This window comes from Granulicella sibirica (assembly GCF_004115155.1).
In the GTDB taxonomy this organism is placed as follows: Bacteria; Acidobacteriota; Terriglobia; order Terriglobales; family Acidobacteriaceae; genus Edaphobacter; species Edaphobacter sibiricus.
Map to the genome: position 1 here is coordinate 513339 of NZ_RDSM01000002.1, position 115343 is coordinate 628681.

Annotated in this window: 78 protein-coding genes and 1 pseudogene (2 of these 79 cut by a window edge); 37 read left to right on the plus strand and 42 right to left on the minus strand. The window is 60.6% G+C overall.

Translation table 11 applies throughout. The features are described from left to right. Positions 1 to 126 carry the end of a signal peptidase I gene (gene lepB, locus GRAN_RS13155; RefSeq protein WP_421800814.1) on the plus strand. Its footprint begins 468 nt before the window's first position, so only the last 126 of its 594 coding nucleotides appear in the window; its start codon lies off the left edge, out of view; it ends in the stop codon at positions 124 to 126. Between the two features lie 194 nt (positions 127 to 320). Here the strand turns inward: lepB and tpiA are convergent, their stop codons facing one another. The 5 genes from tpiA to gap all read right to left on the minus strand — a co-directional run bounded on the left by tpiA (position 321) and on the right by gap (position 4884). Further along, entirely contained in the window at positions 321 to 1079 is a 759-nt protein-coding gene (gene tpiA / locus GRAN_RS13160) for a triose-phosphate isomerase (protein WP_128913483.1), read from the minus strand. Positions 1080 to 1274: 195 nt separating this feature from the next. Next, on the minus strand, positions 1275 to 2483 hold the full coding sequence (locus GRAN_RS13165; protein WP_128913484.1) for a phosphoglycerate kinase: 1209 nt from the start codon (positions 2481 to 2483) through the stop codon (positions 1275 to 1277). Between the two features lie 74 nt (positions 2484 to 2557). Continuing rightward, entirely contained in the window at positions 2558 to 2935 is a 378-nt protein-coding gene (locus tag GRAN_RS13170; protein WP_128913485.1) for a RidA family protein, read from the minus strand. Between the two features lie 61 nt (positions 2936 to 2996). After that, positions 2997 to 3746 (minus strand): hypothetical protein, encoded by a 750-nt coding sequence (locus GRAN_RS13175; RefSeq protein ID WP_128913486.1) that lies wholly within the window; start codon positions 3744 to 3746, stop codon positions 2997 to 2999. A 127-nt stretch (positions 3747 to 3873) separates the two neighbouring features. Then, entirely contained in the window at positions 3874 to 4884 is a 1011-nt protein-coding gene (gene gap / locus GRAN_RS13180; RefSeq protein ID WP_128913487.1) for a type I glyceraldehyde-3-phosphate dehydrogenase, read from the minus strand. Positions 4885 to 5042: 158 nt separating this feature from the next. Here gap and GRAN_RS13185 point away from each other — a divergent pair, with 158 nt between their 5' ends. From GRAN_RS13185 to GRAN_RS13210, 6 genes are all read left to right on the plus strand, one after another. Continuing rightward, a complete protein-coding gene (locus tag GRAN_RS13185; protein ID WP_128913488.1) occupies positions 5043 to 5891 on the plus strand; it encodes an ATP-binding protein in 849 nt (282 codons plus the stop codon). A 156-nt stretch (positions 5892 to 6047) separates the two neighbouring features. Beyond that, positions 6048 to 6806 carry an ATP-binding cassette domain-containing protein gene (locus tag GRAN_RS13190; protein WP_128913489.1) on the plus strand — a complete coding sequence of 253 codons (759 nt, stop codon included), beginning with the start codon at positions 6048 to 6050 and terminating at the stop codon, positions 6804 to 6806. 5 nt (positions 6807 to 6811) lie between these two features. Further along, positions 6812 to 7444 carry an ABC transporter permease gene (locus tag GRAN_RS13195; protein WP_421800844.1) on the plus strand — a complete coding sequence of 211 codons (633 nt, stop codon included), beginning with the start codon at positions 6812 to 6814 and terminating at the stop codon, positions 7442 to 7444. Next, positions 7441 to 8346, plus strand: a complete 906-nt coding sequence (locus tag GRAN_RS13200; protein ID WP_128913490.1) for a glycine betaine ABC transporter substrate-binding protein — start codon at positions 7441 to 7443, stop codon at positions 8344 to 8346. The genes GRAN_RS13195 and GRAN_RS13200 overlap by 4 nt, the downstream gene beginning before the upstream one ends. Then, a complete protein-coding gene (locus GRAN_RS13205) occupies positions 8346 to 8855 on the plus strand; it encodes a DinB family protein (protein ID WP_128913491.1) in 510 nt (169 codons plus the stop codon). The genes GRAN_RS13200 and GRAN_RS13205 overlap by 1 nt, the downstream gene beginning before the upstream one ends. A gap of 86 nt (positions 8856 to 8941) precedes the next feature. Further along, positions 8942 to 11074 carry a beta-galactosidase gene (locus GRAN_RS13210; protein WP_241654560.1) on the plus strand — a complete coding sequence of 711 codons (2133 nt, stop codon included), beginning with the start codon at positions 8942 to 8944 and terminating at the stop codon, positions 11072 to 11074. Positions 11075 to 11239: 165 nt separating this feature from the next. Here the strand turns inward: GRAN_RS13210 and GRAN_RS13215 are convergent, their stop codons facing one another. From GRAN_RS13215 to GRAN_RS13225, 3 genes are read right to left on the minus strand one after another with little or no spacing between them, the layout of a single operon-like run. Further along, positions 11240 to 11956: a hypothetical protein gene (locus GRAN_RS13215; RefSeq protein WP_128913492.1), complete on the minus strand. Its 717-nt coding sequence runs from the start codon at positions 11954 to 11956 to the stop codon at positions 11240 to 11242. Next, positions 11953 to 26847 carry an Ig-like domain repeat protein gene (locus tag GRAN_RS26705; RefSeq protein WP_128913493.1) on the minus strand — a complete coding sequence of 4965 codons (14895 nt, stop codon included), beginning with the start codon at positions 26845 to 26847 and terminating at the stop codon, positions 11953 to 11955. The genes GRAN_RS13215 and GRAN_RS26705 overlap by 4 nt, the downstream gene beginning before the upstream one ends. Next, positions 26847 to 27932 (minus strand): hypothetical protein, encoded by a 1086-nt coding sequence (locus GRAN_RS13225; RefSeq protein WP_128913494.1) that lies wholly within the window; start codon positions 27930 to 27932, stop codon positions 26847 to 26849. Before GRAN_RS13225 ends, GRAN_RS26705 begins: the two co-directional genes overlap by 1 nt. Positions 27933 to 28226: 294 nt before the next feature. On the opposite strand from GRAN_RS13225, the gene GRAN_RS13230 reads away from it, so the two are divergent. Next, the gene (locus tag GRAN_RS13230; RefSeq protein ID WP_128913495.1) at positions 28227 to 28931 is read left to right on the plus strand and encodes a DUF4384 domain-containing protein; all 705 of its coding nucleotides are present in this window, start codon (positions 28227 to 28229) and stop codon (positions 28929 to 28931) included. A gap of 46 nt (positions 28932 to 28977) precedes the next feature. Further along, positions 28978 to 31074, plus strand: a complete 2097-nt coding sequence (locus tag GRAN_RS13235) for a tetratricopeptide repeat protein (RefSeq protein ID WP_128913496.1) — start codon at positions 28978 to 28980, stop codon at positions 31072 to 31074. Between the two features lie 4 nt (positions 31075 to 31078). On the opposite strand, the gene GRAN_RS13240 is transcribed toward GRAN_RS13235, so the two are convergent. After that, a complete protein-coding gene (locus GRAN_RS13240; protein WP_128913497.1) occupies positions 31079 to 31687 on the minus strand; it encodes a Pycsar system effector family protein in 609 nt (202 codons plus the stop codon). Between the two features lie 88 nt (positions 31688 to 31775). Between GRAN_RS13240 and GRAN_RS13245 the strand changes: the two genes are divergently transcribed. Together GRAN_RS13245 and GRAN_RS13250 are read left to right on the plus strand one after the other, a co-directional pair. Further along, positions 31776 to 33953 (plus strand): carboxypeptidase-like regulatory domain-containing protein, encoded by a 2178-nt coding sequence (locus GRAN_RS13245; RefSeq protein WP_128913498.1) that lies wholly within the window; start codon positions 31776 to 31778, stop codon positions 33951 to 33953. A gap of 41 nt (positions 33954 to 33994) precedes the next feature. Then, entirely contained in the window at positions 33995 to 37849 is a 3855-nt protein-coding gene (locus tag GRAN_RS13250) for an LVIVD repeat-containing protein (protein ID WP_128913499.1), read from the plus strand. Positions 37850 to 37864: 15 nt separating this feature from the next. Here the strand turns inward: GRAN_RS13250 and GRAN_RS13255 are convergent, their stop codons facing one another. Next, positions 37865 to 38851 carry a GGDEF domain-containing protein gene (locus GRAN_RS13255; RefSeq protein WP_161570966.1) on the minus strand — a complete coding sequence of 329 codons (987 nt, stop codon included), beginning with the start codon at positions 38849 to 38851 and terminating at the stop codon, positions 37865 to 37867. A 452-nt stretch (positions 38852 to 39303) separates the two neighbouring features. Here GRAN_RS13255 and GRAN_RS13260 point away from each other — a divergent pair, with 452 nt between their 5' ends. Further along, positions 39304 to 40896: a UdgX family uracil-DNA binding protein gene (locus GRAN_RS13260; protein ID WP_128913501.1), complete on the plus strand. Its 1593-nt coding sequence runs from the start codon at positions 39304 to 39306 to the stop codon at positions 40894 to 40896. A 66-nt stretch (positions 40897 to 40962) separates the two neighbouring features. On the opposite strand, the gene GRAN_RS13265 is transcribed toward GRAN_RS13260, so the two are convergent. Further along, positions 40963 to 42015 carry a hypothetical protein gene (locus tag GRAN_RS13265; RefSeq protein WP_128913502.1) on the minus strand — a complete coding sequence of 351 codons (1053 nt, stop codon included), beginning with the start codon at positions 42013 to 42015 and terminating at the stop codon, positions 40963 to 40965. Positions 42016 to 42648: 633 nt separating this feature from the next. Here GRAN_RS13265 and deoC point away from each other — a divergent pair. Beyond that, positions 42649 to 43416 (plus strand): deoxyribose-phosphate aldolase, encoded by a 768-nt coding sequence (deoC, locus tag GRAN_RS13270; protein ID WP_128913503.1) that lies wholly within the window; start codon positions 42649 to 42651, stop codon positions 43414 to 43416. 12 nt (positions 43417 to 43428) lie between these two features. On the opposite strand, the gene GRAN_RS13275 is transcribed toward deoC, so the two are convergent. From GRAN_RS13275 to GRAN_RS13290, 4 genes are read right to left on the minus strand one after another with little or no spacing between them, the layout of a single operon-like run. Next, positions 43429 to 44724: a cytochrome c3 family protein gene (locus GRAN_RS13275; RefSeq protein ID WP_128913504.1), complete on the minus strand. Its 1296-nt coding sequence runs from the start codon at positions 44722 to 44724 to the stop codon at positions 43429 to 43431. Between the two features lie 60 nt (positions 44725 to 44784). After that, on the minus strand, positions 44785 to 45666 hold the full coding sequence (locus tag GRAN_RS13280; protein ID WP_128913505.1) for a hypothetical protein: 882 nt from the start codon (positions 45664 to 45666) through the stop codon (positions 44785 to 44787). 53 nt (positions 45667 to 45719) lie between these two features. Continuing rightward, positions 45720 to 47909 carry a cyclic nucleotide-binding domain-containing protein gene (locus GRAN_RS13285; RefSeq protein WP_128913506.1) on the minus strand — a complete coding sequence of 730 codons (2190 nt, stop codon included), beginning with the start codon at positions 47907 to 47909 and terminating at the stop codon, positions 45720 to 45722. Further along, positions 47906 to 49645, minus strand: a complete 1740-nt coding sequence (locus tag GRAN_RS13290; protein ID WP_128913507.1) for an NAD(P)H-dependent oxidoreductase subunit E — start codon at positions 49643 to 49645, stop codon at positions 47906 to 47908. Before GRAN_RS13290 ends, GRAN_RS13285 begins: the two co-directional genes overlap by 4 nt. Before the next feature lie 286 nt (positions 49646 to 49931). Here GRAN_RS13290 and GRAN_RS13295 point away from each other — a divergent pair, with 286 nt between their 5' ends. After that, positions 49932 to 51257: a multiheme c-type cytochrome gene (locus GRAN_RS13295; RefSeq protein ID WP_161570967.1), complete on the plus strand. Its 1326-nt coding sequence runs from the start codon at positions 49932 to 49934 to the stop codon at positions 51255 to 51257. A gap of 72 nt (positions 51258 to 51329) precedes the next feature. Here GRAN_RS13295 and GRAN_RS13300 read toward each other — a convergent pair whose 3' ends face one another. From GRAN_RS13300 to GRAN_RS13325, 6 genes are all read right to left on the minus strand, one after another. Continuing rightward, on the minus strand, positions 51330 to 52319 hold the full coding sequence (locus tag GRAN_RS13300) for a KpsF/GutQ family sugar-phosphate isomerase (RefSeq protein ID WP_128913509.1): 990 nt from the start codon (positions 52317 to 52319) through the stop codon (positions 51330 to 51332). Continuing rightward, positions 52316 to 53161 carry a 3-deoxy-8-phosphooctulonate synthase gene (gene kdsA, locus GRAN_RS13305; protein ID WP_128913510.1) on the minus strand — a complete coding sequence of 282 codons (846 nt, stop codon included), beginning with the start codon at positions 53159 to 53161 and terminating at the stop codon, positions 52316 to 52318. The genes GRAN_RS13300 and kdsA overlap by 4 nt, the downstream gene beginning before the upstream one ends. A 388-nt stretch (positions 53162 to 53549) precedes the next feature. Then, positions 53550 to 54278: a response regulator transcription factor gene (locus tag GRAN_RS13310; protein WP_128913511.1), complete on the minus strand. Its 729-nt coding sequence runs from the start codon at positions 54276 to 54278 to the stop codon at positions 53550 to 53552. Between the two features lie 35 nt (positions 54279 to 54313). Further along, the gene (locus GRAN_RS13315; RefSeq protein WP_128913512.1) at positions 54314 to 55261 is read right to left on the minus strand and encodes a sensor histidine kinase; all 948 of its coding nucleotides are present in this window, start codon (positions 55259 to 55261) and stop codon (positions 54314 to 54316) included. Positions 55262 to 55371: 110 nt separating this feature from the next. Further along, positions 55372 to 55899: a DUF3761 domain-containing protein gene (locus GRAN_RS13320; RefSeq protein ID WP_128913513.1), complete on the minus strand. Its 528-nt coding sequence runs from the start codon at positions 55897 to 55899 to the stop codon at positions 55372 to 55374. A 243-nt stretch (positions 55900 to 56142) separates the two neighbouring features. After that, entirely contained in the window at positions 56143 to 57066 is a 924-nt protein-coding gene (locus tag GRAN_RS13325) for an acyl-CoA desaturase (protein WP_421800845.1), read from the minus strand. 322 nt (positions 57067 to 57388) lie between these two features. Here GRAN_RS13325 and GRAN_RS25520 point away from each other — a divergent pair, with 322 nt between their 5' ends. Together GRAN_RS25520 and GRAN_RS13330 are read left to right on the plus strand one after the other, a co-directional pair. Continuing rightward, the gene (locus GRAN_RS25520; protein WP_161570968.1) at positions 57389 to 57553 is read left to right on the plus strand and encodes a hypothetical protein; all 165 of its coding nucleotides are present in this window, start codon (positions 57389 to 57391) and stop codon (positions 57551 to 57553) included. A gap of 5 nt (positions 57554 to 57558) precedes the next feature. Then, positions 57559 to 58455 (plus strand): type I phosphomannose isomerase catalytic subunit, encoded by an 897-nt coding sequence (locus GRAN_RS13330; protein WP_128913514.1) that lies wholly within the window; start codon positions 57559 to 57561, stop codon positions 58453 to 58455. A gap of 18 nt (positions 58456 to 58473) precedes the next feature. On the opposite strand, the gene GRAN_RS13335 is transcribed toward GRAN_RS13330, so the two are convergent. Then, complete coding sequence (locus GRAN_RS13335; protein WP_241654561.1) at positions 58474 to 59460, minus strand: IclR family transcriptional regulator domain-containing protein; 987 nt, start codon at positions 59458 to 59460, stop codon at positions 58474 to 58476. 288 nt (positions 59461 to 59748) lie between these two features. Between GRAN_RS13335 and pgi the strand changes: the two genes are divergently transcribed. Beyond that, positions 59749 to 61377: a glucose-6-phosphate isomerase gene (pgi, locus tag GRAN_RS13340; RefSeq protein ID WP_128913515.1), complete on the plus strand. Its 1629-nt coding sequence runs from the start codon at positions 59749 to 59751 to the stop codon at positions 61375 to 61377. A gap of 208 nt (positions 61378 to 61585) precedes the next feature. Then, positions 61586 to 62356, plus strand: coding sequence for an acetolactate decarboxylase (gene budA, locus GRAN_RS13345; protein ID WP_128913516.1), 771 nt, complete (start codon positions 61586 to 61588; stop codon positions 62354 to 62356). Positions 62357 to 62472: 116 nt separating this feature from the next. Here budA and GRAN_RS13350 read toward each other — a convergent pair whose 3' ends face one another. After that, entirely contained in the window at positions 62473 to 63138 is a 666-nt protein-coding gene (locus GRAN_RS13350; protein WP_128913517.1) for a peroxiredoxin-like family protein, read from the minus strand. Positions 63139 to 63297: 159 nt separating this feature from the next. Between GRAN_RS13350 and GRAN_RS13355 the strand changes: the two genes are divergently transcribed. From GRAN_RS13355 to GRAN_RS13375, 5 genes and pseudogenes are all read left to right on the plus strand, one after another. Continuing rightward, entirely contained in the window at positions 63298 to 64569 is a 1272-nt protein-coding gene (locus GRAN_RS13355; RefSeq protein WP_128913518.1) for an ATPase domain-containing protein, read from the plus strand. Further along, positions 64566 to 66047: a Y-family DNA polymerase gene (locus tag GRAN_RS13360; protein ID WP_128914187.1), complete on the plus strand. Its 1482-nt coding sequence runs from the start codon at positions 64566 to 64568 to the stop codon at positions 66045 to 66047. The genes GRAN_RS13355 and GRAN_RS13360 overlap by 4 nt, the downstream gene beginning before the upstream one ends. Continuing rightward, complete coding sequence (locus GRAN_RS13365) at positions 66040 to 69207, plus strand: DNA polymerase III subunit alpha (protein ID WP_128913519.1); 3168 nt, start codon at positions 66040 to 66042, stop codon at positions 69205 to 69207. The genes GRAN_RS13360 and GRAN_RS13365 overlap by 8 nt, the downstream gene beginning before the upstream one ends. 124 nt (positions 69208 to 69331) lie before the next feature. After that, a pseudogene (bla, locus tag GRAN_RS13370) lies at positions 69332 to 70191 on the plus strand (subclass B3 metallo-beta-lactamase). A gap of 207 nt (positions 70192 to 70398) precedes the next feature. Further along, a complete protein-coding gene (locus tag GRAN_RS13375; protein ID WP_161570969.1) occupies positions 70399 to 73797 on the plus strand; it encodes a protease pro-enzyme activation domain-containing protein in 3399 nt (1132 codons plus the stop codon). A 28-nt stretch (positions 73798 to 73825) separates the two neighbouring features. On the opposite strand, the gene GRAN_RS13380 is transcribed toward GRAN_RS13375, so the two are convergent. Genes GRAN_RS13380 through GRAN_RS13390 form a run of 3 tightly spaced genes read right to left on the minus strand, consistent with a single transcriptional unit; the run spans position 73826 to position 77461 of the window. Then, entirely contained in the window at positions 73826 to 74245 is a 420-nt protein-coding gene (locus GRAN_RS13380; protein ID WP_128913521.1) for a VOC family protein, read from the minus strand. 38 nt (positions 74246 to 74283) lie between these two features. Next, positions 74284 to 75804, minus strand: coding sequence for an ATP-binding protein (locus GRAN_RS26710; RefSeq protein WP_128913522.1), 1521 nt, complete (start codon positions 75802 to 75804; stop codon positions 74284 to 74286). A gap of 10 nt (positions 75805 to 75814) precedes the next feature. Beyond that, positions 75815 to 77461 carry an NAD(P)/FAD-dependent oxidoreductase gene (locus tag GRAN_RS13390; protein ID WP_128913523.1) on the minus strand — a complete coding sequence of 549 codons (1647 nt, stop codon included), beginning with the start codon at positions 77459 to 77461 and terminating at the stop codon, positions 75815 to 75817. Positions 77462 to 77641: 180 nt separating this feature from the next. Between GRAN_RS13390 and GRAN_RS13395 the strand changes: the two genes are divergently transcribed. Then, positions 77642 to 78361, plus strand: coding sequence for a response regulator transcription factor (locus GRAN_RS13395; protein WP_338323436.1), 720 nt, complete (start codon positions 77642 to 77644; stop codon positions 78359 to 78361). Between the two features lie 7 nt (positions 78362 to 78368). Here GRAN_RS13395 and pruA read toward each other — a convergent pair whose 3' ends face one another. Both pruA and GRAN_RS13405 read right to left on the minus strand, forming a co-directional pair. Beyond that, on the minus strand, positions 78369 to 79982 hold the full coding sequence (gene pruA, locus GRAN_RS13400; protein WP_128913524.1) for an L-glutamate gamma-semialdehyde dehydrogenase: 1614 nt from the start codon (positions 79980 to 79982) through the stop codon (positions 78369 to 78371). 69 nt (positions 79983 to 80051) lie between these two features. Next, the gene (locus tag GRAN_RS13405; protein WP_128913525.1) at positions 80052 to 83606 is read right to left on the minus strand and encodes a trifunctional glycoside hydrolase family 18/polysaccharide deacetylase/glycosyltransferase family 2 protein; all 3555 of its coding nucleotides are present in this window, start codon (positions 83604 to 83606) and stop codon (positions 80052 to 80054) included. A gap of 119 nt (positions 83607 to 83725) precedes the next feature. On the opposite strand from GRAN_RS13405, the gene GRAN_RS13410 reads away from it, so the two are divergent. Continuing rightward, a complete protein-coding gene (locus GRAN_RS13410) occupies positions 83726 to 85135 on the plus strand; it encodes an ArnT family glycosyltransferase (RefSeq protein ID WP_128913526.1) in 1410 nt (469 codons plus the stop codon). On the opposite strand, the gene GRAN_RS13415 is transcribed toward GRAN_RS13410, so the two are convergent. Genes GRAN_RS13415 through serS form a run of 3 tightly spaced genes read right to left on the minus strand, consistent with a single transcriptional unit; the run spans position 85098 to position 87573 of the window. Beyond that, on the minus strand, positions 85098 to 85784 hold the full coding sequence (locus tag GRAN_RS13415; RefSeq protein ID WP_128913527.1) for a LolA family protein: 687 nt from the start codon (positions 85782 to 85784) through the stop codon (positions 85098 to 85100). The genes GRAN_RS13410 and GRAN_RS13415 overlap by 38 nt on opposite strands. A 50-nt stretch (positions 85785 to 85834) precedes the next feature. Further along, positions 85835 to 86248 (minus strand): hypothetical protein, encoded by a 414-nt coding sequence (locus GRAN_RS13420; protein ID WP_128913528.1) that lies wholly within the window; start codon positions 86246 to 86248, stop codon positions 85835 to 85837. Positions 86249 to 86250: 2 nt separating this feature from the next. After that, complete coding sequence (gene serS / locus GRAN_RS13425) at positions 86251 to 87573, minus strand: serine--tRNA ligase (protein ID WP_128913529.1); 1323 nt, start codon at positions 87571 to 87573, stop codon at positions 86251 to 86253. A gap of 93 nt (positions 87574 to 87666) precedes the next feature. Between serS and GRAN_RS13430 the strand changes: the two genes are divergently transcribed. Continuing rightward, the gene (locus tag GRAN_RS13430; protein WP_241654566.1) at positions 87667 to 88590 is read left to right on the plus strand and encodes a dihydroorotate dehydrogenase; all 924 of its coding nucleotides are present in this window, start codon (positions 87667 to 87669) and stop codon (positions 88588 to 88590) included. Between the two features lie 10 nt (positions 88591 to 88600). On the opposite strand, the gene GRAN_RS13435 is transcribed toward GRAN_RS13430, so the two are convergent. Next, positions 88601 to 90970, minus strand: a complete 2370-nt coding sequence (locus GRAN_RS13435; RefSeq protein ID WP_128913530.1) for a Tex family protein — start codon at positions 90968 to 90970, stop codon at positions 88601 to 88603. Between the two features lie 168 nt (positions 90971 to 91138). Between GRAN_RS13435 and GRAN_RS13440 the strand changes: the two genes are divergently transcribed. The 5 genes from GRAN_RS13440 to GRAN_RS13460 all read left to right on the plus strand — a co-directional run bounded on the left by GRAN_RS13440 (position 91139) and on the right by GRAN_RS13460 (position 97963). After that, complete coding sequence (locus tag GRAN_RS13440; RefSeq protein ID WP_241654567.1) at positions 91139 to 92842, plus strand: S1 RNA-binding domain-containing protein; 1704 nt, start codon at positions 91139 to 91141, stop codon at positions 92840 to 92842. A gap of 116 nt (positions 92843 to 92958) precedes the next feature. Beyond that, positions 92959 to 93744 (plus strand): NIPSNAP family protein, encoded by a 786-nt coding sequence (locus GRAN_RS13445; protein ID WP_192898016.1) that lies wholly within the window; start codon positions 92959 to 92961, stop codon positions 93742 to 93744. 214 nt (positions 93745 to 93958) lie between these two features. Continuing rightward, entirely contained in the window at positions 93959 to 95194 is a 1236-nt protein-coding gene (locus GRAN_RS13450) for a pyridoxal phosphate-dependent aminotransferase (RefSeq protein WP_128913532.1), read from the plus strand. A gap of 51 nt (positions 95195 to 95245) precedes the next feature. Next, complete coding sequence (locus GRAN_RS13455) at positions 95246 to 97516, plus strand: TonB-dependent receptor (protein WP_128913533.1); 2271 nt, start codon at positions 95246 to 95248, stop codon at positions 97514 to 97516. A gap of 51 nt (positions 97517 to 97567) precedes the next feature. Next, positions 97568 to 97963 carry a GlcG/HbpS family heme-binding protein gene (locus GRAN_RS13460; RefSeq protein WP_128913534.1) on the plus strand — a complete coding sequence of 132 codons (396 nt, stop codon included), beginning with the start codon at positions 97568 to 97570 and terminating at the stop codon, positions 97961 to 97963. An 88-nt stretch (positions 97964 to 98051) separates the two neighbouring features. Here GRAN_RS13460 and GRAN_RS13465 read toward each other — a convergent pair whose 3' ends face one another. The 3 genes from GRAN_RS13465 to GRAN_RS13475 all read right to left on the minus strand — a co-directional run bounded on the left by GRAN_RS13465 (position 98052) and on the right by GRAN_RS13475 (position 101452). Next, positions 98052 to 99461 (minus strand): TolC family protein, encoded by a 1410-nt coding sequence (locus GRAN_RS13465; RefSeq protein ID WP_128913535.1) that lies wholly within the window; start codon positions 99459 to 99461, stop codon positions 98052 to 98054. Continuing rightward, the gene (locus tag GRAN_RS13470; protein WP_128913536.1) at positions 99461 to 100966 is read right to left on the minus strand and encodes a multicopper oxidase family protein; all 1506 of its coding nucleotides are present in this window, start codon (positions 100964 to 100966) and stop codon (positions 99461 to 99463) included. The genes GRAN_RS13465 and GRAN_RS13470 overlap by 1 nt, the downstream gene beginning before the upstream one ends. A gap of 87 nt (positions 100967 to 101053) precedes the next feature. Further along, positions 101054 to 101452 (minus strand): hypothetical protein, encoded by a 399-nt coding sequence (locus GRAN_RS13475; protein ID WP_128913537.1) that lies wholly within the window; start codon positions 101450 to 101452, stop codon positions 101054 to 101056. A 72-nt stretch (positions 101453 to 101524) separates the two neighbouring features. On the opposite strand from GRAN_RS13475, the gene GRAN_RS13480 reads away from it, so the two are divergent. Together GRAN_RS13480 and GRAN_RS13485 are read left to right on the plus strand one after the other, a co-directional pair. Beyond that, positions 101525 to 101911: a Fur family transcriptional regulator gene (locus GRAN_RS13480; protein WP_128913538.1), complete on the plus strand. Its 387-nt coding sequence runs from the start codon at positions 101525 to 101527 to the stop codon at positions 101909 to 101911. Positions 101912 to 102314: 403 nt separating this feature from the next. Continuing rightward, positions 102315 to 102719 carry a YybH family protein gene (locus GRAN_RS13485; RefSeq protein ID WP_128913539.1) on the plus strand — a complete coding sequence of 135 codons (405 nt, stop codon included), beginning with the start codon at positions 102315 to 102317 and terminating at the stop codon, positions 102717 to 102719. A 602-nt stretch (positions 102720 to 103321) separates the two neighbouring features. Here GRAN_RS13485 and GRAN_RS13490 read toward each other — a convergent pair. The 4 genes from GRAN_RS13490 to GRAN_RS13505 all read right to left on the minus strand — a co-directional run bounded on the left by GRAN_RS13490 (position 103322) and on the right by GRAN_RS13505 (position 105922). Further along, positions 103322 to 104422, minus strand: coding sequence for a hypothetical protein (locus GRAN_RS13490; RefSeq protein ID WP_128913540.1), 1101 nt, complete (start codon positions 104420 to 104422; stop codon positions 103322 to 103324). A 218-nt stretch (positions 104423 to 104640) separates the two neighbouring features. Then, positions 104641 to 104793, minus strand: coding sequence for a 50S ribosomal protein L33 (gene rpmG, locus GRAN_RS13495; RefSeq protein WP_128913541.1), 153 nt, complete (start codon positions 104791 to 104793; stop codon positions 104641 to 104643). 2 nt (positions 104794 to 104795) lie between these two features. Then, positions 104796 to 105026 (minus strand): 50S ribosomal protein L28, encoded by a 231-nt coding sequence (gene rpmB, locus GRAN_RS13500; protein WP_128913542.1) that lies wholly within the window; start codon positions 105024 to 105026, stop codon positions 104796 to 104798. A 101-nt stretch (positions 105027 to 105127) separates the two neighbouring features. Then, entirely contained in the window at positions 105128 to 105922 is a 795-nt protein-coding gene (locus GRAN_RS13505; protein ID WP_128913543.1) for a ZIP family metal transporter, read from the minus strand. A gap of 143 nt (positions 105923 to 106065) precedes the next feature. Here GRAN_RS13505 and GRAN_RS13510 point away from each other — a divergent pair, with 143 nt between their 5' ends. Together GRAN_RS13510 and GRAN_RS13515 are read left to right on the plus strand one after the other, a co-directional pair. Further along, entirely contained in the window at positions 106066 to 108519 is a 2454-nt protein-coding gene (locus GRAN_RS13510) for a TonB-dependent receptor (protein ID WP_128913544.1), read from the plus strand. Between the two features lie 45 nt (positions 108520 to 108564). Next, the gene (locus GRAN_RS13515) at positions 108565 to 109542 is read left to right on the plus strand and encodes a vWA domain-containing protein (RefSeq protein WP_128913545.1); all 978 of its coding nucleotides are present in this window, start codon (positions 108565 to 108567) and stop codon (positions 109540 to 109542) included. A 108-nt stretch (positions 109543 to 109650) separates the two neighbouring features. On the opposite strand, the gene GRAN_RS13520 is transcribed toward GRAN_RS13515, so the two are convergent. Continuing rightward, a complete protein-coding gene (locus GRAN_RS13520) occupies positions 109651 to 110988 on the minus strand; it encodes an alpha-amylase domain-containing protein (protein WP_128913546.1) in 1338 nt (445 codons plus the stop codon). A gap of 134 nt (positions 110989 to 111122) precedes the next feature. Here GRAN_RS13520 and GRAN_RS13525 point away from each other — a divergent pair, with 134 nt between their 5' ends. Then, on the plus strand, positions 111123 to 111698 hold the full coding sequence (locus GRAN_RS13525) for an AI-2E family transporter (protein ID WP_241654569.1): 576 nt from the start codon (positions 111123 to 111125) through the stop codon (positions 111696 to 111698). A 21-nt stretch (positions 111699 to 111719) separates the two neighbouring features. On the opposite strand, the gene GRAN_RS13530 is transcribed toward GRAN_RS13525, so the two are convergent. Both GRAN_RS13530 and GRAN_RS13535 read right to left on the minus strand, forming a co-directional pair. Next, positions 111720 to 113519: an ABC transporter permease gene (locus tag GRAN_RS13530; protein WP_128913547.1), complete on the minus strand. Its 1800-nt coding sequence runs from the start codon at positions 113517 to 113519 to the stop codon at positions 111720 to 111722. Continuing rightward, positions 113516 to 114871, minus strand: a complete 1356-nt coding sequence (locus GRAN_RS13535; RefSeq protein WP_128913548.1) for an ABC transporter ATP-binding protein — start codon at positions 114869 to 114871, stop codon at positions 113516 to 113518. The genes GRAN_RS13530 and GRAN_RS13535 overlap by 4 nt, the downstream gene beginning before the upstream one ends. Positions 114872 to 115048: 177 nt before the next feature. Between GRAN_RS13535 and GRAN_RS13540 the strand changes: the two genes are divergently transcribed. Then, positions 115049 to 115343: the 5' portion of a response regulator gene (locus GRAN_RS13540; protein ID WP_128913549.1), read on the plus strand. The gene runs 89 nt beyond the window's last position; only the first 295 of its 384 coding nucleotides appear in the window; the start codon lies at positions 115049 to 115051; its stop codon lies off the right edge, out of view.

Genomic DNA, 115343 nt, shown 5'->3' on the forward strand with positions numbered 1-115343 from the left:
GTGATGGGAGATCACCGGTCGATCTCGAGCGACAGCCGAGATTTTGGGCCGGTGGACCGGGAGTTGATCTACGGTAAGGCTGCGTTCGTATACTGGCCGATGGATCAGCTTGGGGTTGTGCGGTAGGGGCTTTCCGGGAATTCAGGGTGACGAGTAAGCCGACTTGGATTCTTGCGCTCTCATCTTAGCCGATGGCGAGGCTGACGGCCACGATGGGGCACCCAATTTCCTGGCTGGATGATGAAGGCAACGACAACCGCAGATTCCCTTCGGGAATGACGATCTGAGACACCAAGGCGAAGAACGATAGTGAGTTCGAGCTATAGCTCTTTGTAACGGACGATGTCCGCGAAGGAGTGGGGGTCGAGGCTGGCTCCGCCTACAAGAGCACCGTCGATCTCTTCTTCGGCCATGAAGGTGGCGATGTTGTCCGGTTTGACGGATCCGCCATAGATGACACGGGTATCATCGGCGCACTCCTGGCCTAGGCGGGCGGCTACTTCGCGGCGGATGATCTGGTGGGCTTCGCCGACCTGTGCGGGGGTGGCGCTGCTTCCGGTTCCAATGGCCCATACCGGTTCATACGCGATAGTGATGGAGCAGGGGATCGATGCTTTAATGCCGTTGAGGGCGCAACTGATCTGCCACCGGAGGACAGCTTCCGTTAGCCCGGACTGGCGCTTTTCGAGGGACTCGCCGACGCAGACGATGGGGACGAGACCGTGGGCCAGGGCGGCTTTGAGCTTCCAGTTGACCATGTCGTCGGTCTCGTTCGCGTAGATGCGGCGCTCGGAGTGGCCCAGGAGGATGTGATCGCAACCAATGGAGGCGAGCATCGTGGGTGAGGTCTGGCCCGTGTAGGGACCCTCATTGAGCCAGTGCATGGTCTGCGCGCCGACGTCGACATGGTGGTCCTTGCAGGCCCCGATAACGTAGGCGAGGGACGACATGGTCGGAAAGATGGCGATGTCGTCGCGGGTGTGGTCCTTTACCAGGGGGAGGAACTCGCGGAGGAAGGCGAGGGATTCGTCGGGCGTTTTGTACATCTTCCAGTTGGCGGCGATGAGTGGCTTGCGCATGGACTCCCTTGTCGTGTGGCTGGTTGAGTTTCGAGACTACGGTGCTTGGGGGATGGATGGCAAGAGGCTTTGGCGGGGTTGTGGCGGGCGAAGAGCAGATTCCCTTCAGGAGCGACAACCCACGATACTGAGGCGCAATAGTCGATCGGTCTCCCTCCGCACCGGCTGCGCTCATGCCGAGGGAGACCGACCGAGTTACTTCTCGGTGAGGGCGGCGATACCAGGGAGGGTCTTGCCCTCGAGAAATTCGAGCGAGGCTCCTCCGCCGGTGGAGATGTGCGTGATCCTGCCGGCGAGGCCGGACTTGTGGATGGCAGAGACGCTGTCTCCACCGCCAACGATGGTGGTCGCGTCGGTGTTGTTCGCAACGGCCTCGGCGATGGCGTTGGTTCCGGCGGCGAACGGTGCGAGTTCGAAGACGCCCATGGGGCCGTTCCAGAGGACGGTCTGGGCGCGGGCGATCTCAGTGGCGAAGAGCTCCACTGTGTCCGGGCCGATGTCGAGGGCCATGAGGTCGGCGGGGAATGGGCCGGTGCCGGAGAAGGTGTGGGTCGTGGCATCGACAGAGAACTTGTCGGCCAGGATGTGGTCGATGGGGAGTAAGAACTTCACGCCGCGTTTTTCGGCCTTCGCGAGGGCGGCTTTGGCCACGTCCTGCTTGTCGGGTTCAGCAAGAGATTTTCCAGTAGCCTGGCCTCGAGCGTTGAGGAAGGTGTAGGCCATGGCTCCGCCGATGAGGATGGTATCGGCCTTGTCGAGGAGGGCGTTGATGATCTCGATCTTGTCTGAGACCTTGGAGCCACCAATGATGGCGACGAAAGGCTTGTCGGGCTCGGCCAGGACCTTGCCGAGGAAGTTCATTTCCTTCTCAAGCAGGAAGCCGGCGGCGGACTCCTTCACAAAGTGGGTGATGCCCTCAGTGGAGGCGTGGGCGCGATGCGCGGTGCCGAAGGCGTCGTTGATGAAGATATCGCAGAGGTTTGCGAGCTCTTCGGCGAACTCTGCGTCATTTGCTTCTTCCTCGGGGTGGAAGCGCAGGTTCTCGAGGAGGAGCGTCTGGCCGGACTCGAGCTGGTTGGACATTTCGCGGGCAACTTCGCCGACGCAATCGGGCGAGAAGGCTACGTTCTCGCCCTGGTCGAGGACGTGATCGAGCAGGGTGCGGAGATGGTCGACGAGGTGGCGCAGGCTCATTGACTCGACGGGCTTGCCCTTGGGACGCCCGAGATGCGAGGCGAGGATGACCTTGGCCTTGTGACGGAGGCAGTACTCGATGGTGGGAATGGTTTCGACGATGCGGGTGTCATCGAGGATAAGGCCGTCCTTGAGGGGAACGTTGAAATCGACGCGGATCAGAACTCGCTTGTGGGCGAGGTCGAGGTCGCGGAGGAGAAGCTTGGACATGGTCGATCCTTCCTGGAGCTTTAAGGCTGGGTTCATCATAGCTTTCGGCGGTTGGCGGGCGAGAGCGAGAACGATTAGCCGGGGATGTGGGCGTCAGCTTCGATTTCGATCTTCCACCTGGGGTCGAGGAGGCCGGCTACGACAACCATTGTGGCGGCGGGAAGGACGAGAGAGAAAAACTTACCGTGGACTCGGGCAGCAGACTCCCAGTCGGTTGCGTCGGTGAGATAGATGCGGGTGCGATAGACGTGCTCGATTGAGCTGCCCGCGTCCTTGAGAGCCTTGGCAATCAGGGTGAGACATTGATCGGTCTGGGTGGCGAGGTCGCCGTCGTCGCAGCCCACTGGGCCGGTGCCGGATACGTGGACTCCGTGCCCGATGCGGACGGCGCGGGAGAAGCCGATGATGGGTTCGTAGGGGCTTGTGCCAGGAATGTTTGTGCGAGCGCTCATGCGTCGTTGGATGCTCACAGGTTGGCCGCAGAACCTTCCTGCACGGCGCAATGACGAGTGACTACTGGATGTCAGTGCGGATGATCCTGTAGCCGGTGGGTGGCTCGAAGAGCTTCGGGTCGGGAGGGGTGAGGTTGATGTTCTGGACGGTGAAGCTCTGGGCTCCGCCTCTGGGTTCAAAGCGCTTGACGATGAGGTTGATCTCCAGACGGGGAGAGTACCAGAACTCTTTGATGGTGGGTTCGGGGCGGGCGTAGCCGGTGTTGGTGCCTGGGTTAATGGTGGTGATCTCACGAGAGCCGATGACATCGAGGTCTGAGATGCTTTTACGTCCCAGGTCTTCGTGAGTGATGCCGCCTGCTCCGTTGGGGAACTGCACGGGTGTGGTCGGAGTGGGGGGTGCCGTCGCGGGGGCGTTGAAGGGATAGACCATGCAGATGTGCGTGGTGGGCTTACAGCTATAGAACTCGCGGCGGGCGGGGTCGGAGTATTCGAGGCTGGTGAGCATCGTCTCCTGCTTGTCGCCGGTGGGGGTGAAGAAGCGGCGTTCCTCAAAGATGCGCCCGTTGCCGTCGCGGGCGATGGTGCGGTGGTTCCGGATGGTGGTGGTAGTGCCGTCTTCGAGAAGGCGGGTCCACTCGGTGACGACGGTCGCGGAGAAAGGGGCTCCGGGCTTGGGGAGTATGGTGATGCTCTGAATGCGCTCGAAGCTGCGGCCGTCGGGTGCGTGGGTTGCGGTCTGGGAAGTGGCGGGGATTGCGAGGAGGAGAGCGGTGGAAAACACGACGATCTGGCTGAGGAGCTTCTGCATCGGAGACCTCGACGGACTCCAGTCTGTCACAGCTTAATTTGTGGTGCAAATGGCGGATTTTCGCTCGAAGAGGCAGAAAAAAAGGCTGAGACCCGAGGTCTCAGCCTTTTCATGGAGATGCGCTTTGTTAGAGACCCTTCTCGACTAGAAAGAGGATAAGGTCCTTGACGCGGCTGGAGTAGCCCCACTCGTTGTCGTACCAGCTGATGATCTTGCCGGTGTTCTGGCCGACGACCTTGGTGAGCTTGGAGTCGACGATGGAGGAGTAGGGGTTGCCGCGGAAGTCGGTGCTGACCAGTTCCTCGTCGGTGTAGCCGAGATAGCCCTTGAGTTCGCCCGACTCCGAGGCTGCCTTGAGGGCCTCGTTGATGGTAGCAGCGGTGATGGGCTTTTCGGAGACGAAGGTAAGGTCGACGACCGAGACGTTGGGGGTGGGTACCCGGATGGCGAAGCCGTCGAGCTTGCCGTCCATCTCGGGGACGACGAGCTTGAGCGCCTTGGCGGCTCCAGTGGAGGAGGGAATCATCGACAGGGCGGCGGCGCGGGCGCGACGGAGGTCCTTGTGGGGCGTGTCGAGGATCACCTGGTCGTTGGTGTAGCTGTGGATGGTGGTCATGATGCCGGACGCGATGCCGAAGGTGTCGTGGATGACCTTGACGACGGGCGCGAGGCAGTTGGTGGTGCAAGAGGCGTTCGAGATCACGTTGTGCTTCGAGGCGTCGTACTTGTCGGAGTTGACGCCGAGGACGATGGTGAGGTCCTCGTTGGTCGCCGGGGCGGAGATGATCACCTTCTTGACGGTCGTTCCGAGGTGAGCTTTGGCCTTGGTGGCGTCGGTGAAGAAGCCGGTGGACTCGACGACGATCTCGGCTCCGACGGAAGCCCAGTCGAGCTTGGCGGGATCGCGCTCGGCGAAGACCTTGATCTGCTTCCCGTCGACGGCAATGAAGTCGGCACCGTGGGTGATGGTCTGCTTGAGGTTGCCGAGGATGGAATCGTATTTGAGGAGGTGGGCGAGGGTCGCAGGGGTGGTGAGGTCGTTGACGGCGACGAATTCGATGTCTGGACTGCCGAGCGCGGTGCGGAAGACGTTACGTCCGATACGGCCGAAGCCGTTGATGCCAACCTTGACTGCCATGAACGAGTTTGCTCCTGTTCTTTCTTCTCTTTCTATTCTGGACGATTTTCTTGCCTCTGGGTGAGGAAATGCTGGGTGCGCCGCCATGATTGGCTGGGGGGTGTAGGCTGTGTTACAAGCGGGTTATGCGCAACTTGCGCGATTGGATACGGGAAACGATGAGACGACGCTCCAGGCGTGGACCGAATGAATCGGAGTCCACTGGGAAGAGCGGGCAGGAACTGCCACAAGGGCAGCTTGCTCCGCTTCGGCCGAATTACCCGGAGCCTGTGGCTCCGAAGGTGCAGGAAGCGGTTGCTCCTGTTATTGAACGGCCTTTGACGCCGGTTCCGCCTCATGCCGCTGTAGCCGAAGCGGCTCCCGAGCGGAAGATTGAGGTGGAGACGCAGCCGGAGAACCTTGGGGTGCCACCGGAGGAGCAGACGCCGGTCTCGCCTAAGGAGCCTCGGGGGTATGTGGTTTTGGCGATCGGGCTTCCGGGTTCAGGCAAGACGACGTGGTATAAGAGGCGCGGAGTGCAGCCACTCTCGAGTGACCTGCTGCGGACGCTGCTCTTCGATGACATTACCGAACAGAGGTATCAAGGGCTGGTGTTTTCGACGCTGCGGAGCCTTCTGCGGGCGCGGCTGATTGCCAAGATGCCTTGGAACTATGTGGATGCTACGAACCTGTCTCCGCATGAGCGGCGGCAGTGGATCAAGATGGCTAAGAGCTTTCAGTATGAGGTACATGCGGTTTTTTTCGATGTTCCACTTGCAGTGTGCATGGAGCGTAACTCGAAGCGTGACCGAGCGGTGACGGACGAAGTGATGCTGAAGATGGCCGAGAGGCTGAGGCCACCGACCTTCAAAGAGGGCTTCGACAAGATCACAGTCGTGCGGGTGAAAGGCTACCCGGGATCCGAAGGCGTCGGGGCTGCAGGCACTGCGGCGGCAGAGGCTCCTGAGGCGGGTGCGGAGGGGTCATTTCAGGGTGAGGCCTCGACCGACGCGGAGGCAGCTACCTAGTACCCCCCCCCACACTGGGCAAATGATGTAAAGTCTTCGATTCATTCGACTTAGCGTTGGACTTCGAAGCTAAAGTCTTGATTCTATTGAGGCATGTATCTGCAAAGTCTTCATTCCATGAGAGATAGGTTCATCATGGGGTGGTGGAGAGTTTGAATGGATGAGGGCAGCGTTGAGTTCGCGAAGGTGAGCTATGCGCTGCCCTCTTCTGCATCCGGGGACGCAGGGCGGCTGCTGCTGAAGGATGTTTCGCTGCGAATCGAGGCGGGTACGACTACTGCCCTGCTGGGCCGAAGCGGAAGTGGGAAAACGACACTGTTGCGGATGGTGAATGGGCTGGTGAGGCCGACCTCAGGTGAGGTGCGGGTGTCGGGACGGATGGTGGGGGAGAGCGATCCCGTGGAGTTGCGGCGGGGGATCGGGTACGTGATCCAGGAGACCGGGTTGTTTCCGCACATGACTGTCGAGCGGAATGCGGGGATGGCGCTTGAGCTTGCGGGGCGTTCCGATTCGGGGCGGGTCCGGGATGTGCTTGGGTTGGCGGGCATCGAGTACGACGGGATGCGGGAGCGGTATCCGTGGCAGTTAAGCGGTGGGCAGAGGCAGAGGGTGGGGGTGGCAAGGGCGCTGGCGATGGATCCGCCGGTGATGCTGATGGATGAGCCGTTCGGGGCGCTCGATCCGCTGACGCGGGCGGAGATGCAGACGATGCTGCGGGAGTTGATGGGGAAGGTTCGGAAGACGGTTCTGCTGGTGACGCATGACCTGGACGAGGCGCTTTACCTGGCGCAGCGGGTGGTGTTTCTGGAGGCGGGGGTTGTGGTGGCGGACCTGGCGGCGGGGGATGTGCTGGGATCTTCGAATGCTAAGGTGCGGGAGTATGTTGGGGCGGTGCATCGGGCGGTCAGGAATTGACCGGGCTGCGGCACTTTTTCGTGGCGAACGGATGGACGATCGGGCGGCTTACGTTTGAGCATCTCTGGCTGACGGTAAGTGCGATGCTGCTGGCGGGGGCGCTTGGGTTGCCGCTTGGGGTTTTGCTGGCGCGACGGCAAGGGCTCGCCGGGCCGGTGATCGCGTTTGCGAATGTGGTGCAGGTGATTCCTTCGCTGGCTCTGTTTGGGCTACTGCTGCCGGTGCCGTGGCTTGGGGAGAATGCGGCTCGGTTGGCGATTCTGGCGCTGACGGGGTATGCGTTGTTGCCGATTTTGCGGAATACGTATGCGGGGATTACGTCGGTTGATCCGGCGCTGGTGGATGTGGCGAATGCACTTGGGATGACTCCGTGGCAGAGGCTCCGTAAGGTGGAGTTGCCGCTGGCGGCTTCGGTGATTCTTGCAGGAGTCAGGACCGCAACTGTTACGTGCGTTGGAGTTGCGACGATCGCGGCGGCGATTGGGGCGGGTGGGTTGGGGGAGTTGATCTTTCGCGGGGTGGCGAGCGTGGATAACGGACTGGTGCTGGCGGGAGCGATTCCGGCGGCGTTTCTGGCGCTGGGCGCGGATGCCGGGCTAGGGTTTCTGGAGAAAAAGCTGGCGGTTAAGCGGGTATGAACGTGGGCCAATGTGTGGCCAGGCTGGTCAGTGGTCTGCTCTTTTCCAGCTTGATGCTTGGATGTGCTCCGCCGCGGTCTTCGCGGGTGGTGATCGGGGCCAAGAACTTTACCGAACAGGTGGTGCTTGGAGAGATGCTCGCGCAGGAGATTGAGGCTGTCACCGGTGAGCGGGTCGAGCGGCGGTTCTATCTTGCCGGGACTTATATCTGCCAGCAGGCGCTCGTGGGTGGGCGGATCGATGGTTATGTGGAATACACCGGGACTGCGCTGACGGCGATTTTGAAGCAGCCCCTGCCTCCGGTGGGACAGCGGGGGAAAGCGGAGGTGCTGTCTTCGGTTCGAAAGATCTATGAAGACAAGTATGGGGTGCGGGTGGAGGATGGGTTGGGGTTCGAAGATACGTTTGCGATGGCGATTCGGGGGGATGATGCGCGGAGGCTGGGGTTGAAGACGATCTCGGCTGCCGTGGGACCGGCTCGGGGGTGGCGGATGGGGGTGGGGTATGAGTTCGAGTCGAGACCGGATGGGTTGGAGGGGCTCGAGGCGACGTACGGCTTGAAGTTTGCCGAGAGACCCAGGACGATGGATCTGGGCTTACTCTATCGGGCTCTGGCAGAGCGGCAGGTGGATATGGTGTCGGGAAATTCGACGGATGGGCCGATTCGGGCGCTGGGGTTCTTCGTTTTGGAGGATGATAAGCATTACTTCCCTCCCTATGAGGCTGTGCCGTTGATCCGGGAGGATTCGCTGAAGGTGCATCCGGGGATTCAGACGGCGATGGATCGGCTGGCAGGGAAGGTGTCGGCGGAGGAGATGCAGAGGATGAACGATGCGGTGGACGGGCAGCATCGGGATGTTGGGGATGTGGTGCGGGAGTGGCGGGCGGCGAGGGGGTTGTGATGAGCGAGGCGATGAAGGTTGAGCCGTGGTTGAGGGGCACGTTGAACCATGTCGATTCGGTGCGGCGGCAAGTGCTGCATGCCCTGGAGTTGTCGAATGAGGATGCGGAGAGGTGGTGTGGGGACCTGTCGGACGAGGAGGTGAACGCGCGGCCGTATGGGGTGGCTTCGGTGGCGTTTCATCTGCGTCATATTGCACGATCGCTGGATCGCTTGCTGACGTATGCGGAGGGGAATCAGCTTACCGATGAGCAGATGGCGGCGCTGCGTGGAGAGCTTGATCCGGGTGCGAGGGCGGAGGAGTGTCTGGAGGAGTTTCGGATGGGGATCGGGAGCGCGGCGCGGAGAGTGGCGGAACTGCTGCCGGGGGATTTTGAGGAGGGGCGTGGGGTGGGGCGGAAGGGGTTGCCGAGTACGGTGGGTGGGCTGTTGGTGCATTGCGCGGAGCATACACAGAGGCATTCGGGGCAGATGGTGACTACGGCCAAGGTGGTGGCGGGGATGCGGTAAAGCGAAACGGCAAAGGCAACAGAAGACGCAGATTCCCTTCGGGAATGACAACCAAAGAAGCAACTGCAAATGCAACCGGAGATCCTTTGACTTCCCTGCGCTTCGCTCAGGATGACAAGGTTGTGATGTGGATAGAGGGAAAGGGAATACGCATGATGGTTCGCAACACTCTTCGGATGGCTTCTGCTTTGCTTGCCTTGGCGGCTTGCTCGATTTCCCCGATGCGCTTGATGGGGCAGGATGCTCCTCCTCCGCTCTATCTCGGGGCGGCCTGGTATCCAGAGCAGTGGCCGGAGGTGCGTTGGGAGGCGGATTTGAAGTTGATGGAGGAGGCGCACGTCCGGTTTGTGAGGATCGGGGAGTTTGCGTGGTCGACCATGGAGCCGAAGGAGGGGGACTTCGAGTTTGCGTGGATGGATCATGCAATTGCGATGGCGGCGAAGCACCATATCGACGTGGTGCTTGGGACGCCGAGCGCGGCTCCTCCGGCGTGGCTGACCCAGAAGTATCCGGAGACGCTACGGATCATGGAGGATGGGCGGCAGGACGCGCATGGGAATCGGCAGCAGTTCAACTGGGCGAATCCGAAGTATAGGGAGTTGGCGGCGAAGGTCGCGGGCGAGATGGCGAAGCGGTATGGGCATAATCCGCATGTGATCGGGTGGCAGATCGATAACGAGTATGCGAACGAGTCGTATGGCAAGGATGTTCAGAAGCAGTTTCAGGATTGGTGCAAGGCGCACTATGGGACGCTCGATAACCTGAACACGCGGTGGACGACGACTTACTGGAGTGAGAGTTATTCGGATTGGTCGCAGATTCCGATCGAGGAGAAGGAAGGGAATCCGGGGCTGCTGTTGAGCTGGAAGAGGTTTGTCAGCGATACGTGGCGGAGTTATCAGAAGAACCAGATCGACGCGATCCATGCATCGAGCGATAAGAGGCAGTGGATTACGACGAACATGATGGGATGGTTCGACGCGTATGACCACTACACGGTCGCGAAGGATCTCGACATGGCTTCGTGGGATGACTATGTGCGGGTGGATCATCTGGACCCGGTGTTCAACGGGGCTGCGCATGACTTGACACGTGGCTTTCTGCGGAAGAACTTCTGGGTGATGGAGACGCAGCCGGGGTTTGTGAACTGGAAGCCGAATAACGTCGCGCTGGATAAGGGCGAGGTGCGGGCGATGGCGTGGCACGACATCGGGCATGGGGCGGATGCGGTGGAGTACTGGCAGTGGCGGTCGGCGCTGAATGGGCAGGAGGAGTTGCACGGGACGGTGGTGGGGGCGGATGGGACTCCGGAGCCGCTTTATCCGGAGGTACAGCAGATCGGGGCGGAGTTTGCGAAGGCGGGGGAGTCGCTGAAGGGGACGTCGGTGCATTCGGAGGTGGCTATTCTGCACTCGTATGAGAGTCGTTGGGCGATCAACTGGCAGAGGCACAACCAGGCGTTCGATCCGGTTACGCAGCTACTTACTTATTACAAGCCACTGCGGGAGTTATCGCAGAGTATCGACATTGTGGCTCCTACTGCTCCGTTGAGTAGTTACAAACTTGTTGTGGCTCCAGGGTTGGCGGTGCTGACGAATGAGGCTGCGAAGAACCTGATGGAGTATGTGAAGGGTGGCGGGCACCTGGTACTGGGACAGCGGGCGGCGATCAAAGATGGGGATAATGGGCTGCAGCCGATGAGGCAGCCGGGGCCGCTGGGCGAGATGCTTGGCGGGAGAGTCGAGCAGTTCTATGCGCTTGCGGATGGGGTGCCGTTTTCCGGGGCGATGGGGGCGGGGACTTCGAAGATCTGGGCGGAGCAGCTTTCTACTTCTTCGCCTGATACGAAGGTGCTGATGACTTATGGGCCGAGTAATGGATGGCTGGATGGGCAGCCTGCAGTGATCACCCGGAAGGTCGGTAAAGGGGAGATTAGTTACATTGGGGCCTGGCTTGGGGATGGGGACGAGAGCACCAAGGGGCTGGCGAAGTGGATGGTTGAGAGCAGCGGGGTGGCGGCCGCGTGGGGGCCGGTCCCGGAGGGGGTGGAGGTGACTGCGCGGAGTGGTGGGGGGAAGAAGGTGTTCATCCTGGTGAACTTTGCCAAGACGGAACAGACGGTGCATCTGCCGGCTTCGATGCTTAGCGTGCTGGATGGGAGGCAGGTGGGGTCGGTAACGCTGGGACGGTATGGGGTGGCGGTGTTGGAGGCGAAGTAAGAAGCGAACGGCGAACGCGAAATAGGTACTCTTCGCGAATGGCAAGTCAGCAGCGGCGATATCCAAGACCGCCGGGCGGTTAGGTTTCTTACGTTTCCACCTTGATCGCGGTAAGGCTGAGCCGAAGGTGGGGCACCACTTCTCTGGGCAGAGTGGGCGAAAGACCTAGCGGCGGGCGGTGGTGGTTGGTCTTGAGGCGGGTGCGGTGACGGTGCCTCCGCCGCTGGAGATGGTGGCTCCGCTTGGGTTCTGGACGACGGTGACCGCGACGGCCACTGCCGTGGCGGTTCCGGCGGCGACGCCGACTACAACCCACTTGGGAACGATGTGGAAGAGGTGAATGACGCCCTTGGTGGAGGCAGCGGTGGTTACACCTGCGGCAGATGCCGCGCCACTTGTACTCGTCAGGCTGTTGATCTGGTGGATGACGACAGAGGTTGAGACACTTCCGGCGGTGGCCTGGACTTCGATGTTGAACTGGCCGGTAGTGGCGTTCGGGGTGAAGCCATGGCCTACGGCCTTGCCTTCGGCGTCGGTGACGGTCTGGAAGGTACGGGCCGCATTGAAGGTTCCGCTGGCTCCGGAGGGTCCGTCAATACTGCTGAAGAGGACAGTGACGCCGGCGACGGGTTTGTGGTTCTGATCTTCGACCTGCACGATTGGCTCGCGGGCGGTGCGCTGGCGGATGTTGTTGAGTGCGCCTTCGCCTTCGAGGATGTTGATGTGGAGGGTAAGAGGCGCCGAGGTCTTGATGTTCGCAGGCTCCTGAGCGTGGAGGCGAGGCAGCGGAAGCAGAAGGACGATGAGGGCCGCGGCGATGAGACGTCCGAGGAGGCGTGAAGCCGCTTGGGTTGCTTGCCGGGTGCTTTCTCTCAGGGTCATTGTGAGGCTCCTGCGGCAGAGACGCCGATCGAGTTGCTGAGGGTGACAGTGACCTGGCCGACGATCGATGCGTCGTCATCCAGGCTGAAGGTCTGAGTGTAAAGGAACTCTGAACCGTAGGTATCGGAGTCGGGCGACGTGAACCAGCCGGAGAAGATGGAGCTGACGTCGAGGGTGATGTCCTGGGTCTGGATCTGCTTGCCGGCGGCGGGGGTGAAGTGGAAGTGAGCTTGAGTAATCTCGCGGGTGTTGGAGTATCCGAAGGTCGTGACGGTCAACTGGCGCCCGCTCCCGGCGATGGCGACCTGCGAGAGGCCGGGGACGACTGCGGGTACGCTAATGACGGTGGCGGTGGCTCCCGCTGGGGTGACATCGACTCCGCCGGCAGTAAGCGTAAGGGTGATGTTGATGACGCCGGCGACGGTGCCGCTCTGGATCTGGATGGCGGGAGCCGTGGTCTGTCCGGCGGCTACGTCAAAGGAGGTGGTTTGGCCACCGCCGGCGAACTGGATGTTGGGATCGACGATGCCGCCTGAGACTGGGGTAAAGGCGAGAGAGAACTTCGCGGTGACAGGGACGGCGTAGGGTGTGGCGAGGTTGAGGGTGATCGAGGGCTGGTCGCCTGGGCTGGCGGTGGGTGGCGCGGAGACGGTGGCGTTGACGGACGGGGCAACGACGATGAAGGGAATCGATGCCGTGGTCTGATTCTGGGAGGGATCGAAGACGGAGATCTGCAGCGTTTGGACGGTCAGGAGGCTGCTCGCGGGGATGACGGCCTGGAGCGTGGTTGCACTGACGTAGGTGGTGGCGAGCGCAGCACCGTTCGAGCGGGCGACGGAGTCCGAGACGAAGCCGGTTCCGGTAAGGGTGATGGTCTTGGCCCTGTCGCCGAGGCTGGCCTTGGTGGAATCGAGCGACGTCAGGGTAACGGCGGTTCCGTTGAGGGTTGTGGTCGCCTGAGCGGTGGTGTAGTTGGCGGTGTCGGCCGGGGTGAAGGTAACGGTGAGAACCTGTGGGCCGGCGGCGACGATGGCTCCGGCAGCGGGGGAGTAGGTGAAGGAGCCGGGGAGGGTTGCGCCGGTAACACCCGTGGCCGACGCGTTGAGCTGGGCGGCACCGAGGGTTGAACCGACGACTGTGTACGGAGGCGTCGGGAAGGTGACGGTTGGGGTGGCCCTGGTTACGGTGAGGGACGCGGTCTGGCTGGCGGCGGTGAAGTTGGTGGTATCAGTGGGCGTGAAGGTTACGGAGAGGATCTTGGTTCCGGCAGTAAGGACGGCACCTGCGGCTGGCGTGTAGGTGAAGGAGCCGGGGACACTCGTCGTGTTGGTGGTCGAGGCGGTGGCGTCGAGTTGAGCGACGGAGAGTGCGGTGCCATAGACGATGGAGGCAGGGGCTGGGGTCCAGTGGATCGTGGTGGTGGCGGCGCTGACGGCCTCTACAAGGGTGTTTGAGGTGCTGGTCGCGTAGCCAGCCGAGCCGGCATAGGTGGCGGCGAAGCTGTGGTTGCCTACCGTGAGTGTCGGGATGATGAGGACGGCGGCGTTGCTGGCGATGGGCGAGGTGCCGATCGCTTTGCCGCTGTCGTAGAAGGTGATGGTACCGGAGATGGGTTGGGTGCTTGTGCCGGTCTCGGAGAGAGTTGCCGTGAGGGTGACGGGCTGGCCGGCCTGAGCGGGGTTCGGGTTGGCGGTGAGGACGAGGTTAGTCGTGGGGATGTTGACAATGAGCGGGACAGTCGCTGTGGCGGTGGTGTAGTTGACGGTGTCGGTTGGGGTGAAGAGGACGCTGAGGGTGGTCGTGCCGGCTGGGAGGATAGCTCCGGCGGCGGGGGTGTAGCTGACAGTGCCTGCGAGCGTAGCACCCGTGATGCCGGTTATCGCGGCGTTGAGCTGGGTGGCGGAGAGTGCGGTGCCTTGCGCGATGGGTGCGGGGGCTGTCCATGTGATCTTCGGCGTGGCCTGCGTAACCGTGATGGTGGCGGAGCCGGCGCTGGCGGCGAAGTCGGTCGAGTCAGTCGGCGCGAAGGTGGCTTTGAGGGTTTGGGTGCCGGCGTTCAGCATGGTTCCGGCTGCCGGGGTATAGGTGAAGAGTCCCGAGACGGAGGGGACGTAGGGGCTGCTGGCCACTGGGTTGAGTTGGGCGGCGGCGAGGCCTGTCCCGTAAGGGATCGTGGAGACGGTTGGAGTCCAGGTGACTGTGGTCGGAGCTACGGTGATGGTCTGGGCGAGCTGAACTGAGGTGCTCGTGATGTAGTTGGAGTCGCCGGAGTAAGTGGCAGTGAGCTTGTGCGTTCCAGCTCCGAGGGTTGCGATCGGGAGGGTCGCAAAACTAGGCCCGTTGGCTACGTTCGGGAGGACCACCTGAACGGGAGTACCGAGCTGGGTGGCGCCGTCGTAGAACGTAACGGTGCCGGTGAGTGGGTTCGTGATGGTGCCGAGGCGGGTGATAGAGGCCGTCAGGATCGTGGTCTGGCCGAATTGGGCCGGGTTGACGCTGCTGGTGAGCACCGTCTGGGTCATCGCGTTGAGGACGGTGAGGGAGACGGTCGCGGTGGCGTTGGTGTAGTTGACTGTGTCGGCGGGGACGAAGGTGACGGAGAGCGTATGGACCCCGGCCGAGAGGGTGCTTCCGGCGGCAGGAGTGTACGTGACGTTGCCCGCGAGTGTCGCGCCGGTGACGCCTTTGATGGTGGCGTTGAGCTGATTGCCCCCCAGGGCGGTGCCCTGGTCGATGGCGGCGGGGGTGGGCCACGTGATGGTTGGGGTTGCGCGGGTGACGTTGATGACGGTGGTGCTCTGCGCACTGGCGTCGTGGACGGCATCCGTGGGGATGAAGGAGGCGGTGAGAGTCTGGGCACCGGCGTTGAGGATGTCTCCGGGCTTCGCGCTGTACGTGAAGTTTCCGGCCACAGGGGCGCCTGCGTTGTTCGTGGCGGTGGCATCAAACTGCCCGGCGGTGAGCGCTGTTCCGTAGACGATGGTCGACGGTACGGGCGACCAGGTGATCCTGGTGGCGATGGTGTTGACGACCACGGTGAGCTGCCTGCTGCTGACGAGATCGTTAGCGTCGCCGGAGTACGCTGCGGTGATGGTGTGCGAGCCGACCGCGAGGGTCGCGATGGGCAGGCTGGCGACACCGGACGCGAGGGCAACTGTTCCGATGGGAGTAGAGCCATCGGTAAAGGTGACGCTTCCGGTAAGAGGCGTGGCGCCAGGCGCGGTGGAAGTTGTGCGGGCGACGGTGGCGGTGAGGGTCGTCGACTGACCGAAGGTGGTTGGGTTTACGCCGCTGGTGATGGCGGTTGTGGTGATGTCTTTGGTGACGGTGATGACGGTGGTCGCGGTGGCTGAAGCGAAGTGCTGGGTGTCGGTTGGGACGAAGGTAAGGCTGAGGGTTTGCTTGCCAGGGTTGAGGATGGCTCCCGCAGAGGGGGTGTATGCGACGGCACCGGAGATCGTTGCGCCGGTGGCGTCGACGATAGACGCGTTGAGTTGCTGGCTGCCGAGGGCGGTGCCGTATGGAATCGAGGTGACGGCGGGGTTCCAATGAATGATGGGCGTAACAAGCGCCGTCTCGGCGAGTGTGACGGGGGTAGAGGTGCTGGGTTTGAAGCCGGTGTCCCCTGGATAGGCGGCGACCACAGCGTGCTGCGGGGTGCCAATGCGGAGCGGAGAGATGCCGGTGGCGGCGGCGGTGACCGTCTGGGTGAGTTGCGCAAGGAGGATGCTGACAGCGGGCCCGTTCGCCTGGTTGGCGATGGCGAGGTCGGTGTCGCCGTCACCGTTGAGATCGCCCACGGAGATGTACGAGGGGTAGCCGCCGACCGTCGCCAGGGAGCCAGGTGTGAAAGACCCATCTCCGTGTCCGATCAGCACGGATACGGTATTGTCGCCGGCGTTCGGGACGGCGATGTCGAGCTTGCCGTCTCCATTGAAGTCACCTACTGCGACGGAGTATGGAGATTTCCCGACTGCAATGGTTGAGGCCGGGCCGAAGGTTCCATCGCCTTTGCCAAGAAGTACGCTGATGGTTCCGTCGCCGAAGTTGGGAATGGCGAGGTCAAGCTTGCCATCGGCGTTGAAGTCTCCCAGGCTGAGGGCGAGAGGATTGTTGCCGGTTGCAATGGGAGTGCTCGCTTTGAAGGTTCCGTCCCCGTTTCCGAGGAGGATGGTGACGGTGTTGCTGTTGAAGTTGGCTACCGCGAGGTCGGGCCTGCCGTCGTTGTTCAGATCTCCAGTTACGACGACGAAGGGTGTTTTTCCGACGGATGCGGCGGAGGACGAGAGGGCGAAAGTTCCGTCGCCGTTGCCGAGCAGGATCTTGACGGTTTCACTGCCTTGCGTCGGAACGGCGATGTCAGCCTTGCCGTCTCCGTTGAAGTCGCCGATCGCAATGCCGACCGGACTGCCGCTCGGCCCAATCGACGGGGTTGAAGCAACCGTGAACGTTCCGTCGCCCTTGCCGACAAAGACGCTGACGGTGTTGTCGTCGAAGTTCGTCACGGCGAGATCGATGATGCCGTCGCCGTTGAAGTCACCGATGCCGATCAACTGAGGCATGCCTCCGGTGGAAGCGACGGATCCGACCGTGAATGTTCCGTCTCCTTTGCCGAGCATGATCGTGACGGTATTGTTGTAGCGGTTGATGACGGCGAGGTCCAGCTTGCCGTCTCCGTTGAAGTCGGCCGTGGCGGTGAATTGATAGCCCGTCCCGGTGGTTGGGCTTTCCGAAACTCCAAAGCTCACCGAGCGGGCGGCATCGCCGAGATTGGCCGTGCCGAGTGTGGCGTTGCTATTTGTGGTGTCGATGAAGGTGATAGCGCCCGTAGGCGCGGCGGCGGGGTTAGCGAAGCCGGTCGTGGTGGCGGTGAGGGTGTAGTTCCCGACGTCGCCAGTAGCGGCGAGTGTGGTTGACGTGGCATATCTGCCGGAGACCGTGAGCGGCACTGCGGCCGAGGCGGACGAGGTGTAGTGCGTCGTGGGGAGATAGACGGCTTTGTAGCTGTGGCTTCCGATTCCCGGCGAGAGCTTGACGGAGGCGGTTCCGGCGCTGGTGAGCTGCGCGGTGCCGAAGAGATGGATGTCGGTGCAGTAGGCGACGGTGGCGTCGCAGAAGTTTACCTGGCCGGTGGTGATGGGAGTTGTACCAGCGGAGACGGTGGCGGTCAGAGTGGCGGCGTCTCCCGTGGCGATCGTCGTCGCCGGAATCCCGCCGGAGGTGATGGCGAGAGTGGTGGAGGCGGTGGCCTGCTGGACGGTGATGGTGGTGGACGCCGTGGCAGTGGTGTAGGTAGCGGTGTCGGTGGGCGTGAAGAGGACGGTGAGTGTGTGCGGGCCGACAGCGAGGAAAGTGCCTGAGGGGGGCGTGTAGGTGTAGGTACCGTGGACTTCGACGCCTTCGGCGTCTTTGGCGAGGGCGTTGAGCTGATCAGCGCCAAGAGCTGTGCCGTAGGAGATGGTGGAGACGTTGGGCGTCCAGGTGATGACCGGGGTGATGATGTCGACGACCTGGGTGAGGTGGCCCTGACTGGAGAGATCGTTGATGTCGCCGCTATAAGTGGCAGTGATGGAGTGCGAGCCTACGGTAAGATTCGAGGTTGACAGCGCGGCGGTTCCGGTGGCGATAGGGACTGTGGCGAGAGTTCTTGAGCCTTCGGTAAAGGTGACCGAGCCGGTGAGAGGCGAGGTGCTGGAGTTGGCGCGAGCTACGTTCGCGGTGATGGTGATCGGTTTGCTGGCAGAACTTGGGTTCAAGCTGCTGGTGAGGGTGGTGGTCGTTGAGGACTGGGTGACGGAGACGGAGTTGGTGGTGGTAACGGGGTTGAAGTCGGTGAGGTTGTTTGGCGTAAAGAGCAGCGTGATGGTTTGAACGCCTGCGTTGGGGATCGTTCCTGCGGCGGGTGTGTAGGTATAGGTTCCGGGGACGGCTACGGAGGAGTAAGTCGCCGCGGCATTCAACTGCGTGGCCGAGAGAGCGGTGCCCTGAGGAATGACAGCAGGAGCGGGCCAGGCGATGGACGGCGTTCCCTTGGTTACGGTGATGACGGTCTGCGCGGTGGCGGTTTTGAAGTTGGTGGTGTCGGTTGGGGTGAAGGTTACGTTGAGAACCTGGGATCCGGCGTCCAGGATGGTTCCGGCGACGGGAGTGTAGGCAAAGGTGCCGGGGATGCTGGCGCCTGCGGCAGTCTTCGCAACGGCGTTGAGCTCGGAAGAGCCGAGGGCGGTGCCGTAGGAGAAGGTGGTGACGGTGGGGGCCCAGCTAACGATCGAGCCGGAGGCGGTGACGGCCTGGGTCACTTGACCCTGGCTGGCGAGATCGTTGATATCCCCGGAGTAGCTGGCCGTGATGAGGTGGGTGCCTGCGGAGAGGCTGGATAGCGTGACGGACGCGGATCCTGATGAGAGCTGGGCTGTCCCGAGCGGGGTCGTACCCTCGGTGAAGGCGACGCTTCCGGTGAACGCGGCGGTACTTGCGATGGTCCTGCCGACGGTCGCGGTGAGAGTGACGGACTGGCCGAAAGGAGCCGGGTTGAGGCTGCTGGCGACGGTGGTTGAAGTCGCTGCCTTGTTGACGACGACGGAGTTAGTGGCGATGCCGGTGGTGTAATCGGCGAGGTCGGTCGGGGTGAAGAGGAGGCTGAGGGGTTGCGTGCCGCTCTGGAGTATGGTTCCGGCTGGCGGGGTGTAGGAGAAGTTGCCGGGTAGAGTTGCGTTGTTGAGACCTGTGACGGTCGCGTTGAGCTGAGCGGCGGAGAGCGCTGCGCCCTGGGTGATGGCGGCGATGGGAGGCCAGGTGATGTTGGGGGTGGCCCTGGTGATGGTGATGACTTTACTCGTGGTGACGGGCTGGTAGGTGACGGCGTCGGCGGGGATGAAGGTGGCGGACAGGGTCTGGGTTCCGGCTGTGAGTATGGTTCCGGCGGCCGGGGTGTAGGTGAAGGCACCGGCGAGCGAGGTCGTGGTGTTGGGGATGAAGGCGTTTGCGTCGAGTTGGGCGGCGGAGAGGGCGGTGCCGTAGACGATAGTGGCCGGGTTGGGGACCCAGGTGATGGTTGGGATGAGGGTCTCGCCGGTCAGCGGTACGGACTTGGAGGTGCTTGAGGCGAAGTGGGTGTCGCCCAGGTATGACGCGCTGACCTGTGTCGTTGTGTTCGCACCGATGACATGGACGTTCGTGATGGAGGCTGATGCGGTCTGGGTGCGCTGGGTGAGAGCGCTTGTGATGGTGGTGCTTCCGATGTCGGAGACAAGGTCTGGAACGCCGTCACCATTAGCGTCGGCGATCGCCAGCGAGCCAGTGCTATCGCTACCGGTTGAGATGGGAGGCGTGGTAAAGGTTCCGTCTCCGTTGCCCAGGAGGACAGTTTCCTTTGGCACGGTGCCTCCGGCGATGTTGACGATTGCCAGATCCAGCTTGCCATCCCCGTTGAAATCCGCAGTCTGGACTTCTGTAGGACGGGCGTATGTGGCTGCGGCGACTGTCGCAGACGTGAAGGTTCCGTCTCCGGCCCCGGTCAGGATCGTGATGCTTTGCGTGGCCGAAGTTGTGCGCGCAAGGTCGACCTTGCCGTCCTGGTTGAAGTCACCGGTCGTCAGGGCATCTACGGTGGATCCGACAGCCTGAGGCATGGTGGCGCTCGTGATGAATGTTCCGTCGCCGTTGCCGAGGAGAACGAAGAGATTCGAGCTGTCGGAGTACCCCATCACAGCGAGGTCTGGCTTGCCATCTCCGTTGAAGTCGGCGGTTACAAGCCTCGCGAGATTCGGGCTCACGGTGGTGAAGAGTGTTGTGAATGTCCCGTCGCCCTTACCAAGGAGCACGGAGATTCCGCCGCTCACGGAGACGGCGAGGTCGGGGATGCCGTCTCCGTTGAAGTCCGCCGAGACGATGTCGTCGGGAAGGGCACGCACTGTAACGGTCGGGGCTGGAGTGAATGTTCCGTCTCCGTTGCCAAGCAGGATCGTGACTGTGCCGCCGGCCTGATTGGCCGTGGCGAGATCGAGTTTGCCGTCCGAGTTGAAATCTGCCGCGATAATCCCAACTGGACGACTGCCGGTTGCCGGGGACGTCGCGGTCATGGTGAATGTTCCATCACCATTTCCGAGGGCGATGGTCACCGTGGTTGCGGTGTTCGCGCTGGCGGTGTTCGCGTTTGCCACATCGGGGATTCCGTCGCCGTTGAAGTCACCTATGGCGCTGCGGGCGAGAGGGGTGTCGACGCTTACCGTGCTGGTGAGGGCGTTGAAGGTGATTCCGGCTACGCTTGTTCCGAGGGGTGCGGTTCCGAGGGAAGGGATGCCGGTGTCCGAGCTCGGAAACGATACGGTACCGGTGAGGGGGATGCTTGTGGCGCCTCCGGTTCCGACGACGGTGCCGGTGAGGGTGTAGTCGTCCGGTGTGCCTGCCTCAGAGATGGTGGTCTGGGTGGGGTAGAGACCGGTTACAGCGAACGGGTGTGTTGTCGATGTGCTGCCTGTGCTGTTCTTCGTTCCGAGGAAGATGGCTTTGTAGTTGTAAACGCCGATGCCGGGGATGAACTTCAAGGTCGCGGTTCCGGCGCTGGTGAGCTGGGCGGTGCCGAGGAGGTGACTATCCGCGCAGGTGGCCGCGTTGGCATCGCAGAACTTCACCTGGCCAGGCGCGACCTGATCGGTTCCAGAGGCTACGGTCGCGGTGAGGGTGACGACAGAGCCCGAAGTGACCGTAGCGACGGGAGCGCCAGAGGAGGTGATTGCGAGGAGGGTCGAGGTGGAGCGGCTCTGGACTACCAGAGGCACGGCGGCCGTTGCGGTGTCGAAGCTGGTGGGGTCGCTGGGCACGAAGGTGACGGTCAGGGTCTGAGTTCCGATGCCGAGTACGGTACCAAGGGTGGGGGAGTAGGTGAATGTGCCGGAGACAGGGGTGGTGGTGTTGGGGATAAACGCGATCGCGTCGAGCTGACCTGGGGACAGCGGGGTGCCGTAGGGGATGGTGGAGGGATTCGGGTTCCAGGTGATGGCCGGTGTGCGGGTGCCCACGCTCTGGATGACCGGAGTCGTTGTGACGCTGCCAACGTAGTTCGTGTCGCCGGAGTAAGTTGCCGCGATGGAGTGCGAGCCGGAGGTCAGGGTTGAGATCGTGAGGGAAGCTTTGCCGGCGGTGACGGTCGCGACGCCGAGTTGCGTGTCGGTGGTGGTGTCGCGGAAGGTTACGGTGCCCGTAATGGGAGTGGTCTCGGTGCCGGCCTGGGCGACAGTGGCGGCGAAGGTGACGGTCTGGCCGAAGCTGGAGGGGTTCGGCGTGCTGCTGAGTGTGGTGGTCGTGAGGGCGTTGTTGACCTGGATGGTTCTGGAGGATGCGGCGGTGGTGTAGTCGACGGAGTCGGTGGGAACGAAGGACAGGCTGAGTGTCTGGATGCCGGGCTGGAGGATGGTTCCGGCGGGAGGAGCGTAGGTGAAGACGCCGGAGAGACTAGCGCTGTTAAGGCCAGTGGCGGTTGCATCGAGTTGGGTGGCGGAGAGGGCGGTGCCCTGGTTGATCGCGGCGGGTGCGGGCCAGGTGATGGTGGGTGTCAGCCTGGTGACTGTGATCACCGTTTCAGCGGTGGTGTTCTTGAAGTTCGTGGTGTCGGCGGGGACGAAGGAGAGGCTCAGGGTCTGGCTGCCAGCGTTGAGAACGGTCCCGGGTGCGGGGGTATAGGTGAAGACGCCTGGGACTGTGACACCGGACGCCGTTTTAGCGATGGCGTTGAGCTGGGCGGTGCCGAGGGCGGTGCCGTAGGGGATAGTCGTGGTGGTAGGCGCCCAGGTGATGACGGGCGTCATGGTGCCGACGACCTGGGTGGTGGCCGCGAGGGTGGTGCTGCCGTTGTAGTTGATGTCGCCGGAGTAGGTGGCGGTGATGGCGTGCGAGCCGGAGGTCAGGGTTGAGATCGTGAGGGAGGCCTTGCCAGCGGTGACGATCGCGACGCCGAGTTGCGTGTTGGTGGTGGTGTCGCGGAAGGTGACGGTGCCGGTGAGGGCGGCGGTTTCGGTGCCGGTTTGGACGACCGTGGCGGTCAGGGTGACGGTCTGGCCGAAGGTGGATGGGTTCGGCGTGCTGATGAGGGTGGTGGTCGTGAGGGCGTTGTTGACCTGAATGGTTCTGGAGGCGGTCGCGGCGAGATAGTTGCCGGTGTCGGGGACGAAAGTGAGGTGAAGGGACTGGAGGCCGGGCTGGAGGATCGTTCCGGCGGCTGGGTTGTAGCCGAATGAGCCCGAAACCGGCTGGTTGTTGAGGCCGGTGACAGTGGCGTCGAGCTGGGTGGCGGAGAGAGGGGTGCCCTGGTTGATGGCGGCGGGCGTCGGCCAAGCGATGGTGGGGGCGATCTTGGTGACGGTGATAGTGGTGGTCTTGGTAACAGGAACGAACGGGGAAGCAGGTGTGAATAGGACGGAGAGAGTCTGGGTCCCGGCTGAGAGTACGGTGCCGAGCGCGGGTGTGTAGGTCAATGTGCCAGATAGGGGGTTGCCGGGGGGATCGAAGCCGGTGGCGTCAAGCTGACCCGCTCCGAGCGGCGTTCCGTAGGGAATAGTCGCGGGCGTGGGGTTCCAGGTGACGGATATCTGGTCGGGGACGATGGCTTCGGTGATGCTTGCAGAGGTGCTTGTCTGGTAGTTCGTGTCGCCGGAGTAAAGGACGTGGATGCTATGGGTCGCGACGCTAAGGGCCGAGGTGGTGAAGGCCGAGGTGTTGTTCACGACCGGGACCGTGGCGAGTCGAAGAGAGCCGTCGAAGAAGGTGGCGCTGCCTGCGGCTGCGGCTGCTCCGGCATGGGCGATGGTCGCGGTGAGGGTGACGGACTCACTGGCGTAGGCAGGATTCGGGGTGCCCGTGACGGTGGTCGTCGTTGTGGCGAGCACGTGGATGGTGTTCGATGCCGCGGTTGTGGAGTAGTCGGTGGTGTCGGTGGGGACGAAAGAGACGTTGAGCGTCTGGAGGCCGGCGGCTAGAACCGTGCCGCTCGATGGGTTGTAGGTGAAGGCACCAGGCAGGTTGGTTCCACCGACTCCGGTCGCGGTGGCATCCAGCTGGGTAGCGCTGAGGGCAGTGCCCTGGCCGATGGGACTAATTGCGGGCCAGGTGATGGTTGGCGTTGCCTTCGTGACGGTGATGACGGTGGAGCCGCTGGTAGGCTTGAAGTTTGTGGTGTCGTTCGGGACGAAGCTGACATTCAGGGTGTGGGATCCGGCGGCGAGGACGGTGCCGATGGCTGGGGTGTAGGTAAAGGTCCCGGGTAGGTTCGGGAGGGATGCAGGGCCAGAGAAGCTGGCGGTGGCATTGAGTTGGGAGGAGGAAAGGGCTGTTCCGTAGACGATGGTGGCTACGGCTGGCTTCCAGGCGATGGTCGGGCTTGCCTTGTTGACGGTGAGGGCGATTGGTCCGCCAGTGCTTGCGAGATGCATCGTGTCCCCTGGGTAGGTAACGACTATCTCGTGCTCTCCGGTGGAGGGTAAGGAGTAGGTAATGCTGGCCGATCCGGCGGTGAGCGTTGCTTGGCCAAGGCTGGTCCCGGTTGTCTGATCGGCGAAGGTCACGGTGCCCGACAGAGGTTTGCCGCTGGTGTCGGAGACGGTTGCTTTGAGTGTTACGGGCTCGCCGTAGGTTGTGGGATTGGGTGTGAGCTGGAGGACGGTGCTACTGTTCGCGGCGTTGACGACGATGGGGACGGTTTTGGTCGCGGTGTTGAAGTCCTGATTGTTGCTTGGGGTGAAGGTCGCGGTGTCCTGCGTGGTGCCGACGTTGAGGAAGGATCCAGCGGCGGGGGAGTAAGCGAACGAGCCGGGGACCGTGGCTCCGTTGATGTCCCTGGCGACCGCGTCGAGTTGTATCGCGGACAGGGGAGTGCCGTACGTGATGGCTGTGGGTGCGGTCCAAGTGATGACCGGGGTGAAGGTGCTGACAATGACCGACGCTCTATCGGTGGCTGAGGTGTAGTCGGTCGTGTCGGTCGGCGTAAAGGTGACCGAGATGGAATGCTCGCCGGCATCGAGGATTGCTCCGGCGCCAGGAGTGTAGGTGAATGTGCCCGGAATGATGGTGCCGGAGGCGTTCTTCGCTACTGCGTCGAGTTGCGCGGCCGAAAGCTTTGTTCCATACGAAATGGTCTGCGGATTCGGTGTCCACGTGATGATCGGCGCCACCTTCCCGACGGTGTAAACGATGTACCGGGACACGGGGACGACAAGCTGGCTGTAGATGCTGTCGCCGCCGTAGCTCGCGCCGAAGGCATGGTTCCCGGTGGAGATGGATGCGAGGGTCAGGCTGGCTACGCTGCTTGCTGCTGTGCCGCGTATTAGATCCGCCGTTCCGATCATGACGCTGCCGTCGTAGAACTGCACGGCTCCCCCAGGAGGATAGTGGGTGCCGTTCAGTGTGATACTTACGACGGTAGGAACGCCGGAGTTATAGGTCTGGTTTGCCGGAGTGGCGGCGATGACGAAAGTCGAGACGGCAGACTTCGTGACCGTAACGGTCCTGGTTGTCGTGACCGAGGCGTAGTCCACGGTGTCGGCCGGGGTGAAGACTGCGGTGAGCGTCTGGGAGCCGGCGCTGAGATAGGAACCGCTTATGGGGGTGTAAGCAAAGGTTCCGGCGATGCTCGCGGTTGCGTTCAGGTAGGCCGCGTTGATCAGAGTCGTGGTGGTCGCGGTGGCCGGTGGATTCCAGGTGATCGCCTGGGTGAGTTGAGTCACGCTGACGCCTGTTGTGCCGGAACCCGAGGTGAGGTCGATGTTTCCGCTGTAGGTCGCGGTGATGTTATGTGCGCCGCCGGCGCTGAAGGCGGCGGGTAAAGTAGCCTTGCTCGTCCCTGTCGTAACGACGGAGACGATGTTATGGAAGACGAACTCTGAATCGAGTCCGTTGTGCTCATAGACGACTAGGTCGGCGTGGCCGTCGGCATTGAGATCGGCAGCGGCCTGAAGCACGAGGTTGGCCTGGGTGAGGGTCTGGCCGAAGACGTTGCTGAAGCCGCCGTCGCCCCTCCCGCTTAGAACGTGGACCGCACTGCTGTCGTAGTAGGCGAGATCGGAGATGCTGTCGCCATCGAAGTCAGCGAAGATGCCGTCGGTGAGCTTGGGGAGTGCGGTCGGGACGGGCGTGGAAAAGGAGGTCGTCTTGGTCCTCTTGTTGAGGGCTACGACGACACCGACGCCGGGTTCGACTGCGGCGAGATCGGAGTAGGCGGTGTTGGTTGTGAAAGGCCTGGCGATGAGCCTGGTGGTTGCGGCACTGACGGGGATGGCGGCGGCGGTGGTGAAGACGGCCTTCCCATTGTTCTGGTAGGGCTGGATGGTGACCACGCCGTTTGCGTTGGTGTGGAGCAGGGCGAGGTCTGTGTATTTATCGTTATTGAAGTCGGCGGCGACGAGTTGGGTTCCGGGGACGTCGGTGGTCGTGGTGACGGGACCGGCGTTGAAGTTGGGCTGAGAGCCTCCTGTGCCGAAGAAGGTCTCGATGCCGTAAACCGGGGTGTCGTAGGGGGAGTTGGTTTGGCCGGTGGCCACAAGGTCGAGGATCTTGTCGTTGTTAAAGTCGGCGGCGACGAGTTGAGTGGCCGCGCCGGCGTCTCCGACGTAGTAGCCATAGTAGGCCGGGAAGGTTCCGTCGCCGTTGTTGAGGGCCATGTAGATCTGGCTTCCGCCACTGGAATCACCGCAAAGGTAGGCGATGTCGGGGTAGCCGTCCCCGTTGAAGTCGCCCACGGTGGCGGCGGGCAGGGAGTAGCAATACTGCGCGACGGTAATGGCCTGGGCTGCCTGCAGCGTTCCTGCGGGCGATCCGCCGAGGAAGAGCTGCATGGTGGCTTCGGTGTTCTGAATGATGAGGGTGTCGGGGATGCCGTCCTGATTGAAGTCTGCGACAAGCGGGATCAGGAGGGAGGGAGAGCCGTCGGGATGAAAGCCGCCCGTGGTGATGGTGAGTGGTTGCGCATTGGCGGTTGTAAAGGCGAGGGTCGAGGGCGTCACCTTGACGGTTCCGAGAGTGGTTCCTGCAGTGGTGTCCTTGAAGACGACGCTCCCGCTGGGAGCGCCGGGGACGAAGTTTCCGCCAGATGTTTGTGTGGGCCCGGCTGTTGCGATCTTCGCGGAGAGGGTTGAGGAGCCGCCGGGAAGGACGGAAACGGGAGTAGCGGAGGCGGTGACGGTTGTCTTGGCGGGAGAGTAAAGCGGGATGACGGGATTGCTGGAGAGGCTGCAGTAGCTGTAGTTCCCGCCAAGGTTACAGACATGGATCGTCAGGTTGGAGAGGCCAAGATCTTTTACGGCCGGTCGGGCAAAGGTGAGCGAGCCGGATGTAATGACGTCGGCGGTCAGATGGCCGGAGGTGTAGGAGCTATCGATGCTTACCGTGGCATAGGTATTGCCAGCGATGAAGTTGGTTCCAAGAACCTCGACTCTGTTCGGGACGCTGGCGGGGCCAGGCGTGAGGTTGTTTTGCTGCAGTGCCAGCAGGCTCGCACTGGTGATGGTGGGATAAAGGATCTGCATAGCAACGTTGGAGCTCGATGCCGGATAAGTGCAGATCGAGGCTCGGCTCGCAAGGCTTATCTGGACAAGCGCGACTCCCGAAGTGAAGTAGCTTGGCGCTACCTGTACCGTGGTTGCGGGAAGAGGGACCACCGCGCTCGTGGTGGTGATGCTTGTCGGGGCAATCTTGCTCGCAGTCCCCCCTGAGACGACGCAGAAGCTATAGACGCCACGGCCGGCGAGAGGAAAGTTTCCTCCAAGTGTGACCGAAAGCGCGCCAGTTCCAGCGATAACCGATGCGGGACTGACGGAGGTTGCGCCGGCAGCAGTCTGGGCCATGGCCGGGACAGTGCTAAAAAGCAGGCCGAGGAAACCAGAGAGGACCGAGAGTCGACGCATCAGTTTTTGACCGTGGTGTTGGTTCCGGAATCCGAGGTGGAAGCTGCGTTAATGGCCGGGATGAAGAGGACGCGCGGTATGGACGCGGAGGCGTCAAGCATCCAGGCGGGGCCGGAGTCGGCAGAGGTGACGCGAAAGACGCCCGAGCCCGAGAGCTGAGCGACCAGGGCCGGCTGGCAGGAGCAGGCGAAACTCTGCGGGGCGGTCTGGGCGGTAAGGTCGACGCGCACGATGGAGGCATTGCCGGTGTTGGCGAGGATGGCGTAGTGCCCGTCGTGGGTCGCGCCGAGTCCCTGCGGAGACTTCAGCATGCTGGCGCTGGGGATGAGGGTGGAAGCGGGAGAGGTGGTACTGTTGCTCACCATCGTGACGCTGTTGCTGGCGGCATCGGCGAAGAGGAGATTTTCCGTTGTGCCGACGAAGGAGAGACCGCCGAGGGTGGCGACCGAGCCCGACGTGTTGGGTGTGCCCGCAAGAGAGATGGTGCGAATAGAGCCAGACGAGAGGGCGGCGGCCACGGTGGCGCTATCGCTCACAGCCGCCTCGGCGATGGCAGAGTTGAAGGCGACACTTTGCGCTTTCGGGCTGGAGCCGAGGGTGGTGAGGAGCGTGACTGAGGACGTGCCGGGAACGAAGGCGACGGCATTGTTGCCGGAGGGCGCGAAGCGGATCTGGGCGTTGGGCGCAAGCGTGGCGGAGAGACGGACAGGACTCCCTGAGGGAAGGGACATCAGGTCGAGAACACCGTCGGTCTCCTGCAGGATGGCGAGATTACTGACGGCGGACGAGGCGCCTGTGAGGTAGAGGTCGGCTGGGACGACGCTCTCTCCGAGTCGCGAAGAGCCGGGGATTCCGAGGACTGGGCGCAGAGTATGCGTCTTATCGCTCCATATATATCCGAGCTGTGGACCGCTCTTCACGGCGGAGGGAATCGACGTTGGGGCAGTGGAAGTGGCGTTGACGGGCGAGCCGGCGATTCCGCTTCCGCAACCGGTAAGCGACGTCAGCACACCCGCGCCAAGGAGGACTGGAACGTAGGCGGCGAGGAGTTTTTGGGCATGACGAATCAAGCGGCGGCGTGACATAAGGCTCCCCGGAGAACGTAAATTTTGGATTCAGGGCGTCGAATGAAGAACGACAACTCCCGATCGCAAATGTGTACTGGTGTCGGTTCAACGGAATTGTAGTGCCTTTTTGGGACAATCCGTTACAAATTGGGACGGAACTTTAGTTTGCGGAGGGTAATAGATATTGTGAACTCATGGCAACCTAGATTTGGAACGGTGAATGGACGCGAAATTTATCCCAGGCGTGGAATGGTAAGTTGACGCAAACGGCTGTATAAGGGTCCTCGAAGCTTGTTCTGCCCGAGGTGTCCGGTGATTGCTTCTTCTCTTCTATCCGTTGTATTGCTAGGGCTTACGGGACTTGGGCCTGCCACTCCCGCGCCTCCCGCGGCGGGTGGTGATGTTGCAGCGAAAGCTACCCCGGACCTGGTCGAGATTACGCTCGAGCGTAAGAAGAACGGCAGGGTCGAGCCCATGGCGACCGGACACGTATTCGAGACGGGAGACGTGATCCGAATGCGGTTAAACAGCCACTACCTGGGGTACCTATACGTTATGAACCAGGGGACATCGGGGCGGTTCTCGACGGTGTTTCCGTCGGCGGACACCGGGAGCGACAATCGCGTCCTACCTGACAAGCAGTACCTTGTACCGGCGGTGGATGAGGGATGGTTTGAAGTGCAGGGACCGGCCGGGTTTGACGTGCTTTATTTTCTGTTGAGTCCGACCGCGCTTGCGACGCCGACAGCTTCGAGCTTCGTGGCTCCGGGGCCGGTGTCTTCGATGAAGCCGCGATGCAACGATCGGATCTTCAGGGCGCGGGGTGAATGCATGGACGACTCAGCCGGGCCGGCTGCTCTGCCCAAGGAAACTGAGCTTCCGGCCCCGCTGAAGCCTATCGCTGGAGAGGCATCGCGCGATATTGTGTTCTCGAAGAAGAAGGGCGATGCGACCGTGACGGTGGCCGGACCACAGGCGGCGCCAATGCTCTACACGTTCCGGTTGGCGCATCAGTAGAAATCCATTTGGGCTCCATGTGAGTATTTAGGTCAGGATCCACGCTATGCGATTCTTACGAGTTCTCCTGCTTTTCCTCGTGTCGGTTTTCATTACCTCTCTGGTGATGGGGCAGACCACGCCGGCGCCTGATCCACCGTCTGCTACCGACCAGGGTGCGACGCGTGACCTGAAGGCAATCCAGCAGAAAGGCGCGCAGGCGGCGGTGACGATTCCACGCAGTTATGCGGTCGTGATCGGAATTGCTACCTATAAAAATCTCCCGGCTTCCGCGCAGCTCGAGTTCCCGAATCGCGATGCGGAGGATATTTATGCGGCGTTGATTAGTCCTGAGGGTGGACAGTTTCCTGCGGAGAATGTGCATAAGCTGATCAACGATCGGGCTACGGTTGCGAACATTCGGCATGAGATCGAGGAATGGCTTCCTTCGGTGACGAAAGAGAACGATCGTGTGCTGATCTACTTCGCGGGCCATGGATTCGTTTCGAGCGGCAAGGGGTATCTCGCGCCGTATGACGTCGACATTCATAATGTCGCGAACAGTGCGTATCCGATGGACTCGCTCGGTGCGGTGATCGGCGGCAAGATCAAAGGTAAGTGGAAGGTGCTGATCACGGACGCCTGCCACTCGGGCGCGATCACTCCGGAGGCGGACCGGAAGCAGGTGAACCAGACGCTGCTTGATGTGCAGAAGTCACTGTTTTCGCTGACTGCGAGCAGGGACAGGGAACAGAGCTTCGAGAGCGAGAAGTGGGGCGGCGGACATGGGATCTTCACGTATTACGTCGTGAAGGGGCTCGAAGGTGAGGCGGATACGAATGGGGATGGAGTTGTCGATGCGGATGAGCTTGGCGAATATGTCCATACGAACGTTCGACTAGCCACCGATGCACGCCAGAATCCGACGAGCGAGCGTGGAAGCTTCGATCCGAACATGGTGCTGGCCTACAACGCGACGCGGGTGAAGGCGAACCTTCCTCCGCCGCAGTATGGCAACCTCATTGTTGAAGCCAACATGGACAACACCGAGGTGTGGATCGATGGGCGCAGCGCGGGGATTGTAAATAAGGATAAGCCTTTGCGTTTGCCGGGTATTACTCCGGGGGCGCACACCATCAAGGGCATTCATCTTGGGTACGAGCCGGATGGTCCTCGCGAGGAGCAGGTGTATCCGGGGCAGGATACGACGGTGACGATCCGGATGCTGATTGCGCGGCGTGCGAGCCGGGCCGCGGTGGATGAGTTCGATAAGGGGATTGAGTTCTATAACAAGGGCTTCGAGGAGAATTACAAGAAGGCTGCGGACCACTTCGAAAGGGCCATCCAGATCGACCCGAAGTATAGCCAGGCTTACCTCTACCTTGGACGCGTCGAGAATGCTCTGTTTGAGGATCAGAAGGCCCTGACAGCGCTGAAGAAGGCGATCGAAATCGATCCCGACTACATGGAAGCGCGTTCGGGCTACGCGGCTGCACTTTTGGACGCGGGTGATCTTGATGAGTCTATCCGGCAATTGAACGTTGTGACTCGCAGAGAGCCGGATCGTGGGACGGCGTGGTATCTGCTTTCGCAGGCGTATGCGCGGAAGGGAGACTTTCCGGATGGCAAGACTTCGGCGCTGACGGCGATCAAGCTGACGCCGAAGAACGCCGAGGCTCACTTCTGGCTGGCGGAGTGTCTGCGGCAGTTGAAGGAACCGACCGAGGCGATGCAGGAGTACAACAGTTACCTGCTGCTCTCGAACTTCGATACGGGTAAGGCGGGGCAATTGAACTACTACGTCGCAGGCTATCTACTTGGGATGGGTCGGAAGAAACGGGCGGCGCAGACTGATATCTGGAAGGAACTGCGGGGGCAGGCTAATCTCGGCCTGTGCGATAGCGAATACATGGAGAAGCAGCTCGATCCGGCGATCCGGGATTGCAATGTTGCGTTGACCTATCTTCCGAATGACCTGTTTACGAACTACCGGCTGGGTGTGCTGTATTCGGAGAAGTTCAATCAGCAGCAATCGCTTGGACTGCTGGCGGCGGCGAAGACGCACTTCGATGCTGCTATCGCGGCGAACCCCGATGCAAACGAGGCGGACAGGGCCAGGAAGTACGTGAAAAACATCGATGGGGTTTTGGCACAGGTGAAGTAAGCGATCAGAAGAGCATAACCGCGAGGAAGAGGAAGACGGTCCCGGTGAGACAAAACAAGGCGGCGTGCAGGCGGTCGCTTTTTACCTGTCGGATGAGAGCCACCATCAGGACCTCGTCGCACATCGAGTTGAGCAGGTCGTTATCGCTCGTGGCCTTCATGACGCTCACGTAGCTGTTGTGGGTCTCGGAAAGAACGTCTCCAAGGTTGTCTCGAACGGTATGGAGGAGCCAGTGATGCGCCTTGTTGTGACCGATGTAAAACTTGGGGCCCTTCGATCCGAGAAGGCTGTTGGATGGCTTGATGGTGGGGAAGATGACACGCATGCAAACCAGCAGTGTGATTGTGGTGCCAGCCATGAAGGCAATGAAGAGGGCATGATGATGCGGGCCGACGTTCGCGGCTGTACGCTGCAAGGCGCCAGCAACCATGGCGGAGAGGAGGGGCACACAGAAGGCGGCCTTGGTATCGAGGAAGCGGATGGTTCCCTGAGTGTCTTCGACTACCCTGTAAAGGAAGGTCAGGCGGCTCTCGAGCCTCGCTTCCTCGGTAAGTTTTTCTATCTCGCCGGCAACATCGAGTTCGGAGCCCGTGGTGGAAACATCACCTTGCATGAGCGGGAGTCTAGCAGAAAAGCAGGTTTCCTCAGATTGTGTTTGCTGAATCGGGCGGGCGACGATACGCTAGCTCGGAGCCCTTCACTTGCCTATTGAAGCACCCAAATCGACCTGGTTTCTGGCCATGCTTCTGCTCCCCGCAATGTCGCTGGCACAGGCTCCCGCGACACCTCCCACAGGGGATGCGCCTGCAACCGGACAGACCCCGCCGGGGCCCTCGAGTGTGCAGGAAGTGAATCGAGACCAGGCTCCGGCGACGCGGATTCCGCAGCAGAAGGTGATATTATACGCCGCGCTGCAGGGTGTCGTTCTGAGTACGGCTGGAGCGCCCGTTCCTGGGTTGCAGGTTCGTTTGACCGGCACGGGGCAGAGCGTTTCTATGCCTGCGGCTGTGACGTCGGCGGATGGAGTCTTTCGTATCCTGCACGTTCCCCCTGGGAGCTATCAGCTTGTCCTGACGCGCCCTGGTGGCGGTTCGCTGGAGAGGCCGCAGGTGGAGTTGAAGGCCGGCGAAGTGTTATCGGTTGAGATCCGAGTGCCGGAGATCCCGTCGAGTTATGGGCGACCGATTACGCAGGATCAGATGGATGTTCTAGCCGATGGCTCCTATAAGGAGTTGAGTCGCCGTCCAGATGCGGATGGCGCGGTGGTGGTGCCGAAGGAGGTGCCGCTGCAGCCCTCGTCCGCGAACTTCCAGCCCCAGCGCGACCGATGGGAGGCCCCGATGCCCGACTATCACCGGTACGGCCCCCGTGATGAATCGCTCTTTGTGTACGGTCATTGGTACGATCCGTTCAACCGCAATGTGCTCAAGGCAGATAAGCCGATCTTCGGCAAGACGTTCTTTGCTTTTACCGGAAGCTCGATCACGGCTGTGGATGGACGGCGTCTCCCGACGCCTGCGGGACAGGCCACGCAAACTCCGGATTCTCCGTACTTCTTCGGCAAAGGTGGGCAGTTCTTCCTGGCCGAGACGGTGCGGATGACCTTCGATCTCTTCCACGGAGATACGGCTGCGTTTCGCCCGGTTGACTGGCGCGTGCGGTTTACTCCCGCGGCCAACATCAATTACCTGCGCGCGAGGGAATATCAGGTCGTGAGCCCTGATGTGCGTGACGGGACAACTCGCGTGGACGGGCACCTCGGGTTGCAGGAAGGCTTTGTCGAAGTGAAGGTGCACGACTTCGGTCCGAACTACGACTTTGCAAATATCCGTTTCGGAATCCAGCAGTTCGTGTCTGATTTTCGTGGCTTCATCTTCGCGGATGAGCAGCCGGGCGTTCGGTTCTTTGGGAACCTGAAGTCCAATCGCATCCAGTACAACGTTGCGGGCTTCGACCTGCTGGAGAAGGATACGAACAGCGGGCTGAACAGCTTCCACCGGCGGGACCGCGAGGTCGCGCTGGCGAACATATACATCCAGGATTTCTTCGCGCAGGGATATACGGCGCAGTTCAGCTACCATTTCGTTCGGGATAACGGCAGGTTGTACTACGACAATAATGGGCGTATTCAGCGACCGGCTCCCGTTGGAAATATTGCTCCGCACCGGATCGACGCGAACTACTTTGGATGGACAGGCGACGGGCACATCGGCAAGTACAACATCACGCATGCGTTCTACCAGGTGCTGGGTGATGATACGTTTAACCAACTCGCGGCGAAGCGGCAGGATATCAACGCCCAGTTTGCGGCGGCGGAGGTCTCGAAGGATCACGACTTCTACCGTGTTCGCGCCTCCTTTCTCTACTCTTCGGGCGATGACGACCCACGAGGTGGAACCGGGCACGGCTTCAGCTCGATCGTCGATGGCGTGGCCTTCGCCGGTGGCGAGTTTAGCTTCTTCAATCGCGAGGGCATTCCGCTGACCCGTGCGGGCGTGGCGCTGACCGCTCCGGATAGCTTTCTTCCGGATCTGCGATCGAGCAAGGATCAGGGGCAATCGAACTTCGTGAACCCTGGACTGTATCTTTACAACGCGGGCGTCGATGTCGATCTGACACAGAGGCTGAAGATCGTCGGGAATGTTAACTTCATGCAGTTCGCGCGGACACAGTCGCTGATCTTCCTACTACAGCAGAACGGGATTCGACGGACAGTTGGAGTTGACTCGGGTATTGGGGTGATCTACCGGCCGAGGCTTTCGGAGAACATTTCTATTCACGCGGGTGCGACGGATCTTATACCTCTGCGTGGGCTTCGCGATATCTATACGAGCCAGACTTTGATTTCGGTATTTGGAGCCATCAAGTTCCAGTTTTGAGCAGCATGCTTCGTTGTTGGATAGGATAGGGGCCACTCCTGATGCTTGACTTTTTCCGAACGTTCGCACGCCGCGCAGATCACGTCTCCGTACGCCGGGGGCTCGTGGTCGCGGTGATGCTTTCGGCGGGATTGGCGATTGCGCGGATGCAGCATGTGCAAGGTGTTGAGGCTCGGCAGCAGGCGCAGCGCGAGGGACAGGCCGAGGCCGCGCAGATAGAGACGCCGCACCAGATCACGTCAGCCAGTGGCGGGAAGATCAAGGTCGCGGGGCATCCGGGAACGGGGATTCGGCAGGGCGAATCGGCTGAGGACGCGCAGAAGTCCAGCGTGGGATGCGTCAGTTGCCACACCGGGATTGAGCATCCGAACATGCACTCCGAGGACACCGTGACGCTTGGATGCGCGGACTGCCACGGTGGGCGAGCGGAGGTCATGGTGGCGGGTGAGCGGGGCTCCAAGGAATACGCTGCTGCTGAGATGAGCGCGCACGTGCAGCCGCGGTTCCCTCAGGACATGGAGCAGGGCGGGAATCCCAAGCGGGTGTATACGCGCTGGCTTAGGGAGAGCTACGAGTTCGTACGGTTTGCCAACCCGGGCGACTTGCGGGTCGCGCCGGAGACGTGCGGGGCATGTCATGCCAACGAGACGCGCAATGTGAAGACGAGCATGATGACCCATGGCGCGATGCTGTGGGGAGCGGCTCTCTATAACAACGGAGCGTATCCGCTGAAGAACCCACACTTCGGCGAGAGCTACGACATCGATGGGAAACCGGAGAGACTGCGGACCTTCCCGCCCCCGACCGCGCAAGAGACGAAGATGAAGGGCGTTCTTCCGTATCTCGATCCGCTGCAGCGTTGGGAGGTGTCGGAACCGGGGAACATGCTTCGGCCTTTCGAACGCGGCGGTGAGAAGAAGTCGGAGATCGGCAATCCTAGTCCGGAAGAGATGGCGGGTAAGCCGGACACGAAACTCAGCGACCGTGGTATTGGGACCGACCTGCGCACGGACCCGGTGTTCCTCGGACTGCAGAAGACCCGTCTTCTGGATCCGCTACTTTCGTTTCCGGGTACGAATGATCAAGCGGGAGACTATCGTGGGTCGGGCTGCTCAGGCTGCCATGTCGTCTATGCGAACGACCGTGATCCGTTGCATTCGGGTCCGATCTCGATTTATGGCAATCGTGGTCAGAGCATCAGCGAAGATAAGACGGTCAATCGCGGAGAGCCGGGACATCCGCTGACGCACTCGTTCACGAAGATGATTCCGTCGTCGCAGTGCATGACTTGCCACGTGCATCCCGGCACGAACATGGTCACGAGCTACTACGGATTTACCTGGTGGGACAACGAGGCGGATGGCAAGACGATGTATCCGGAGAAGCAGCACAACCCGTCCGAGCAGGAGTTGCATGATGTTCGGGTGAGGAATCCGGAGGGCTCGGCGCCGCGCGGAAACTGGGCCGATCCAGACTTCCTGCTGCGGCTTGGGACGAAGGACTTCAACGCGAACCTAAAGGATACGCAGTTCGCGGACTTCCACTCGCATGGATGGATCTTCCGCGCGGTGTACAAGCGCGACCGTAAGGGTAACCTGCTCGATAAGGATGACAAGAAGATCCTGGCGGACGATCCTGAGGCGCTGGGCAAATCGGTGCATCTCGCGGACATCCACCTCGAGAAGGGCATGCACTGCATCGACTGCCACTTTACGCAGGACGTGCACGGCAATGGCAAGCTGTACGGCGAGACCAGGAACGCGGTCGAGATCGGCTGCGTGGATTGTCATGGGACGATTCAGCAGAAAGCGACTTTGAAGACGAGCGGACCGGCTTCGGCCAACGACCTATCTTCGAATTTGCTGAGGATGCGGACGCCCTTCAAGCAGGCGCGGTTCTATTGGCGTGATGGCAAGCTCTGGCAGCGGTCGAATGTGGATGAGAAGGTGGAGTGGGAGGTCGTGCAGACCCTTGATACCATCACTCCGGGTAACGAGCACTACAGTGAGAAGTCGAGGCTGGCGAAGACGCTCCAGACGGATGGCGTGACGTGGGGCCATACCGATGACATGAAGAAACTGGCTCATAACGACAGTCGGATGACGTGCCAGAGCTGTCACTCTTCCTGGACGACTTCATGCTTCGGATGCCACCTTTCGATGTCGGCGAACCAGAAGATGCCTATGCTGCATAACGAAGGCGAAACGACACGTAACTGGACTGCTTACAATTTCCAGGTGCTTCGCGACGATGTCTATATGCTGGGCATCGATGGGACGCCTACTGGGAACAAGATTGCTCCGGTACGGTCGGCCTGCGCGGTTGTGGTGAGTTCGCAAAATGCCAATCGCAACTGGATCTATCAGCAGCAGCAGACGGTGTCGTCGCCCGGGTTCAGCGGTGAAGCGTTCAGCACATATGTACCGCACACAGTCCGGGGTAAGGAGACGAAGGGCTGCACGGATTGTCACGTATCGGCGAACGGCGACAACAATGCCTGGATGGCGCAGTTGCTGGTGCAGGGAACCAACTTCCTCAACTTCATGGGCAAATATATCTATGTCGCGAACGGCGATCATGGATTCGAGGCAGTTCCGGTGGCGGCAAGCACGGAGCCTCCGGTGATCGCTGGAAGCGACTTCCAGAAGCTCGCTTATCCGGCGGACTACGAGAAGTTCGTGAGGGGCGGCCGGTTCCTCAAGGGCGCGCTGGAGCATGAGGGTGAGGACGTGCTCGACGTGCAGCTTCGTGGCGAGTACTTGTACGCAGCGATGGGCAAAGGCGGCTTCCGGGTGTTCGACGTGGCGAACGTCGACATCAAGGACGACTCGGAGCGTTTGCAGACTGCGCCCGTTTCACCCCTTGGGCAGAAGTTCTACGTCAAGACGAAGTATGCGACGTCGGTGGCCTCGCCTTCGACGCTGGCTCTTGATCCGCTGAGAACGCAGATTGCGGAAAACGAGGAGCAGGGAATTCATCCCATGTACGCATTTCTGTACGTGACGGATAAGTTCGAGGGCTTGGTAGTGATTGGCGATCCGAAGAAGGGCGTTGGGACGCTGCTGGATGGGAACCCGCAGAACAACTTCCTGAAAAGGGCGCTGGCGTTCAATCCGGATGGAGTGCTCGATGGCGCGCGGCGAATTACGATTGCGGGCACCAACGCTTACATCCTGGCCGATAAAGGCATGTTCGTGGTTTCGCTCGAAGACCCGCTTCACCCGAAGGTGATCGGCTCGTACCCGGAGATTCACGATGGGCGCGGGGTCGCGGTGCAGTTCAGGTATGCGTTTGTGGTGGATGCCGAGGGGATGAAGGTCTACGACATAACGCATCCCGAGAAGCTGCGCCGGGTGGGCGATACGGTTCCGTTCGCGGATGCAAAGAACGTCTATGTCGCGCGCACGTATGCCTACGTCTCAGCGGGGAAAGACGGTATCGGGATTGTCGATGTCGAGCATCCGGAGCATCCAAAGATGGACATGATGTTCAATGCAGGTGGGGCTTTGAACGATACGCATGATCTGAAGATCGGTATGGTGGCTTCGAGCCAGTTTGCATTCGTTGCCGATGGAAAGAACGGGATGCGAATCGTGCAGCTCTTTTCTCCGGGGACCCAGAGGAACTTTTATGGATTCTCACCGGAGCCTGTGCCGCAGTTGATCGCCACGCGCAAGATGAAGGGCGAGGCGCTGGCGATCTCGAAGGGAATCGATCGCGATCGGGCGGTCGATGAGAATGGGAACCAGCTTGCCGTGTTTGGACGGCGCGGGGCCCGGCCGCTGAATGGCGAGGAGATGCGAAAGATGTATTTGCGGGCCGGCGAGCTCTATACCGTGACGGACGATCCTCCAGCGGCTGCTACTCCAGGGAATGCGGTGGCTGCGGTTCGCTAAGCTCTCGGGCTCACGCTAAGCCATCCACAACGCCTGGTTTCTTCCGCCCTCTTTCGCCCGATATAAGGCGGTGTCTGCCCTTTGGAAGATATCTTCCAGTTGATCGGCCTTTCCCCTGTAGGTTGCGACTCCGACGCTTACTGTGAGACGCATGGGCTCTCCCCCCTGCTTTGAAGCACCCTCGGGCCGCTTCATCAGGAGCTTCTCGATGTTGATTCTCACCCTCTGCGCCACAATGAGGGCCGCGTCCTGCGAGGCTCCCGGGAGAAGTGCGACAAATTCTTCGCCGCCCCAGCGTCCGAGGATGTCGATGCCTCGCACCGAGTCCTGCATCTTCTCGACGACGCCGATCAGCATCTCGTCTCCACCGATGTGGCCGAAGCGGTCGTTTATCTGCTTGAAGTGGTCGAGATCCATCATCAGAAGCGAGAACGTCGATCCCTTGCGCCGACTCTTATCGATCTCTCGTTCACACCATTCCCGGAAGACGCGCCGGTTGTATATGCGGGTGAGTGGATCCGTGCTGGCCATTTTCTCCAACTCGGCGCTGAGTTCGGCGGTTGTCATCCAGAAGAAGCCAAAGGCGATCCCCAAGGCGACGGTGATGAAGACGACGAAGCTGATCGTCACGAGATCCCCTGCGTAGGGCTGTCGCTGGAACCTGGGAATAAACAGAACGGCAAGGCTGCGGAAGATGTTGACGGCTATAAATCCGGTAAGGATCGTAGCGCAGAAATACATGGGCATGCGCGCCCTGTCCTTCGCGCCGCGCAGAAGAAGCAGGATGGTCTCGCAAACCTGGATCGAGACGAGAGCTCCTATCAAAGCGATCCGCATAGCCGGGTGAGGGTGTATAGACGTCATCGCCGCAAAAGCAACTACCTGCGAAGCAAGCAGCGCAACGCCGAGCCTGGGGAAGAGATTCTTTCTTCCGCTGAGCTCGAGAGCGCCCACGTGCAGGAGAATGAACGAGCCGAGGATGAGCATGTCGGACAAGAGCACGGAACATACTCTTGGCACGAGCCCGTATAGCATCATGAGCGTGACGCCCGCGCATCCCGCAGCGAACCCTCCGCCCAGCCAGCCGAGTCCTTTAAGCCGCGGGTTACTCCATCGCACGACCAGTAGAGCCACGCTCCCGCAGGCGAGAAGCGAGAAGGCGAGCAGTAGGATGCTCGTAGCGTCTATCTTCGAGAGAGTGATTGAGATGGACTGCGACGTAGGAACCTGCCTTCCGGCTGCCGCCTAATGCACTGCCGGCGACATCGAGAACATGCGATCATGCACGTCAGCCTATGCTTTCTGGACAGGAGCGAACATCCGCTTTCCGTGGTATCCACATCCGCTTTCCGGGGGATTGACGAACCGCTCATTTTCCAACGAGGCGATGACATGAGTGACCTCTGTTTCAGTCTCGCCTGCCCGACTTCGCATCCAAATCCATGTAGCAGGCTATGAAGCACATTCTCCTCCAACCCGACTTCCAGGCCTGGCGCGAAGCGGCCCGGCAGGCACTTCACGATGGGTATGCTCCCGATCAGCTCGACCTGCAGGATGCGGCGTCCCCAGCTTCGCTCACGTTGTCGCTCGAGGCTGACGAGGCACCCGTCGGCACTCCGTTTCCTCATCCCCGGGCATCCAAAACCTTCCTCGAACTTGCAACGTACGCCGCAATTCACCGGGATCCCACTCGCTGGAATCTGCTCTACCGTGTCCTTTACCGGCTTCAGACCGAGCCAAATCTTCTGAAGATCGAGACCGATTCTGATGTCCTGCAACTCACACGCTTCTCCGCCCAGGTACACCGCGACTTGCACAAGATGCATGCGTTTGTGCGCTTCCGCAAAGTGCTGCGACCGGGGGAATTGATTCTTCCCGATCCGGAAGCGCGTCCCGTCGTGATTGACGAGCCTCTCGTTCAGACTGATCCGGCCGATCCATCGCCACACCATCTCGTCCTCGCGACTCCGACACCGTTTGGAGTCGTTAAGACAGAGATTGAGCAGTGCGCACCGCCGGATCCTCCGGTCCCCGACGAAGACGAGAACTGCGAGCACTTCATCGCCTGGTACAAGCCCGACCATCGCATCCTTCCGCTTGCAGCACCGTTCTTTGCCGACCGCTTCTCCATTATGCGCTGGACGATTCTTACTCCCGACGAGAGCGTTTCGTGGAGCCCTGCGACCAGGAAGCTCGTCTTTTCGCCGGGGCTTCCTCGCGAGTCGGCACCTGCCGAAGACGAATTGGAAGACCTCTGGCGCAGTTATTATGCGAGCATCTTCAACCCGGCCCGCCTCAATCCCGAGGCTATGCGCTCCGAGATGCCAGTTCGTTACTGGAAGGATCTGCCCGAAGTCAGCCTTCTTCCCACACTCATCACGCAATCCAAGACCAGGGTCGCCACCATGGTCTCCAGGCAGCAGGAAAAGCCGTCCGCCGAGGCTTTCATACCAGCCGATCACTCTATCCCAAGCCTGCAGGCCGCCCTCCCGAGCTGCAAGGGTTGCGATCTCTACTGCCATGCCACGCAGGTGGTCCCCGGAACCGGCAACATTCGCAGTAAAATCATGCTCGTTGGTGAGCAGCCGGGAGACCAGGAAGACATGCAGGGGCTGCCGTTCGTCGGACCGGCGGGCAAGGTGCTTGACCGAGCTCTCAACGAGCTTGGAATGGACCGCTCCGCTCTCTACCTCACGAACGCCGTCAAGCACTTCAAGTTTGTCCAACGCGGAAAATTCCGGCTGCACCAGAATCCCCGGATGTCCGAAATCATGGCCTGTCGTCCATGGCTTCTCGCAGAGATCGAAGCCATTGAACCAAAGGTCATCCTATGCCTTGGAGCGAGCGCCTCAAAGTCCCTGCTGGGAGGGACATTTGCCCTGATGCGCGATCATGGCAAACTGATCGAGAGCCCGTTGTTCGGCAACGTCATGGCGACGATTCATCCCAGCGCTATCCTTCGTGCCAGGGATCACGAGACGGGCGACGAACTATTCCGCTTTCTGAAGGAAGATCTGGGCGCTGCTCACAAATACGCGATCGCTTGAACGCGAAAGGCACCCGCCGAGTCTGATCACAAGACTCAGCGGGTGCCTCAAGCCTCTCCGTCGTGCTTACTTGACCGTCACCGTGATTAACTTCGTTGTGCTTCCGAAGTGGTTGTTCGCGACCAGCGTATAGGTAGTTGTCACGGTGGGATGTACTGCCGCCGCTGTTCCTCGCACCGCGCCGATCTCTGGCGAGAGGACATAGTATGACGAGCCGGTTGCCGCCCAGGTAAGGGTGACCGCAGTACCGCTGGCCACAGCCGCCGTTGCTGAAGACTTTAATGCTGAGATCACAGGAGAGGTACCCTTCGGGATGGTCGTTGCGATGATGGGCGTTCCCATCGTGACTACCTCGAAGGCCGACGCAGGAACCGTTCCAAGCTCGTGTAGATCGTCGTTGTTCCAGCGCGAGTCAGGGGTTCCGCTGAGGTAAAGGTTGCTGCCGTTATCCGCCACGATCATTCCATACGTCTTAAGCGCGGTAAGGATCACCTTCGTCTGCGGCGTAAAGGTAGAGATGTCGTAGGTGGCCTTCAGTCGCAGGCGGGCTCCCATCGGGAGGAGATTCGTCGCAGTATTCGTCGAGGCCCAGTGCGTTGCCGGGGCGACAAAGGCTTTGCGTGAGCTGGCTACCGTGAATCGAAGAGCGTGATTGATCTGGCCGGAAGCTACCTCGTCATAACGAGCGAGTCCAGGAAAAATCGGGAGCCCCGCCGCATCCGCCGACGTCCATTGGTAGGGACGGCTGTTGTTGTTCGTGATATCCCACACGGCACCCGAGTCCGCATTCCAGGATCCGTCGCTCTGCAAATAAGAGTCGTCGAGTTCGTAGAGGAAGCAGTTGTCTCGATCGAGAACAAGCACGTGCCGGTCTCCGGCCGCAGTGCTCGGGTATCCCTCGTAGAGTGTCGAGGCGGGGATCGGCATCGGGCCGGCATCGCTCTCCGATCCATACGCCTGGTAGTTCACCTTGACCTTGGCTTGTCCGCTGACGACGATATACGGAATACCCATGTAGCTTCCGTCGTACTCTCCTGCTCCGAAATCGGCATGCATCTTGCTCGTCCCCAGCTTGGCAATGAGAGCGGCTGAATTCGGATCCACTGCCGCGCTTGCCACGCTCTGTCGCCAAGGATCTGTCACTAGGAACGGAATGAAGCCATTGAGCCCTGCGCCTTGTCCAAGGGTCATGGCAGAGCAGGTGGGAGTAGCCGCCTGTGATGAACCGGTCGATGCTGCGAGGAAGGTCAATGCGAACAATGCTGCCGCGACTGTCTTCAAATGGGCCCCTTGTCTTATGGTAGGTGTGCCTCCGGGCGCAAAACGGTCTGCGAGGAGAATCGTTTGGGTGTTCCCCAGGGATACGCTTTAGGCTCAATGGCTTGGTTGATGGAGCAAGTGTAAACGGGCTTACTCATTGGGGAAACGGCCCGAAAGTCGTACCGTGGATGCAAGGAAGACACTCACACTGCGACCAAGGCAGGCGAAACCGAGGGTTTCAAACTCCGCTGATTGTATTAACTCTACCTCAAGGTTGGGTGCCTTTCCAGGAATGATCGAATCGGTTTGCGGGGCTCCCATAGCAATTTTCAGAGACTAGAGACCATCGCTCTCTCCTTCATGAATGTCTCGTTTCCTCGCCATTGACAAGGGCGAATATGATAAAAGGTAGCCGGAGCAAAGCGGCCTTACGGCTTCCACAGGATCGACGCACCGGAAGGACAGGACGCGCAGAAGGAGCAATCCAGCACCATGACCACACTCTCAGACCTCACGACTTACGACGCCACGACGTTTGCCCTTCAGGCGCTTTCTTCTCCCGGAAAGCTCGCCGCAACCCTTGACCATACTCTCCTGAAACCGGAAGCTACGCGCGCCCAGGTGCTTCAGCTCTGCGCTGAAGCCGCTGAACATCGCTTCGCGTGTGCCATGGTCAACCCCTTCTGGGTTGCGACCGCAGCCGCTGCTCTCGCCGGCACCGGCATTCCCGTCGGCGTTGTGATTGGTTTTCCGCTCGGAGCGAGTCTTTCTGCTTCCAAGCGCGACGAGACCGTGCGCGTTCTGAAGTACGGTGCGCACGACGTCGATATGGTCCTGAATGTTGGCTTGCTAAAGTCCGGAACCGCCGAAGACTTCGAGCATGTGCAACAGGATATTCGTGGGGTTGTCGAACTCGCTCACGGTTCTGGAGCCATCGTCAAAGTCATCCTTGAAACCTGCCTGCTGAGCTTCGAGGAAAAGCATCGGGCCGCCGAACTTGCCTTGGCGGCTGGAGCTGATTTCCTCAAGACGAGCACCGGTTTTTCCACCGGCGGAGCGACCGCGGACGACATCACCCTGCTTCGCAGTCATGCTGGCTCACGCGCCGGGGTAAAAGCCTCGGGCGGGATTCGTTCCCTCGCTGACGCAACTGCGATGCTTGAAGCGGGAGCGAACCGGATCGGTGCTTCGGCCAGCGTTCGAATCTTGGCTGAACTCAGGGGACAGGTCTCCAACCAGCCGATTCCCGCAGGCTATTAGTTGTCTTGCTGCTTAGTGCGAAGGAAGAAGCTGGTCGATGCGGAAGGCAGGGTTTTGCTTCTCGTCACCTTGAGCTACGGCTACCTGGTGGGGCTTTACCTCGTGGTATTCGTGGCAGAGATAGCAGCCCGATTCAGCGTGTCCGGTGCTTAGGACCGGACCCTGAGGGTGGCTCTCGCCGTCGTGACAGCGCTGGCAGGTGGCGATTTTGGGCAGCAGGAGGTCTTTGCCGCTTGTGCTCTTGAGGGCGTCAGCGTGGCATTCCTCGCACTGGACGGCGCTGTGGGCGGTGTGGCTGAAGAGCGCGGCGGAGAAGAAGCGGTCCGGCTGCTTCGACGGTGTGACAGCTGGGGTGGGGAAGACCGCGTTCGTCATGTGGGGGAACATCTCGACGCCAGCGACGGTGTGGCAGAGGGCGCACTTCTCGCGGAAGAGAATGGTCTCGGCTTTGTTGAGGGCTTCACCGTCGTTGGGGTGAAGGATGGCTTCCTTGGTGCGGACAAAGGCAAGCGCTTCTGCGGAGGTAGTGTGCGGAGCTTGTTCTGCAGTAGCTTTGTCGAACTCGAGTGAGTGGCAGGAGCGGCAGGAGTTCTCGAAGCTGACCGGAGCCATGATGCCGGAGTGAGCGGTGTCGCGCCCCTTGGCGTCTTCGATCTGGTGACAGCTTGCGCACTTGAGAGTGACCGGGCCCTTGCCCGGAGGTCCGCTGAGGCCCTGCTTGAGATGGTCGGCGTGGTTGAACTTGAGGCCGAAGGCGGCCTCCTTCACTTCCATCGAGGCGAGACGCAGGGGACGGAAATCGGGGTGGCCCTTGGTGAAGCTATCGATGTGCGCCGCGACCGAGGGGATGCCCTTGCTGACTTCGAGGTTGGCGTGGCATTGGGTGCAGCCCTTGTTCGGGCTGGCGGCAAGATGCATGGATCCAACGTGCTCGATGTGGCAGGAGCTACAGGGTTGAGTGACTTTCGTTAGGTCGGCATGATGCGGGCCGGACTGGTGGCAGCTCTGACAGGCCGAGTCTGGGACGTGGCGGCGGTTGCCGATGACGGGGACCCATCCCGCTCCGCTGACGACGGGGATGTGACAGACCTCGCACTTCTGGCCGAAGACGGCATGCGAGTTGGAGATGGGGCCGGCGGAGAAGGCGTTTGCACTGCGGAAGCCGGAGATGCTGACCCACAGGACAGCCAGAACGAGGGCACCGGCGGCGAGGTACCACTGCCAGAGCCGGATGGGCGAGCCCTTCTTGAAGTAGTCGAGGTCGTGCCGCTTTGCGACGGATTTTGTAGTGCGTTTACGGATCGCCAAAGCGGACTCCTTCCTTTCGTGATTGGGGCTGACCTACCGTAACTGCGTCTATCGGAAGCGCTAATAGCGGAGTGCGACGACAGCGTGGATGAAACCGAGCAAAAGAAGCGCGGCGGAGAGGGGCAGGTGGCAGAGGAGCCAGCCATGGAGCAGGTGGTGGAGACGGAGTTGGTGGTCGAGCTGACGTTTTTCTTCGGTGACATCCTGGACGGCGGTGATGGGTTCCCAGGCGGTCTGGGGAAAGAGCTTGCGATAGTTGTCGAACTCTTCGGCGGCTCGCGTCCGGTTGTACATCGTCATCTTGACGGCCTGGGGACGGTCGGCGGCTAGATAGGGGCGGATCTCGGCTTCAAAGAAGAGGTTGAAGGCCGCGACCTCTTCACCGAGCTCGGGGACGGTAAGCATTGTCAGGACGACGGTGGCTCCGGCACCACGGGCGGGGGCGAGCATGTCGGTGACGTTGGTGACGTGGACTTCGGCTTCCTTGACGAGTTGTTCGCGAATGACGCCAATCTGGTCGTAGATAGTCTCGTAGGGGACTTCCCGGAACATCTTCGAAGGCAGCGTGTGCTGGAGGTACGCGCCGTAGACACCGCTGAGAACGACGACGATGGTGAGAGTGAAGAGGATGAATGCGAGCAGACCGCGAGCGTGGAAGGCGGCGTGGAAGAGCATCATGGGCAGGGCGAGGAAGCCGAGCCAGAGATGGGCCTTGAGCCATAGATAGCTGCGTCCGATACGGATGACAGGGAAGCGCTTGCGCACGCTGAGGAGGGCGGCGAAGACCATCAGGCCAAGTGTGATGACGCCGAAGGTGATGCCGATGCCGGTTCCACCGCGTGGTGTGACGGTGGTGGCATAGGGCACGTAGACGATCGTCGAGAGGACGATAGCGCCGACAGTGAACCAGAGCCACGGCTTGTGGGTCTTGTCTATGCGCACGTGGACCTCACGAGGCGCGCGACTCTATTTCCGGACGTTTGCGGGAGCCGCATCTACTTGGAGACCTCATCGAGATTGGTTCCGAGCAGGCCGGCGAAGAACTCGTTCGGCTTGACGCGGTGCGCGGCGTCGTGCGGGCAGGCGTAGACGCAGCTTGGTTCCTTCATGTCGTGGCAGAGGTCGCAGGAGGTAGCCTTGCGGACCTTGCCCTTAGTGCCGGCGTCCTTGCCGTCGCGCTCGAACTCGTGAACAGTGATGTTGCCGTAGGGGCAGTTGTTGGCGCAGAGGCCGCAGCCGACGCACCAGTCCTCGATGATGACTTCGAGTGAGTTCTTGCGGCGGATGGAGCCGACCGGGCAGCCAACCATGCAGAGGGGGTCGCGGCACTGGCGGCAGGAGGTGGCGACGAGGTACTTGTCGAAGCGGACGCCATCGCGGAGGAGACGGGTGACGCCGTCGTGGGCGTCGGCGCAGGCCTTGACGCACTGGTCGCAGCGTGTGCATTTTTCGAGGTCGAGGATGAGGAGGGACTGCGCATCCATCAGGCCCTGGGCTAGGAACTGGTGAAGTGGCTGGCTGGAGGATTTCTCCGTCGAGCGCTGGAGGGCGAATGTATTTTCCTTGTCGCGCTGGCGGGCCACGTTCTCGATCTGCATGCGCACTTCAGGGAAGCGCTTGAGCATCGCATGGAAGTCAGGAGCGTGGATCCGCACGACTTCGACGTGATCGAGGGCGGTGCAGGTGGCGGTGCGGGGCATGTCGCGCAGCAGGCCCATCTCGCCGAAGTAGCCACCACGCGGGAGGTAGGCGAGAACCATTTGTTCGTTGTTGCGCATCTGCGAGACGCGCACGAAGCCGATGCGGATGAGGAAGAAGGAGTCGGCGGGCTCGCCTTCGGTGCAGATAACCTGACCGGGGGCGTAACGGATGAGCTCGACGCGGTCACGGAGGAGGTCGATGAAGTCGTCGGAGATCGTGGAGAAGATGGGCACGCTGCGGAGATGGGTGCCGAGCGCGCGTCCGCGATAGTTGGCCTCAAGCTTGGCGCGGAAGGTCTTGTTCTTCTGCATCACGTCGAGGACGTTGCGCAGCATCTCGAGCATGACGCAGTCGGTCTTGGCGCGCACGGTAGCGGAGCGCGGGTAGAAGGACATGCAGGTCATTTCGCCGAAGAGGTCGCCTTCGTGAAGCTGGGCGATGGGGTCGTTGTAGGGCAAATCTACGGGGGCGTCGATGCGGATGTGGGACGGGGTGGTACGCTCGCCTTCGCGGACGTCCTGGGTCTTCGGGAGGATCTGGCTGATCATCTTCTTGAAGAAGCCATCGGTCTCGTTGGAGGTGGTGACGTGGGCGCGGGGGGAGCCTAGGAGAATATCGACAGTGCCTTCGAGGATGTAGAAGGCTGTTGAACCGTTTTCGCCCTCGCGGACGATTACCTCGCCGGCCTTGTATCTGCGCTTGACAACGGCGCCCTGGTTGAGCTCGAGGAAGGTTCCTGAGACGCCCTTGAAGACGGGAAGGGCGAGAAGTTCGGAGGTCTCGACCGAGAAGGCCTTATTGGGTCCGATCTCCTCGAGGAGATTCTGGCCCAGGACCTTCTTGTTCGTGAGGGCGCCGGTGGGACAGGACACCATGCACTCGCCGCAGGAGACGCAGGAGGAGTTGCCCATGGGCTCGTTGGAGTCAAAGGCGATGGCAGCGAAGTAGCCTTTGCCCTGGCGGGCGATGACGTTGTTGTGGCGGATCTCGGAGCAGCCGCGGATGCACCGATCGCAGAGGATGCAGGCGGAGTAATCGACGTGGATGGCAACCGACGAGTCGTCGGGCTGCATGACGGGGACGGCGCGCTGCTTGAAGCGATTGGCGGCGGGAAGGACGCCGGCAGCGGCGGCCTGGGTTTCGAGTTCACAGTCGTGGCTCTGCTGCTGGCGGATGCAGGGTGACGGATGATCCGAGAGCATGAGCTCGTAGAGCGTGTTGCGCACGGTCTGAATGGGTTCGGTCGCAGTCTTGACGACCATGCCAGGCTCAGCCTTGTGGACGCAGGAAGCCTGAAGTGCTCGCTCGCCGACATCGCAGACGCAGATGCGGCAAACGCCGATGGGAGTCTGGTTCTGCTGGTGGCAGAGGACGGGGATCGTGATGCCGGCGAGTCGCGCTGCGTCGAAGACGGTGGTGCCGTGGGGTACGGTGACTTCGACCCCGTCGACGGTGAGCGTCATGAGCTCGTTTTCGTGGCTCATAGCGTGCTCCCCGAGAAACAGATCCCGGCGGTGCACACGTGGTCTTCGATGTGCTGCCTCATAAGTTCGGGAAAGTGCTTCTGCACGGACTGAATGGGGGCGGGCGAGATCTGCCCAAGGCCACAAAGGCTCGCGGTGCGAAGGACGTTCGAGAGATCCTTGAGGAGCTTCTCATCGCCGCCGTGGTTGACGCCCTGGGTCCAGTTCTCGATGAGGTCGACCAGCTTCTGCGTGCCGATGCGGCATGGGGAACACTTGCCGCAGCTCTCGTTGCGATAAAAGCGGCTGGCGACGAGCGCCATGTCGAGCATGCAGGAGGTGTCGTCGCAGACAACGACGGCTCCGGAGCCAAGCATGGAGCCGACGGCCTTGACCTTGTCCCAGTCGAGGGCAAGGTCGAGTTGCGAGGCTGGCAGGTAGCCTGAGGATGGGCCGGAGGGGGCGAAGCCGATGATCTCGCGACCCTCGAGTGGGCCTCCCGCATAGCCGTAGATGAGTTCGCGGTAGCTGATGCCCATCGGAACTTCGAAGACGCCGGGATGCTTGACATTGCCAGTGACACCGACGAACTTGATGCCCGCCGAGCCGTTCTGGCCGATGTCGTGATACCACTGACCCCCTTTGCCGAGGATCGTGATGGCATGGCAGAAGGTCTCGACGTTATTGAGCGCGGTGGGCTTGTTCCAGACGCCGGAGTTTACGGTGCGGGGCGGTTTGTTGCGCGGCTCGGAGCGGTTGCCCTGGATGGCTTCCATGAGGGCTGTTTCTTCGCCGCAGATGTAGCCGCCGGGCGACACGAAGACCTCCATGTCGAAGTCAATGCCCGTACCCATGATGTTATTGCCGAGAAGGCCGAGGGCGCGAATGCGATTGAGCTCTTCGTTAAGGACTTCGGTCTGTAGTTCGTACTCGTGGCGGATATAGAGATAGCCGTACTGCGCTCCTACGATGGCCCCGGCGATCATCATGCCCTCGAAGACCATGTGGGGCAAGTACTGGAGGATGAATCGATCCTTGATGGTGCCGGGTTCGCTTTCGTCGGCGTTGCAGACCACGAACTTTTCGATGCCGGGCGACTTGCGTGCGCCTTCCCACTTGATGAAGGTCGGGAAGCCTGCGCCACCCATGCCGCGAAGGTCGCCGCCTTTAAGGAGAGCGAGGACCTCGTCGTAGTTCTTCTGGGCGATGACCCTGCGGAAGATGCCGTAGTGTTCGGCCTCGGTGGCGTAAGGGTCGCATTGAATCGTCATGCCACGTTCTTCGGGGCTGCGCGGCGCATGGCTATGCTCTTCGCCGCGTGGGCTTACGAGTTCGCGATCGACTTCGGAGACGACCTGACGGAAGTTAGTGTGCTCATGATAGTGCTCGTTAATGCTAACGATAGGGCCGTGATCGCAGCGGCCGACACAGGAGATATCGCGCACCTGCACCTGCTCGGAGGCGCTTGCGTACTGGCGGCTGAGCTGCTCGCGCAGCTTGCGTGCGCCGAGGAGGTGGCAGGTCATGTCGTCGCAGACGCGGACATCGACGCGAATGGGTGGCTTGAGGCGGAAGTGCGGGTAAAAGCTGGCGACGGTGTGAACGTCCTTGACGGCGACGGCGCGGCGCGTTGCAATCTTCTCGATCTCGCGCATGGGGACGTAGCCGATGGAGTCCTGAACATGGCGCAGATCTTCGAAGACGCCCAGCTTGTTACGGCCGGGTTCGATGTTCACGAGGACTTCGGGGAGAGCCATGCTGGTACGTCCTTGATGTTTCCCGTAGGTTCGAAACGTTGTGGAGTCGTTGGCGAAAATATAGCAGACCCATCCTGAATTTTTGCTTCTTCTTCTCGTTGAAACGGAAATACTTCGAAATTCACGATGCCGAAGGAAGGTGACAGAAATCTCTTTTGCGTTACAGAGCGAATGCGGTTGCAATCGCCTCCGGCGCAGGATATAACTCCTGCAAAACCGATCTCAGTTGTGAGGCATGCCTGACTTGTCGCCGAAGCGTACTTTCGTTCGCATTTGTTCTGCCTTGATGGTGTTGGTCTCTGTCTCGGCAGTGGCGCAGAGCCGACCGGCTTCCGACGAGAGAGTGCATGCGCTTCTTGCGATTGCGGCGCAGGCCGATATGCAGACGGTGAACCATAAATATGTGGGCCCGGGGTCGTGTTCGGCGGTGGCATGCCATGGCGGGATTCAGCCGCGCAATACAACGAAGGTTCTGCAGAACGAGTACAGCACCTGGGTGACCGAAGATAAGCACGCGCGAGCATACACAGTGCTTACGGAATCGCTTGGCCGGCAGATGAGCTCGGTACTAAAAATAGGTCCGGCGGAGAAAGCGCAGCGCTGCCTGGTGTGCCACGCACTGAGCGTGGAGAAGGAGCACCAGGCACGTGAGTTTGACGTGGCCGAGGGTGTGAGCTGCGAAAGTTGCCACGGTCCTTCGTCGGCGTGGATTGGACCGCACATCGCGTCGAGCGCGAAGCATGTGGATATGGTCAAGCTCGGGTTGATCGACAACAAAAACCTGGCGGTCCGGAGCGAAGAGTGCCTGACGTGCCATCTTGGATCTGCGAAGAAAGACATGCAGGTTGATCACGAGATGATTGCGGCGGGGCATCCGGACCTGACGTTCGAACTGGACTCGTTCACGGCGGTCGAGCCCCCGCACTGGGTGGAGAAGAACCCAGACCCCCTATTTGGGATGCGCGCCTGGGGTGTGGGACAGGCGGTGCAGTTGCGCGAGAGTATGCTGCGGGTTTCGCGGCGCGCGGAGAGTGGGCCGTGGCCGGAGTTTAGCGAGATGGACTGCATTACGTGCCATCACTCTTTGACGGGGCCGGAGAGCTGGCGGCAGAAGGAAGGATATGCCGGGCACAGGGCCGGAGATCCTCCGTACAATCTTTCGCGGTTCGTCGTGTTTCGGCATTTTGCGGATGAGATTGATGCTTCGACCAATCAGCAGTTGACGGCGGATGTCAGCAAGGTCGCGATGTTGATTACTTCGATGAGTCCAGATCGAGCGGCGGTGGAGTCCGCGGCGAACGGTGCTGCCAAACTGGCGGATAAGCTGCTCGGGGAGATTCGGGATGCTCAGTACGATAAGGCGCGGACGGATCGTCTTCTGAAAGAGATTGCGAACGATGCGGACGCGATCTCGAAGCAGGGTGAGAGGGCTGCCGAGCAGGCTACGATGACGGTCGACTCGCTCTACATTGCATCGGCGAAGGCTGGAGGCACGAATGGAGCGACGCGGGCGGCGATCGATCAGCTGTTCGCGCAGGTTAAGAATCCATCGGGGTACAACGCTCCCATGTTCGCGGCGCAGATGAAGAAGGTCGCTGGGACTCTACGATAGACTTCTCAAAGATATTAACGCTCCACGGGACGGTGGTCCTGTGGAGCGTTTTTCTTTGGATGGCCTTTCTTTCTATAGACCGATGCGAAGTAGGTCGTGGATGTGGACGATGCCTTGCGGGGTGGCTTCGGGAGTTTGCTGTACGAGGACGAACGCGCTGGTGATTCGGGTGGCATTCATGTGCGAGAGGATGTCGGGTGCGAGCGCATCGGGGTTGATGGTCCAGGGGCGAGGCGTCATGATCTGCTCGACCGGACGGGACATCAGTTCGGATTGATCGACGGGTTTCGAGAAGCTGCGGCGGAGGTCGCCGTCAGTGACAATGCCGACGAGGGCACCTTCAGGGGAAAGCACGCCGGTGGCGCCAAATCCCTTGCTTGTCATCTCAACGATCGCGGCGGAGAGTGGGGTGCCGACGCGGACGAAGGGGAGGCGGTCGCCCGTGTGCATAAGCGCGCTGGCCGGTGTGAGGCGGGCGCCGAGTTTACCTCCTGGGTGAAGAGCTCGGAAGGCAGCAGGATAGTGGCCGTTAGGTAGGGCTCGAGCTTCGAGGATAGCTAGGGCTAGGGCGTCTCCGAGCGCTAACTGCATGGTTGTGGAGGTGGTGGGTGCGAGGTTGTCGGGACAGGCTTCTGTGGCTTGTGGGACTTCGAGGATAATGGTGGCAGCCAGGGCTAAGACGGAGCGGGGGTGGGCAGTGATGGCGATCAGCGGGATCGCGGCCGTGCGGGCGTAGTCGATGAGGGGGAGGAGCTCGGGGGTGTCGCCAGACCAGGAGAGAGCGAGGAGGAGGTCTTCGGGTTGAAGGACGCCGAGGTCACCATGGCTGGCTTCGGTAGGGTGGAGGAATTGTGCGGGTGTTCCTGTGCTGGTGAGGGTGGCGGCGAGCTTGCGGGCAATGTGGCCAGATTTGCCGATGCCGGTGACGTGGATGCGGCCTCTCAGGCTGAGGGTGAGGGTAACCGCTTTCTTTAGGGACTCGCCAAGGTGGGTCTCGAGTGATTGGCGGAGAAGCCGGAGGCCGGCGATTTCGAGGTCGAGGGTGCGGAGGGCGGAGGTCATTGGCCGAACGTCTCGGACTTAACGAGAGCGTCGATGGCTAACAGGGACTTGATGAGGCGCTCGAAGTCGCGCAGCGGAACCATATTCGGGCCGTCGCTGGGTGCATGGTCAGGGTCAGGGTGGGTCTCGAGAAATACAGCGGCGATGCCGGCGGAGACGGCGGCGCGGGCGAGGGTCGGGATGAACTCGCGCTGGCCTCCGGAGGTCGTGCCCTGGCCGCCGGGCTGCTGGACGGAGTGGGTGGCGTCGAAGACGACGGGGGCACCGGTCTCGCGGGCCATGATGGGAAGGCCGCGTAGGTCCGAAACGAGGGTGTTGTAGCCGAAGCTGGTGCCGCGTTCGGTGACGAGGACGTTCGGATTGCCGGTAGAGGTGAGCTTGGCGACGACGTTCTTCATATCCCAGGGAGCGAGGAACTGGCCCTTTTTGACGTTAACGGTGCGACCAGTTTCTGCGGCGGCGACGAGAAGATCAGTCTGGCGGCAGAGGAAGGCGGGGATCTGGAGAATGTCGACTGCTTCAGCGACGGGGCCGCACTGATCAGGGAGATGAACGTCCGTGGTGACGGCAAGGCCATAGGTCTCGCGAACTTCGGCAAGAATAGGAAGGGCTTCGGCGAGACCCATGCCACGGGCGGACGAGGTGCTGGTCCGGTTCGCTTTGTCAAAGGAGGATTTGTAGACGAGGCCGAAGCCTAGGCGGGTGGACACCTCCTGGAGGAAGCCGGCGACTTCGAGGGTTTGGGCGCGGGATTCGAGCACGCATGGCCCGGCGATAATGGTGAGCGGGAGATGGTTGGCGATCTTGAGATCACCGAGTGTAACGGTAGTGTTCGCTTTCATGACTTGAATAGGGTAGCGCACACCATAGCAACTTCGTTTTGGGGAACGCGTCTGATGAAGGTATCGACTTTCTGCATCGGGCTTCTCATCTCCCGGCTACATCGTATTACCTTGGTGTTTGAGAGTAATCGGACTAAGAACCGGTCTTTATTGCGGAAATGATCTTTTATTTGACGGGGACTCAATGGATAAACCGATGTGCAAGCTATGTGGACGCTCCGAGACGAGACGGTTAAGCCGCCACGGATTCCTTCAGGAAGTCGTCTTGTACAAGCTTGGTTATGTGCCATGGGAGTGCGTGTTCTGTCGCAAGCCGTTTTTCCGGAAGACGCGGCGCACTCAAGGACCGCAGGAACCGCGCTCAGAATCTGTTTGACCGCAAGGAGCCTCACGGATTCGCATTGAACCGGTAGCCAATTCCCCGGATGGTGATCAGGTGGGTTGGGCTGGCGGGGTCATCCTCGATGTAGCGGCGCAGGCGCACAATGAAATTATCGATTGCTCGAGTGTCGGTGTCTTCGTGGACGCGCCAGACCTGCTCGAGGATGTCCTTGCGCGGGACGACCTTGCCCTCGCGGTCGGTGAGGTAGCGGAGGAGATCCGCCTCCATAACCGTGAGGTGTGTCGTTCGGTTGGGGGCGATTAGTTCTAACGTGTCGAAGCGGATTGTGCGGTTATCGAAGGCGTAGGCATCCTGGGACTCGTCCGGGGGCTTGGCGGCGGGGGGTGACTGCCAAGCGGTACGGCGGAGAAGGCTCTTGAGACGGACGAGAAGGATATTCAGGTCGAAGGGTTTGGGAAGGTAGTCGTCGGCGCCGGCTTCGAGTCCTTCAAAGATGTCCTGCGGGTGGGAGCGGGCGGTGAGCATAAGGACGGGGGTAAAGCGTTCGGCGTGGCGGAGGGCTCGGACGATGGTGAATCCGTCGGCCCCGGGGAGCATGCAGTCAAGGATGACGGCTGCGATCGGGTCGTCCGTGTTGAGAAGGTAGGAAAGGGCTGAATCGCCGTCAGACTCGTGGTGAGTAATGTACCCCTCGGCCTGAAGGTTGAAGAGAAGACCATGGGCGAGGTGATCTTCGTCCTCGACGAGGACAATGAGGGGGTTGGGCTGAATCATGGATTTCGCTCCCTCGTTTGGATTGTAAGGCCAGCTCAGGTGCCGATGCCGGTGTAGAGGGTAGAGGCGGGGGCCCCGCTCGGGTTGGCCAAGGGGAGCCTCATCGTGATCGTGGTGCCCTGGTTTGGACCTGGGCTGGACGCTGTCACCTGGCCTCCATGTTGTCTCGCGATCGTGCGGACGAGGAAAAGACCCAGACCGGTGCCTTTGATCTTGTTCTGGTTGCGGCCGGGGACGCGGTAGAAGCGGGCGAAGATACGCTTGAACTGGTTGGCTTCGAGACCGACGCCGGTGTCGGTGATACGGAGTGAAACCCACGTGTAGCGAGTGATCGCGAGAGATGTGGTGATGTGGACCCCGTCGGGGGAGTACTTGATCGCGTTTTCAAGGACGTTGAGGATCGCAGTGCGAAGGTCTTCGGCGATGCCCTGAACGTGGAGGCGGACGGCTCCGGGAGTGGGCTCGAGGCGGATCGCGTCAGCGGGAAGATGATGGCGCTGGAGGGTAATGGCGATGCAGTCGGCGAGGAGAGGCTCAAGTTCGATGAGGGTGCGGTTCTGCTGGCGCTGGCGCTGGCCGAGTTCTCCGGCTTTGAGGACCTGTTCGACCGTGGCGATGAGGCGGTCGGAGTCGGAGTGCATGATCGCGTAAAACTGCTTGCGCTGCGCTTCCGGGATCTCGCGCCGCTGGAGCGTTTCGAGGTAGAGGCGGATGGAGGCGATGGGAGTTTTGAGCTCGTGCGTGACTGCGTTGAGGAAGGAGTCCTGGCGCTCGTTGCGGCGGATTTCGCGGATGAGGAAGACGGTGTTGAGCACGACGCCAGTAATGAGGATCGCGAAGAGAATGATACCGACGACAAGGTAGGACGCGCGCTCTTTGTGCTGCACGATCCAGGTGATGTTGAGGGTGATGGTAAGGCCGGTAAGCACGACGCCGAGGGTGATGAAGAAGGCGATAGCTCCGCGGCGGCGGGTGATGTTCATGAGGTACAGGGTATAGGAACAGGGGTGAGGAATAACGAAGAGGAAGGAAGGTGTCGTCGGGGAGACAGCTTTCGCGCGGGCCTTCTAAACCATATTCCTTTCTCCCTGACTCATGGGCAGGGCTTGTTGCGACTGGGATGGGCTCCCTTGGCTCTTGCGTCGCCTTCGGTGACATAGGAGCCGGACTTTGTTTTGCCGTAGAAGTCGGTTCCGGGGCAGTGGTAGACCCTGCTTGTGCTGTTGAGCCAGACAAGACCTGGTCCGCCGCCCGGGGCGGGTGGGCCGGCGAGGAGCTTCGTGCGTTCGGCTGCGATGTCAGACCGGAGAACGGTGGGTGTGGGGACCGGGATTGAGGGAAGCGATTGACCTGGTTGTGGAGGAGGTACGTTGGGGATCGAAGCCACGGGAATCGGCACGGGCATGGCAACTGCAGTCTGGGTGGGCTGCGTTGCATACCAGGTCTGAATTCCTTTGTGCCCGTGGCAGGCTCCATCTCTGCTGACTGCATTCGAATAGGTCCCGTCTTTGCATATGCCGGTTGAATTCGCTGGTGCGGCCGCCGGGACCTGTGCGTGGCAGCGGATAGCGATGGCGAGAAGAATCCATGTGCAGCGGGAGCGAGTTCTAATCAACGGCATCGGAGTCTCCAGGCGGGTTGTGGGCCAGCGGAATGAGACGCAACGTTGAGACGCAACGTTGATATCTCAAAGTCACTAGTCCCCCGAGGCTGCGTTTGGATATTGAGCTCGCGAGACTGGCTTGGTAAGCCAGTTTCCGTTTGGGGGCCGACGATGTCCGAAATACTACGCCTGATTTTTTCTGCACGGAAGACAAAAGCCCCGGATGAGGTCCGGGGCCTTGTAGTTCTGATCGAACCGACGCTAGTTTGCGCCGGCGGGCTTGGGGTTCGCGGGGTCGAACTTGGCGATCTGGACCTTCTTCGCAAGTCCGAGCTTTTCCATAACCCAGATGCCGTAGTAGTTGACGTCGAACTCGTACCAGGTGAGACCGTGGCGCGCGCTGACGGGATGGGCGTGGTGGTTGTTGTGCCAGCCTTCGCCTCCTGTCAGGAGAGCGACCCACCAGCTATTGCGCGAGTCATCACGAGTCTCGAAGCGGCGGCTGCCCCAGAGATGCGTGGCCGAATTGACGAGCCAGGTGGCGTGCAGGCCGATCGTGACGCGGAGGAAGGTTCCCCAGAGCATCATCGAAATGCCGCCGGAAAAGTGGCCGGTGACGGCCCAGCCGAGAGCGATCTGCGCGAGGCCGGTGCCGACCAGAGGAAGATAGTGGTACTTCGAGAGCCAGACGTGGCCCTTGTCGCGGGTGAGGTCGGGAGCATAGCGGCCCAGGAGAGCGGTCTCGGAGTGCATGGCGCGGCCGGAGAGGATCCAGCCGGCGTGTGCCCACCAGGTGCCGTCATGCGGGGTGTGAGGATCGCCTTCGTGGTCGGAGTTCTGATGATGGACGCGGTGGGTGGCTACCCAGAAGATCGGTCCGCCCTCGAGCGCGAGGCAACCGCAGGCTGTAATGAAGTACTCAAGCCACTTGGGAACCTTATAGCCGCGGTGGGTGAGCAGGCGGTGATAGCACATGCCGATCCCAACGTTGATGGCGAAGAAATACATGACTGCGAAGGCGAGAAGATTCTTCCAGGAGAAGCAGAAGAGAGCAGCGATCGCGCCAACGTGGAAGAGGCCCATGGCGACAGTGGTGATCCAGTTGATGCGTCCCTGCTGGTGCTCACGGCCCATGCGAAGATCCTGCTTGACCTTGGCGGCTACGGTGGCAGCGGCGCTTGCCATGCTCGGAGCGTTGGCTCCGTTGAATGCTACGCCGCGAACCCGTGTGGTCGTGTTCGAGAACTCGGACATGGCCGCGATCTGTTCAGGCGTTTCAAAGGTGGTTTCGGTCTTCTTCTTCGTATCTGTTGTCAGAAGCGTCGGAGTCATGTCTTTTCTTGTCCTCGGTTGCTGCTAGAACGACGCTAACAGGATGGGACGGAGGGCGTTGTAAGACTTTTGTAATGGTCCCTTACGTTCGTTTTGTTCAGGTTGGGTATAGGAATCAAGCGATCTGGCGTTCGTTGCCGATTATCGAAACGAGGACGACAGGCTAATCTGTGCTGTGAATCCCAAGACAGCGGCGGCAGCGAAGGAATCTTCTAAGATGGATATCAGCCACGCGGATGGTGCCGATGCTGAGCAGCTCAATGTGATTCTTTGGCAGGATGCTATGGGCGATAAGGCTGTCCCCGTGCTGCTGAAGCAGAACGAAAAAGAAGAAGGATGATGACGATGACTAGTGTCACCAGTGTTGAAGCCCTGCAGGATGAAGCGCCGTTCGGACTCGAGCCGACGTTTAGCAAGAGAATCTGGGGTAAGACGAGTCTTGAGCCTTGGTATACGGATCTTGGTACCACAGAGCCGGTGGGGGAGGCGTGGCTGACAGGTCCTGAATCTGTGATCGCGTCGGGCAAGGATGCTGGCAAGATGCTTTCAGAGGTTGCCGGGGACTTTCCACTTCTGGTGAAGATGCTGTTCCCAAGCGACAAGCTCTCGGTGCAGGTGCATCCAGATGATGACGAGGCGCAGGCCATGGGACATGCGCGAGGCAAGACGGAGTGCTGGTATGTGCTCGAGGCGGTGCCGGGCGCGACGGTGGCGCTCGGGGTCAAGGATGGAGTGACGAAGGATGATCTGCAGGCGGCAGCTTCGAGCATGGAAGAGCTGATTGAGCAGGTGCCGGTAGAAGTGGGCGATATGGTCTTCGTCGATGCAGGCACGGTACACGCGATTGGGCCTGGCGTGGTTCTGCTCGAGGTACAGCAGACATCGGATCTCACGTATCGCCTGTATGACTATGGGCGTCCGCGCGAGCTGCATCTCACGCAGGGGCTCGCTGTGACGAAGACAGAGACGCGCGCGGGTAAGGTCCCGGCCCGGCCCATGGATGGGTTTGTTCGGCTGATCGAAGAGCGGTATTTTGTCGTTGACCGGTTCGAGTGCTCAGATGAGGTTTTGGTGCCGTTTGCCGGGATCGGTTGCCTGGTGGGACTGACGGGATCTGGAACGGTGAGGACTGCGGCAGGCGAAGTTGCGCTTACACCGGGGCGGGCAGTGATCTGCCCGATCGGCGACGTATCTGTGCTCGGAGATGCGGTGGGTTTTGTGCGGTGTGTTGCTCCGGAGTAGCACACCGCTGAACCCTGGTTAGCGGAGGAAAGCTGCCAGTTCGATCGCCGCGTTGCGGAGATAAGGCAGAAAGCGCGTCTGCATGTCATAGACCGGCATACGGGGTGCGTTGCCAGAGAGGTTCACGGTGGCCGTGACGCGTCCTGAAGGCGAGTAAACCGGAACGGCAAGCGAGCGCAGACCGACTTCCAGTTCCTGATCGACGAGGGCGTAGCCGTTGCGGCGGACGTTGCGCAGGGCGAGCCGAAGCTTGTCGACCGTGGTGATGGTGCGTGTCGTGTGCGGCGTGAGGATGGCGCGCGCGAGATATGCTTCGAGATCTTCGGATGGAAGATAGGCAAGCAGAACGCGTCCCATGCTGGTGCAATAGGCAGGGAGGCGCGAACCGATGTGCAGGTCAACAGCCATGACGCGGGTGCCCACAGTACGCGCAATGTAGACGATGTCGTCACCATCCAGCGTGGCGACGGAGAAGCTTTCGCGCAGGGTGGCAGACATGCGTTCGAGGATCGGTTGCGCGGCGTTCGAGAGGGAATTCGAGGTGGTGTAGGTCTGCGAAAGTGTGAGAAGGCGTGGTCGCAGGGAATAGCGCGAGCCGTCTTCGGCACCTGCGAAGCCAAGCTTGGTGAGAGTGTAAAGGCAGCGGCGAACGGCGGCGCGGGATAGACCGGTCTTGACCGAGAGCTGTGAGATCGTCATCTGCGGTGTGGCCTGCGAGAAGGCCTGGATGACAATGAGGCCGCGGGCGAGCGAGGTCATAAAATTCGGATCGCCTGTGTAGACATCAAGTGCGCTGGCGGGAGTTCCGGGGACTTCGAGGGCTGTGGGTGCGCCTACTGCGTGGGTCGAGGGGGTCTTATCTTGCTGGACGGCGGGAGAGACTGTGGGGACGGACGGGAACGCCATTGTTTTCTTGTCCTCGCTCCGGTTGTGGAGCGTGTTGGTCGCGAGTTGCTGGTATCGCGGAAAGGCTCTGCGAGCGATGAGTTCCGGCACAGCGCTCACGTTCGGTAGCCGGACATCTATTACGATAAACGCACAGAGCTTCAAGCGCAACATTTCTACTGCGTTGCAGCGGGTTATGAGAGTATGTCTCCGGGTTCTTCCTCGTGCTGGCCACGTCGTGTGCGGGAGCGAACCCCGGCCTTCCTTGGTTTCGTCTCTTCTGTTCCGGCATCCACTACGTAGGCAAAAATAATCGCCATTTCCAGATGCCACGGCTTCCGGGTGCCTTCATCAGCCGGAGGAATAGTAGTCTGGTTCGGCGGAAAGAACGCACAAGGAGCATTTCGTATGACGACGCAAACGACCCCCCTCAGCGGACGCCCGGCATGGAAGGCTTTGGGAGAGCACTACACGCAGATTCGTGGCACGCACCTTCGGCAGATGTTCAAGGACGACCCAGCACGCGGCGAGAAGTTTACGGCGGAGTTTGGCGGAATCTTCCTGGACTACTCGAAGAACCGCATCACGGACGAGACGGTGAAGCTTCTGCTGCAGCTCGCGGAGGAGTCCGGACTGAAGGCTCGTGCGGAGGCAATGTTTACCGGCGAGAAGATCAATATCACGGAGAATCGCGCGGTATTGCATGTTGCGCTGCGGGCTCCGAAAGGTGAGTCGATCTTTGTGGATGGCGAGGACGTTGTGCCGCCGGTTCATGCCGTGCTCGATAAGATGTCTGGCTTTGCCGACCGGGTTCGCAGTGGCGAGTGGAAGGGCCACACCGGCAAGAAGATCAAGAACGTCATCAACATCGGAATTGGTGGATCGGATCTTGGTCCGGTGATGGCGTATGAGGCGTTGAAGCACTATACGGATCGCAGCCTGACATTCCGCTTCGTGTCGAACGTCGATGGGACGGATTTTGCCGAGGCGGTTGAGGATCTTGAAGCGGACGAGACGCTGTTCCTTGTGGCTTCGAAGACGTTTACCACGCTTGAGACGATGACCAACGCGCACTCGGCTCGGGAGTGGGCACTGAAGGGTCTTGGCGGCGATGAGACCGCCATTGCCAAGCACTTTGTGGCTATCTCGACCAACGCCAAGGAGGTCTCGAAGTTCGGGATCGATACAGCGAATATGTTTGAGTTCTGGGACTGGGTCGGGGGACGCTACTCGATGGATTGTGCGATCGGGTTGTCGACGATGGTGGCCATCGGACCGGAGAACTTCCGGGCGATGCTCGGCGGATTTCATGCGATGGATGTGCACTTCCGGACGGCTCCCCTCGAGAAGAATCTACCGGTGCTCATGGGGCTGCTGACCGTCTGGTACACGGATTTCTTCAACGCGCAGACGGTTGCTGTGCTGCCGTATGAGCAGTACTTGAAGCGGTTTCCTGCTTACCTGCAGCAGTTAACGATGGAGTCGAACGGGAAGCATGTGACGCTGAGCGGAACGCATGTCGAGACGGAGACGGGGCCGATCTATTGGGGAGAGCCGGGAACGAATGGGCAGCACTCGTTCTATCAACTCATTCATCAAGGCACACGGCTGATTCCCTGCGATTTCATCGGCTTCTACAAGACACTGAATACGCTTGGGCGGCACCACGACATCCTGATGGCGAACGTGTTTGCGCAGGCTGAGGCACTGGCATTCGGCAAGACGGCGGAAGAGGTGAAGGCTGAAGGCGTGGCCGAAGCTCTTGTGCCGCATAAGGTGTTTGAAGGGAACCGGCCGTCGAATGTCATTCTTGCCGATAAGCTGACGCCCGAGGTGCTGGGTAAGCTGATCGCGCTGTATGAGCATGCAGTGTTTACGCAGGGAACGATCTGGAGCATCGACTCCTTCGACCAGTGGGGCGTGGAGCTTGGCAAGGTGTTGGCGACGCGGATCCTTGGTGAGTTGGAGAGCGATAAGGAACTGACGCATGACACTTCGACCAATGCGTTGATTGAGAAGTATCGCAAGAACAAGTAGGGCAGATGCTGCGGGACAGCGGTAAGTCGACCAGTGGTCTCTTCGTGATCGTGTAATCGGGCGGCCCGGGAATACGTCTCACCTTCCAACACCAGGAAGTAAAGACGTCGAGTACGACGGCGGAAGCCGCCGGATTTACTCGTTTTCCCAAACTCTAGAAAGATCCGCATGCCGCAGTTCGGCTTGACGGATCGAGGAGAGCCCCCGAATGAAGGGACACAGGTTGTTTATCGCTGTCTTCGCATGCGCACTCACGATTCAAGCTTCGGCACAGAAAGAAGACGAGAGGTCGTCGTGGAAGGGAGACGAACTCCCTCTGCTGTTCCAGGTATCGACGCTCGATGCTCTTTCGCAAGGCGTGTTTGAGGGATCTTACTCAGTCGGCCAACTTAAGCGGCAGGGAGATTTCGGCGTGGGTACATACGATGGATTGAACGGTGAGATGGTGGTTCTGGATGGCCATGTCTATCACGCGTATGCGGACGGTACGACCAAGGAGGCGGGGGATAACGAACTGGCTCCGTTTGCAGCAGTGACCTTCTTCAAACCGCAGTACAGCTTCACGCTGACGGGAAAGACGATGGCGGAGATTTCAACTGCGCTCACGTCACAGTTGCCGTCGGCGAATCTGTCGTACGCAATCAAGATTACAGGTGCGTTCACGACTTTGCAGACGCGGGCGATTGCAAAGCAGACCATGCCGTACCCGACGCTGGTGGTTGCATCGGCCGGAGAGGTGGTATTCAACTACAACGATGTGGAGGGGACGGCAGTGGTGCTGCGCGGACCGGCCTTCGAGAAGGGAATCAACGTGGTCGGAGACCACTTTCACTTCGTATCCAAGGACCATACGAAGGCGGGACATGTGCTTGCGTTGACCACGGGCACGGTGAAGGTGGAGGTGATGGTGTTGCCGCAGACGACGCTCTGGCTTCCCCTGAACAAGTATTTCCTGAATGCGACGCTTCCTTACAACTAGGGCTATTAGCGTGTAGGGCCGCCCCTTTAGGGGGCGGCCTTTTTGTGCGTCTAGGTCGTGATTCGGCCGCAGCGGCGATGAAGGAGCGCCGTATCAGACCGCACGGTAAGAAGCTGCTATTTCAAAGTAGCCAGCAGGTCGGCGGGTTCGGGGCGGACGTGAAAGTCGGCGTGGGCTTCGGCAAAGGCGATGGTTGAATCCTGCCGAACAAGGAATGTGGCTGGAAGGGGCAAGGTCCAGCTTGCTTCGGTGGCGGTGTCGTAGTTGAGGCCGGAGTTGGCGAAGGGGATGTTGACCAGGATGGAGCGGTAGTAGCTCCTGTGCTCGGGTGGGATGGTGTACGCGAGGCCGTATTGTGCGGCGACTTTGGCACCGGGGTCCGAGAGGACGGGGAAGGGTAGCCCGTGCTGTTGAATGGTGAAGTCGTTCTGGCGTGGGGTTTGCGGTGAGATGGCGAGGAGGAAGGCGCCGCGGCGGCGCAGATCGGAGTGAAGGTCGCGCCATTGCTCGAGTTCGGTGACGCAGTAGGGGCACCAGCGGCCACGGAAGAAGTTGAGGACGACGGGGCCTAGGGAGAGGACGTCGGTGAGGTGGACGGGCTTGCCGGTGAGGGCGTCGGGAAGGGTGAAGTCCGCAGCGTGGGCGCCAACAGGGAGGATGCGGTCTTCGATGCCGGTCGAGAAGAGCTCGGCAGTGGCGGCTTCCGAGATGGCAAGGCGCTCCGGCTGCACCAGCGCACGGGTGTTTTGAGTAATGCGGTCGAGCTGATCCTGAAGGGGCATAGATGTGAGGTGCAGCAGGTTTAGTTTAGCCGGTTCTATGCATGCCCGCGCTAAGTTGCAGAAAGCATAAGGGTGAAGGTGTAGCAAATTTCCTCTTTGACAGGAAGGCTGGTGGTTGTCATCCTAAAGGCGAATAAAAAGCGAAATAAGGAGTGGGCTGTGAGTGCAGCTGGGGCTTTGAAGGTTCAGATCGAGTCGAAGCTGGCTAGGAGGATTCCCGGAGCGCTGACACCTGCTCCAAGGACGATTCGAGAGGTTACTGCCACCGGGATAGCTGACTTGGACGCGATGCTCGAAGGCGGCCTGCCGATGGGAGCAATCACGGAGTTTGTAGGGCAAGCCTCATCGGGACGGACGACTGCGGCAATGGCGTTTTGCGCGAGAACAATTGCGGAGGGGAAGGTCTGTGCGTGGGTCGATGTGGAGGATTCGTTCTGCCCGGAGTCGGCAGAGGCGAACGGAGTGGGACTGTCTCAGGTGCTTTGGGTCCGGTGTGGCAAGGGCGAGGTGGTTTCGGAGGGCCGAACGTATGAGTTGGCGGCTCAAACTGGTGGGAACAAGGATTTGAGATCGCGGATGCCTACAGGAGGCGGTGGGGGCAGGCATCCGCGGAGTGAGATTCGGGGACTTGAAGGTGCCGTAGAAAAGCTTCTGCAGTCTTCCAGGTTCTCGAAGGGAACGGGTATGGGTAAGCCGGGGACTCCGGGGGCACTCAATCGAACGATCTGGCCGCAGGGTGCGTGCAGGATTGCTTCGGTGTGCGCGGAGGGCACACTTCCGCCGCAGCGGGCCGGGTCGAAAGGTTATGAGGAATCGGCAGGCAGGGTGATTGCGCTGCGGCCCGTGGTGCGGAATGAGCAGGTGAACTCGGATCGGGCTCCAAAGCGACGGGGAGAGACGCTTTCAGCGGAGCGGGAGGCAACCGGAGCCTCAGTGCAAGCCGCCCGGGAGAATGCGGTCGTCGGGCCAGTAGGCGAACCGAAGATCGTGAAGTATACGGGGAAACCTTGGGGAAGGCTGGATCAGGCGCTGCGTGCTGTGGATCTTCTGCTCCAGGCGGGTGGATTTGGGGCGATTGTGCTGGATCTGGGCGATGTTGCGGTTGAGTTCGCGGACCGGATTCCGCTGGCGACGTGGTTTCGTTACAGAACAGCGGCGGATCATAGCCGGACCACGCTTGTGGTGCTGACGCAACGGTCTGATGGAAAGAGCTGCGCAGGAAGCAGCGCGGGGCTTGTGGTGCGGTTCGAGGGTATGGAGGCTTGGGCGGAGTTGGGAACAGTGATGGCATGGATGCAGTTTGGGGCGGAGTCGGCGCGGCAGAGGTTTGCGGTGGCTAGACCGGTGAGCATCGCGGGAGGTAAGACGCCGGTGCGAGCTGCGTGGGAGTGTGCGGCGGGTTGGGCAGGAAACAGGCGGGTGAGGGCATGACACGGTATGCGTGCGTGCGGGTGGCGGAGTTTCCGGTGCAGGCGCTGCTGCGTTTGAGGGCGGAGTTGCGCGGAGAGGCGGTTGTGGTGATGGAGGGTGCGCCTCCGGCGGAGGCTGTCTGCGCGGCGACGGCCGCGGCGCGGCGAATGGGGCTTGAGGAAGGGATGTCGCGAGTGGAGGTGGATTCGTTTGGCGGGGTGAGGGTGCTGGCGCGGAGTAGGGCGTCGGAGCGGGAGGCGAAGCAGGCACTGGTTGAGGCGATGTGCAGGTTTTCGCCGAGGGTGGAGGATGCCGAGTCGGACCGGGTAGCCGTATGCGTGGTGGATGTGGCGGGGACAGAGAGGCTGTTTGGAGCGGGAATCGGTGGCCAGATTCAGACGCGGGTTGGGGAACTCGGGATGGTGGCCGTGGTGGTGGTTTGCGGGGACTTTCATGCCTCGGTTGCGCTAGCTCGGGGAAGTGACGGCGTAGTAATTATTCCGTCTGGTGGAGAGCGTGAGGCGCTGGCAGGAATGTCGCTTGGTGTGCTGGACGTAGAGGAGGAGCAGCAGGAGACGCTGGCGATTTGGGGGGTGAAGACGGTTGGTGGGTTGGCGGCTCTGCCGGAGGTGGAGTTGATCGCGCGCATGGGGCAAGAGGGTAAGAGGCTCAGGCTGATGGCACTGGGGGAGTGTCCGCACCTGTTTCAGGCGGTTGAGGAGGAGTTCAGCCTGCGAGAAGTGTTTGAGTTTGATGGGCCGGTGGAGGAGTCAGAGACATTGCTTTTTGTGCTTGGGCCGATGTTCGATCAGATGCTGGTGAGGGCTCGGGGACGGGCGCTGGCGCTGGCGAGTGTGTCGGTGGCAATGCTTCTGGATGGTGGTGGGGAGCATGTAAGGGTGATCCGACCGGCGCTGCCAACGGAAAATCGGAAGCTTCTGCTGAAGCTTTTTCAGCTTGACTTGGCTAGTCATGCTCCTGAAAAGGCGGTGATTGGGCTTATGGTGACGGGGGAAACGGGTGGAACGAGCAAGGTGCAGATGGGGCTGTTTGCTCCGCAACTACCTGAATCTTCGAGGCTTGATGTGACGCTCGCGAGGTTGTCGGCGATGGTTGGTGAAGGACGGGTGGGGTCGGCGGTGCTGCGGGATTCGCATGAGCCGGATGCGTTTTCGATGGTGGGTTTCCGCGCTTCGGCGCGGTCGGGGGGGAAGGTTGAGGGGCGGGTGGTTCCGGCGATGCGGCGAGTTCGACCGCCTATGTTGTTGCGAATGAAGGTGTTAGATGGGGAGCCGAGGAGCTTTGCGTTCCGGGGTCGGACATTTCAGGTGGTAAGGGCTTATGGGCCCTGGAAAGGTTCAGGTGAGTGGTGGAACGGTGGGACATGGGGCCGGGAAGAGTGGGATTTAGTGGCGGAGGCGGTTGGGGAGAGGCTCTTCTGCCGGGTATTTCGAGATATGGTCCGAAACGCATGGATGATGGATGGGCTATATGACTGAATACTATACGGAGATGCATGCATCCAGTGCTTTCAGTTTCCTGGAGGCTGCTTCTCTGCCGGAGGGGCTGGCGGAACGGGCGGCGAAGTTGGAGATTCCGTCGGTTGCTCTGATGGATCGGAACGGGATGTACGGCGCGGCGCGGATGCACACGATGGCCGAGGAGAAGGGAATTAAGGCGCAAATTGGTGCAGAAATTGTGGTTAGGAAGACGGTGAATTGTGGTCAGGTCGTGGTCCCTTTGCTGGTGAAAAGTGCGGTTGGGTACCAGAACCTCTGCCAGATGATTACCCGGTTCAAGATGCGTGAGACGGGGAAGGCGGAGGGGGCCGCGCGGGCGCGAGAGCTAGAGGAGTTTTCGGAGGGCCTGGTCTGCCTGACTGGGGGCGATGATGGTCCTCTTGCTGAGGCTCTTCTGCGTGGGGGCGAGGCTGAGGGCAGGAAGGTTGTCGAGCGGTTGGTTGGGGTCTATGGGAAGGGCAATGTCTATGTCGAGTTACAGAGGCATTTTGAGCGGGAGGAGGAGTGGCGGAATCAGGCGGCGGTGAGGATTGCGCGGAGCCTTGGACTTCCTCTGCTGGCGACCAACGGGGTGAAGTATGCAACGGAGGTCGAGCGTGAAGTCATGGATGTGTTCACGACGATCAAGCATAAGACTGACCTCGACCATGCGGGGAAGCTGCTGACGAGGAATGCCGAGAGGCATCTGCGGTCGGCGAAGCAGATGAGGGAACTGTTTGGCGATCTGCCTGAGGCGATTGCTTCGACGCGGGAGTTATCGGCCAAGCTGGAGTTCACGATGAAGGACCTCGGCTATGAGTTTCCGCGATACCCGGTGCCGGAGGGCGAGACGATGGACTCCTATCTGGCGAAGAGGGTGGATGAAGGAGTACGGAAGCGGTATGGAGCTAAGGAGAACCATAAGTATCTAGAGCGAGCGAAGTTGCAGGTGAAAAAAGAGTTGGATTTGATCGGCCGTCTTGGGTTTGCTGGATACTTCCTAATCGTGTGGGACGTTGTAATGCACTGTCTGAAGAAGGGAATTTTGATCCAGGGACGGGGCAGCGCGGCCAACTCGGCGGTTTGTTATGCGCTGGAGATTACGGCGGTTGACCCGATCCAGATGGGATTGCTGTTTGAGCGGTTTTTGAGTGAGAACAGGGGAGAGTGGCCCGACATCGATCTCGATCTGCCTTCGGGCGATATGCGCGAGGAGGCGATCCAGTATGTCTACAACCGGTATGGGGAGTTGGGCGCAGCAATGACGGCGAACCTGATTACCTATCGTGGGCGGTCTGCGGCGCGCGAGGTGGGAAAGGTACTCGGGTTCGACCAGGAGATGGTCGGGCGGCTCTCGGGGCTTATGGGCCAGTTTGAGTGGAAAGGACCGACTGATACGCTGCCGCATCACTTTGGACATGCCGGGCTTGATGTCCGGCATCCGCGGATCGCGAAGTACCTGGAGCTTTGCCTGCGGATGCAGGATCTGCCGAGGCATCTTGGGCAGCACTCTGGCGGAATGGTGATCTGCCAGGGGTTGCTGAATAAGGTGGTGCCGATCGAACGGGCTTCGATGCCGGGCCGGACGGTGGTGCAGTGGGACAAGGAAGACTGCTCGAACATGGGTCTGGTGAAGGTCGACCTGCTTGGGCTGGGGATGATGGCGGTGCTGAAGGATTGCATCGAGCTTGTGCCGCAGCACTACGGGGTGCCGATCGATCTGGGCGATTTACCGCAGACCGATGAGGTCTACGAGGTGCTGCGGCGGGGCGATACGGTCGGGATGTTCCAGGTCGAGAGCCGGGCCCAAATGGCTTCGCTGCCGAGAAATGCGCCGAAGGTGTTCTACGACCTTGTGGTGCAGGTGGCGATCATCCGTCCGGGACCGATCGTTGGCAAGATGATGCACCCATACATGCGGCGACGGCAGAATCTGGAAAAGGTGACGTATCCACATCCGTCGCTTGAACCGGTTTTGAAGAGAACGCTGGGGGTGCCTCTGTTCCAGGAGCAGTTGCTGAGGATCGCGATGGTGATGGCAGACTTTACGGGGGCTCAGGCCGAGGAACTGCGTAAAGCGGTCGGGATGCGCCGCTCGATGAAGCGCATGAAGGACCTGGAGGGGCAGCTTCGCGCGGGCATGACCGCCAAGGGCATCAGCCAAGAGGTGCAGGAGAACATCGTGCAAAGCATCGCATCGTTCGCTCTGTATGGGTTTCCGGAGAGCCATGCGGCGAGCTTTGCGCTGCTCGTCTATGCGTCGGCCTACCTGAAGGTGAAGCACCTGGCGGCGTTTACGTGCGCGATGCTGAACAACCAGCCGATGGGGTTCTACATGCCTGCGGTGCTGGTGAAGGACGCGCAGAGGCATGGGCTGCGGGTGAAGCCGATCGATGTGCAGCGGTCGGAGTGGAACTGCACGATCGAGCATGAGGACGATGAGACGCTGACGCTGCGGCTTGGGATGCGATATGTGAAGGGTATGCGAGGGGCAACTGCGGAGGCGCTCGTGCAGGCGCGGGAGAGGAATGGTCTGTTTCGGAGTGTGGATGAGTTGGTGGTGCGGGTTCCGGAGATGAACCGGAAGGAGATGGTACAGATGGCGCGGGTGGGAGCGCTGAACAAGCTTGATGGCGTCGAGCATCGGCGCGATGCGCTCTGGCAGGTGGAGGCAGCGGGGCGACCAGTCGGACCTTTGCTGAAGGAGGCATCGGTGGCAAGCGTGGCTTCGCCTCTGCGGCAGATGACGACAGAAGAAAGGATCGTGGCGGACTACGGAGGGACAGGGGTGACGGTCGGGCCTCATCCGATGGCGTACCGAAGGGAGACGCTACGGCGGCAGAGGATCCTGTCGGCGGCGGAGCTTGGCAGGCGGCGAAGCGGGGAGTATGTGCGGGCGGCCGGATGCGTGATTGCGCGGCAGAGGCCGGGCACGGCGAGCGGGTTCATCTTTCTTTCGATGGAGGACGAGACCGGGATTGCGAACGTCATTATTCATCCGGATCTGTTCGAACGTGAGCGGGTCTTGGTCTCGAGGGGGAAGTTTTTGCTTGTGGAAGGCAAATTGCAGAACGAAGACATGGTGGTCCATGTGAGGGCCGAGAGGGTGTATTCGCTTGCGGTATCTCAGGCCGATGTACGCTCGCATGACTTTTATTGATACGGGTTAACGTCCCAAATATTGATACGGGTTAACGTGCCAGATACACCATTGCGGTAGAGATAGCTAAACGACGCTTAGGCTGGGGGTGGGGCTGGTGGATGATTCGCGAAAGGGCTTACTGATGCGTCGTTTCGGAGTGTTTCTGGCGTTTTTGTTGCTGACGGTCTGCGTCTTCGCGGAGAGCCCGAAGGACTGGACGACCCCGGTAGCGCCGTTCAAGATCGCCGATAACCTGTACTACGTGGGGAGCCGGGATCTCGCTTCGTATCTCGTGACAACACCGGAGGGCGGCATCCTGATCAACTCGAGCCTCGAGAGTTCTCGGCTCTGATCAAAAAAAGCGTAGAGCAGCTTGGGTTTCGCTTTACAGACGTGAAGATTCTGCTCATCAGCCACGCGCATTCGGACCACGATGCAGGAAGCGCGGCGGTGATCAAGATGACTGGTGCGAAGTACATGGTGATGGACGCGGACGTGCCGGTGGTCGAGAGCGGCGGGGCGAAAGATTTTGCGTACCCCAAGGATCGCTACCCGGCGGTGAAGGTGGACCGGGTTCTGCATGATGCTGACGAGGTCAAGCTTGGCGGCGCAGTGCTGGTCGCGCACAAGACCGCAGGGCACACTCCCGGATGTGCGACCTGGACGATGCGCACCATGAGCGAAGAAAAGATGCGCGACGTGGTGATTGTCGGCAGCTGGAATGTAAACCCGGGATACCAGCTGGTCGATAAGCCGGGCAAACCGGCTTCCTATCCAACGATTGTGGCGGACTATCGCCATGCCTTTCAAATCTGGAAGGGTCTTCCATGTGACATCTTTGTGGGAGCGCATGGGCAGTACTTCGGCATGCTAGAGAAGCTGGATAAGGTGAAGGCCGGCGCCGGGCCATTTGTCTGGATTAATCCGGAAGAGTATCAGGCCGCAGTCGCTGAACGGGAGCGGTCTTTCGAGGCGGAGTTGAAAAAGCAGCAAGGCATGTAACACTTACAACTCGGCTAACCGCCCGACGTTTTGGCCAGGAATTCATCAAGGCACATAATTTTTGCGATATTTGCGCTTCCCACGCCTTCCGGGCTCGGATAAAGTGCTTTTATTCTTCCAAAAATTCTTCTCCAGATGGATCTCATGGCCAGCCCCGCACGACCTCTTCTGCTCGCCCTTTGCCTGGCTTTTTCTGCGCAGGCCGCTTTGTCTCAGAACATTTCTCAGGCCGTTCCCACCGCGCAAGCGAACCGTATCACAACTCATCCGGAACTGAGCGTTACACGACGGCTTGCAGGGCACGTTCCATCCTGGGCTGTCGCTGCGAATGATGCGGCGGCAGTTCCATCGGATACCGTGCTCGGCGTCACCGTGTTGCTCAGCCGTTCTCCAGAGAGCCAGGCGGCTTTCACCAAGATGCTCGCGGATCAGCAGGATCCTCAGTCGGCGAACTACCATCACTGGCTGACTCCGCAGCAGGTGGGTGAGTTGTATGGCCCAACTCAGCATGACGTCGATGCGGTGACATCGTGGCTTAGCGGGCAGGGCATGGCTGTTTCGGACGTGACACCGAGCCGGATATTTGTGCATGTCTCCGCGCCTGCCTCCGTTGTCGGCAATGCTTTCGGGACGAGCTTTCGTTACTTCGCGATCAACGGCGTGAGGCGCTTTTCAACGGTTTCTGATCCGGCCATCCCGGCGGCCTTTGCCGCAGTGATCGGATCGATTTCGGGTTTGTCGGAGACCTCTCTACGGCCCATGAGCCGCATGCAGTCGATGCCGATGCCAGGCGCATCGAACGAGGCTGGATCGGGGCCTTCGCCGGAGTTCACGGCGCCTTCGGGGCTGCATTACGTGACGCCGGGGGACTTCTCGATCATCTTCGACGCACAGCCTTCGTACAATGCAGGCTTTACCGGTGCCGGGCAGAAGGTAGCTATCATCGGGCGGTCGCGCGTTGTGGCAACTGATATTTCGGAGTTCGAGACGAATACTGCGCTGGCTTCCAATGTGCCGAACACGATCATTCCGACCAACGGTGTGGACCCGGGGATTACAGGTACAGGCGACCAGGGTGAGGCGACGCTCGACGTGGATCGCGTGATCGGGACGGCACCGGGAGTGCAGGCGGACCTAGTGGTGAGCGGGACGGCTGGCGGGTTTGACGGGATCTATGTCGCGGCGCAGTATGAGGTGCAAACACTGCGAGATCCCGTGATGAATATCAGCTTCGGGTCGTGCGAGGTTTATGCCGGGCCATCGAATGTGACCCTTTGGGACACGTTGTTCGCGCAGGCTGCGAGCGAGGGGATCTCGGTGTTCGTGTCGTCGGCGGATTCGGGTGCAGCAACGTGCGATCCCCAGTTTTCGACGCCACCGGCGTACCAGTTTCAGAGCGTCAACTATATCTGTGTGAGTTCGTATGCGACGTGCGTGGGGGCGACGGAGTTCGCGGACACGGCAAACCCGGCGCAGTACTGGACGACAGCGAATGGGACCGGGATGGTTTCGGCGGTTGGGTACATTCCGGAGGGTGCGTGGAATGAGCCGACGGAGACAAATTCGACGGGTGCGACGATCTATGTGGCGGCCTCGGGCGGCGGGGGCGCGAGCATCTATGTTCCGAAGCCAGCGTGGCAGACGGGGACGGGTGTGCCGGCGGATGGAGCCCGCGATGTGCCGGATATGAGCTTTCCGGGCGCCGGACATGATGGCTACTATGCCTGCTTCGCGCTGGGCGGGGGAGATTGCGCAAAAGGATATTTCGAGTACTTCTCAGGGACATCGGCGGCGGCTCCAACGATGGCGGCTGTGACGGCGTTGCTGAACCAGAAGACGGGTGTGTCGCAGGGGAACTTGAACCCTCTACTTTATCGGGTGGCTGCCGCGACTCCGAATGCCTTTCATGATGCGACGCAGGCGAGCAGCGGAGTCGCGAACTGCTCAACGGCTGTACCGAGCATGTGCAATAACAGCACGCCGAGCCCGACGGGGTTGGCGGGTGGGCTTGCGGGTTTCGGTTTGACGACGGGCTACGACCAAGCGACGGGGCTCGGGTCGCTCGATATTACGAACTTTCTGAATGCAGCGGCGACTCCAGCCTCCACGTTGACGGCGACGACGATGGTGGTAACCGAGAGCTTTCCCGTGATCGCGAGCGGAAAGACCGTGAGCTTTACGGCGACTCTGAGTGGGACGGGCGTGAGTTCGGCGACGGGTACGGTGCAGTTCTACGCGGATGGAAATGCTCTTGGATCGCCGGTAGCGGTGTCTTCTGGGGTGGCGATGACTCCGTTTCTTCCTTTCACCGCGTCGGGGCGGTTTTTGATCACGGCTGTCTATTCAGGGGACGGCAGCTTCGCCTCAACGACGGCTCCGGGTATCCAACTGACCGTGACCGGCATCACGCCCTCGGTTTCGATCACGGCGGGGACGGCGACGATTCCTATCGGGGGTGGGACAACTTTCACCGCCACGGTCGTGCAGGCTGCAGGCGCTCCGGTACCGACCGGAATAGTGCGGTTTCTCGTCACGACGTCCACGACGTCGACTTACGTTGCGACGGCTCCTCTCTCGGGCGGAACGGCGACGAGTCCGGTGATCGGCTTCAGCGCTTCTGGAAGCGAGACCGTGAGGGCGGTATACCTGGGCGACTCGATTTATTCCAGCGGAAGCTCATTCCCGTTGCCACTTACCGTCCAGAAGATTCAGTCGGTTGCTCAACTTGCGACTCCTTCCGGGGCCATTGGGATGGGCGGCTACGCGGCGTTCACGACGACGGTTACATCATTGCCTTATAACGGTGCGGATCCGGTGCCGACCGGGACGGTGCAGCTTTTCTCGAACGGCGTTGCTCTCGGTGCGCCGTTTGGCTTGCCTTCGGCGACTGTGCCGTCCGTCATGGTAACATCGCTGGCGCAGCAGTTTTCGGTTGCGGGGACCGACATGATCACAGCGGTGTATTCGGGCGACGCTTCGTGGGCGGGGTCGACCTCTGCTGCGGTCACGCTGACGGTGTTGACGACTCCTCCTTCCATTACGGTGACCCCTGCGTCACCGTCGATCAGCGTCTCGGCGGGGGCAACAACGAATAACACTGCCGGTTTGACGGTGCAGGGAGTAAACGGCTTTCTCGGTGGCGTGAACCTGACGTGCGCCGTGAGTTATAACGGGACGGCTACCATCAGCTTTCCACCAACCTGCTCGCTGAGCAGCACTTCGGTTTCATTGAGCGGGAGTGCGGGGACTTCGGTCACAGTGACGGTTGGGACGACCTTGCCTCACAGGGCGCAAGCACACACATCGAGTGCTGGACTGTGGAGGGTGGGAGGAGGACTCCCAGGGGCGCTGGCCGGGACAGTGCTCGGTGCGTTTTGCCTCGCCTTCGTACCTCGGCGGCGACGCCTGATGTCGTTGCTTTCTATGCTGCTGGTGACAGGCGTGCTGTCCGGGTGCGGAGGAAGCACTGTTCCGGTAACGTCGACGCCGACTGCAACACCGGTTGGGACGACGACGGGCAGTTATACCGTCACAGTAACGGCGACGACGACGGTGGCAGGGATTGCAGCTCCGTCTCCGGCGACGATCGCGTTGACGGTCAACTAACCAGGTATCCTGCCATGATTCGTAGGGCTTACTTGGCGAACAGCTGGCTCATATCGGCGAATGATTTGAATTCGAGGGCGTTGCCGGCGGGGTCGTAAAAGAACATGGTAGCTTGCTCACCGACTTCACCCTTGAAGCGAATGTAGGGCTCGATCTCGAAGTGGATGCCGGCGTCACGGACACGATCTGCCAGGCTCTGCCAGACGGACATTTCAAGGACAACGCCGAAGTGGGGGACGGGGACAGCATGGCCGTCGACTGCATTGGCGTGGCGTTTGCCTGGGGCGTTGGGGGAGAGGTGGGCGACGATCTGGTGGCCGAAGAAGTCGAAGTCGATCCACTCGACGGAGCTGCGCCCTTCGGGGCAGCCGAGAGTGGTGCCGTAGAATGTGCGGGCAGCGTCGAGATCGTTGACGGGGAAGGCGATGTGAAACGGGGTGAGGGGCATGCTGATCTCCCCCGTGATTTTACCTTTGCCAAGCAGGATCAGGAGGCGGCTTTGACCTCGGACTGGTCGAGTAGCTGGGCGGGGATCCGGACGAAGAAAGTAGTGTTGCCGGGAACCGAGGAGAAGCGGATCGTACCACCAAAGGATTCGACGATGCGATAGACGATTCCGAGGCCGAGGCCGGTTCCGACGCCTACAGGCTTGGTGGTGTAGAAAGGGTCGAAGATGTGTGGCTGGACTTCGAGGGGGATGCCGGGGCCATCATCCTCGATAGTCACGCAGAGAGTCGGAACTCCCTTGCCGTCATGCTCGCTCTCGGCCCAGGTGCGTACCCGGATGCGGCCGTGCTCGGGAACGGCGTCGATGGCGTTGTCGAGAATGTTCGTCCATATCTGGTTGAGGCCGGAGCATGAGGATTCGAGCAGCGGAAGCTGAGGGTCGAGACTCTTTTCGAGGGTGACCTGCTTCTCGCGCATCTTGTGGCCAAGGATGACAAGTGTGGCGTAGAGGCTCTCGTTAATATTGATCGTCTGGCGCTGTCCCTTGCCTTCGTAGGCGTAGGACTTGACGGCGGTTACGAGGGTGGAGACGCGGCCGATGCTCTCCTCGATGGTGCTGACGAGCTGCATGCTGGAGGCGAGGGCATCGACCCAGTTGAGGGCGTCGGAGAAGGTGGTGCCGTCGAAGGAATCCCGGGTGCAGCTCAACTCCTGGGCGTTGATGCCGACGGAGACGAGGGTGGGGGCGAGCTTCCAGGCGTTCTCGATGTTCGAACCTTCCATCCACTCAGCGAGAGATTCTTCGGCATCGCTCTGCTCGAGGGAGTTGAGCTGGAGGGGGGCGGCGCTCAAAACGTGGGACTGAAGGTCGAGAAGGCACTGCTTCTGGCTTGGTTTGAGGTCGATGCGGGTGAAGCGGGCGCTGAGCTCGTGCATCCGGAGAAGGTTTTCCCGAAGCTGCGAGGAAGCCCGGCGAGCAGCGGCACCGGGGTTGTTAAGTTCGTGCATGAGGCCTGCGGCAAGAGTGCCGAGAGCGGCCATCTTCTCCTGCTGCACGGTAGTGCTCTGCATCTTCTGGAGGCGGAAGGCCATATTTCCGAGGATTGCCTTGCGGACCTCGGGGCACTCGGTCATAAGGTGCCAGAACTCTTCGTCGGTGAGGCGGAGCAGGAGGGAGGGTTCGAGGGTAGAGGTGGTGGAGGGGTTCTGGATATTGGCGAGGAGTGGGAGTTCACCGAAGGCGGACCCGGGAGGCAGGACCGCCATGCTGGATTCGACGCCATCGGGTCGTTTGTACGCGATACCCACCTTGCCAGTGAGGAGAATGTAGAAGTAACGAGCCGTTTCGCCCTGTTTCGCGATCACTTCCCCGGCCGGGTACTCGACTCGCTCGACGTCGTCGAGGCAATCCAGGTCCTCTTCCGAGATGGAGGCAAGGATCGGCACCTTCTGCAGATACGAGAGCAGGGTGGCGCGGTCGAGTGGAGGATTCTTCGGCGATACCTGGGGTATCGTGGTTTCGGTCGGGATGGCTTCGGTTTGAGGTTGGGAGGGGGTCATGTGCTCAGTGTTATAGGGTTGCGAGATATTGGTGGACGAACTGGATGGCGATGGAACCTTCGCCAACGGCCGAGGCGCAGCGTTTGACCGAACCATAACGAACATCCCCGGCAACGAAGATGCCGGGAACACTTGTCTCGAGCAGATATGGGTCGCGGTCGAGCTTCCAGGCGCTCTTTGCCTTCGCCTTCAGGTCTGGCCCGGCGAGAATAAAGCCCTTCTGATCGGTCACGATCTCCTTCGGCAGCCATCCAGTCTTTGGTTCGGCGCCTATGAAGATGAACACGGATGTAGCGGGGCGAGTTTCTGTCCCAGATGGGGTTGAGAGGGTGACGGCGTCGAGATGTCCATTGCCGCTGAGCGCCTGCAACTCGGTATGGGTTTCAACGGTGATGTTGGGCCGTCCCGCGATCTGGTCGATCAGGTACTTCGACATACTGCGCTCGAGGCCTTCCCCACGAATGAGCATGCGAACGTGTTTGGCGTGTCGAGAGAAATGCATGGCGGCCTGTCCGGCGGAGTTGGCGCCGCCCACAATGTACACCTCTTCATCGGCACAGGAGATCGCTTCTGTCAGAGCCGCTCCGTAGAAAAGGCCGGCTCCGCTGAACTCCTGCTCGCAGGGTATGTCGAGTTTGCAATAGTCGACGCCGGTGGAGAGGATGCAGACGCGGCATGTAATCTCGCGGCCATCGCTCATAACGGCGATATGGTAACCGTTCTCAGAGCGAATGCAGGTGACGCGTTGGGTGAGGAACTCGACGCCGAGGCGTTGCGCCTGCAACCAGGAGCGCTTCGCGAGCTCATCGCCCGAAAGGCCCTCCGGAAAGCCCAGGTAATTTTCGATGCGGGAACTGGATCCGGCTTGTCCACCTGGGGCATATGCATCCACGAGAAGGGTTTTGAGGCCCTCTGATGCTCCATACACTCCGGCGGCAAGACCCGCAGGGCCCGCTCCGACGATCACGACGTCATAGTAGTCCTGCTGAGCCTGGGTGGCGAGGCCGACCTTCGAGGCGAGCTGGATGGTCGTGGGCTGAACGAGCGCTGTGCCGTCGCCGAACAGGACGACGGGCAGCTTGGCGTCGTCTATGCCCTTTCCACGTAGAAGAGGCAATGCCTCGGGGGTTTGCTCAGGATTCAGCCACTTGAAGGGGATGCGGTTTCGCGAAAGGAAGTCGCGGACGACGTGATCGCCCTGCGCCCAGCGGACGCTGACCACCTGGATGCCGTCGTAGGCGGGTTTATAACCCTGATTCCATGCTTGTAGCAGATCGTCCAGAACGGGATAGAGTTTCTCTTCTGGAGGATCCCAGGGCTTGTTCAGGTAGTAGTGGATCTTGGCGGAGTTGATCGCTCGGATGGCTGCTTCAGTGTCTGCGTACGCGGTGAGGAGGACGCGACGTGCTTCGGGAAAGATCACCATGGCCTGCTGGAGAAAGTCCACGCCGGTCATGCCTGGCATGCGCTGATCGGACAGAAAAAGAGCGACGGCGTCCTTGCGCTCCTGCAACTGCTTGCAAATATCGAGAGCGGCGGCTCCGGAAGCGGCGCGCACGATACGGTAATGCTCGCCGTATTTACGGCGGAGGTCCTGGACGACGGCCTCGAGAACGCTGGTGTCGTCGTCAACGGCAAGGAGAATCGGTTTTGCCATGCTGAATCGTTGCTCCCGGTGCAGCTATTGGATACGGTGGACAGTGGTTCGGTTGCAGAAAGCGTAAGGCGTGCTTTTCCTAGAATATCCGGCAGTGCACGTCGACTCCACCTAAGGTGGGATCGTCCAACACAAAAGTGCCTTGTACGATTTGGAGACACGCTGGACGCGGAAGCTCGAATGGCCGATGAGGTGTCTACAGGCGCGGTGCAAGAGCTTTACCTCGGCGGGAGCTACGTCACGATGAATCGGATCATACTCGCAGACAACCAGGCCATCTTCCGCGCGGGCGCAGCACGTGTGCTGTCGCTTGAGGACGATATGCGGATCGTAGCTCAGTGCGAGGATGGCGAACGCCTGCGTGCGGCGATCGAAGCGTTCCACAACTCGGTCGTTCTGTTCGCGGCGACGATGGTGGCCGATCCAGTGACCCTGCTCGAGAATGTGAAGACGAATGGAAGCAGGGCCATCTTGATCGCGGAGACGGGTGCCGAGATTCCCGACAACGTGATGCAGATGCTCAGCGGGATGGTGCCGCGCAGCATCGCGGGGACAGATCTGATCGACTGCGCGCGCCGTGTGGGCCGCGGACAGCGCTGCATTCACGGTGCCAATGTAACGACGCTGCAGGTACCAGACAGCGTGGGTGCCCGGGTACGCGATCGGCTGACGCCCAAGGAATTGCAGATCGTCGCACTGATCGTGCAGGGGTGCAAGAACAAAGAGATTGCCTTGCAGCTTGGCACCAAGGAGCAGGTGATCAAGAACTACCTGAGAAGCGTCTACGACAAGACAGGCGTTTCTGACCGGCTCGAGCTCGCACTGTTTACAATTCACCATCGCGTGCTTGCTGAAGCCGCCGCAAAGGCCGGAACTCTTCTCGAGATGAAAACGGCTTAGGGGCTCTCTAGAGTCCCATCAGCTCTTCCTGCTTTTCCGTCTGGGCGTTGCCGACGCCGACCTTTTCGGCGATGGACTTTGCCTGCGTGAAGAGCAGGAGATAATCCGGGCCGCCTGCCTTGGAGTCTGTTCCGCTCATGTTGAAGCCGCCAAAGGGATGCGCGCCGACCATGGCGCCGGTGCATTTGCGATTCAGGTAGAGATTGCCGACCTGGAACTCTTCGCTTGCGCGGTCGAGCTTCTCGCGGGAACTGGTGTATATGGCTCCGGTGAGGCCGTACTCGGTGTTATTCGCGATAGCCAGGGCATCGTCAAAGTCCTTCGACTTGATGACCGCGAGGACAGGTCCGAAGATCTCTTCCAGGGCGAGGCGCGCGTTCGGGGCGACGTCGGCGACAACCGTTGGGGCGATGAAGTAGCCGCCTTCGGGTGTGTTGATCGCGTTGCCGCCGGTGAGTATGCGGCCTTCGGTCTCAGCGACGGAGAGATAGTTGAGTACGCGCTTATGGGCGACCTCGTTGATGACAGGACCTCCGTAGAAGTTCTTCGCAGGATCGCCGGACTCAATCTTGGCGACGCGCTCGGCAAGGCGGTCACAGAAGACGTTGTAGATGCTCTGGTCCACAATGACGCGGGAGCATGCTGAGCACTTCTGACCGCTGAAGCCGAAGGCGCTGACCGCAACACCTTCGACGGCCAAGTCGAGATCGCAGTCGGCGTCCACGATGATGCCATCCTTACCGCCGAGTTCAAGGATCGTCCGCTTGATGAAGTGCTGGCCGGGCTGGGTCTTGGCGGCGCGTTCGTGGATCTGGAGGCCTACAGCTTTGGAACCGGTAAAGGCGATGAAGCGAACCTGCGGATGCTCGACGAGCGCCGAGCCGAACTCGGGGCCGCCGACGCAGAGGTTGACCACACCCGCAGGGAGGCCGATTTCTTCGAGAAGAGCGACGAACTTCGCGGCAATGGTGGGTGCGTCGGGCGAGGGCTTGAGGACGACGGTATTGCCGGTAACGATGCTCGCGGCGGTCATGCCGGCCATGATGGCCAGCGGAAAGTTCCACGGGGGAATGACTGCTCCGACACCGAGAGGGACATAGCGCAAGCGGTTGCGCTCGCCGGGGAGCTGGATGGGTGGTCTAGCCGCGTCAAGACGGCGGGCTTCGAGCGCGTAGAACTCGAGGAAGTCGATGGTCTCGCCTACGTCGGCGTCAGCCTCGGCCCAGTTCTTGCCGACCTCATAGGTAAGCCAGGCGCAGAACTCGAACTGGTGCGAGCGAATGTGGGCGGCAGCAAGGACGAGGAAATCGGCGCGCTCGGACATAGGCACGCGCGACCAGGAGTCGAAGGCGGCCTGCGCGGAGGCGACGGCCAGGTCGACGTGCTTCGCCTCGGCCTTGGCGTGGATACCGATGACCTGGGAAGGACGTGCGGGATTCGTCGAGACGACCTGCGAGGTGGTGGCGATGGTGCGGCCGCCGAGAACGAGGTTGTACGTCTGGCCGAGATCGGATTCGATCACCGCGAGAGCTTCCTCCATCCTCTGCTTGTCTTCGGAGATGGAGAAGTCGAGAAACGGCTCGTTCGTAAAGGGGGCGTGGGTGGTCGCGGTAGTTGCCATCGATTTGATTTTAGCCTTCCGAGGCGATGAGGAGCTTGAGTGCAGCGGCAAGCGCAAGACCTGGCATGGTCAGGCTTCCGTAAGCTTTTCGGTTTCCTTGGACATCTTGGCGGTGCGGGCGAGCTTATCCCAGTTAAACGGCTTGCCATCGATTGCGCGCTTGATCGTCTTGAAGAGAACAACCGAGAAGACCTGACGGTAGCTGAAGCGCTGGATCCAGATGTGGAAGAGGAGCCATGCATCCCCTTTGCTGGCGGGGTGTTTGCGCTCGAGCGTGAAGGCGAGAGCGGAGGCGGTGAAGTCAATGATCAGAAAAGCGAGGAAGAACGTCAGGAGTTTGTAGAAGCTGGATGTCGAAGCCGTTTCGGGGTGGAAGTAGCGGTCGACGAGATAGTGGAATACGCCCGCGACGAACATAAGATCGATCAATGGCGATACTAGTGGTAGAAGTATCTGGAAGATCAGAATGTTGGGCAGGGCGAAGAGGCCCATTGCACGGCGGTTCCGGATTGCGCCCTTGTGTTTCCAGATCGCCTGGAGGATGCCGAACGACCAGCGGAATCGTTGGCGCATCAGGCCGTTCATGTTGACAGGGGCTTCGGTAAAGGCAAGTGCCTGGTCTTCATAGGTGACCCAGTAGCCCTGCTCGAGGAGGTTCATGGTGAGGTCGGCGTCCTCGGCGACCGTATCGACCGCGTAGCCTCCACCATTGCGGACGGCCTGCGTACGCCATGCGCCAATGGCGCCGGGTACAACCATAACCACATCGAAGAGATCGAGCGCCCTGCGTTCGAAGTTCTGGCTGGTGATATATTCGAGGGCCTGCCAGCGAGTCCAAAGATTAACTCGGTTGCCGACCTTGGCGTTTCCGGCGACCGCTCCGATCTTCGGATTGGCGAAGTGTGGAACGAGCCGCGTGATGGCGTCATGCGCGACGACGCCATCGGCGTCGATTCCGATGTAGATCTCTTCATCGGTCGATTCGAGCGCGAAGTTGAGGGCCTCGGCCTTGCCGCCGTTGGGCTTGGTGAGAACGGTGAGACGGCCAGAGGCGATGTCGTTTGGATAGGCTTCGCGCGCGGCGTTACAGGTGTTGTCGGTCGAGCCATCGTCGATGACGATGATGCGGATGTTCTTGTAGTTCGACATCATCACCGAGCGGATGGTCCGGATGATGACAGTCTCTTCGTTGTAGGCAGGAATCAGGACGGCGACGCGCGGGTTGTAGTCCGCTGTGGCATACTCCTTGCGCTTGCGCACACGGTCGATGATGGCGCAGAGGCCGATGATGATAAGCCGCGCGCTCATGAGCACATCGCCGATGAAGAAGACGTGGACGACGAAATAGTTGAAGAATGCGTAGAAGAAGAATGCGATGGAATCGACGCGAGCCTGCCAGAGTTGGTGCCGAGTAAGGGGGGGCATCACCTCCTCGCGCGTCTTGCCGACAAGCTCCGAGACGGGGACAATCTCATAGCCGTGCGAGCGCAGCGTCGTGATGAGCAGGGGAAGGGCAGCGACGGTCGGCGAACGGTCTCCGCCGCCATCGTGCATGAGGATGATGGAGCCACGCCGGTCGTTGTGCGCGTCCATGTCGCTGAGTTGCTCGATGACGGAGTCAGCGATCTCCTGGGGGCTCTTGCGAGGGTGTTCGTCCCAGTCGTTGGTGTCGATCTTATTGCCGATGATGACGTAGCCGAGTCCCTGAATGTGGTCGACCGGCGCAGCCTGATCGTTGGTGTCCGGCTCTTGGTCGATGGAGTAGGGTGGACGGAAATACAGCGGATAGACGCCCAGCTTCGAAGCGAAGAGACGCTCGGTCAGTTTGAGCTGCAGGTCGACCTGGCTCTTCGAGATCTCGCTGATGTCGGGATGCGTGAAGGTGTGATTGCCGATCTCGTGGCCTTCTTCGTACACACGCTTCATGATGCCGACGTTGTTGCCGGCAATCTCGCCGATCATAAAGAAAGTTCCCTTGACGCTGTACTTCTTCAGCACGTCGAGTATGCGCGGCGTCCAGTCGGGATCAGGTCCGTCGTCGAACGAGATGGCGACCTTCTTCGGCTGATAACCATACTGCTCGACCGTGTAGGACAGCGGGTAGACCGTCATTGTCTCGGCAGTGATGCTCTTGAAATCAGGCTTCACCGCATCATCGTCATCGAGGGTAACGGTGCGCCTGCCATCCTGCGGCTTGCGCGTCACGCGAAGGATGTCTCCCTCACCTTCGGTATCGACTTCGTAGCCGGGTTCGACGTCGGCCAGAGCGGTGACGGGATCGCTGTGGCCTGGCGAGTCCCAGATCTTCCAGAGCGAGTTATCTTCCGAGCCGAGATGCCACAGAGCGTAGGTCTGGATACCGAGGGCGCGGGCCGCGCGCATCTGGTTTAGCACGGTGACGGCGTCGAGAAACCATATCTGGTGCCGGACGTGGCCATCGACGTCGTCGTAGGCAAAGTGCGCGTTGAGCGAATCAGAATCGAGGGCCACGTTGGCTTCGGAGTCGAACGCCGCCTGCCACGCGTTCTGCGTTGAGATATAGCGAACTCCCAGTACCTTCTCGGGCGGTGTCGACGGCGGCTTCTGACCGCGCTTCAGCATGCCGGGCGGAGTCGGAAGCTGGACGGTCCAGTCGTAGCCATAGCTGCCGAGGTCGCAGATGATCTTCTCTTTGGGCACAACCTTGAGAGCATTCGTCAGGTTATCGACGAACCAGTCCTGCGCTGCGATGGGGCCGGACGCCGTGGATGTCATGTGCTGGTCGTAGTTCATAAGCAAGAGACCATCGGAGTTATCGGCAAGGAGCTTCAGGTTGTAGTCCATGTCGCCGATGGGCGTCTTGAGGTACAGCCGGAGGTGCTTTGGATGAAAGTCCCGGTAAAGCTCCTGCACAAACGCGTTGTAGCCTGGTTGCGCGTTTTCGGGGATCTCTTCGAAGTCGATCGAGAGGCCGCGATATCGGTTGTTGGCGCCGAGGAAGGCATCGACCTGGCGGATGAAGTTGGCGCGCGAGGTGGGGTTGTTCAGGAAATCGCCGACGCCGGGCATGAAGAGGCCCGTGCTCGGGTTGTAGTTGTTGACCAGCGGGAAGACTTCGGTATCGACCCCCTCGGAGGCGATAACATGGGCGACCTTGTCTTCGGCGTCCACCGAATGGACTCCAGCATTGTCGATCACCGGATAGGCACGATTATCGTTCGGAGTGTAGGCGGTCAGGCTGCCGTCGGGGGTGACGACGTGAAGCCACTCGGGAAAGAGAAGATCGATCTGCTTGATGTGCTGCTTGAGCGAGGAGTAGCTCGCGGCGTCCCAGTCGACGTAATAGGCGGCGCGCAGACCTTCACCGCTGTTCAAGGGAACGTCGGACGGCTTGAGCGAGGTGCGCCGGTGGGCAGAGCGCGTGAGCTTCTGTCCGGGTTTGACGGCAGGTACGGGCTCGCTTTGCAGCGCGCGGAAGTTGCGCTTCTGGCTTTGCAGCAAAAGCTCGGGCAAGGGCTTCATTCGCGCAAGACCGATGACAAAGAGCACGCCCAGCAGGAGACCGGCGAGGGCGACGACATCGAAGATGCGGCGCAGGCGCTTCCAGCGTTTGCGCTGCGGATCGTAAAAGACTGGCTTACTCATGAGTTAATCGTTGGCCCGCTAGGCCCATCCTAGCAGGTACAGGGGGTAGACGGCCCATCGGCAAGCCGCGTTGGCTCGGCCGTCGGAGATCATGGTGGGGGTATCATAAGCACCTGAATATGCAGAACATCGGGCCGGGATACTGGACAAAAGATAAGCGCCGGAGCGCGCTTTGGGTGGTGCTGGCGATGGCCGCGGGCCTGGTTCTGCGGTTGTGGATGATCGCCCACGGTCAGCGGGTGAACGGTGACTCCCTCATCTATGGTGACATCGCCAAAAACCTATATCAGCATGGCGTCTTCGGCTTTACGGGAATGTCGGGAACACCCCGCCCGACGCTCTTGAGGCTCCCGGGCTTCCCCCTTTTTCTGGCGGGATGCTTCGCGGTCTTCGGGGTAGAGCACTACCGAGCAGTGATGTATGTCCAGGCCGCTATCGACCTCGCCACCTGCGGGCTTGTGGCTGGCACGGCTGGTTGGATGTACGGGCGAAGGGCTTGGTGGGCCGCGCTCTGGCTCGGAGCGCTTTGCCCGTTCACGGCCGAGTATACCGGCGCGGTCCTGACCGAGACGCTGAGCATCTTCTGCGTCGCTGCCGCGTTCTACGGGATGACCCGCTGGCAGAAAGCCGGCCTTGGCGTGAACCGATGGGCCTGGGTTGTTGGGGCATCCCTTGCTTATGCGGTGCTTCTTCGGCCCGAGCAGGGTCTATTGGCAGCCGCCTTGGTCCCAACGATGGCGTGGATAACCTGCCGGGGCGGGGTCAGACGGGGTCTGTCGGCGGTGGCTCTGACTGCGTTACTGGTAGTGGCTCCGCTGGCTCCGTGGGCTGCTCGGAACTGGATAGCCTTCCACGTGTTCCAACCGCTCGCCCCTCGCCAGGCGAACGACCCGGGCGAGCTTGTGCCATTCGGCTTCATGCGCTGGTACCGGACCTTCGGGGTCGACTTCCTCTCGACTGACGAGGTGTACTGGCGTTACGACAGCGATCCCATCAACGTGGCGGATCTGCCATCGCGTGCCTTCGACTCTCGAGCGCAATATCGCGAGACGGCGCAGCTACTCGACGAGTACAACCAGACCACGACCGCTACCGCCGCCTTCGACACGAGGTTCGCAAAGATTGCAGAGGACCGCATCCGTGTGAGCCGCTTCCGCTACTCCGTCGTGATGCCTGTGGCAAGGTTGCTGAACATGCTCTTCCGGCCGCGGACGGAGCTCCTCAACCTGCCGCTGGACTGGTGGGCTTTCCGTGACCATCGCGCAGGCTCCTGGGTGGCGCTCGGATTCGGCGTCGTGAACTTGGGCTACTTTCTGCTCGCAGCATTAGGTGTCATTCAGAAAGGCCGGGGCGGTGTGGTCTTTGCGATGGCATTGTTCTGCCTGCTGCGCTGCGCGATGCTAGCGACGATCGATAACTCCGAGCCGCGCTACACGCTCGAGCTTTTTCCGGTGCTCGTTGTATGGGCTTCGGCGGTATTTGCTGAGAATACTAACGGCGGTCGATCGTCGGATTCTTACCCAGCTTGATGGCGTACGGGCCGGCGTCGACCTTCTGGTTGTAGTGGATGTGCGTGTACGTAGAGGTGCGGTAGTCGCCCGATGGGGTAAAGAGTTGCTGCTTAAACGAGAGGCTCCGCGTCGGATCGACCCAGATGGTGATATGGCTGAAGTTGTTGCGACCAGCCGGGTCCTTTGAGACGAGGTCGAGCTTCTCGACGGTCACGTTTCCCGAACCATCGTTGAGCTGCTCCGGGCCCTGATCGGTAATGGTCCAGGCGGCGGCAAGATCGTGGCCACTGCCGCCGAAGCCAAGCGTGAGGAAGCGTTCATACTGCGCGGCTCGAATTTCCGTGATGTGGTTCGCGCCCGGATCGAAGATGCGTGCCACGCCGTTCTTGTAGTCGACGAAGCGTGTGTTGGGCGGCTGGATCTTCAGGCCCATTTCCGTGCTCGTGCCTTTGCGTTCAAAGAAGACGGAGCCGGTCTCGGTCGTCGTCTCCTTGACCACGCGCTCGTAGAGATCCTGCGTGAAATCGGCCTGCGCCGACTTGAACTTCGTACTGGCCTCGTCCATCTGCTTGAGTACGCTATCGAGACGGCTTTGTTGAGCAATGGATGCGACTGGAGTGCAGCAAAGAAGCAGGGAAGCGAGGCGGAGGGTGTGCGGGATCTTCATGGTCAATTTGCTCCGATAGTTTGGATGATCGGCGAGGGGAAAAAGGAAGGCTAGCGCAGCACCCATGCATGCCATGCAACAGTCTTTCCATGTGTGTCGAGGACAGGCTCGTAGCGCTCGAGCGTCACTTCGCCCGCAATCGGCTCGACGGTGCGCAGGATCGCCGAGCGGCGGCCGGTCTCGGTGTCCATGCTCTGTCCAATGCTTTCGGCGCTATCGGAAACCTGGTCCGCACGGATCTCGTACAGGAACTCGCTCGACCCGTTCGGCGCGGTCCCGACTTCCTTGATAAGCACCTCGGAGGAGTGCAGCGCGACTGTCGGCACGGGCTTGTCCTTGAAGTCGATCAGGTGCGGAGACACGAAAAGAAACAGCAGTATGAGCGTCACCATCACGTCGTAGTGAAAGCTCCCGCGCTCGTAGGTCCAGAAGATATAGCTGCGAAGGACGCGACCGGCTGCCATGCTCAGCTCCTGACTTTCTGCCGCGTGATTGTCGTCTCGCCGTTCATGTAGGGCACGAGAACCTCCGGTATGCGTATGGACCCGTCGGGCTGCTGATAGTTTTCGAGGATCGCGACGTAGGTTCGGCCGACGGCGAGCCCGGAGCCGTTGAGCGTATGCAGGTACTCGGACTTCTTTGCCTGCGCCGCTTTGAAGCGGATGTTCGCGCGGCGTGCCTGGAAGTCGTGAAAGTTCGAGCAGGAAGAGATCTCGCGATAGAGAGCCTGGCCGGGGAGCCAGACTTCGAGATCGTATGTCTTGGCGGCTCCCGCACCCATGTCGCCAGCGCAGAGAAGCATGCGGCGGTAGGGGAGCCCGAGCTTCTCGAGCACCGTTTCGGCATTGCGCGTGAGGGCTTCATGCTGGGCCGCGGAATCTTCTGGTCGGGCGAACTTCACCAGTTCGACTTTCTGGAACTGGTGCTGGCGGATCATCCCCCGCACGTCCCGTCCGTAGGATCCAGCCTCGGACCGATAACAAGGGGTATATGCGCAGAACGAGATCGGCAGCTCGGATTCCTCTAGCGTCTCGTCGCGGAAGAGATTGGTGACCGGGACCTCGGCGGTGGGGATGAGCCAGTGGTCATTTTCCTGCTGGACACCGGGAACGTACGGCCCCTTGTCGTCGCAGTGGAAGAGATCTTCGGCGAACTTCGGAAGCTGCCCGGTGCCGAAGAGCGACTTTGAGTTCACCATGTTTGGCGGCAGGACTTCGGTGTAGCCGTGCTCGCGTGTGTGCAGGTCGAGCATGAAATTCGCGAGAGCGCGTTCGAGACGGGCACCCTGGCCGAACTGCACGACGAAACGCGAACCGGAAATCTTGGCCGCGCGGTCGAAGTCAAGAATGCCGAGCTGCTCGCCAAGCTCCCAGTGCGGCTTCGGGTTGGCGATCTCAGGGATCGTCCCCCAGCGCTTCACCTCGACATTATCGTCAGCCGACTTGCCTTCAGGAACGTCATTAGCCTGCAGGTTGGGAAGCGATTGGAGAATCTCCTTCAACCTGCCGTCGGCATCGGCCGCGGTCTGTTCGAGCGACTCGAGCTCGGCTTTGAGAATGCGCGTCTGTTCGGTCGGGCCGGAGGCGTCTTCGCCTGCCTTGCGGAGCTTCGCGATCTCGGTCGTAAGCTGGTTGCGCTGGGCCTTCAGAGTTTCGACCCGGGTGATGGCGTCGCGGCGGTCGCGGTCGATGGAGGCGAAGTCGGCAAGAAGGCTTGGGTCGGTCCCGCGAGCGCGGAGTTTGGCTTCGACCGTCGGGAGGTTGGCCCGAACGTAGGCTAGATCGATCATCAGGGCTGATTTTATCTGGTTTGGCGGCTCGGCGGGGCTTTGCGCGCCCGCCGGGCGCTGCTGTCGCTAGAATCGAAGAATCGGGGCGTGCAGATGAGCAAAGCTGTGGATATGTCCGTGACAGTCGCAGGCGTGGAACTTCGCTCACCCGTCCTCGCGGCGAGTGGAACCTTCGGTTACGGCGTGGAGTTCGACGACATCATCGACATGGATCGGATCGGCGGATTCATTACAAAGGGCCTGTCGCGCGAACCGATGGCCGGAAACGCCGCTCCGCGCATCATCGAGACCGCCGCTGGCATGATCAATGCCATCGGCCTCCAGAACATGGGCGTCAAGGCCTTCGCCGCCGAAAAGATGCCAAAGCTCCGGAAGCTCGCCGACGCGGTCGTCATTGCGAACATCTTCGGCTTCACGGTCGAGGACTGCATCGAGGTCATCCACGTCCTCAACGACACGCCCGGTATCGTGATGTATGAGCTGAACGCGAGTTGCCCGAATACGAGCCACGGTGGCATGGTCTTCGGGACCGATCCCGAGCTTCTCGGCGACCTCGTCAGCCGATGCAAAGTGGTAGCGAAGAGGCCGCTGATGGTGAAGCTGTCGCCGAACGTGACCAACATTGCAGGGATGGCGCGCGTGGCCGAGGCGGCGGGTGCGGATGCGCTCTCTCTCGTCAACACCTTTCTGTCCCTCGCGATCGATGTCGAGACACGACGCCCACGCATCGCGAATGTGACTGGTGGGCTATCGGGCCCGGCGATCAAGCCCATCGCCGTCCGCATGGTGCATGACTCCTCGCGCGCGGTGAAAATTCCGGTCGTCGGCATGGGAGGCATCGTGCGGGCGGAGGATGTCGTGGAGTTCATGCTTGCGGGAGCGACTGCGGTCGAAGTCGGCACTGCCAGCTACGCCGATCCGCGCGCGGTCGAAACGATCTCGACCGGCTTGCGCAAGTGGTGTGCGGCCCATGAGATCGAGCAGGTGCGGAGTTTGACCGGCGCGATGCTTTCCTGATCAGAGCTTTCTAGGAGACGCGCCACCGCGTCGAGAGCGCGGCCAGCTTATCGTCCATCGAAAGCTTCGCCGGCGGCGCCGCGGCCTTCTGATTCGTGCGAGGAGCCTGTGGGCCGGACGCCCTGCCGTTTTGCGCCTGAGGCTGTGCGGGACGACTACCCTGCGGCCGTTGCCCCGGCTCCATGAGCGCCTTCATCGAGAGCGCGATCCGCTTCGACTTTGCATCCGCGTTCAGCACCTTCACCTTGACGATCTGCCCAGCCTTTACGGCTTCGCTCGGGTCTTTGATGAAGCGGTTGGATAACTCGGAGATATGCACGAGGCCGTCCTGGTGAACGCCGATATCGACGAACGCACCGAACTTTGTCACGTTCGTCACCACGCCCTCGAGGACCATGTCCGGAATCACGTCCGCGAATTCACGCACGGACTCCGAAAAGCTCGGCGCGACGAACTTATCGCGTGGATCGCGGCCCGGTTTGCGGAGTTCCTCGAGGATGTCCTTCAGAGTATAAGTGCCAGCCGAAAGCTGTTTCGCATCGACCTTCGAGAGAAGCTCGGGCATCTGGATCAGTGTGGCGATCGGTGTTGCCAGCGATGCCGCGATCTGCTCGACCACTGGGTAAGACTCAGGATGCACAGCCGTCGCGTCCAGCGGGTTCTCCCCACCGCGAATGCGAAGGAATCCCGCGGCTTGTTCAAACGTCTTCGCGCCGATGCCCGGGACCTTCTTCAACTGCGCTCGCGACTTGAAGCGGCCGTTCTCGTTGCGGAAGCTCACGATCGAAAGGGCCGTTCGCTCGGTGATACCGGCTACATAGCGAAGCAGCGTCCACGAACTCGTATTCAGATCGACACCTACACGATTGACGCATGTCTCGATCACTGCTTCAAGCGATTGCTGCAGCTGCCTCTGGTCGACGTCATGCTGATACTGCCCGACACCGATCGATTTCGGATCGACTTTCACCAGCTCCGAAAGCGGGTCCTGCAAACGCCGCGCAATCGAGATCGCACCGCGCACCGTAAGGTCTAGATCGGGGAACTCCTGCCGCGCCACGTCAGATGCCGAATAGATACTCGCTCCCGATTCCGAGACCGTCACCGAGAAGATCGGCGCGTCGGGATATTTAGCTGCGCGCTCCTTGAGAAAGTCGCGAATGAACGCATCGGTTTCACGCGAGGCCGTACCGTTCCCGATCGCAATCGCACGCACATTGTGCTTCGCAATCAAAGCTTCGAGCGTGCGCCCCGCCCCATCTGCGGCTCCTTTCGAGGTATGTAGATACAGCACATCATTCGCGAGGAACTTACCTGTCTCGTCAACCACCGCGACCTTGCATCCGGTGCGTAGACCGGGATCGATGCCAAGAACCGCGAGTGGCCCCGCCGGCGGTGCAAGGAGAAGATGGTGCAGGTTATCTCGAAAGACCTGGATCGCGTCCGTGTCGGATCGCTTCTTCAGGTCGAGACGAAGCTCGCCCTGGATCGAAGGATTCAGAAGCCTTTTCCACGCGTCGTCGATAGCAAGCTCAAGCTGTGGCGTCCAATCGCCTTCTGCTTTCAGCGTGTGCTTGCGTAGAACAGCCGTCGCTCGTTCTGCCTCAAGCTCGATCAGGAAATAAAGCACCGACTCCGACTCGCCTCGACGAATCGCGAGCATGCGATGTGAGGGAATCGCCTTCGCGGGTTCGCGGAAGTCGTAGTACATCGCGAACTTCGCCTGCTCGTCCTTGGTTTCGCCATCGGTTGCTTTCCGACTCACGACCACGCCTTCTTCGAAGAGCAGCGTGCGCAGAGCCTTGCGTATCTCCGCTGACTCGCTCAGCATCTCAGCCACGATATGCCGTGCTCCTTCGAGTGCATCATCGACGCTGTTTACTTCCCTCGCAGGATCGACGAAGGTCACGGCAAACTGCATCAGAGGAGCATCCGTAGCGGTTTGGTTCCAGATATAGAGGGCGAGAGTCTCCAACCCACGCTCTCGCGCGATAGTCGCCTTGGTGCGGCGCTTGGGCCGATAGGGAAGATACAGATCTTCCAGTTCGCTCTTATCGAGAGTCGCGACGATCTTTCTCTTCAACTCATCCGTCAGCTTGCCCTGCTCTTCGATCGAGGCGAGAATCGTCGCTCGACGGGCAGCTAGGTCGCGGAAGTAAGCAAGCTTCTCCTCTATGTCCCGAATCTGCACTTCATCCAGATTCCCCGTCGCCTCCTTGCGATAACGCGCGATGAACGGCACCGTTCCACCCTCATCGAGCAGCGTGATGACGGCCGCAAGTCCGCTCAACGGGATGCTCATGATGTGGGCGATGTGGGCAAGGATTTCGGGCGAAAGGACGTTCAGATCGGGCTTTGGAGCAGGGGAGGTGATCAACATAACTTCCTCCATCGTACCGGGTCCGCCCGTTGAAAACGTGTTCTTTGACGCGACATGCGATGTGTGCGAACGTCCAACCCCCGGTGGTATGATCGCGAAATTCGTACCTGTAAAGGGGTAGTCCTGACCATGAGCCAAGAGAATCTGAGCGCGTCGCAAGAAGCAACCGTGCAAGTCCAGGCAAACGTTGAACCCGTCCTGAGTGACAAGCTCGACGAGCAGGGCGGCGAGACCGAGTCATTCGACGCCATCTACAAAGAGTTTGAGCGGACGAACACGCGGCGCGAAGGAGAAGACGGCAAGCAGATCCGTGCCACGGTCATCGCAGTTAAGGAAGACGCCGTTTACCTTGACATCGGCTTCAAGACGGAAGGCATCCTCCCCATTGCTGCACTCGGACCTAAAGGTTCGGAGGTAAAGCCCTCAGAAACCTTCCTTGTCTCCGTGAAAGGCCGCAACGAAGAGGGCTACTACGAGGTCTCGCTTATTAAGGTCGCCGCACCGAAGGACTGGACCTCGCTGCAGAAAGCCTTCGACGAAGCCGCTACCATCACGGGAACCGTGACCGCGGTCGTCAAGGGAGGCTTCTCGGTCGACGTGGGCGTCCGCGCCTTCATGCCCGTTTCCCGCAGCGGCGTACGTGATGCCGCCGATCAGGAGAGGCTCGTCGGACAGGAGATTCGCTGCCGCATCATCAAGCTCGACGAAGCCGATGAAGATGTCGTCGTCGACCGGCGCTCGATCCTGGAAGCCGAAGAGCGCGGCATCAAGGAGCAGCGCTTCGGCGAAGTAAAGGAAGGTGACACCGTCCATGGCTCCGTGCGCAGTCTCACCGACTATGGAGCCTTCATCGAACTCAACGGTGTCGATGGCCTATTGCATATTAGCGACATCTCCTGGTCCCGCGTCGCGAAGCCATCCGACGTCCTGACCGTAGGCCAGCAGGTCGAGGTCAAGGTTCTCAAGGTTGATCCCGAGTCGAGGCGCATCGCGCTCGGCATGAAGCAGCTTCTGCCGCATCCATGGGATGGCATCGAGGATCGCCTAAAGGCCGGCGACCGCGTGCACGGCGTCGTAACCCGCGCCACCGACTTCGGCGCGTTCGTCGAGATCGAGCCCGGCATCGAAGGCATGGTTCACGTCTCCGAGATGTCGTGGGCCAAGAAGGTCCGCAAAGCAAGCGATGCGCTCAAGGCGGGCGAGTCGGTTGAGGTGGTCATCCTGGGCATCAACCCCACGGAACGCCGCATGGCTCTTGGTCTCAAGCAGGCATTGGGCGATCCCTGGGCCGAGGTGCCGGAGCGTTTTCCCGTCGGCGCGACGATCGAAGGAGCCGTACTAAGCTTCACGACGTTTGGGGCCTTTGTACAGGTCAGCGAAGGCATCGAAGGCATGATTCACATCTCGGAGATCGTCGCGGATAAGCGCCTCAATCATCCGCAAGACGTCCTTCGCACCGGCCAGATCGTCAAGGCGAAGGTACTCGAGTTTGATCGCGAGAAGCGCCAGATGCGCCTCAGCATGAAGGCCCTCATCCCAACCGGTCTCGACGAGTTCCTCGCCGAGCACACCGTCGGTGACGTCGTCACTGGCCGCCTCGTTGAGATCAAGGACGGGTCGGCACTGGTCGAGCTTGGCGAAGGCATCCGCGTTCGTTGCCTCATGCCCATGGCTGCTGAAGAGGTAAAGGAAACGGTGAGCCAGCCACTCGACTTGTCTGCCCTCACGACCATGCTCTCCGCGCAGTGGAAGGGAGCATCGACTGCCAAGTCCGCCAAGCCCGATCTTCCGCAGGCAGGCCAGATGCGCAGCTTCCGCGTCACCACGCTCAATCTTGAGGCGAAAGAGGTACAGATCGAAGCCGTGAAGTAGGCGATTCCAACGTGCAGGAAAGAGAAACGGCTGCCCAATGGGTAGCCGTTTTCATGCCCTCTATGCCAGCGTTCGAGTGTCTCGGGTAAGCTATGTGCAGTTTCCGGGAGGCTTCTTTGCAAAGGCGAAAATTTGTTGCTTCGATGATTGCAGGCGCGGGTGTTGGTCTGGCGATGAAAGGCGGCGAGATGCAGGCGCAGGAGAGTTCTTCGATGGAGTTCTACCAACTGCGGAAATACACGCTGCGCACCGGACCCCAGCAGGAAATTACCGGGAAGTTCTTCGAGCACGCGATGATTCCTGCGCTCAATCGCCTTGGGATCTCCACAGTAGGTGCCTTCAAACTCGACATCGGCCCCGAGACTCCGACCTTATACCTCCTGCTCCCATCCACCTCGGCCGAAACCCTGCTCACGGTCGACCTTCGCCTCGCTCACGATTCGAAGTTTGTTGAGGCGGCCCAGGACTTCTGGAACGCGCCAGCCTCGGCTCCCGCATTTGAGCGCGTCGAGACCTCGATGCTCTCGGCGTTCACAGGATGGCCAAAGCTCGTCGTTCCGAAGCATGAAAAGCGCATCTTCCAACTGCGCACCTACGAGAACGCGAGTTACGGAGCGCACGTGACGAAGGTGAAGATGTTCAACGAGGCGGAGATTGGGATCTTCACCAAATCCGGCCTCGCGCCCGTTTTCTTCGGAAGCACGCTGGTCGGTTCCCGGACGCCAAGCCTCACCTACATGCTGACCTTCCCGGACGTCGCCACCCTCAACCAAAATTGGAGCACCTTCGTCGCCGATCCGGCGTGGAAAGAGATCTCCCACCGGCCCGAGTACGCCGACGCAAAGATCGTAAGCAACATCAGTAACTTGTACCTCAGCCCTCTGCCTTCCTCGCAGATTTAGTAAGGAAAGCGGTACCGGTAGGAGGTCTTCGGCCACCATGCACCGTCGAGGTCTCGCGGCCGTGTCGCTTGGGAAGCTTTGGTATTCGCTCCCTGGTATCTCCTTGTGTCCCGGGCAATTTCACACTATCTTCATAGTCAGATCCCCCAGCGACTCCCGTTGTTCGAATTTCTCTCGTAGTGCATCCACCCGCACCCTCTCGAAGGAGATCTCCATGAAGTCGCCCCTCGTCTCGTCCGCTGTCTCCCGCCGCTCCTTCCTCTTCTCCGCAGGCATTGCCGCCAGCCTCCCTGTGCTCACGGAATCGCACTTCGCCTTCGCCGCCTTCCAGGCTGACAAGCCCGCGCCAAAGCCCATGTCGCAGCAGCAGATGATGAAGCAGTTCTTCGCGAGCATCCCACCCGATGCCGTGCTGATAAACGCGAACGAGAACCCGCTAGGCCCATGTGAGGCGGCGCGCTCCGCCATTGCCTCCGTTGCGGGCAAGGGCGGACGCTACGACATCAAGGAGATGATGACGCTGGTCGAGGTCTTCGCTTCGCAGAACAGCATTCCCGCGGACAATTTTGCCGTCTATGCCGGATCGTCTGAGCCGCTGCACTATTCTGTCCTTTCTTACACCGGCCCCACGCGCTCCTTCGTTGCAGGCGATCCAACATACGAAGCGGGTGGCCGCGCCGCCGAGATTGCCAAGGCGAAGGTCTGTCCGGTCCCCCTGACTAAGACCTACGCTCACGACGTCAAGGCAATGGCCGCTAAGGATCCGAACGCAGGCGTGATCTACATCTGCAACCCCAACAACCCCACCGGTACTATCACCAGCCGCGAAGACATCCTCTGGCTCCTCGAGAACAAGCCGAAGGACTCCATGCTCCTCGTCGACGAGGCCTACATCCATCTCTCGGACGCCCAGTCCGTTGTCGATCAGACCGCCAACCGCAAGGACATCATCGTCCTCCGCACCTTCTCGAAGATTTACGGCATGGCCGGCATCCGCTGCGGGTTCGCTGTCGCCCATCCCGATGTCCTCCACAAGCTCGAACTCTGCGGCCAGAACGCCATGCCCGTCACCTCGTCGATCGCCGCGCGCGTCTCGCTTGAAGACACCAGCCTTATCCCGACGCGCAAGGCCTACATTGCGAACGCCCGCAACACCACGCTTAAGTTTCTCGCCGACAACAACTACAAGGTGATACCAGGATCGCAATCGAACTGCTTCATGATCGACACCGGCCGCAACGGGCACGAGGTCATGGCTGCGATGGCGCAGAAGAAGGTCATCATCGGCCGGACATGGGCCGTGTGGCCGAGCGTCGTTCGAATCACGGTTGGTACCAATGAGGACATGGCGAAGTTCCGCGTAGCCTACAAAGAAGTGATGGATGCGCCACCGACGAAAGCCCAGCTGGAATACCGCCTCAGAAATCCTGTCGCACCTCACTTCTCCTGAGTCTCGAGCGCGATGACATTTCGAAAGCTGTCGATGTCATAGACTGGCTGCATGTTTCTTTCCCGTTCCAGCCGCCGAGCCGAGCACGCCACCCGCGTCCGGCTCGGCGCTTTTCTTCTCCTGGCAAGTGGGGGCGCGTTCGCCCAGAATCACCCCGTCCAGGTTCATGTGGTCGATTCAACCGGTCTCCCAGTCGCGAATGCCAGCGTGTTCGTAGTCGGAGCCGCGACGAACTCCGTTAGTACCGACCAGTCTGGCATCGCCACACTTCCTGCGGCCCCGGGAGCCACGCTTCGCGCCCATATCCCCGGCATGGACTCCGATGCCATCCCTGTCTCGAACGTGCCCCTCGTCCTCGTCCTGCACCCATCCGGAGTCACGGAAGCAGTGACAGTTACGGCGACTCGCTCGGCCACGCTCACCGGCGACCATGCCGAGACCATCGACGCGCTCTCGCAGCAGGCCCTCCGTAAATACCCCGCCTTCGTTCTCGACGACAGTCTCCGTCAGCACGCCGGCTTCGAACTCTTTCGCCGCGCCAGTTCTCGCGTCGCCAATCCCACAAGCGAAGGCATCTCGCTGCGCGGCCTCGGTTCAACCGCCGTCTCCCGAACCCTCGTCCTGCTCGAAAGCGTTCCCCTGAACGACCCGTTCGGTGGCTGGATCCACTGGGATGAACTCCCGCCCGAAGCTGTCTCCGCCGTCACGCTCGCGACCGGCGGCGGCTCCGACCTTTATGGCTCAAGCGCCCTCGGCGGCGTCATCGACGTCCTTCCGGCGCTCCCCGAAACGTCACGCGCCGAACTCAGCGCCTCAGGCGCAGGCCAGGACACCTCCGACGTCGACGGCCGCATTGATCGCGGCACGAAGAACTGGCTCGGCACCCTCTCCGGCCAGACCTTCCGTACCGCAGGCTACATCCCCGTCAACCCCGGGAGCATCGGAGCCATCGACCGCCCCGCCAACGTCCACTTCCAGAACGGCCACACGGAGCTTGACCGCAAGATTGGGGAATCCGGTCGCGCCTTCTTGCTTGGCAATATCCTCAACGAAGCCCGCGGCAACGGCACCGTCCTGACCAACAACGCCACCCGCCTCTGGCGCTATGTCGGCGGCGACGACTGGTCCGCCGGCTCTCGCACGACTGGCCGCTTCCGCGCCTTCGGCAGCGAACAGGGCTACCGGCAAAGCTTCTCGTCCATTCCCGCAAGCCGCGCGACCGAAGCTCTCACCCGCCTTCAGCGTGTCCACACCCAGGAGATCGGTCTCTCCACTGACGCCGCCACCCGCGTCGGCCCCTTTTCCTTTGTGGGCGGAGCCGATGTCCGCGACATCCGCGCCAACGACGTCGAAACCCCGATCTCAGCTGGCAAAGTTGCCTCTACCCTCGACATCTCCGCCCGCCAGCGTTTCGCCGGAGCCTTCGGCGAGGCCCTCTACGGCCACGGGCCATGGTCCGCCGCCGCATCCCTTCGCGTCGATCACGCCTCCAACCTCGACACGATCCAGCGCACTAACGGCGTCGGCGCTCCCACGCCAGACCGCGCCGAAGTCGTTCTGAGTCCACGGCTCGGCCTCGTGCGTAAGATCAACGGAAACCTCTCCGTCCGAGCCGCAGGCTTCCGCGCTTTCCGCTCCCCGACGATGAACGAACTCTACCGCAGCGGCCAGGTCGGACAGGAGCTTACCCTCCCGAACAACAACCTGCTCTCCGAGCGTGCCACCGGTTGGGAGACGGGCGTTAATACCACCAGCCGAGGAGGCCGCTTCTCCGGGGTCGCGACCTACTTCTGGACCGAGATCAACCGCCCCGTCTCCACCGTCACCGTCTCACAGACGGCCTCCGCCATTACTCTGCGGCGTCAGAATCTGGGCCAGCTTCGCAGCCAAGGCCTTGAGGTCAAGGGCGAACTCCGCATCGTGCGTGGTCTCGTGGGAACCGTGGGTTATCAGTTCGCCGACGCCATTGTGACCAAGAACTCCGCTCAGCCCGCTCTCATTGGCAATCGCCTCCCCGAGATCCCCGAACACGGCCTCACCGGCCAGCTTCGCTACCAGTCGAGTCGCGCCGGAATCTACACGCTGGCCATGCGTCGCAGCGGCGGCGTCTTCGACGACTCTGCCAACACCCTGCAACTCCGTGGCTTCTTCCAGGCCGATCTCTACGGTGAACGCAGCTTCGCGCGACGCTTCACCGCCTTCGCTTCCATCCAGAACCTCACCAACCGGCGCGCCGACGTCGCGAAGACTCCCGTTCTCTCGCTCGGCACTCCAATCCTCGCACAGGGCGGTATCCGCGTGAACTTCGGCGGAGCTCGTTAACGCATCGAAGCAGTCAGCCGGTCTAAGATGGACCGGCAACACGGAGACCTCATGATCCAACTCGCAGACGCACGCCGCATCATCGCCGCAGCAGAGAAGAAGGCCGAGGAACTCGGCCAGCCTATGAACGTAGCCGTCGTCGACGAGGGCGGAAACCTCATCGCCTTCGAGCGTATGGCCAACGCCTGGCTAGGCTCGATTGACATCTCCCAGAAAAAAGCCTGGACCTCCCGCGCCTTCGACATCACCACCAAAGACCTCGGTGCTAACTCGCAATCCGGCGACCAGTTCTTCGGCATCCACGCCTCGAACGACGGCAAGGTCATGATCTTCGCCGGCGGCGTTCCCCTCAAGCAGGACGGCAAAGTCGTCGGAGCCATCGGCGTCAGCGGAGGCTCCGGCGTCCAGGACCACGCAGTCGCCGAAGCGGGCGCTGCCGCTCTCTAAGTCCAATCGACCCAGGAAGCAGGGGCGCCCCATCCTCGCCGACAGCACCATCGTCGGCTAGGGCGGGAACGTAAACCGCCTAGCCGCCTTACTCCAACCCTCCTTCGCCATACGCCCCAGCCACACCCCCACCAAAAGTCCGAGGCCCATTCAGACCACCACTCAACGTTCCATTCTCAAGCGAACTCCCAATCTGCCACATCGCCGCTAGAGCCCCGATATATCGCAGTTGCAACTCCAGCACCGTCCTCCGCGCAACGAGAACCTGCGGGTAAGCCTGTGCCATCTCGTTGTACTTCGCCTCATAGAGCTGTGACGCACGCGTTGCCCTCGGTAAAATACTGCTGCGATAGAGTCCCGCCTCTTGCCTCGCCGTCTGGTAGCTCTCGATCATTGGCTCCGCCGACTCACGCAACGCGAGCTGGATCCGCCGTACCTCCTGACGCGCACGCTCCGCCTCCGCCTGGGCAGCCTCGATATTTCCCTGATTTCGATTCCACAGGGGCACGGAGATCCCCGCCGAAGCGAAACTTTGCGGCCCAACCTTGCCTGCGGTTGTGTTGTTCAGCTGCTCAAAGTTGAACTGCTCCCCCGCCTTCAACTGCAGGTCCGGCGCAACTTCCCGTCGTGCACTCGCCAGCCTCGCCTCCGCCGCCGCGACTTTGCTCTGCGCCTCCATCACCGCTGGATTCTCTTGAAGCACGTGATCAAGCAGTGCACCAGCCTCTATCGCAGGCACCGCCGCCAGGTCTCCGGTCAAAGGCTCAGCCTCCATCTGAGGAGACCCCGCCAACGCAGCCAGACTCCGAAACCGCCCAAGAAACATCCTCTGCGCCTCGGCCGAGGCGATCACCGCCTGCTCCTCCTCCACCTCGGTCATCAGCACATCCGGTGCATCGGCCTGCCCCACATTCGCAAGCTGATGCGCCGTCTCAACCGCATCCTGAGCCACCCCAAGAAGCCGCCGCCGAACCTGTACTGTTTCCTGTGCTGCTAGCGTTGCAAAGAACGCCTGCGTCACATCCGCCCGCACCCTCGCTGCCTGGACCTCGATCCCAATGGACCCAACCTGCGCCTCAGCCTCGAGCGCCTTGCGTCGCATCGAAAGCTTTCCCCCAAGCGGAATCATCTGCCCGACGAATGCTCCCTGCTCGCCGCCACCGAACGAGCCACCCCGAATCTGGTCGCCCTGATACCCGATCGTCGGGTTAGGAAACAAGCCAGCCTGCACCGCAAGACCTTGCGTGCGCCGCACATCAGCACGTGCCTGGTCCAGCGTAGGATTTGAAGCCTTCGCTCTAGATAGAAAATCATCGAGAGAAAGCGCAGGCCGCTTCGCAATCTCCCCGAGCAGATCGTTCGCAGGAGCAAGCGCGGGAAGACCATTCTCTGGCTTCATCGCCGCGTGATCCATGGGCATCGTCATACCCTGTTGCCCAAACGAAGCAGTCCCCGCGACCATCACGACGGTCAGCATGAAGGAGGCACGCAGGCCCATCACGCCCTCCCTTCCGTCGCCGCACCAAGCATCGGAGCATACGGATCGTTTACCCGTTTCGCCTCCCGCATGCGTCCGATCACCTCGGCATACGTATCCGGCGACAGCACCCGAACGAAGTTCATCATGCCCATCATGAACCCGCTCCACCCTGGCCTCAGCCCATAGTTCTCCGGCCGCTCGACCATCGCATCCATCGCCATCCCCGGACTCTCCATGAACGCATCCTGAGGAAAGTTCGGCACGCTGTTCGCATCCGCCGCAATCTCAGGAGTCGCCCCGCCCATACTCATTCCCGGCATCGCTTGCATCGCCTTGGCAGTCATAGCCCCATTTGAAGTCTGCATGTCGTTCGTACTCCCAAAGCCAAGCCCGCGCCCAAGGCTCGTCCCGTAGTCATCTCCCATCGGAGCACCTGGCGTCCCCTGCATCATCCCCATGCCCGACTCCATATCCACCCCTGCCGGCTGATGCCCCATCACGCTCCGCGTCATTCGCCCTACATTCGATGACATCTGGTTCATCATGTGGTGCGGCAGATGGCAGTGCAGCATCCAGTCGCCCGGGTTCGTCGCGACAAACTCCACGTCGCGCGCCTGCGCCACGCCCACAAGCACCGTGTTGCCCGGCCACCAGCCCGCTTCGGGAATCCTCCCGCCTTCGGTCCCGGTCGTGTAGAAGGTATTCCCATGCAGGTGCATTGGATGGTGGTCCATCCCGAGATTCACAAACCGAATCCTGACGCGATCTCCCTGCCGGACAATAAGCGGCGTCGTCGCTGGCCCCGACTTGCCATTCAGCACGAGCCAGTTGAATTCCATGTTCATCGTGTTCGGGATCGTGCTGTTCGGCAGCACGGCGTACTCCTGCAGGTGGATCAGGAAGTCTTTGTCGCAATGCGGTTGATACGGCGTCTTCGGATGCATGATGAATCCGCCAAGCATCCCCGCCATTTCCTGCATCGCCATGTGCGAGTGGTAGAAGTACGTCCCGGTCTGGTGAATGTCGAACTCGTAGACGAACGACCCACCTGGAGGCACGAGCGACTGCGAGATCCCGGGCATGCCATCGAACGGAATCCGATCCTCGAACCCGTGCCAGTGCATTGACGTCGCCTCCGGAAGATGGTTCTCGAACAGCACGCGAACGTGATCGCCTTCTGTGACCTGTATCGTCGGCCCCGGAGATGATCCGTTGAATCCCCAAAGGTCGAGCGTCCTGCCCGGGAGAATCGTCTGCTTCACTACTTCGGCACGCAGATGGAAGACCTTCGTCCGTCCGTCCATCGTGTACTCCAGATCACCCACATCTGGCGTAATCACCGGCAGGTAAGACCCTGACTTCACCGGACGCGCCTTCACCGCCGCATGGTTTGCAGGCTGCGAACGCATCGGCATCGACATGCCCGGAGACATCTGCATCTGTTGGGCCGCAAGGGTACGCGCGCCGAGAAGTCCGGCGCCAACACTGAAAGCACGCTGCAGAAAGCTGCGGCGATTGCTCATGGAACACTCCTGAATCGATCTGGTCTGGGAAGGAAGTACGCACGCACGAAGGCGTCGCGATCAGACAGAGGCGAAAGGGGGAGGAAGCTAGACGCGGAGCGAGTCGGTCAGCGGAGGATGTCCCGCTCGAACAGGCGGTGAGCCCGAAGCCCAGACCGCAGGCGGTCCATTTGAAGGTTCAGCGACGCGAACTTCGTCCGGTAAAACGACGACGGGAAGCGAGATGTTATCGAATCGAACGTGAGCCAGGCCGTGATGATCTTCGACCAGCGCATCGAGCGTATCCACCGGACATATGTGCCGCTTGCACGGAGCCGCAACGTGCGTCTGTGTTCCGGAATCCGCCATCACCATTCCATGGCAGGAAGCCGAATTCATCGGCTTGGCTCCCGCAGGCGAGAGGCAACGAACCCCGCACAACGCCGCTGCTCCCTGCGCGAAGAGCAGGGCGAGGAACAGCATCGAGGCAAGAATCCGTCGGGTCATCCGCATTCAGTATGCTTCATGCGGTTGCCGGCAGGGAAGCGTCCGGCGTGAATCCCGTCTAAAATGAGAGGAATGCCTGCCCCTGTCCAGACTCGCAACACGCGCCAGAAAGATGCGATCCGGGCGGCATTTCTCGAAGCGAATCGGCCGCTCTCGCCGGACGAGGCCCTCAACCTCGCGCAGAAGCAGGTCGACGGCGTCAGCATCGCCACCATCTACCGCAACATCGGCAGCCTGGTCGAAGAGAAGTGGCTCACCGAGGTCCCGGTCCCGGGCGGTGCGAGCCGTTACGAGGTCGCCGGCAAGGGCCATCACCACCACTTCCAGTGCAATACCTGCGGCACGGTCCACGAACTCGAAGGGTGCGAACTCGTCATGAAGCCCAAGCTCCCGCGCGGCTTCAAGTACGCCAGCCACGAATACTTCGTCTACGGTCTCTGCGCCGACTGCGTGAAGTGATTTCCGGTCAAGTGCCCGTTCCTGACCGGGTACCCCCCCCCTCCCATTGCCTTGGTGTAAGTTCTTTCTTTACAGTAGTTTGCGGCGGATTACCTGCTGTAAACTACTCAAAACAAAAGACTTGCAGCTAAATATTAGGCAGCATTGGACTTACACGAAGATGGATGGTGTCGGGCTGGTGGTGTCTTCGAGGCATCGAATCCGCTCCGCTATTTATCCACCCAAGAACATTGTTTCATACCGACCGAAACTCATCGGCAAGTTTATCTCCTATTTTGAGTGAGTTAGGGGAAACGGGGCTTGACAAGCGAATTTGCCCGTGTTTTCCGTGAAAGAATCTTCAAGTCGTTGCATACATGTCGGTTACAAAGGGGTCAGGGAAGGCGTTAGAATCGCTCCACCTATGGGAACCGCCGTCGGCAACACGATCAACAGCCCGGAGGTCGCGGCGATCCGCCGCCTGCTCGAAGGCTGGGCCGAGCGAACCCGCACCGGTCAGCTCGAGCACATTCTCGACGATCACGCGGAGGACGCCCTGATCTACGACATGCTTCCTCCGTTGAAGTACGAGGGGACGGAAGCCTATCGGCGAAGCTGGGGCGACTGGCACCCCGACACACCAGACGAGGGCCGGTTTGAACTCCAGGACCTTTCCGTTATCGCCGGAGAGGACGAAGCTTTGGCCCAAGGCTCGATCCAATGCGGCGGACCCCTGGCTCTCGACGGACCTTCTCCGAAATTCCGCTTGGAAGAAGATCAATGGCATTTGGAGGATCCAGCAAGAGCGTATCTCAAAGGCGATGGCTAACTGACCATCTTAGCGGTTCAGAGAGTCGCGATCCGGAGGCGCGCGCTAGGCTCGCTCACGGGCTAACTTGCCGAGTCGTTGATTTATCGTCAAGCAAAGCCGCATAGCCAAAGGTTATCTGCACTAAGCTCAAGAGTGCCACATAAGACCAGAAGACCTTGCCTCGATTACCTTCTAAGGAAGATCGCGTGTAGGCGTGTTCAAGATCGGCGTCACGAGAACCAGAGTGCTCAATGAGGTTTTGATCGTCCATCGAAGAGTAGGGTTCGACCAATCTAGGATTGCGAACAGAGCCTTTGATTACGAAGGTGGTTCCGTCTGATAGGGGTACTATGTATGTTTGCTCTAGATGTAAATATAGCAAACAGGATCCTACCAGTAAGACGAATGCTAATTGGACTACAAAACCCTGACATGTCGCCCGAGGCATAGCATACGGTATCAGTACGGACACTGCTATAACGATCATGGCTATGGAAGTCCAGGATGTGGAGGCATCCCCCATCGGGGGCATCCACAGCGCGGATTTATGCTGAAAAAAACGCGCGACGAGGGGAAGACCAAACACCGCACACTGAAGAATGCGAACCAAACCCAGGAATTTAGTGATCGGCATGATATTTGCAGCCTAACTTCTCTTCCCGCAAAGGGATAGGATTCTGCAACCATGGGTTTAGGTCCAAAAGTTTCGAACAACCTGACCAAGAAACTCGAAATGTCCATCTCAATTTTGGAAGCGGTTGGTTCTCGAGATTAGAAACCCCAGCCCACTTGACTTCCTTTTCGCCTAGCCGTGATAGATAAACCTCTGCACCCGCAGGTTCTGTCGTAAGGGACCATGTAAAGGTTGTGCTGCCGTCCTTAGAGATTTCTAGAAAACCCTTCACCATGTCTTCTAAGACCGGGACGAATTCGTCGAACGCTTTCTGTAAAGTGCTATCAAGCTCCTCCTTCGTAGGCGCAACTGTGACAGACTGTGAAGCCTGCGGACGAGATAGCTGTAATGTGGACGCGCGGATCAGCCGCGGTAACGTCCCATTTTCTCTAACAGATGCCCGGCGAGAGCTTAGCCTCTGAAGAATCGCGTCGAGCCTTCGATCGAAGTCTTCGAACATGGGAGGAATCTGGCCGCTTGGCAGTTGCTTCACACTCTCCGGACGGTCCGCAATCCGGCTGCGAGTCAGGTCGACGGTAGACTTAGCCAAGCGGATCTGCCCACTCAGATATGCTCGATTCAGGTAAGTATCTCTGCCCACAGTTTTGAACTTGACTCCAATTTCTTTTAAAATCGCGTCCGATCTTATTGAGGCATCAAAAAACGAGTTTCGAAGATCAAGGGATAAGGTCGCATCACCTTGGACCTGAGGAAGAATCCTCGGGGGTGGCGGCGGAATTGGATCGGCGTCGACAACCGTAATAATAGGGAAGCGCACTCCTGTAACCGTCTGCCGTAAGTCACCGTTTTCGAGCACGAATGAATCCTCGTCCGCCCGGTACTCTCCACTCGAAGTGCTTTGGGTAGTCTGACAGGATAGTCTTACAACGATCTGATCCGGGGCCGAGGACACGTCGCACTGGAAGCTGGCTCCGCTACCCGACCGGAAAAATACGCTGGCCCTGAAGCCCTGAGGAGAGGGGCTCTTCAAAGAAAAAGGAATGCCAAACTCACTTCCTGCTTTGATTGTTGCCTCGGAAATTGGCACCGCAGCCTTCGCTTGCGCGTCGCCCGCAAGAGGAAAAAGGCATCCAGCCACTACAGGGATTGCGATCTGCCAAACCTTCATAGGATCACTGTAGACTTAAATGTCTGCACTCTGCATCGAATGATAGATTATGGCAATCCACAAACTAAAAGCCCGCCTGCAGTCCTCGAACCGAGGTATCTGAAAACGGGCTTCTTGGGAACTCGAAGAGCTAAGAACTATGCCTTGGCTTCGCGGTAGGGCACGTGCTTGCGGATCTTAGGGTCGTACTTGCTGAGCTCGAGCTTGCCGCTCTTGAGCTTGGGGTTCTTGGTGGTGGTGTAGAAGTGGCCGGTGCCGGCAGTGGAGACGAGCTTGATGATGGTCCGCATAGTTAGGCCGCCTTTGCTTTCGACTTGAGCATCGCTGCTTCGAAGCCGAGCTTGGTGATGTTACGCAGTCCGGCCATGCTGACGCGCATGCGGATGAAGCGCTTTTCGGAGGGTACCCAAATGCGCTTCCACTGCAGGTTCGGCTCCCAGCGGCGCCGCGACTTGTTATTCGCGTGCGAACGCTTGTTACCACTCATCGGGCGCTTGCCCGTTACTAGACATACCTTGGCCATAACTATCCTCTAACCCGGGAAACCCCAGAACTCTTAGATCATATAGTAAAACGTGCCGTTTTTCCACCCCAAACGGCACAAAAACACACAAACGAATGCGCCTAGCCGAGCGTTCCGACCAGAACGACCAACCCGATTCCCGCGCACAGGCAGCCCAACTGCAGCAGCACACGCGGGAGTTTGCACTCCGATTGTAGCTCGGGAAGCAGGTTAACCGTGGCGATATAGAGAAAACTCCCCGCGCTTACCGGCAAAAGCCACCCGACGTACCGTGCCGAATACCCCCCGGCAAAAAGTACAAGCGCTACCCCCACAAGGGAAGGTATCCCGGCAATAGCTGCCAGCCGCAGCGCCCTCCGGAAGGGCAGCCCCATGTGCACAAGGACCGCGAAGTCTCCCATCCGGTGGGGAATCTCGTGCAGCGCAATGGCCACGGCCGTCACCCAGCCGATGCGCGTGCTCGTGAGAAACGCCACCGCAACCGCAGCCCCATCGACAAAGCTGTGCAACATGCTCGCGAGGATCAGGTTCATCGGACGTGTGCTGTGCGGCCCGTGATGGTGATGCCCCTGCGTCTGCTGGTTGTGCGCACAGGGATCGCCCACCTCGGGTTCCGCGTCATTCCCGGTAATCACAAAGAAGATGCGCTCGGTGGCAAACAACGCGACCATCGACCCGCCAAGCAGACCCCAGACCAGCCGCCCGTTCCCAAGCTGTTCCACCGCCTCCGGCATCAGGTGCAGCAGAGCGGTCGCGATCAGCACACCGACCGCGAGGCTGACGATGTAGGGAAGCTGCCGCTTCAATGCGTCCTCGCGCCGCCGCAGACCCCAGGCGGCCCCGGTCGCTGCGAACTGCACCCCGGCGATCGCCAGAATGGCACTCAAGATTGGCATGTTGCTTCCTCGTCCCGAAGGAGGCGGCAAGACGGGCAGCAAGCAGCGTCGAACATTCCCTCGTAATGAGTATGGTATCGCATTAGCCTGTCTCGCTCCCGCCTGCCCGATAGAATGAACCCAGTTCAGGAGCGCCCAGCCTCATGCCAACACCCTCGCGACGCCTGCACGCCGTGCGTCTCGCCGCCGTTCTCGCCGCCGCTGTCCCCGCGGCTCACGCCATCGTCGTTCGCGGCACGGTCAGCAGCCCACTCGGTACCCCGATTCCCGGTTCTCGCGTCCAGCTCATCCAGGGACGCCGCTCCGTTGCCATCGCCATCACCGCCGCCGACGGCACCTTCGAGATCCGCTCCACGCTCTCCGGGCGCTTCGTCCTCCTCACAGGCGGAGGCCGCGCGCTCACCCCGCTCGTCGCCAACATCAGCCGCGACTTCTACGGAGGCCCCACCGACGTCGTCACCCGCAACGTCACTCTCGAAGCCACCACCCTTAATGAGTCGGTCACCGTCACCACTTCCGGCATCCCGACGCCCATCCAGCAGCTCACTGCCCCCGTCACCTTCGTATCGCGCGACGACCTTGCCACCCGCACCGGCATTTCCGACGAGCTTCGCCAATCCCCGGGCGTCACCCTCGTCCAGTCCGGCCAGCTTGGCGGCATCACCTCGATGTTCGTGCGCGGTGGCGATTCCGACGCCAACAAGGTGCTGATTGACGGCATCCCCGCCGGAGACGTCGGCGGCGGCTTCGACTTCGGCCTCGTTTCGACGACGGGCCTCTCCAACCAGGGCAATAACGGTCCCGCGGGTGAGCTCTATCGTGGCCCGAACTCCGCCCTCTTCGGCTCCGATGCCGCCGCCTCCGTCCTCAACCTCACCACGCCACGTGGCACCTCGACCCGTCCTGTCCTCGTCTACTCGGGCGATGGTGGCAACTTCCATACCTACCGCAACGAGGCCACGCTTAGCGGAACCCACACGCGGTACGACTACCTGGCCGCCTTCTCCCGCCTGAACTCGTCGAACTCCATCCCGGAAGACGAGTTCCACGCCGTCACCACTGCCGCGAACCTGGGCGCGGCGCTCCCGGCAAACTCGCTCATTCGCTTCACTTTCCGTAATACCGACTCTGCCCAAGGTGTACCGGGCCCGCGCGACTTCTTCGGCATCTCCGCCAACCAGAAGCAGGCCGACCAGGACCTCTACTCCGGCATCACCCTCGAGAACCGCCTCGCCGGCAACTGGCACAACCTCGTTCGCTACGGCATCGCCCGCAAGCGCGAACAGTTCTTCACCTTCACTCCTGTCGGCACGCTCTCTGACGATGGCTCAACCTATCTTGGCCTGACGAAGACCATTATCGGGGCCAACGGCTACCAGGTGGCCGGAGCCTCGCCCATCGCATATGCCGGGGACTATCCGCAGCGCTACGACCAGGTCTCCAACCGCGACGAGCTTTACTACCAGTCGGATTACACCTTTCCCCATCACATCGCCGCGCTCTTCGGCTTCCGCTACGAGAACGAGCGTGGAGCCTTCCGCTTTCCGCTCTACGCGACGAACGAAGACCTCCAGCGTACGAACTTCCAGTACACGCTCCAGGTCCAGGGCGACATCACCAACCGGGTGTTTTACTCGCTTGGCGGCGCGATCGAAAAGAACCACCTCTATGGCTTGCGGGGAACCCCAAGGCTCGGCCTCGCCTACGTTCCTGTCCGGCCCGGCTACAAGCTCTTCCATGGCACACGCCTGCGCGCGAACTTCTCCCGAGGGGTGCTGGAGCCAAGTCTCGCCGTCCAGTTCAGCTCGCTCTACGCCTCGCTCGCTGCCGCAGGAGATCCCGCGGCCATCGCCGCGTACCGCGTCACCCAGCCTAACGCCGAAGAGTCCCGCACCTACGACCTCGGCGTCGATCAGAACATCCTTCACGAAAAGCTTGTCCTCAAGGCCGGCTACTTTCACAACGAGTTCGATCACCAGTTCGAATACATTTCGCCGGCCGCGCTGCAGCAGTACTTCGGCATCGCCGACGCCAGCTCCCTCGCGAACCTCTTCGGCGCCTACACCAACTCGCTCACCTTCCGCACACAGGGCTTCGAGGGCGAGCTCCAGTATCAGCCGCTGCAACGGCTCTTTGTCCACGCGGGGTACACCTATCTCGCTCCCATCGTTCAGCAATCGTTCTCGACGGACGCGCTACAAGCGGCTGGAGCCACAACGAATCCGCTCTTCCCGAACCTCCCCATCGGCGCGACCAGCCCGCTGGTCGGCCAGCGCCCCTTCCGCCGCCCACCCAACTCCGGCTTCTTCGCCGTCCAGTACACCGGAACGCGTTTCACCGCCGCCTTCAAGGGAGCGATGAGCGGGAAATCCGATGACTCCACCTTCCTATCCACGGACCTTCTTCTCCCCAACCGCAATCTCGACCACGGCTTCGCGAAGCTCGACCTCAACTTCACCTACGCGGCAAACCGCTACTTCTCCGTTTTTACCCAGTTGGACAATCTCCTGAGCCAGCAGCACATCGGCCCCATCGGCTATACCAGCCTTCCGTTCACGGTACGGGCCGGATTGAAGATTCGCATCGGTGGCGATTAACCTCTGATGAACCGCCGTTCACTCCGTCGCGTCTAACTAGATGCCATGACGAACTCGAAGCACGTTCTCCTCACCACCGCCGCCCTCCTGACACTCAGCCTCGCTCCCCTTGTGCGTGCCCAGGAAGGCATCGCCCCCACCCAGGCCCTCGTCTTCGAGGACACCAAGACGCCCCAGCCTCTCACTCCCGCCAACACCACCCTCAAGGTCGACAACCACCCCACCCCCATCACCTCGCTTACCCAGGTGATTCCCACCGGAGCCCAGGTAGCCCTTCTCATCGACGACGGCCTCCGTACCAGCTTCGGTCGCAACCTCGACGACATCCGCCACTTCATCACCACCCTGCCTCCCGGCACCGAGATCCTCGTCGGCTACATGCAGAACGGCACCGTCCGCGCCACGCCCTTCACCGCGAACCACGAAGCCGCGGCCAAGGCCGTCCGCAATCCCATCGGCCTTCCGGGCATTAGCGCCAGCCCTTACTTCTGCCTCTCGGAGTTCGTGAAGCACTGGCCCAGTGAAATGAGTCAGAGCACCTCCGAGCCAGAAGGCCTCGCCCCGATCGGGGACGCCACTCCCTCTGGAGGCCACAAGGCGCGCTTCGTCATGATGATCACCAATGGGGTCGATCCCTATAACGGGTCCACGAGCGTCCTCAACCAGGACAGCCCCTACGTTCAGACCGCGATCCGCGACGCCCAGCGTTCCGGAGCGGCCATTTACTCCATCTACTTCACTGACGCCGGCATTCGCGGCGGACGCGCCAGCTTCAGTGGACAGAGCTACCTCACCCAGGTCGCGGATGCCACCGGCGGCACAGCCTATTATCAGGGAACCTTCAACCCAGTCTCGCTCATCCCCTTCTTCGAGCAGTTCGACCACGCCATCGCCGAAACCTACGTCGCCACCTTTCCCGCCTCCGGCAAAGACACCGTCCGTGTCAAACTCACCACCAACCTTTCCAAGACGAAGCTCCGCCATGCCGACGAAGTTCGTCCCGGAACCCGGCTGGCGGACTGAGCCATGTCTCGTCGCGCTTGTCTAGATGCCGATGTTGCTTCATCGTCCTGAGTGGAACGAATACCCTACACTTCGTTCCACTCAGTCTCACTGCGTGAAGAAGTGATCTCAGGCGGGCACGTATACCGCATACCCGCGCGGCGGGGCAGGGAACTCGGCCCGTCCATCCGCATCGGTCGTTCGCTCATCTGGATGCGCGTCGTCGTGCCCGTCCCATGCAATCGGCACAAACTTCTGATTGGCCCACTTCGTCTTCACCGACGTTCCGGACCACTGATCGCCCAGGTTGTTCAACACGTAGATCAATCCAGGTTGCGACGTCTTCTCATCCTGCCAACCGATCCTCTGCATGATGTAAAGATCTGGATCGGCGTGGAGGATTTGCGAGTCGCCCCCGGCGTTTTTATGGTGCGCCTGGATGAGCGCGTCGATGCCGTTCGGAGTCCCAGGACGCCCAAGCCCGTTGTTGTAGTAGTCGTACCAGAAGATCGACGGGTAGCCTTCGTGCACCATGATGAACGAATAGGCCATCAGCTTGTCGTTCACAATGGTGCTGTCGCCCATGTCATGGTTCTCGACGAAGGTTGCGGCGTGAGCAGGCCGCTTCATCAGCACACTCCCGCCATCGGTCAGGTTGCGCAGGTCATAGTTAGGCAAGTCGCAAACGTCTTTCAGCTTGTAGCGCAGCGGAAAGTCGAACGCCGCGATCTGCGTATCGGTTACGCTGTTCACCTTATCCAGCCATTGATCGATGTCCTCTGCCCCCGACCAATACTCACCCACTACATACGGGGAAAACTCCGCGCCATCCTTGACGTAGCGGTATTTCGAAAGCATCCCGATCATCCAGGCGCCGAAGCCCTTCACGAAGTCGAAGCGGAAGCCTTCGAAGCCAAGTTCCTCGATGAGCATGCGCGCGTACTTGTACATCGCGGCATACACCTCGGGGTTGCGATGGCACAGGTGAGGGAAGCCTGCAAAGTTCTCGCCCTCCACCATGAACTGCTCATAGCGGCTCGGGTGATAGTGGTTCCAGTCTCGCGGAAACTCGCCGCTCTTCGGATTGAACTTCGTCCAGCGTTTCTTGCCATCGAGCGGGTTTACTTCTTCTTCATCCGCGCCGGAGTTATGGTTGATTACCATGTCCGCATAGCAACCGATATTGTTCTCGTGCGCCTTATCAATGAGCGCCTTCAACTCCGCCTTGTTTCCGTACCAGGTCTTCGTCCCGCCCTTCTGGTCGAAGTCGCCCAGGTCGAAGTAGTCATAGGGGTCATAGCCCATCGACGTATTGCTTGCACCCTTCGATACAGGCGGAAGCCAAAGCGCATTGAAGCCCGACTTGCCCAAGGCTTCGACATGCTCCGAAACGAAGTTCCACCAATTGTGTTCCTGGTTATCTTCCTTTGGGCAATCCCAGTAAAACGCCTGCATCAGCACAGCCATATCGCCATCTCCCGCTTAGGTACTTCAAAGCTCGGTGGCGGTCATCGTCAGGACAGAGGATCTGCATCCAACAAAGGGCTTCCGTTTTCTTTGAGTCTATGGCGTCAGATGCCCAGCACGAAAGGCAGGTTGGAATGGAGAGTTCAGATCGGCCGAATCCCTCCGATGTGACGAACAAAGGTGGATCTGTACCTCCGCCTTCCACGGGCCGGTTTGGGCCTGCGACGGAGCACCACACCGATCCGATGCAGGCGCCGTTCCGCACCGCTGGCGGAGCGCTTATGAACTGGTGGCGCGCCGTCACACTCGACGCCCTCATCGTCGGAGTCCTCTGGTTCATCGGCCTCGAGATTCTGCGTGTCCCCCTGGCACCCCTCTGGGCTGTCCTTGGCGCACTCTTCCAGTTCATCCCGGCCTTCGGTCCCATGCTCGCCCTCATCGGACCGGTCTTCTCCGTCGCCTTCAGCGAGAACCACGACATCTGGGACATCGGCCTCGTCCTCGGCATCTACGGGATCATCGCCGTCCTTGAAGGTCTTGTTATCGGGCCGTATGTCCTCCACCGAACCACCCGCGTTCCGTGGTGGGCTTCCTTCCTCGGCCCCATTGTCCTGGGCATCCTGATCCCGCCCTGGGGCGTGATCATCGCACCGCCCCTACTCGCGATCCTCTACGCGTTCCGTCGGCCCTCCCCGGCCAAGACTCGCTGACCGGAGGAATTACGGGTATTCCTATCCGTCGAGCTTGTAGCGTGTCTCGCCAAGCCGATAAAGCGGACGCCAGACCAGACGGTTGATGGTCACCACCATCAACGCCATCACCATCGTTGCGAGGAGGAGAATTTGAAACTGCCCCTGATCCGTCGCCGCGCTGATCTGCGCACCAAGTCCAAGCGTCTGCAGCGTCTGGTTCTTTAGCCGGAAGTACTCCGCGATGATGCTCGCGTTCCAGGCCCCACCCGAAGCCGTCACCAGTCCGGTGATCAGGTATGGAAAGATGCCCGGCAGGATCAGCGTCTTCCAGCGCTGCACGCGCGTGAAATGGAAGAGCTTCGCGACTTCCCGGAGGTCGGACGGAATCGCCATGGCTCCGGCAATCACGTTGAACAGGATGTACCACTGCGTTCCAAGCAGCATCAGCGCAATCGACCCCACGCCCAGGCCGCCACCGATCTGAACCAGCGCAAGCAGAAGTATCGGAAACAAGGCAGTTGCTGGAACCGAAGCTGCGATCTGGGCGATCGGCTGCGCGATCCGCGCGAGCTTCGGATTGAAGCCAATGGCGACACCGACCGGAATTGTCCACGCAGCCGCAATCAGGAGAGCTACATTGACGCGCAGAAAGGTGGCTCCGGCGCCCTCCAGGATCAAGAGAAACTGGCTCCCGTGTACCTGACGCAAAAGCATTAGCGCGTGCATTGCCGAATACGCCACAGCGATGGCCACGATCGCGAGAGTGACCCAGCGCACAAGGTTGAACTCCCGCAAAGTCCTCCTGGAACTCTTCCCTGCAACGCCTGCCTCGGCGCTTATTCGTTTCAGCTCCGCCGAGCGCCGTGCTGCAAGTGTCTTGTAAAGGCGCTCGTTGAGCGGCACAAGCGTGTTCGCCGAGATAGAACGCAACGCCGTGGAGTACTGCAAGAGATGAAGCAGCGGAGACTTGACCCGGGCACTGCTCTCCACCTGCTCGAACTTGAACTTGTCGCTCCACGCGATCACCGGCCTCCAGACCAGTTGATCCGTCGCGACAATGATCGCGATCATCACCGCCAGGCCCCACGCGATGGCAACGCCATTACCGGTTCCCGCTGCTGTCTGGAGGTACGAGCCAAGTCCGGGAAGACGGAAGTCCCGTGTTCCGAGTACGAACATCTCGCAGGCCATGAGGAAGAACCATCCGCCGGCGACCGAGACCATCGAGTTCCACACCAGGCCGATCGCCGCGTACGGAAGCTCGAGCTGTACAAGTTTCTGCCAGCGCGAGAATCGGTAGATTCCCGCAGCCTCGTTGAGCTCTCTGGGAATGCTCTTGATCGAGGAGTAGAAGCTGAAAGCCATGTTCCACACCTGGCCGGTGAAGATCAGCAGGATCGCTCCAAGCTCCACTCCTATCTGTCGCGTCGGGAACAGAGCGACCATCGCCAGCATCACGCCGGGCAGAAAGCTCAGCACGGGAATCGACTGCAGGATGTCCAAACCCGCAAGCATGAGAGCTTCGAAGCGCTTGCTGTAAGCAGCCGTATAACCATAGCCGATGGCAAAGACAAGACTCAAAAGATAGGCGAGACCGATGCGAACGATCGAATAGAACGCATAGAGTGGAAGCGCGCGCGGGCTCTGCGAGATCGTGATCTCCGGCTGCGCATGGCCAAACCAGTATCCTGCGATACGAACGACGCCGTAAAAAGCGGCAAGCCCTATCCCCGCGACGCAGACATCGAGAAAGAACGGCCAGCTCCTCTTCAACACCTGGGAGCGGGCGAGTGTCTCGCGGCCGCGGGTGTAGCTGAAGCTGCCGGGGAGCTGGATCAAGATCCCTTCTCCTCGAGCTCTTCAGCCTCCTCGTCCTCGATGACCGAGGCGGAGCGGATGAAGCGCCTGCGCGATGCGTCGAAGTCGAACAACTCGGCGTACCGTCCCCAGTTGATCGCCGTTTCGAGCTGCCGCAGAGTTTCTTCCTCGCTGAACTGCTCATCGAGCATGTCATGGAAGAACTCTTCGGGAACGGTGCGATCGCTCTTCGCCTCGATGGCGCGGACGATCTGCCGCAGGAGGAGAACGTGTTCCACAGCAGCGGTCCGGAAGAGCTCTTTTTGAGCGAGAATCTCGCTATTCGCGTACTCCGCTCCGGTTGGCGTGATCGCCGCATCGCCCTCGTTGACGGTAAGGAAGCCAAGCAGTTGCGCGGCATCAACGATTGGAAGAAGGTCGTCAATCTCAAAGGCGAGATCGTCGGCGAGACGATAGATGTCGTCCTTCCCGTTATGGTCGAGCAGAAGTTCGAGCAGACCGGCGATTCCGCCAGGACGAGCGTGTGGAAGCATCTGGTAGTGCATCTGCCGCTGATCCCGAACCTGCTTGCCGGAAGGCGTCGTCGGCAACGCCGGGGGTTTGGCATCCGGCTGCGTCAGCACCTTGTAGATGTAGTCCACAAGTTGAGTGAACGCGGAGGTTTTACGGTCGCGCGGGTGCGCGAGAGAAACGCGGAAGTCGGTCCGGACATGCCCCGGATTTCTCCCGAGCACGATGATTCGGTCGGCGAGCAGAACCGCTTCCTCGATATTGTGAGTCACGATGAAGATCGCCTTGGTAGGAATCGTCTTTCCCTGCCAGAGCTCGAGCAGTTCGCTGCGAAGGTTCTCGGCGGTGAGCACGTCAAGCGCGGAGAACGGCTCATCCATAAAGAGCACCTCCGGCTCGACGACAAGCGCACGTGCGAACCCCACACGCTGCCGCATGCCTCCGGAGAGCTCCTTTGGATAGGCGGCCTGAAAACCATCGAGTCCGACGGTCTCCAGCATCTTCTGGCTCCGCCGCCGCCGTTCGGAGGCCTCCATGCCACGAGCCTTCAGGGGCGCCTCGACGTTTTCAAGTACTGTAAGCCAGGGAAAGAGCGCGAAGCTCTGGAAGACGATCGAGACGTTAACGTCTGCGGCAGTGGCAATCGGCTTGTCGTGCCAGAAGACCTCGCCGGCAGAGGGAACCGAGAGGCCTGTGAGCATGCGCATCAGCGTCGACTTGCCCGAACCCGATGGACCGAGCAGAGCAACGATCTCTCCTTCCTGGATGGAAAGATCCGTTGGCGAAATCACCTGGATGCGGTTTTCGCTCGGCTGGGCGTAATACTTTTCGACGCGCTCGGCGCGTATGATCTGGGACGTCATAAATTCTCGTTCGAGCCGGGAAGTCTGGGGGGTGAATTTTTCCGCGACTCCTGACTCCGGCTCTGCGGTCAGCGTATCATTACCGGGTAGACAGAATGTGACCGCGGCGTTGTGAGCGGCGTCGAACAACATGCACCACTGAAGTAGCATCGAACCAGCAATCGGGGACCTATAAGCATGTCAGAAACATCAGCCACCACACCGTCGAAGCCTCGTGTACTCGTCGCCGACGATGAACAGGTGATCGCCAATACGCTCGCCATTATTCTCAACCAGGCAGGATTCGAGGCGCGCGCCGTCTACAGTGGCGAAAAAGCCATTGAAAGCCTCGACAGCTTCCAACCGAACATGCTCATCAGCGACGTCATCATGACCGGCATGACAGGAATCGAAGCTGCGATCGTGACCCGCTCCCGGATGCCAAACTGCAAGATCCTTCTCTTCTCCGGACAGGCGGCCACCGCGGATCTTC

Excerpts from the sequence above, each read along its gene's own strand:
- GRAN_RS26705 (WP_128913493.1), bottom strand. The coding sequence starts at position 26,847 with ATGCGTCGACTCTCGGTCCTCTCTGGTTTCCTCGGCCTGCTTTTTAGC.
- GRAN_RS13475 (WP_128913537.1), bottom strand. The coding sequence starts at position 101,452 with ATGACCCGACGGATTCTTGCCTCGATGCTGTTCCTCGCCCTGCTCTTC.
- GRAN_RS13435 (WP_128913530.1), bottom strand. The coding sequence starts at position 90,970 with ATGTTGATCACCTCCCCTGCTCCAAAGCCCGATCTGAACGTCCTTTCG.
- GRAN_RS13350 (WP_128913517.1), bottom strand. The coding sequence starts at position 63,138 with ATGCCCCTTCAGGATCAGCTCGACCGCATTACTCAAAACACCCGTGCG.
- pruA (WP_128913524.1), bottom strand. The coding sequence starts at position 79,982 with ATGGCAACTACCGCGACCACCCACGCCCCCTTTACGAACGAGCCGTTT.
- GRAN_RS13325 (WP_421800845.1), bottom strand. The coding sequence starts at position 57,066 with ATGGCAAGCGCCGCTGCCACCGTAGCCGCCAAGGTCAAGCAGGATCTT.
- GRAN_RS13450 (WP_128913532.1), top strand. The coding sequence starts at position 93,959 with ATGAAGTCGCCCCTCGTCTCGTCCGCTGTCTCCCGCCGCTCCTTCCTC.
- GRAN_RS13170 (WP_128913485.1), bottom strand. The coding sequence starts at position 2,935 with ATGAGCGCTCGCACAAACATTCCTGGCACAAGCCCCTACGAACCCATC.
- GRAN_RS13480 (WP_128913538.1), top strand. The coding sequence starts at position 101,525 with ATGCCTGCCCCTGTCCAGACTCGCAACACGCGCCAGAAAGATGCGATC.
- GRAN_RS13300 (WP_128913509.1), bottom strand. The coding sequence starts at position 52,319 with ATGACCTCCGCCCTCCGCACCCTCGACCTCGAAATCGCCGGCCTCCGG.
- GRAN_RS13190 (WP_128913489.1), top strand. The coding sequence starts at position 6,048 with ATGGATGAGGGCAGCGTTGAGTTCGCGAAGGTGAGCTATGCGCTGCCC.
- GRAN_RS13505 (WP_128913543.1), bottom strand. The coding sequence starts at position 105,922 with ATGCCAATCTTGAGTGCCATTCTGGCGATCGCCGGGGTGCAGTTCGCA.
- GRAN_RS13315 (WP_128913512.1), bottom strand. The coding sequence starts at position 55,261 with ATGAACATCACCCGCCGCCGCGGAGCTATCGCCTTCTTCATCACCCTC.
- GRAN_RS13240 (WP_128913497.1), bottom strand. The coding sequence starts at position 31,687 with ATGCAAGGTGATGTTTCCACCACGGGCTCCGAACTCGATGTTGCCGGC.
- GRAN_RS13510 (WP_128913544.1), top strand. The coding sequence starts at position 106,066 with ATGCCAACACCCTCGCGACGCCTGCACGCCGTGCGTCTCGCCGCCGTT.
- GRAN_RS13535 (WP_128913548.1), bottom strand. The coding sequence starts at position 114,871 with ATGACGTCCCAGATCATACGCGCCGAGCGCGTCGAAAAGTATTACGCC.
- GRAN_RS13420 (WP_128913528.1), bottom strand. The coding sequence starts at position 86,248 with ATGGCAGCCGGTCGCGTCCTTCGCAGCTATATCTTCTGGACCTACGAG.
- serS (WP_128913529.1), bottom strand. The coding sequence starts at position 87,573 with ATGATCGATCTAGCCTACGTTCGGGCCAACCTCCCGACGGTCGAAGCC.
- GRAN_RS13225 (WP_128913494.1), bottom strand. The coding sequence starts at position 27,932 with ATGTCACGCCGCCGCTTGATTCGTCATGCCCAAAAACTCCTCGCCGCC.
- GRAN_RS13200 (WP_128913490.1), top strand. The coding sequence starts at position 7,441 with ATGAACGTGGGCCAATGTGTGGCCAGGCTGGTCAGTGGTCTGCTCTTT.
- kdsA (WP_128913510.1), bottom strand. The coding sequence starts at position 53,161 with ATGAAAGCGAACACTACCGTTACACTCGGTGATCTCAAGATCGCCAAC.
- GRAN_RS13205 (WP_128913491.1), top strand. The coding sequence starts at position 8,346 with ATGAGCGAGGCGATGAAGGTTGAGCCGTGGTTGAGGGGCACGTTGAAC.
- GRAN_RS13310 (WP_128913511.1), bottom strand. The coding sequence starts at position 54,278 with ATGATTCAGCCCAACCCCCTCATTGTCCTCGTCGAGGACGAAGATCAC.
- GRAN_RS13330 (WP_128913514.1), top strand. The coding sequence starts at position 57,559 with ATGACTAGTGTCACCAGTGTTGAAGCCCTGCAGGATGAAGCGCCGTTC.
- rpmG (WP_128913541.1), bottom strand. The coding sequence starts at position 104,793 with ATGCGGACCATCATCAAGCTCGTCTCCACTGCCGGCACCGGCCACTTC.
- GRAN_RS13515 (WP_128913545.1), top strand. The coding sequence starts at position 108,565 with ATGACGAACTCGAAGCACGTTCTCCTCACCACCGCCGCCCTCCTGACA.
- GRAN_RS13430 (WP_241654566.1), top strand. The coding sequence starts at position 87,667 with ATGAGCAAAGCTGTGGATATGTCCGTGACAGTCGCAGGCGTGGAACTT.
- GRAN_RS13395 (WP_338323436.1), top strand. The coding sequence starts at position 77,642 with ATGGCCGATGAGGTGTCTACAGGCGCGGTGCAAGAGCTTTACCTCGGC.
- rpmB (WP_128913542.1), bottom strand. The coding sequence starts at position 105,026 with ATGGCCAAGGTATGTCTAGTAACGGGCAAGCGCCCGATGAGTGGTAAC.
- GRAN_RS13285 (WP_128913506.1), bottom strand. The coding sequence starts at position 47,909 with ATGAGCCACGAAAACGAGCTCATGACGCTCACCGTCGACGGGGTCGAA.
- GRAN_RS13410 (WP_128913526.1), top strand. The coding sequence starts at position 83,726 with ATGCAGAACATCGGGCCGGGATACTGGACAAAAGATAAGCGCCGGAGC.
- GRAN_RS13260 (WP_128913501.1), top strand. The coding sequence starts at position 39,304 with ATGAAGCACATTCTCCTCCAACCCGACTTCCAGGCCTGGCGCGAAGCG.
- GRAN_RS13415 (WP_128913527.1), bottom strand. The coding sequence starts at position 85,784 with ATGAAGATCCCGCACACCCTCCGCCTCGCTTCCCTGCTTCTTTGCTGC.
- GRAN_RS13295 (WP_161570967.1), top strand. The coding sequence starts at position 49,932 with ATGGTGTTGGTCTCTGTCTCGGCAGTGGCGCAGAGCCGACCGGCTTCC.
- gap (WP_128913487.1), bottom strand. The coding sequence starts at position 4,884 with ATGGCAGTCAAGGTTGGCATCAACGGCTTCGGCCGTATCGGACGTAAC.
- GRAN_RS13470 (WP_128913536.1), bottom strand. The coding sequence starts at position 100,966 with ATGAGCAATCGCCGCAGCTTTCTGCAGCGTGCTTTCAGTGTTGGCGCC.
- deoC (WP_128913503.1), top strand. The coding sequence starts at position 42,649 with ATGACCACACTCTCAGACCTCACGACTTACGACGCCACGACGTTTGCC.
- GRAN_RS13465 (WP_128913535.1), bottom strand. The coding sequence starts at position 99,461 with ATGGGCCTGCGTGCCTCCTTCATGCTGACCGTCGTGATGGTCGCGGGG.
- GRAN_RS13320 (WP_128913513.1), bottom strand. The coding sequence starts at position 55,899 with ATGCCGTTGATTAGAACTCGCTCCCGCTGCACATGGATTCTTCTCGCC.
- GRAN_RS13405 (WP_128913525.1), bottom strand. The coding sequence starts at position 83,606 with ATGAGTAAGCCAGTCTTTTACGATCCGCAGCGCAAACGCTGGAAGCGC.
- pgi (WP_128913515.1), top strand. The coding sequence starts at position 59,749 with ATGACGACGCAAACGACCCCCCTCAGCGGACGCCCGGCATGGAAGGCT.
- GRAN_RS13250 (WP_128913499.1), top strand. The coding sequence starts at position 33,995 with ATGCTTGACTTTTTCCGAACGTTCGCACGCCGCGCAGATCACGTCTCC.
- GRAN_RS13380 (WP_128913521.1), bottom strand. The coding sequence starts at position 74,245 with ATGCCCCTCACCCCGTTTCACATCGCCTTCCCCGTCAACGATCTCGAC.
- GRAN_RS13460 (WP_128913534.1), top strand. The coding sequence starts at position 97,568 with ATGATCCAACTCGCAGACGCACGCCGCATCATCGCCGCAGCAGAGAAG.
- GRAN_RS13185 (WP_128913488.1), top strand. The coding sequence starts at position 5,043 with ATGAGACGACGCTCCAGGCGTGGACCGAATGAATCGGAGTCCACTGGG.
- GRAN_RS13290 (WP_128913507.1), bottom strand. The coding sequence starts at position 49,645 with ATGGCTCTCCCCGAAGTCCTCGTGAACATCGAACCCGGCCGTAACAAG.
- GRAN_RS26710 (WP_128913522.1), bottom strand. The coding sequence starts at position 75,804 with ATGACCCCCTCCCAACCTCAAACCGAAGCCATCCCGACCGAAACCACG.
- GRAN_RS13360 (WP_128914187.1), top strand. The coding sequence starts at position 64,566 with ATGACACGGTATGCGTGCGTGCGGGTGGCGGAGTTTCCGGTGCAGGCG.
- GRAN_RS13175 (WP_128913486.1), bottom strand. The coding sequence starts at position 3,746 with ATGCAGAAGCTCCTCAGCCAGATCGTCGTGTTTTCCACCGCTCTCCTC.
- tpiA (WP_128913483.1), bottom strand. The coding sequence starts at position 1,079 with ATGCGCAAGCCACTCATCGCCGCCAACTGGAAGATGTACAAAACGCCC.
- GRAN_RS13165 (WP_128913484.1), bottom strand. The coding sequence starts at position 2,483 with ATGTCCAAGCTTCTCCTCCGCGACCTCGACCTCGCCCACAAGCGAGTT.
- GRAN_RS13485 (WP_128913539.1), top strand. The coding sequence starts at position 102,315 with ATGGGAACCGCCGTCGGCAACACGATCAACAGCCCGGAGGTCGCGGCG.
- budA (WP_128913516.1), top strand. The coding sequence starts at position 61,586 with ATGAAGGGACACAGGTTGTTTATCGCTGTCTTCGCATGCGCACTCACG.
- GRAN_RS13215 (WP_128913492.1), bottom strand. The coding sequence starts at position 11,956 with ATGACCCTGAGAGAAAGCACCCGGCAAGCAACCCAAGCGGCTTCACGC.
- GRAN_RS13525 (WP_241654569.1), top strand. The coding sequence starts at position 111,123 with ATGGAGAGTTCAGATCGGCCGAATCCCTCCGATGTGACGAACAAAGGT.
- GRAN_RS13365 (WP_128913519.1), top strand. The coding sequence starts at position 66,040 with ATGACTGAATACTATACGGAGATGCATGCATCCAGTGCTTTCAGTTTC.
- GRAN_RS13520 (WP_128913546.1), bottom strand. The coding sequence starts at position 110,988 with ATGGCTGTGCTGATGCAGGCGTTTTACTGGGATTGCCCAAAGGAAGAT.
- GRAN_RS13235 (WP_128913496.1), top strand. The coding sequence starts at position 28,978 with ATGCGATTCTTACGAGTTCTCCTGCTTTTCCTCGTGTCGGTTTTCATT.
- GRAN_RS13455 (WP_128913533.1), top strand. The coding sequence starts at position 95,246 with ATGTTTCTTTCCCGTTCCAGCCGCCGAGCCGAGCACGCCACCCGCGTC.
- GRAN_RS13390 (WP_128913523.1), bottom strand. The coding sequence starts at position 77,461 with ATGGCAAAACCGATTCTCCTTGCCGTTGACGACGACACCAGCGTTCTC.